127 protein-coding genes and 1 riboswitch (1 of these 128 only partly in view) are annotated in these 114,005 nt (G+C 41.8%); of the genes, 39 read left to right on the plus strand and 88 right to left on the minus strand.

Features of this window, described 5'->3' with window-relative positions; translation table 11 throughout:
• The 10 genes from JOD17_RS09560 to JOD17_RS09605 form a co-directional block, all read right to left on the minus strand.
• On the minus strand, positions 1-248 hold the 5' portion of the coding sequence (locus JOD17_RS09560; RefSeq protein WP_204697335.1) for an ABC transporter ATP-binding protein. Its footprint begins 745 nt before the window's first position; only the first 248 of its 993 coding nucleotides appear in the window; its start codon is at positions 246-248; the stop codon falls past the left edge of the window.
• The gene (locus JOD17_RS09565) at positions 223-1,242 is read right to left on the minus strand and encodes an ABC transporter ATP-binding protein (protein WP_204697339.1); all 1,020 of its coding nucleotides are present in this window, start codon (positions 1,240-1,242) and stop codon (positions 223-225) included. Before JOD17_RS09565 ends, JOD17_RS09560 begins: the two co-directional genes overlap by 26 nt.
• A gap of 15 nt (positions 1,243-1,257) precedes the next feature.
• Entirely contained in the window at positions 1,258-2,097 is an 840-nt protein-coding gene (locus tag JOD17_RS09570) for an ABC transporter permease (protein WP_338028782.1), read from the minus strand.
• Between the two features lie 15 nt (positions 2,098-2,112).
• The gene (locus tag JOD17_RS09575) at positions 2,113-3,060 is read right to left on the minus strand and encodes an ABC transporter permease (protein ID WP_204697340.1); all 948 of its coding nucleotides are present in this window, start codon (positions 3,058-3,060) and stop codon (positions 2,113-2,115) included.
• 18 nt (positions 3,061-3,078) lie between these two features.
• The gene (locus JOD17_RS09580; protein WP_204697341.1) at positions 3,079-4,611 is read right to left on the minus strand and encodes an ABC transporter substrate-binding protein; all 1,533 of its coding nucleotides are present in this window, start codon (positions 4,609-4,611) and stop codon (positions 3,079-3,081) included.
• A gap of 16 nt (positions 4,612-4,627) precedes the next feature.
• Positions 4,628-6,184 carry an acyl-CoA carboxylase subunit beta gene (locus tag JOD17_RS09585; RefSeq protein ID WP_204697342.1) on the minus strand — a complete coding sequence of 519 codons (1,557 nt, stop codon included), beginning with the start codon at positions 6,182-6,184 and terminating at the stop codon, positions 4,628-4,630.
• A gap of 290 nt (positions 6,185-6,474) precedes the next feature.
• On the minus strand, positions 6,475-7,719 hold the full coding sequence (locus JOD17_RS09590) for a M20 family metallo-hydrolase (RefSeq protein WP_204697343.1): 1,245 nt from the start codon (positions 7,717-7,719) through the stop codon (positions 6,475-6,477).
• Between the two features lie 319 nt (positions 7,720-8,038).
• Positions 8,039-8,899: an S-layer homology domain-containing protein gene (locus tag JOD17_RS09595; protein ID WP_204697344.1), complete on the minus strand. Its 861-nt coding sequence runs from the start codon at positions 8,897-8,899 to the stop codon at positions 8,039-8,041.
• Between the two features lie 33 nt (positions 8,900-8,932).
• Positions 8,933-9,079: a hypothetical protein gene (locus tag JOD17_RS09600; RefSeq protein ID WP_204697345.1), complete on the minus strand. Its 147-nt coding sequence runs from the start codon at positions 9,077-9,079 to the stop codon at positions 8,933-8,935.
• Positions 9,076-9,294, minus strand: coding sequence for an S-layer homology domain-containing protein (locus JOD17_RS09605; protein ID WP_204697347.1), 219 nt, complete (start codon positions 9,292-9,294; stop codon positions 9,076-9,078). Before JOD17_RS09605 ends, JOD17_RS09600 begins: the two co-directional genes overlap by 4 nt.
• A 114-nt stretch (positions 9,295-9,408) precedes the next feature.
• On the opposite strand from JOD17_RS09605, the gene JOD17_RS09610 reads away from it, so the two are divergent.
• Positions 9,409-9,909 carry a GNAT family N-acetyltransferase gene (locus JOD17_RS09610; RefSeq protein WP_204697349.1) on the plus strand — a complete coding sequence of 167 codons (501 nt, stop codon included), beginning with the start codon at positions 9,409-9,411 and terminating at the stop codon, positions 9,907-9,909.
• A gap of 34 nt (positions 9,910-9,943) precedes the next feature.
• Here the strand turns inward: JOD17_RS09610 and JOD17_RS09615 are convergent, their stop codons facing one another.
• Positions 9,944-10,129, minus strand: a complete 186-nt coding sequence (locus tag JOD17_RS09615; RefSeq protein WP_204697351.1) for a hypothetical protein — start codon at positions 10,127-10,129, stop codon at positions 9,944-9,946.
• Positions 10,130-10,468: 339 nt separating this feature from the next.
• Here JOD17_RS09615 and JOD17_RS09620 point away from each other — a divergent pair, with 339 nt between their 5' ends.
• From JOD17_RS09620 to JOD17_RS09630, 3 genes are read left to right on the plus strand one after another with little or no spacing between them, the layout of a single operon-like run.
• Positions 10,469-11,062, plus strand: coding sequence for a sigma-70 family RNA polymerase sigma factor (locus JOD17_RS09620; protein ID WP_204697353.1), 594 nt, complete (start codon positions 10,469-10,471; stop codon positions 11,060-11,062).
• A complete protein-coding gene (locus tag JOD17_RS09625) occupies positions 11,055-11,222 on the plus strand; it encodes a YvrJ family protein (protein ID WP_204697355.1) in 168 nt (55 codons plus the stop codon). The genes JOD17_RS09620 and JOD17_RS09625 overlap by 8 nt, the downstream gene beginning before the upstream one ends.
• Complete coding sequence (locus tag JOD17_RS09630; protein WP_152549401.1) at positions 11,200-11,397, plus strand: hypothetical protein; 198 nt, start codon at positions 11,200-11,202, stop codon at positions 11,395-11,397. Before JOD17_RS09625 ends, JOD17_RS09630 begins: the two co-directional genes overlap by 23 nt.
• A 292-nt stretch (positions 11,398-11,689) precedes the next feature.
• On the opposite strand, the gene JOD17_RS09635 is transcribed toward JOD17_RS09630, so the two are convergent.
• From JOD17_RS09635 to JOD17_RS09665, 7 genes are all read right to left on the minus strand, one after another.
• The gene (locus JOD17_RS09635; protein WP_204697357.1) at positions 11,690-12,589 is read right to left on the minus strand and encodes an NAD(P)/FAD-dependent oxidoreductase; all 900 of its coding nucleotides are present in this window, start codon (positions 12,587-12,589) and stop codon (positions 11,690-11,692) included.
• 83 nt (positions 12,590-12,672) lie between these two features.
• Positions 12,673-12,882 carry a small acid-soluble spore protein Tlp gene (locus tag JOD17_RS09640; protein WP_204697358.1) on the minus strand — a complete coding sequence of 70 codons (210 nt, stop codon included), beginning with the start codon at positions 12,880-12,882 and terminating at the stop codon, positions 12,673-12,675.
• A gap of 221 nt (positions 12,883-13,103) precedes the next feature.
• Entirely contained in the window at positions 13,104-14,180 is a 1,077-nt protein-coding gene (locus tag JOD17_RS09645) for a DNA alkylation repair protein (RefSeq protein ID WP_204697359.1), read from the minus strand.
• 96 nt (positions 14,181-14,276) lie between these two features.
• Positions 14,277-15,716 (minus strand): CoA-acylating methylmalonate-semialdehyde dehydrogenase, encoded by a 1,440-nt coding sequence (locus JOD17_RS09650; protein ID WP_204697360.1) that lies wholly within the window; start codon positions 15,714-15,716, stop codon positions 14,277-14,279.
• Positions 15,706-16,905 (minus strand): iron-containing alcohol dehydrogenase, encoded by a 1,200-nt coding sequence (locus JOD17_RS09655; protein ID WP_239575408.1) that lies wholly within the window; start codon positions 16,903-16,905, stop codon positions 15,706-15,708. The genes JOD17_RS09650 and JOD17_RS09655 overlap by 11 nt, the downstream gene beginning before the upstream one ends.
• A 100-nt stretch (positions 16,906-17,005) precedes the next feature.
• On the minus strand, positions 17,006-18,652 hold the full coding sequence (locus JOD17_RS09660) for a sigma-54 interaction domain-containing protein (RefSeq protein WP_239575422.1): 1,647 nt from the start codon (positions 18,650-18,652) through the stop codon (positions 17,006-17,008).
• A gap of 2 nt (positions 18,653-18,654) precedes the next feature.
• The gene (locus JOD17_RS09665; RefSeq protein ID WP_204697362.1) at positions 18,655-19,188 is read right to left on the minus strand and encodes a GNAT family N-acetyltransferase; all 534 of its coding nucleotides are present in this window, start codon (positions 19,186-19,188) and stop codon (positions 18,655-18,657) included.
• 99 nt (positions 19,189-19,287) lie between these two features.
• Between JOD17_RS09665 and coaA the strand changes: the two genes are divergently transcribed.
• Positions 19,288-20,229: a type I pantothenate kinase gene (coaA, locus tag JOD17_RS09670; protein ID WP_081831938.1), complete on the plus strand. Its 942-nt coding sequence runs from the start codon at positions 19,288-19,290 to the stop codon at positions 20,227-20,229.
• 28 nt (positions 20,230-20,257) lie between these two features.
• On the opposite strand, the gene JOD17_RS09675 is transcribed toward coaA, so the two are convergent.
• From JOD17_RS09675 to JOD17_RS09690, 4 genes are all read right to left on the minus strand, one after another.
• On the minus strand, positions 20,258-21,136 hold the full coding sequence (locus JOD17_RS09675) for an alpha/beta hydrolase fold domain-containing protein (protein WP_204697363.1): 879 nt from the start codon (positions 21,134-21,136) through the stop codon (positions 20,258-20,260).
• Positions 21,137-21,696: 560 nt separating this feature from the next.
• Complete coding sequence (wrbA, locus tag JOD17_RS09680; protein ID WP_204697364.1) at positions 21,697-22,368, minus strand: NAD(P)H:quinone oxidoreductase; 672 nt, start codon at positions 22,366-22,368, stop codon at positions 21,697-21,699.
• Positions 22,369-22,402: 34 nt separating this feature from the next.
• Positions 22,403-23,341: a ring-cleaving dioxygenase gene (locus JOD17_RS09685; protein ID WP_204697366.1), complete on the minus strand. Its 939-nt coding sequence runs from the start codon at positions 23,339-23,341 to the stop codon at positions 22,403-22,405.
• Between the two features lie 166 nt (positions 23,342-23,507).
• Positions 23,508-23,957 (minus strand): MarR family winged helix-turn-helix transcriptional regulator, encoded by a 450-nt coding sequence (locus JOD17_RS09690; RefSeq protein ID WP_204697368.1) that lies wholly within the window; start codon positions 23,955-23,957, stop codon positions 23,508-23,510.
• A 189-nt stretch (positions 23,958-24,146) separates the two neighbouring features.
• Between JOD17_RS09690 and JOD17_RS09695 the strand changes: the two genes are divergently transcribed.
• On the plus strand, positions 24,147-24,401 hold the full coding sequence (locus tag JOD17_RS09695; protein ID WP_239575424.1) for a hypothetical protein: 255 nt from the start codon (positions 24,147-24,149) through the stop codon (positions 24,399-24,401).
• Between the two features lie 17 nt (positions 24,402-24,418).
• Here JOD17_RS09695 and JOD17_RS09700 read toward each other — a convergent pair whose 3' ends face one another.
• Both JOD17_RS09700 and JOD17_RS09705 read right to left on the minus strand, forming a co-directional pair.
• Positions 24,419-25,771 carry a YjiH family protein gene (locus JOD17_RS09700; protein ID WP_204697372.1) on the minus strand — a complete coding sequence of 451 codons (1,353 nt, stop codon included), beginning with the start codon at positions 25,769-25,771 and terminating at the stop codon, positions 24,419-24,421.
• Positions 25,772-25,880: 109 nt separating this feature from the next.
• Positions 25,881-27,308 (minus strand): sigma-54 interaction domain-containing protein, encoded by a 1,428-nt coding sequence (locus JOD17_RS09705; protein WP_239575410.1) that lies wholly within the window; start codon positions 27,306-27,308, stop codon positions 25,881-25,883.
• Between the two features lie 77 nt (positions 27,309-27,385).
• On the opposite strand from JOD17_RS09705, the gene speB reads away from it, so the two are divergent.
• The gene (gene speB / locus JOD17_RS09710) at positions 27,386-28,330 is read left to right on the plus strand and encodes an agmatinase (protein WP_042358628.1); all 945 of its coding nucleotides are present in this window, start codon (positions 27,386-27,388) and stop codon (positions 28,328-28,330) included.
• Positions 28,331-28,388: 58 nt separating this feature from the next.
• On the opposite strand, the gene JOD17_RS09715 is transcribed toward speB, so the two are convergent.
• Positions 28,389-30,440, minus strand: a complete 2,052-nt coding sequence (locus tag JOD17_RS09715) for a catalase (protein ID WP_239575411.1) — start codon at positions 30,438-30,440, stop codon at positions 28,389-28,391.
• Between the two features lie 53 nt (positions 30,441-30,493).
• Complete coding sequence (locus JOD17_RS09720; RefSeq protein ID WP_042358624.1) at positions 30,494-30,985, minus strand: DinB family protein; 492 nt, start codon at positions 30,983-30,985, stop codon at positions 30,494-30,496.
• A gap of 140 nt (positions 30,986-31,125) precedes the next feature.
• On the opposite strand from JOD17_RS09720, the gene JOD17_RS09725 reads away from it, so the two are divergent.
• On the plus strand, positions 31,126-31,341 hold the full coding sequence (locus tag JOD17_RS09725; RefSeq protein WP_042358620.1) for a hypothetical protein: 216 nt from the start codon (positions 31,126-31,128) through the stop codon (positions 31,339-31,341).
• A 35-nt stretch (positions 31,342-31,376) separates the two neighbouring features.
• On the opposite strand, the gene JOD17_RS09730 is transcribed toward JOD17_RS09725, so the two are convergent.
• On the minus strand, positions 31,377-32,327 hold the full coding sequence (locus tag JOD17_RS09730) for an SDR family oxidoreductase (RefSeq protein ID WP_204697585.1): 951 nt from the start codon (positions 32,325-32,327) through the stop codon (positions 31,377-31,379).
• Positions 32,328-32,462: 135 nt separating this feature from the next.
• Here JOD17_RS09730 and JOD17_RS09735 point away from each other — a divergent pair, with 135 nt between their 5' ends.
• Complete coding sequence (locus JOD17_RS09735) at positions 32,463-32,627, plus strand: hypothetical protein (protein WP_204697376.1); 165 nt, start codon at positions 32,463-32,465, stop codon at positions 32,625-32,627.
• 46 nt (positions 32,628-32,673) lie between these two features.
• On the opposite strand, the gene JOD17_RS09740 is transcribed toward JOD17_RS09735, so the two are convergent.
• Positions 32,674-33,831, minus strand: a complete 1,158-nt coding sequence (locus JOD17_RS09740; protein WP_204697378.1) for an acyl-CoA dehydrogenase family protein — start codon at positions 33,829-33,831, stop codon at positions 32,674-32,676.
• Between the two features lie 157 nt (positions 33,832-33,988).
• Between JOD17_RS09740 and JOD17_RS09745 the strand changes: the two genes are divergently transcribed.
• From JOD17_RS09745 to smpB, 6 genes are all read left to right on the plus strand, one after another.
• Positions 33,989-34,543 carry a LemA family protein gene (locus JOD17_RS09745; protein WP_420827935.1) on the plus strand — a complete coding sequence of 185 codons (555 nt, stop codon included), beginning with the start codon at positions 33,989-33,991 and terminating at the stop codon, positions 34,541-34,543.
• Positions 34,544-34,554: 11 nt separating this feature from the next.
• Complete coding sequence (gene htpX / locus JOD17_RS09750) at positions 34,555-35,430, plus strand: zinc metalloprotease HtpX (protein ID WP_204697382.1); 876 nt, start codon at positions 34,555-34,557, stop codon at positions 35,428-35,430.
• Positions 35,431-35,529: 99 nt separating this feature from the next.
• The gene (locus tag JOD17_RS09755) at positions 35,530-36,390 is read left to right on the plus strand and encodes an alpha/beta fold hydrolase (RefSeq protein ID WP_204697384.1); all 861 of its coding nucleotides are present in this window, start codon (positions 35,530-35,532) and stop codon (positions 36,388-36,390) included.
• Positions 36,391-36,392: 2 nt separating this feature from the next.
• On the plus strand, positions 36,393-38,162 hold the full coding sequence (locus tag JOD17_RS09760) for a sodium:solute symporter family protein (protein WP_204697386.1): 1,770 nt from the start codon (positions 36,393-36,395) through the stop codon (positions 38,160-38,162).
• A gap of 150 nt (positions 38,163-38,312) precedes the next feature.
• On the plus strand, positions 38,313-39,383 hold the full coding sequence (locus JOD17_RS09765) for a branched-chain amino acid aminotransferase (protein ID WP_204697387.1): 1,071 nt from the start codon (positions 38,313-38,315) through the stop codon (positions 39,381-39,383).
• Between the two features lie 125 nt (positions 39,384-39,508).
• Entirely contained in the window at positions 39,509-39,985 is a 477-nt protein-coding gene (smpB, locus tag JOD17_RS09770; RefSeq protein WP_204697388.1) for an SsrA-binding protein SmpB, read from the plus strand.
• A 19-nt stretch (positions 39,986-40,004) separates the two neighbouring features.
• Here the strand turns inward: smpB and JOD17_RS09775 are convergent, their stop codons facing one another.
• Entirely contained in the window at positions 40,005-40,268 is a 264-nt protein-coding gene (locus JOD17_RS09775; RefSeq protein WP_204697389.1) for a hypothetical protein, read from the minus strand.
• A 75-nt stretch (positions 40,269-40,343) separates the two neighbouring features.
• On the opposite strand from JOD17_RS09775, the gene JOD17_RS09780 reads away from it, so the two are divergent.
• Positions 40,344-40,745, plus strand: a complete 402-nt coding sequence (locus JOD17_RS09780; protein ID WP_204697390.1) for a hypothetical protein — start codon at positions 40,344-40,346, stop codon at positions 40,743-40,745.
• Between the two features lie 45 nt (positions 40,746-40,790).
• Here the strand turns inward: JOD17_RS09780 and JOD17_RS09785 are convergent, their stop codons facing one another.
• The 8 genes from JOD17_RS09785 to JOD17_RS09820 form a co-directional block, all read right to left on the minus strand.
• On the minus strand, positions 40,791-41,093 hold the full coding sequence (locus tag JOD17_RS09785; RefSeq protein WP_204697391.1) for a hypothetical protein: 303 nt from the start codon (positions 41,091-41,093) through the stop codon (positions 40,791-40,793).
• 189 nt (positions 41,094-41,282) lie between these two features.
• Positions 41,283-42,500 (minus strand): aspartate aminotransferase family protein, encoded by a 1,218-nt coding sequence (locus JOD17_RS09790; protein ID WP_239575425.1) that lies wholly within the window; start codon positions 42,498-42,500, stop codon positions 41,283-41,285.
• Positions 42,501-42,626: 126 nt separating this feature from the next.
• Positions 42,627-43,991: a YjiH family protein gene (locus tag JOD17_RS09795; protein WP_204697394.1), complete on the minus strand. Its 1,365-nt coding sequence runs from the start codon at positions 43,989-43,991 to the stop codon at positions 42,627-42,629.
• Positions 43,992-44,146: 155 nt separating this feature from the next.
• The gene (locus JOD17_RS09800; RefSeq protein WP_204697396.1) at positions 44,147-45,382 is read right to left on the minus strand and encodes a dicarboxylate/amino acid:cation symporter; all 1,236 of its coding nucleotides are present in this window, start codon (positions 45,380-45,382) and stop codon (positions 44,147-44,149) included.
• A 363-nt stretch (positions 45,383-45,745) separates the two neighbouring features.
• Complete coding sequence (locus JOD17_RS09805) at positions 45,746-46,189, minus strand: NUDIX domain-containing protein (RefSeq protein ID WP_204697398.1); 444 nt, start codon at positions 46,187-46,189, stop codon at positions 45,746-45,748.
• Between the two features lie 210 nt (positions 46,190-46,399).
• On the minus strand, positions 46,400-47,041 hold the full coding sequence (locus tag JOD17_RS09810) for a DsbA family protein (RefSeq protein ID WP_204697401.1): 642 nt from the start codon (positions 47,039-47,041) through the stop codon (positions 46,400-46,402).
• A 188-nt stretch (positions 47,042-47,229) separates the two neighbouring features.
• Complete coding sequence (locus JOD17_RS09815) at positions 47,230-47,499, minus strand: hypothetical protein (protein WP_042358600.1); 270 nt, start codon at positions 47,497-47,499, stop codon at positions 47,230-47,232.
• A 274-nt stretch (positions 47,500-47,773) separates the two neighbouring features.
• Positions 47,774-48,226 (minus strand): DinB family protein, encoded by a 453-nt coding sequence (locus tag JOD17_RS09820; RefSeq protein ID WP_204697403.1) that lies wholly within the window; start codon positions 48,224-48,226, stop codon positions 47,774-47,776.
• 110 nt (positions 48,227-48,336) lie between these two features.
• Between JOD17_RS09820 and JOD17_RS09825 the strand changes: the two genes are divergently transcribed.
• Positions 48,337-49,038 (plus strand): lysophospholipid acyltransferase family protein, encoded by a 702-nt coding sequence (locus JOD17_RS09825; protein WP_204697405.1) that lies wholly within the window; start codon positions 48,337-48,339, stop codon positions 49,036-49,038.
• Here JOD17_RS09825 and JOD17_RS09830 read toward each other — a convergent pair.
• From JOD17_RS09830 to JOD17_RS09850, 5 genes are all read right to left on the minus strand, one after another.
• The gene (locus JOD17_RS09830; RefSeq protein ID WP_204697407.1) at positions 49,035-49,766 is read right to left on the minus strand and encodes a tryptophan-rich sensory protein; all 732 of its coding nucleotides are present in this window, start codon (positions 49,764-49,766) and stop codon (positions 49,035-49,037) included. The genes JOD17_RS09825 and JOD17_RS09830 overlap by 4 nt on opposite strands.
• A 127-nt stretch (positions 49,767-49,893) precedes the next feature.
• On the minus strand, positions 49,894-50,061 hold the full coding sequence (locus JOD17_RS09835; protein WP_204697409.1) for a hypothetical protein: 168 nt from the start codon (positions 50,059-50,061) through the stop codon (positions 49,894-49,896).
• Between the two features lie 164 nt (positions 50,062-50,225).
• Entirely contained in the window at positions 50,226-50,696 is a 471-nt protein-coding gene (locus JOD17_RS09840) for a hypothetical protein (RefSeq protein ID WP_204697410.1), read from the minus strand.
• Positions 50,697-50,990: 294 nt separating this feature from the next.
• Positions 50,991-51,347: a VOC family protein gene (locus JOD17_RS09845; protein ID WP_204697411.1), complete on the minus strand. Its 357-nt coding sequence runs from the start codon at positions 51,345-51,347 to the stop codon at positions 50,991-50,993.
• Positions 51,348-51,464: 117 nt separating this feature from the next.
• On the minus strand, positions 51,465-51,659 hold the full coding sequence (locus JOD17_RS09850; RefSeq protein ID WP_204697412.1) for a hypothetical protein: 195 nt from the start codon (positions 51,657-51,659) through the stop codon (positions 51,465-51,467).
• Between the two features lie 96 nt (positions 51,660-51,755).
• Here JOD17_RS09850 and JOD17_RS09855 point away from each other — a divergent pair, with 96 nt between their 5' ends.
• The 3 genes from JOD17_RS09855 to JOD17_RS09865 all read left to right on the plus strand — a co-directional run bounded on the left by JOD17_RS09855 (position 51,756) and on the right by JOD17_RS09865 (position 52,991).
• Entirely contained in the window at positions 51,756-51,899 is a 144-nt protein-coding gene (locus JOD17_RS09855) for a lmo0937 family membrane protein (RefSeq protein WP_152549385.1), read from the plus strand.
• A 292-nt stretch (positions 51,900-52,191) separates the two neighbouring features.
• On the plus strand, positions 52,192-52,689 hold the full coding sequence (locus JOD17_RS09860; RefSeq protein WP_204697413.1) for a hypothetical protein: 498 nt from the start codon (positions 52,192-52,194) through the stop codon (positions 52,687-52,689).
• Between the two features lie 53 nt (positions 52,690-52,742).
• Positions 52,743-52,991 (plus strand): YuzB family protein, encoded by a 249-nt coding sequence (locus JOD17_RS09865; protein ID WP_169965377.1) that lies wholly within the window; start codon positions 52,743-52,745, stop codon positions 52,989-52,991.
• Positions 52,992-53,018: 27 nt separating this feature from the next.
• Here JOD17_RS09865 and JOD17_RS09870 read toward each other — a convergent pair whose 3' ends face one another.
• Positions 53,019-53,636 (minus strand): HAD family hydrolase, encoded by a 618-nt coding sequence (locus JOD17_RS09870; RefSeq protein ID WP_204697414.1) that lies wholly within the window; start codon positions 53,634-53,636, stop codon positions 53,019-53,021.
• Positions 53,637-53,742: 106 nt separating this feature from the next.
• Here JOD17_RS09870 and JOD17_RS09875 point away from each other — a divergent pair, with 106 nt between their 5' ends.
• Positions 53,743-54,615: a DNA-3-methyladenine glycosylase family protein gene (locus tag JOD17_RS09875; protein ID WP_420827936.1), complete on the plus strand. Its 873-nt coding sequence runs from the start codon at positions 53,743-53,745 to the stop codon at positions 54,613-54,615.
• Between the two features lie 29 nt (positions 54,616-54,644).
• Here the strand turns inward: JOD17_RS09875 and JOD17_RS09880 are convergent, their stop codons facing one another.
• Positions 54,645-55,148 carry a DinB family protein gene (locus tag JOD17_RS09880; protein WP_204697416.1) on the minus strand — a complete coding sequence of 168 codons (504 nt, stop codon included), beginning with the start codon at positions 55,146-55,148 and terminating at the stop codon, positions 54,645-54,647.
• Between the two features lie 140 nt (positions 55,149-55,288).
• Between JOD17_RS09880 and JOD17_RS09885 the strand changes: the two genes are divergently transcribed.
• The gene (locus JOD17_RS09885; protein ID WP_204697417.1) at positions 55,289-55,792 is read left to right on the plus strand and encodes a cupin domain-containing protein; all 504 of its coding nucleotides are present in this window, start codon (positions 55,289-55,291) and stop codon (positions 55,790-55,792) included.
• Here the strand turns inward: JOD17_RS09885 and JOD17_RS09890 are convergent.
• The 3 genes from JOD17_RS09890 to ssuE all read right to left on the minus strand — a co-directional run bounded on the left by JOD17_RS09890 (position 55,776) and on the right by ssuE (position 58,995).
• A complete protein-coding gene (locus tag JOD17_RS09890; protein ID WP_204697419.1) occupies positions 55,776-56,828 on the minus strand; it encodes an NAD(P)H-dependent flavin oxidoreductase in 1,053 nt (350 codons plus the stop codon). The two genes, JOD17_RS09885 and JOD17_RS09890, sit on opposite strands and share 17 nt — an antisense overlap.
• Before the next feature lie 95 nt (positions 56,829-56,923).
• Complete coding sequence (gene gdhA, locus JOD17_RS09895; RefSeq protein WP_204697421.1) at positions 56,924-58,270, minus strand: NADP-specific glutamate dehydrogenase; 1,347 nt, start codon at positions 58,268-58,270, stop codon at positions 56,924-56,926.
• Positions 58,271-58,452: 182 nt separating this feature from the next.
• Complete coding sequence (gene ssuE / locus JOD17_RS09900; RefSeq protein WP_204697423.1) at positions 58,453-58,995, minus strand: NADPH-dependent FMN reductase; 543 nt, start codon at positions 58,993-58,995, stop codon at positions 58,453-58,455.
• Positions 58,996-59,345: 350 nt separating this feature from the next.
• Between ssuE and JOD17_RS09905 the strand changes: the two genes are divergently transcribed.
• The 3 genes from JOD17_RS09905 to JOD17_RS09915 are packed head-to-tail and all read left to right on the plus strand — an operon-like array spanning position 59,346 to position 60,977.
• Complete coding sequence (locus tag JOD17_RS09905; protein WP_204697425.1) at positions 59,346-59,678, plus strand: PadR family transcriptional regulator; 333 nt, start codon at positions 59,346-59,348, stop codon at positions 59,676-59,678.
• The gene (locus JOD17_RS09910; protein WP_204697427.1) at positions 59,665-60,213 is read left to right on the plus strand and encodes an HAAS signaling domain-containing protein; all 549 of its coding nucleotides are present in this window, start codon (positions 59,665-59,667) and stop codon (positions 60,211-60,213) included. The genes JOD17_RS09905 and JOD17_RS09910 overlap by 14 nt, the downstream gene beginning before the upstream one ends.
• Positions 60,210-60,977 carry a DUF4097 family beta strand repeat-containing protein gene (locus JOD17_RS09915; protein ID WP_204697429.1) on the plus strand — a complete coding sequence of 256 codons (768 nt, stop codon included), beginning with the start codon at positions 60,210-60,212 and terminating at the stop codon, positions 60,975-60,977. Before JOD17_RS09910 ends, JOD17_RS09915 begins: the two co-directional genes overlap by 4 nt.
• A 105-nt stretch (positions 60,978-61,082) precedes the next feature.
• On the opposite strand, the gene JOD17_RS09920 is transcribed toward JOD17_RS09915, so the two are convergent.
• On the minus strand, positions 61,083-61,400 hold the full coding sequence (locus JOD17_RS09920; RefSeq protein WP_204697431.1) for a hypothetical protein: 318 nt from the start codon (positions 61,398-61,400) through the stop codon (positions 61,083-61,085).
• 183 nt (positions 61,401-61,583) lie between these two features.
• Positions 61,584-62,444 (minus strand): TetR/AcrR family transcriptional regulator, encoded by an 861-nt coding sequence (locus JOD17_RS09925; RefSeq protein WP_204697433.1) that lies wholly within the window; start codon positions 62,442-62,444, stop codon positions 61,584-61,586.
• A gap of 145 nt (positions 62,445-62,589) precedes the next feature.
• Between JOD17_RS09925 and JOD17_RS09930 the strand changes: the two genes are divergently transcribed.
• On the plus strand, positions 62,590-62,739 hold the full coding sequence (locus tag JOD17_RS09930) for a hypothetical protein (protein WP_204697434.1): 150 nt from the start codon (positions 62,590-62,592) through the stop codon (positions 62,737-62,739).
• A 36-nt stretch (positions 62,740-62,775) separates the two neighbouring features.
• On the opposite strand, the gene JOD17_RS09935 is transcribed toward JOD17_RS09930, so the two are convergent.
• Both JOD17_RS09935 and JOD17_RS09940 read right to left on the minus strand, forming a co-directional pair.
• Positions 62,776-63,999, minus strand: coding sequence for an MFS transporter (locus JOD17_RS09935; protein ID WP_204697435.1), 1,224 nt, complete (start codon positions 63,997-63,999; stop codon positions 62,776-62,778).
• A 168-nt stretch (positions 64,000-64,167) separates the two neighbouring features.
• On the minus strand, positions 64,168-64,734 hold the full coding sequence (locus tag JOD17_RS09940; RefSeq protein ID WP_204697436.1) for an ABC transporter ATP-binding protein: 567 nt from the start codon (positions 64,732-64,734) through the stop codon (positions 64,168-64,170).
• A gap of 109 nt (positions 64,735-64,843) precedes the next feature.
• On the opposite strand from JOD17_RS09940, the gene JOD17_RS09945 reads away from it, so the two are divergent.
• Both JOD17_RS09945 and JOD17_RS09950 read left to right on the plus strand, forming a co-directional pair.
• Positions 64,844-66,169, plus strand: a complete 1,326-nt coding sequence (locus JOD17_RS09945) for a hypothetical protein (RefSeq protein ID WP_204697437.1) — start codon at positions 64,844-64,846, stop codon at positions 66,167-66,169.
• Positions 66,138-67,283, plus strand: coding sequence for an SIR2 family protein (locus tag JOD17_RS09950; protein WP_204697438.1), 1,146 nt, complete (start codon positions 66,138-66,140; stop codon positions 67,281-67,283). Before JOD17_RS09945 ends, JOD17_RS09950 begins: the two co-directional genes overlap by 32 nt.
• 459 nt (positions 67,284-67,742) lie before the next feature.
• Here the strand turns inward: JOD17_RS09950 and JOD17_RS09955 are convergent, their stop codons facing one another.
• On the minus strand, positions 67,743-70,238 hold the full coding sequence (locus JOD17_RS09955) for a M14 family zinc carboxypeptidase (protein ID WP_204697439.1): 2,496 nt from the start codon (positions 70,236-70,238) through the stop codon (positions 67,743-67,745).
• 300 nt (positions 70,239-70,538) lie between these two features.
• Between JOD17_RS09955 and JOD17_RS09960 the strand changes: the two genes are divergently transcribed.
• The 3 genes from JOD17_RS09960 to JOD17_RS09970 are packed head-to-tail and all read left to right on the plus strand — an operon-like array spanning position 70,539 to position 71,490.
• Positions 70,539-70,757, plus strand: a complete 219-nt coding sequence (locus tag JOD17_RS09960; RefSeq protein WP_204697440.1) for a hypothetical protein — start codon at positions 70,539-70,541, stop codon at positions 70,755-70,757.
• Positions 70,754-71,302, plus strand: a complete 549-nt coding sequence (locus JOD17_RS09965) for a hypothetical protein (protein WP_204697441.1) — start codon at positions 70,754-70,756, stop codon at positions 71,300-71,302. Before JOD17_RS09960 ends, JOD17_RS09965 begins: the two co-directional genes overlap by 4 nt.
• Positions 71,303-71,352: 50 nt before the next feature.
• Entirely contained in the window at positions 71,353-71,490 is a 138-nt protein-coding gene (locus tag JOD17_RS09970; RefSeq protein ID WP_204697442.1) for a hypothetical protein, read from the plus strand.
• 40 nt (positions 71,491-71,530) lie between these two features.
• Here the strand turns inward: JOD17_RS09970 and JOD17_RS09975 are convergent, their stop codons facing one another.
• The 10 genes from JOD17_RS09975 to JOD17_RS10020 form a co-directional block, all read right to left on the minus strand.
• Positions 71,531-72,541: an LLM class flavin-dependent oxidoreductase gene (locus JOD17_RS09975; RefSeq protein ID WP_204697444.1), complete on the minus strand. Its 1,011-nt coding sequence runs from the start codon at positions 72,539-72,541 to the stop codon at positions 71,531-71,533.
• Positions 72,542-72,559: 18 nt separating this feature from the next.
• Positions 72,560-73,120, minus strand: a complete 561-nt coding sequence (locus tag JOD17_RS09980) for a pentapeptide repeat-containing protein (protein ID WP_204697445.1) — start codon at positions 73,118-73,120, stop codon at positions 72,560-72,562.
• A 79-nt stretch (positions 73,121-73,199) separates the two neighbouring features.
• Positions 73,200-73,433 carry a hypothetical protein gene (locus JOD17_RS09985; protein WP_204697446.1) on the minus strand — a complete coding sequence of 78 codons (234 nt, stop codon included), beginning with the start codon at positions 73,431-73,433 and terminating at the stop codon, positions 73,200-73,202.
• A gap of 57 nt (positions 73,434-73,490) precedes the next feature.
• Positions 73,491-73,883: a hypothetical protein gene (locus JOD17_RS09990; RefSeq protein ID WP_204697447.1), complete on the minus strand. Its 393-nt coding sequence runs from the start codon at positions 73,881-73,883 to the stop codon at positions 73,491-73,493.
• 22 nt (positions 73,884-73,905) lie between these two features.
• A complete protein-coding gene (locus JOD17_RS09995; RefSeq protein WP_420827937.1) occupies positions 73,906-74,211 on the minus strand; it encodes an HNH endonuclease in 306 nt (101 codons plus the stop codon).
• An 86-nt stretch (positions 74,212-74,297) separates the two neighbouring features.
• Positions 74,298-74,843: a GNAT family N-acetyltransferase gene (locus tag JOD17_RS10000; RefSeq protein WP_204697449.1), complete on the minus strand. Its 546-nt coding sequence runs from the start codon at positions 74,841-74,843 to the stop codon at positions 74,298-74,300.
• A gap of 5 nt (positions 74,844-74,848) precedes the next feature.
• Complete coding sequence (locus tag JOD17_RS10005) at positions 74,849-75,646, minus strand: nucleotidyltransferase domain-containing protein (RefSeq protein ID WP_204697450.1); 798 nt, start codon at positions 75,644-75,646, stop codon at positions 74,849-74,851.
• 76 nt (positions 75,647-75,722) lie between these two features.
• Positions 75,723-76,232 (minus strand): MepB family protein, encoded by a 510-nt coding sequence (locus tag JOD17_RS10010; protein ID WP_204697451.1) that lies wholly within the window; start codon positions 76,230-76,232, stop codon positions 75,723-75,725.
• An 11-nt stretch (positions 76,233-76,243) separates the two neighbouring features.
• Positions 76,244-76,402 carry a hypothetical protein gene (locus JOD17_RS10015; RefSeq protein ID WP_204697453.1) on the minus strand — a complete coding sequence of 53 codons (159 nt, stop codon included), beginning with the start codon at positions 76,400-76,402 and terminating at the stop codon, positions 76,244-76,246.
• Between the two features lie 28 nt (positions 76,403-76,430).
• On the minus strand, positions 76,431-76,739 hold the full coding sequence (locus JOD17_RS10020) for a hypothetical protein (protein WP_204697455.1): 309 nt from the start codon (positions 76,737-76,739) through the stop codon (positions 76,431-76,433).
• 1,162 nt (positions 76,740-77,901) lie between these two features.
• On the opposite strand from JOD17_RS10020, the gene abc-f reads away from it, so the two are divergent.
• A complete protein-coding gene (abc-f, locus tag JOD17_RS10025) occupies positions 77,902-79,518 on the plus strand; it encodes a ribosomal protection-like ABC-F family protein (RefSeq protein WP_204697457.1) in 1,617 nt (538 codons plus the stop codon).
• Between the two features lie 41 nt (positions 79,519-79,559).
• Here abc-f and JOD17_RS10030 read toward each other — a convergent pair whose 3' ends face one another.
• The 6 genes from JOD17_RS10030 to JOD17_RS10055 form a co-directional block, all read right to left on the minus strand.
• Positions 79,560-80,306, minus strand: coding sequence for an SDR family NAD(P)-dependent oxidoreductase (locus tag JOD17_RS10030; protein WP_204697458.1), 747 nt, complete (start codon positions 80,304-80,306; stop codon positions 79,560-79,562).
• A 19-nt stretch (positions 80,307-80,325) separates the two neighbouring features.
• The gene (locus tag JOD17_RS10035; protein ID WP_204697460.1) at positions 80,326-81,258 is read right to left on the minus strand and encodes a phosphotransferase enzyme family protein; all 933 of its coding nucleotides are present in this window, start codon (positions 81,256-81,258) and stop codon (positions 80,326-80,328) included.
• 16 nt (positions 81,259-81,274) lie between these two features.
• Positions 81,275-81,991, minus strand: coding sequence for an N-6 DNA methylase (locus tag JOD17_RS10040; RefSeq protein WP_204697462.1), 717 nt, complete (start codon positions 81,989-81,991; stop codon positions 81,275-81,277).
• 110 nt (positions 81,992-82,101) lie between these two features.
• The gene (locus JOD17_RS10045) at positions 82,102-83,133 is read right to left on the minus strand and encodes a hypothetical protein (protein WP_204697463.1); all 1,032 of its coding nucleotides are present in this window, start codon (positions 83,131-83,133) and stop codon (positions 82,102-82,104) included.
• On the minus strand, positions 83,123-84,001 hold the full coding sequence (locus JOD17_RS10050) for an ABC transporter ATP-binding protein (RefSeq protein ID WP_204697464.1): 879 nt from the start codon (positions 83,999-84,001) through the stop codon (positions 83,123-83,125). Before JOD17_RS10050 ends, JOD17_RS10045 begins: the two co-directional genes overlap by 11 nt.
• Entirely contained in the window at positions 83,998-84,381 is a 384-nt protein-coding gene (locus tag JOD17_RS10055) for a GntR family transcriptional regulator (protein WP_204697465.1), read from the minus strand. Before JOD17_RS10055 ends, JOD17_RS10050 begins: the two co-directional genes overlap by 4 nt.
• Before the next feature lie 279 nt (positions 84,382-84,660).
• Between JOD17_RS10055 and JOD17_RS10060 the strand changes: the two genes are divergently transcribed.
• Positions 84,661-85,542, plus strand: coding sequence for a glycine betaine ABC transporter substrate-binding protein (locus JOD17_RS10060; protein ID WP_204697466.1), 882 nt, complete (start codon positions 84,661-84,663; stop codon positions 85,540-85,542).
• Positions 85,543-85,577: 35 nt separating this feature from the next.
• Here JOD17_RS10060 and JOD17_RS10065 read toward each other — a convergent pair whose 3' ends face one another.
• From JOD17_RS10065 to JOD17_RS10100, 8 genes are all read right to left on the minus strand, one after another.
• On the minus strand, positions 85,578-87,149 hold the full coding sequence (locus JOD17_RS10065; protein WP_239575413.1) for an acyl-CoA synthetase: 1,572 nt from the start codon (positions 87,147-87,149) through the stop codon (positions 85,578-85,580).
• 136 nt (positions 87,150-87,285) lie between these two features.
• Positions 87,286-87,693 carry an NUDIX domain-containing protein gene (locus JOD17_RS10070; protein WP_204697467.1) on the minus strand — a complete coding sequence of 136 codons (408 nt, stop codon included), beginning with the start codon at positions 87,691-87,693 and terminating at the stop codon, positions 87,286-87,288.
• Positions 87,694-87,769: 76 nt separating this feature from the next.
• Positions 87,770-88,255: a 6,7-dimethyl-8-ribityllumazine synthase gene (gene ribH / locus JOD17_RS10075; protein WP_204697468.1), complete on the minus strand. Its 486-nt coding sequence runs from the start codon at positions 88,253-88,255 to the stop codon at positions 87,770-87,772.
• A 17-nt stretch (positions 88,256-88,272) separates the two neighbouring features.
• Positions 88,273-89,463: a 3,4-dihydroxy-2-butanone-4-phosphate synthase gene (gene ribB / locus JOD17_RS10080; RefSeq protein ID WP_204697469.1), complete on the minus strand. Its 1,191-nt coding sequence runs from the start codon at positions 89,461-89,463 to the stop codon at positions 88,273-88,275.
• Positions 89,460-90,056: a riboflavin synthase gene (locus JOD17_RS10085; protein WP_204697470.1), complete on the minus strand. Its 597-nt coding sequence runs from the start codon at positions 90,054-90,056 to the stop codon at positions 89,460-89,462. The genes ribB and JOD17_RS10085 overlap by 4 nt, the downstream gene beginning before the upstream one ends.
• Positions 90,037-91,110, minus strand: a complete 1,074-nt coding sequence (ribD, locus tag JOD17_RS10090) for a bifunctional diaminohydroxyphosphoribosylaminopyrimidine deaminase/5-amino-6-(5-phosphoribosylamino)uracil reductase RibD (RefSeq protein WP_204697472.1) — start codon at positions 91,108-91,110, stop codon at positions 90,037-90,039. The genes JOD17_RS10085 and ribD overlap by 20 nt, the downstream gene beginning before the upstream one ends.
• A gap of 162 nt (positions 91,111-91,272) precedes the next feature.
• Positions 91,273-91,420: riboswitch (FMN riboswitch) on the minus strand.
• Between the two features lie 122 nt (positions 91,421-91,542).
• The gene (locus JOD17_RS10095; RefSeq protein WP_204697473.1) at positions 91,543-91,848 is read right to left on the minus strand and encodes an MTH1187 family thiamine-binding protein; all 306 of its coding nucleotides are present in this window, start codon (positions 91,846-91,848) and stop codon (positions 91,543-91,545) included.
• Between the two features lie 79 nt (positions 91,849-91,927).
• Entirely contained in the window at positions 91,928-92,500 is a 573-nt protein-coding gene (locus tag JOD17_RS10100; RefSeq protein WP_204697474.1) for a hypothetical protein, read from the minus strand.
• A 233-nt stretch (positions 92,501-92,733) separates the two neighbouring features.
• On the opposite strand from JOD17_RS10100, the gene JOD17_RS10105 reads away from it, so the two are divergent.
• The 3 genes from JOD17_RS10105 (at position 92,734) to JOD17_RS10115 (ending at position 95,790) form a co-directional block, all read left to right on the plus strand.
• Entirely contained in the window at positions 92,734-94,092 is a 1,359-nt protein-coding gene (locus JOD17_RS10105; protein ID WP_204697475.1) for a sigma-54 interaction domain-containing protein, read from the plus strand.
• Between the two features lie 142 nt (positions 94,093-94,234).
• A complete protein-coding gene (locus JOD17_RS10110) occupies positions 94,235-95,365 on the plus strand; it encodes an acyl-CoA dehydrogenase family protein (protein WP_204697476.1) in 1,131 nt (376 codons plus the stop codon).
• A gap of 215 nt (positions 95,366-95,580) precedes the next feature.
• Positions 95,581-95,790 (plus strand): hypothetical protein, encoded by a 210-nt coding sequence (locus JOD17_RS10115; RefSeq protein WP_204697477.1) that lies wholly within the window; start codon positions 95,581-95,583, stop codon positions 95,788-95,790.
• 391 nt (positions 95,791-96,181) lie between these two features.
• Here the strand turns inward: JOD17_RS10115 and JOD17_RS10120 are convergent, their stop codons facing one another.
• From JOD17_RS10120 to JOD17_RS10135, 4 genes are all read right to left on the minus strand, one after another.
• The gene (locus JOD17_RS10120) at positions 96,182-97,753 is read right to left on the minus strand and encodes a long-chain-fatty-acid--CoA ligase (protein WP_204697478.1); all 1,572 of its coding nucleotides are present in this window, start codon (positions 97,751-97,753) and stop codon (positions 96,182-96,184) included.
• Positions 97,754-98,917, minus strand: a complete 1,164-nt coding sequence (locus JOD17_RS10125) for an acyl-CoA dehydrogenase family protein (protein WP_204697479.1) — start codon at positions 98,915-98,917, stop codon at positions 97,754-97,756.
• 113 nt (positions 98,918-99,030) lie between these two features.
• Positions 99,031-101,016, minus strand: a complete 1,986-nt coding sequence (locus JOD17_RS10130) for a TRAP transporter fused permease subunit (RefSeq protein WP_204697481.1) — start codon at positions 101,014-101,016, stop codon at positions 99,031-99,033.
• Positions 101,013-102,029 (minus strand): TAXI family TRAP transporter solute-binding subunit, encoded by a 1,017-nt coding sequence (locus JOD17_RS10135; protein WP_204697482.1) that lies wholly within the window; start codon positions 102,027-102,029, stop codon positions 101,013-101,015. Before JOD17_RS10135 ends, JOD17_RS10130 begins: the two co-directional genes overlap by 4 nt.
• A 248-nt stretch (positions 102,030-102,277) precedes the next feature.
• Here JOD17_RS10135 and JOD17_RS10140 point away from each other — a divergent pair, with 248 nt between their 5' ends.
• A complete protein-coding gene (locus JOD17_RS10140) occupies positions 102,278-103,207 on the plus strand; it encodes a patatin-like phospholipase family protein (protein WP_204697483.1) in 930 nt (309 codons plus the stop codon).
• Here JOD17_RS10140 and JOD17_RS10145 read toward each other — a convergent pair.
• From JOD17_RS10145 to JOD17_RS10175, 7 genes are all read right to left on the minus strand, one after another.
• The gene (locus tag JOD17_RS10145; protein WP_204697484.1) at positions 103,189-104,058 is read right to left on the minus strand and encodes a cation diffusion facilitator family transporter; all 870 of its coding nucleotides are present in this window, start codon (positions 104,056-104,058) and stop codon (positions 103,189-103,191) included. The genes JOD17_RS10140 and JOD17_RS10145 overlap by 19 nt on opposite strands.
• Before the next feature lie 261 nt (positions 104,059-104,319).
• Positions 104,320-105,612 (minus strand): ABC transporter substrate-binding protein, encoded by a 1,293-nt coding sequence (locus JOD17_RS10150; RefSeq protein WP_204697485.1) that lies wholly within the window; start codon positions 105,610-105,612, stop codon positions 104,320-104,322.
• 21 nt (positions 105,613-105,633) lie between these two features.
• A complete protein-coding gene (locus JOD17_RS10155; RefSeq protein WP_204697486.1) occupies positions 105,634-106,461 on the minus strand; it encodes a carbohydrate ABC transporter permease in 828 nt (275 codons plus the stop codon).
• A complete protein-coding gene (locus tag JOD17_RS10160) occupies positions 106,458-107,333 on the minus strand; it encodes a carbohydrate ABC transporter permease (RefSeq protein ID WP_204697487.1) in 876 nt (291 codons plus the stop codon). The genes JOD17_RS10155 and JOD17_RS10160 overlap by 4 nt, the downstream gene beginning before the upstream one ends.
• Positions 107,333-108,400 (minus strand): ABC transporter ATP-binding protein, encoded by a 1,068-nt coding sequence (locus JOD17_RS10165; protein ID WP_204697488.1) that lies wholly within the window; start codon positions 108,398-108,400, stop codon positions 107,333-107,335. Before JOD17_RS10165 ends, JOD17_RS10160 begins: the two co-directional genes overlap by 1 nt.
• A gap of 11 nt (positions 108,401-108,411) precedes the next feature.
• Entirely contained in the window at positions 108,412-109,239 is an 828-nt protein-coding gene (locus JOD17_RS10170) for a metallophosphoesterase family protein (protein WP_204697489.1), read from the minus strand.
• A gap of 410 nt (positions 109,240-109,649) precedes the next feature.
• A complete protein-coding gene (locus JOD17_RS10175) occupies positions 109,650-110,738 on the minus strand; it encodes a D-alanyl-D-alanine carboxypeptidase family protein (RefSeq protein ID WP_204697490.1) in 1,089 nt (362 codons plus the stop codon).
• Positions 110,739-110,909: 171 nt separating this feature from the next.
• Here JOD17_RS10175 and JOD17_RS10180 point away from each other — a divergent pair, with 171 nt between their 5' ends.
• Positions 110,910-111,407 (plus strand): L,D-transpeptidase family protein, encoded by a 498-nt coding sequence (locus JOD17_RS10180; RefSeq protein ID WP_204697492.1) that lies wholly within the window; start codon positions 110,910-110,912, stop codon positions 111,405-111,407.
• Between the two features lie 376 nt (positions 111,408-111,783).
• Here JOD17_RS10180 and JOD17_RS10185 read toward each other — a convergent pair whose 3' ends face one another.
• Positions 111,784-112,296: a GNAT family N-acetyltransferase gene (locus JOD17_RS10185; RefSeq protein ID WP_204697493.1), complete on the minus strand. Its 513-nt coding sequence runs from the start codon at positions 112,294-112,296 to the stop codon at positions 111,784-111,786.
• A gap of 220 nt (positions 112,297-112,516) precedes the next feature.
• Here JOD17_RS10185 and JOD17_RS10190 point away from each other — a divergent pair, with 220 nt between their 5' ends.
• The gene (locus JOD17_RS10190) at positions 112,517-113,929 is read left to right on the plus strand and encodes a catalase (RefSeq protein WP_204697494.1); all 1,413 of its coding nucleotides are present in this window, start codon (positions 112,517-112,519) and stop codon (positions 113,927-113,929) included.
• Positions 113,930-114,005: the final 76 nt, after the last annotated feature.

The following is a 114,005-nucleotide window of genomic DNA, read 5'->3' on the forward strand; positions in this document are numbered from 1 at the left end:
ACGCGACTTAAATCGTTTCCTTTAAAAGAAACGGTGCCTTCCGTTGGGTCTTCTAGGCCGACAATCATTCGTCCGGTCGTTGATTTTCCGCATCCGGACTCACCAACAAGCCCGAGTGTTTCACCTTTTCCAATCGTTAAATCCATACCGTCTACCGCTTTAATCCAGCTTTTCTTTCCTTGAAAGAGTCCGTCTTTCTTCGGATAGTATTTTTTTAGTCCACTAATTTCTAATAGCGGTTCGTTCATCATCCTTCACCCCTTCCACGACAGGATGCCAACACGCAACGTTTCGCCCACCATGATTGGTGAGCAGGGGCTCCTCTTTTTTACAACGGTCTGTCCGACGGGTGCAACGATCATAGAAGTTACATCCCTTAGGCAACTCCTGTGGGCTAGGGACTGTCCCCCGAATTGCTGAAATGCGCTCATCACTTTCACCTTCAAGCGTTGGAACGCTCGTTAACAGTCCGTTCGTGTACGGGTGCAAAGGCTGTTCAAACAAAGCATACACGTCGGCTTCTTCAACGACTTGCCCGCTATACATGACCACGACCCGATCCGCCATTTCGGCAACAACTCCTAAATCGTGCGTAATGAGGAGAATACTCACGTCAAGCTCTTGTTGTAAGTCTTTCATAATTTCTAAGATTTGCGCTTGAATCGTTACATCCAAAGCGGTAGTTGGTTCGTCAGCAATTAACAGTTCAGGTTTACAGAGGAGAGCCATCGCAATCATGACTCGTTGGCGCATTCCACCAGACAGTTGATACGGATAGTTATCAAGCTGGCGTTTCGGATCCGTAATTCCAACACGTTCAATCATCTTCTCTGCATCTTGCCGAGCCGTTCGGACGTCTGCTGCTTTATGTTGAAGCAACGCTTCGGTCATTTGTTTGCCAATCTTCTTTAAAGGATTCAACGAAAACATCGGATCTTGGAAAATCATTGAGATGTCATTCCCTCGCAATTTACGAAGTTTACGGTCCGACAACTGCAACAAATTTTCGTCGTGAAAACGTATTTCACTCTCGCTTTCATACTCAATTGATGCCGCATTTAATCCTAAGATTGAAAGTGCAGTAACACTTTTCCCACAACCTGACTCCCCTACGAGAGCAACAATTTCACCTTTATCAATCCGAAAATTCACACTGTTCACGAGCTGACTTCTTGGCTCTCCAGTTTTTTCAGCAAACGCTCTTAAATTGTTGATTTCAAGTAACGTTTCTCGCTTTGACATTACCCATCCTCCTCTCTACACTTTCTTTAACTTCGGATCAAGCGCAACACGAAGGCCGTCGCCCATAATGTTGCCAGCAAGCATCGTCAACATAATCGCTACCCCCGGTGCTAAAATGAGCCATGGGTTCATGTACATTAAGCTGTACGCTTGCTGAATCATGCCACCCCAACTAATCTGCGGAGATTGTGCACCAAGCCCTAAGAAACTTAACGAAGCCTCGACTAAAATTGCAAAACTCATGTTAAACGATGATTGCACGATAATCGGCGGTGATATGTTCGGTATGATATGTCTCCCCATCGTCCAGAACGCCCCAGCACCTGACACTTTTGCCGCGTACACGTACGCTTCACTGCGAATTTGTAGCGTTTGGCTTCTTGCCAAGCGTGCAAATTGCGGTGTAAAAACAATTCCGATTGCAATCATCGCATTCCACAAGTTCACCCCAAGTGCTGCCGTGATGCCTAGGGCTAAAAGGATTGCTGGAATCGCTAAAATTCCGTCTACAATTCGCATAAAGACTTCGTCAAAGACACCACCAAGATATCCAGATAGAATCCCTAAAGGTACGCCGATGACGAGAGGGATAATGATCGCAATCAGTGCCGCCTGAATACCCGCTTGTGCGCCGTACATCAATCGACTTAACACGTCGCGACCGAGTTCATCCGTTCCGAGCCAATGAGCGAGGCTAGGACCAGCCATGACGCGATCATAGTTCGGTAAATCGGGTGGATACGGTGCCAACCATGGCGCGAACAATGCAACGACAATGAGTAGAACAACAAAAATACCACTAATAAAAGCTGCTCGTTGCCTCATAAAACGGCGGAGCATTTCTTTACCCGTCACGTAGAACCCCCCTAGTTATTCATACTTAATTCTTGGATCGAGAAGCGAATAAATAATATCCGTCGCAAAGTTAATGACAATAATGATTACAACCATGACGAGTACAACGCCTTGTAGCATCGCAAAGTCTCGTTGCATGATTGAATCTACAGCAAGCTGACCAATGCCAGGAATTGAGAAGATCGTCTCCACGACGACCGTTGCGCCCATAAGATTGCCATATAATATACCGACTGTCGTGACGACGGGTAAGATCGCGTTACGGATCCCGTGATGAAAAATCGTCTGCCGAACGGACAACCCTTTGGAGAATGCCGTCCGAATGTAATCGGTTTCAAAAACTTCGATTAATGCAGACCTCATGTGTCTAGTAATCTGCGCCATCCCAACGGCACCAAGTGCGATAGATGGTAGCAACACAGAGCGTACGAAGCCGATTGGATCATCAAACAAACTGATAAAGCCTGTCGCCGGTAACCAACCGAGTGATAAACTAAAGACTGCAAGTAACAGCATCGCAAGGAGAAAGTTCGGGATTGCTGTCCCCATCGTACTTACAAGTCGAGCGAATTCATCAATCCAACTACCTGGCTTCATCATCGAAACGATCGCCAATGTTGTACCGAACACAAAGGCAATTACAATCGCTGTCGTTACGAGCTGGAATGTAATACCCATCCTTGAGAAAACAGCCTCTTGAACGGATTCCCCAGTAAAGAACGATTCGCCTAAATCTCCAACGAGTGCGCTCGTCAACCAGTTCCAATATTGAACGAGTAACGATTGATCTAACCCAAGCTGTGCACGTAGTTGCGCCAAATTCTCATCAGAAGCATTCTCTCCAAGTATCGCGAGAGCCGGATCCCCTGGGATGAGAAGAATAAACGAAAACACAATAAACGTCGTAATGAAAAGCATTGGAATTACGTAGAGCAAGCGTTTCGTGAGAAACCGCAAAAACATCGTGTTTTCCCCCTCTCCTTACGGTTCTTTATAAAGCATTTGAAATTTCGGCTTACCGAGCATGTTCGGTTCGTATCCTTTCACGTCAGTACTCATTGCAACGATATCCGGCTGAAACGTTAACGGAATAAAAATGGCTTCTTCTGTTAATCCAATTCGATTAATCTCATCATAAATCTCTGCACGGCGTTCTGGATTATCAATCGTACCTGCAGCTTCAGCTAATAAACTTTCAATTTCCTCAGTCGAATAACTTCCCGTATTGTAATAACTCGTCGAGTGATAAAGCATCGTCATCGTCATTTGTGGATCCGGTCTCCCCGTCCACCGAGACATGAAAGAAGGTACGGACTTTTCATCAAAATAGGCGGAGATTCCTGCTTGTATTTCCATCGCTTGACCGTTCACGACAATGCCAATTTCCGCTAGTTGATGACGAAGAATATCAATCACTCGCTCATCATACGCTTCTGGGTAATGGGCAATCGTCACCACGGTCCCAACTAAGTCCGCTTCTTCTAGTACCGCTCGAGCATAGTCAGGATCATACAAATTGTTCAGCTCATCATTGTACACCCAGTAACTACTTGGAAACGGCTGGTATGCACCTTCTCCTTGCCCGTAGTGGATGGCTTCATTTAGAGCTGCACGATCAATGCCGTGTTGCAATGCAAGTCGCACGGCCTTCTGATCAAGTGGAGCACTTGCTATGTTTAAATAGAGCATATTCACTGGAACGGCCGAGCCTTCAACGATCGTAAACTTCTCTTCGTCAGACAAGCTCGTAATTTCACCAGCGGGTAAACTCGTCGCAAAGTCAATTTCACCGGTTTGCAATGCATTCATTCTCGTCATTTGATTCGGCATCACTTGGATTTCTAGTATCTCGGCTTTCGGTTCGCCTTCATTCCAATAATCATCAAACTTCCGATACGTCAGTTTTTCACCTGTTTCCCAAGCGACGAGTTCATACGGTCCAGCCCCAACTCCCGCTCGTTGAATTTGATCAGGATTTTGTTCAATCGCTTCTTGGGATACCATCATCCCCGCCCTGTCAGCTAACGCAAGTACAATCGATGAGTCTGGGTATTGCAAGTGAAGACGAACAGTCAGGTCATTAACAACTTCAACGGACTCAACAGCGTTCAAGTCACTAATGTATGATTCTTCTGAAGTGGCTCGTTCGAGATTAAAAGCAACCGCTTCCCCGTCCATCACCGAACCATCATGGAAGGTTACCCCGTCTCGGAGACGAAGCTCGAGTGTCGTATCATTCAAATACTCCCACTCTTCTGCTAACCCTGGTTGTGGCAATAAATCTTCATCAAAGGAAACGAGCGTGTCATAGAGTGGATAAAGAAGCGAATGATCACTTCCTGCACTTCCAAACACAGGGTCAAATGTGTTTAAATCGGTGCTGTATGCGACGATTACTTTTTCATGCTCCTTTACTTCGCTTGTGGCACCGACACGTTCATCGTTAGAACAACCTGCCAATGAAAGCGCTGACAAAATTACAGTTCCGAATAGCATCTGATGTGCTGCACGCATACACGATCTCCCTTTCTTACGGTCTCATCGTAAAGCTTGATGGACCGAGCAATTGTGGTAAACGTTTATATGCATCTTCAACCCAATCACACAAAAGCGGTCTCGTATCACGGGGATCAATAATCTCTTCAATCCCAAACGCTTCAGCCGTTCGAAATGGTGAACGGATCGACTCCATTTTTTCCATTAATGTTTGTAGCAGTTCTTCAGGGTTGTCACTTTCTTCAAGCTCTCGTCGATAAGCGACTTGAACGCCTCCCTCAACCGGAAGCGATCCCCAATCGCCAGACGGCCAAGCATAGCGCTGATGTAAGCCATGACCGTTAATCATCCCTGCGCCACCGACTCCGAACACTTTACGTAAGATAATTTCAATCATCGGTACTTGCGCTTGATAAATCGCTGAAATGGCACGAACACCTTTACGAATTGTTCCTTTTCTCTCCGCATCAACACCGATCACAAGCCCTGGTTGATCAACGAAGTTTACGATTGGAAGGTGGAACGTTTGGCATAAATCAACGAACCGTTCGATTTTTTCACTACTTTCCCTCGTCATTCCGCCACCAAGCACGTACGGATCGTTCGCTAAGTAACCGACTGGATGACCATTCAATCGAGCAAGGCCGGTAACTGTGCTCGAACCAAAGTGTTTGCCGATCTCAAAGATGCTATTTTCATCTAGCACTTTCTCAAGTAATTCACGTACTTTGTATGGACGACGACGGTTTCTCGGAATTGCTTCAATGAGTGATTCTTCGCGACGGTCTCGGGCATCCTCTGACTCCTCAACAGGAGGTAATTCAAAGATGTTGCTCGGCATATAAGAAAGGAACGTTCGCATTTGCATAAATGCATCTTCTTCAGAGGAAGCAATGTTATCGACCGCGCCGCTTGCACGGTGAACCGCCGCTCCACCGAGTTCTTCTTTCGTTAAATCTTGACCCATGCCGAACTTCACGACTTGTGGTCCCGCAACGAAAATTTGTGAAAGCTCTTCAACCATTACTGAAAAGTGAGACGCAGCAACACGTGCTGCACCGAGCCCTGCAGTCGCCCCTAGTGCTGCTGCAACGACTGGAACTCTGCCCATGTTTTTGACAACATGGTCCCATGCAGGGTTAATTGGAACATACGTTGAGCCGCTAGAGTCTAGGCTCTTCACACTGCCTCCTCCACCCGTCCCATCAACGAGGCGGACCATCGGTAATTGCAACTCATGTGCCATTAATTCGGCATACTCTTGCTTAGCTTTAATTCCGCCGTCGGAAGCACCGCCACGAACGGTAAAATCATCCGCACCAACGACAACTTTGCGACCGTCGATCTTCCCTGTTCCGAGTAGAAAGTTCGCTGGCATAAATGTTTTTACGTTGCCTTCTTCGTCATACGTTGCTTTGCCTGCTAGAGCCCCTGATTCATGAAAAGTATTGTCATCAAGAATGTGATGAATGCGTTCTCGAACCGTTAATTTCCCCCTCGACTTTTGTTTCTGAACGCTCGCCTCTCCCCCCATGTTCTCGGCTAACTTTTTTAATCGCTGTAATTCTTCAATTTCTGCGTGCCAACTCATACGGTCACTCTCCTCGTCCTTGTTGTATTCAACTAAATAAGCAATTATCATGCCAATTCTGAAAAATTAATAAACACCGTTAAATCAACATTTATGTATGCGCTTACATTTTATTGTGCAACCATGTATGAATTACTGAATCAGATATGAATTAACTTTGCGGAGTGCCACATAAAGACGCATAGCCTATGTTATCGGCTATGCGTTCGTGAATGGTCATTTGAATATTTCATAGAGGTAATCCAACCTTGAGTTCTAAGGGCACTTTCTTCTTAACTGCTTATCACAATCTATACACTCTTCTCATCAAGCTTTAAAATCGTTTCATACAAAACGTTAGCAACAATTTCAATATCGTCCATACGGCTTTCCTCTTCAGGACAATGGCTTTTCCCTTCTAAGCTTGGCACAAAAAGCATACCAGACGATGTTAATTCAGCAAGGTGTGCAGCGTCGTGCCCCGCCATACTTCCAAGAGTCAACGTTTCATGTCCACGGTTAGTCGCAATGGTCTTCATTGTGTTCATGACTTCCTGATTCATGGGCACTCCTGCTTGATTAAGGACCACTTCACGTGAAATGACAACGTTACGATCATTTTCAATGTGAGCAATTGTTTCTTCAATCTGATTATGCACTTCTGACAACTGCTCATCTGATTCTCCGCGTATTTCCATCGTAAATGTCACTTCACCTGGAACGATATTCGCCGCATTCGGTCTAACATGGAATTCACCGACTGTTGCAACAAGCTCCTCAATTGGATAGTCAGTAGCAGCTTGTTCAATTTTCAAAACAAGCCGGGCGGCTGCAGTTAATGCATCTTGTCGATCTGCTCCCATCATCGTCGTACCCGCATGGTTCGGTTGTCCTTTTACAGTAATTTTTTCTCGATAGATGCCTGTAATACCTCGAACGATCCCTATAGGAATGTTCTTAGTAAGAAGACGTTTCCCTTGTTCAATATGTACTTCTAAATAATGAACAAAATCTGATGGAGGTCTCACTGTCTGTTCAAATTGCTCAAAGCTTCCTCCTGCTATTTCTAAACGTTCAGTTAAGACATTGCCGGCGGCATCCGTTACTGATTCAATATGTTTCCTTGTCAGCTTCCCTGTTAACGCTCGACTTCCGAATGTTGATAATCCAAAGGGGTTGGGTTCTTCTGCACTAAATGAGACAAGTTCGAGAGGGTGGTTGATCTTGACTCCCTGTTCATGCAATGTCGTTAGCACTTCGAGTGCCGTTAAGACCCCAAGTGCACCATCATACTTGCCTCCATTTGGGACTGTATCAATATGAGAACCAAATGCAATGCTCGGCAAACCATTCTTCAGTCCTTCTTTCCTTCCCCAAATATTCGCAGCTGGGTCCACAGTAACGTCAAGGTCGATTTCCTTTAATTTACGTATGAGCCATTCACGTGCTTGAAGTTCAGGTGCTGTAAACGTTGTTCTAGTTAATCCCCCTAAAGGGTCTTGACCAAATTGGGCTAATTCTTCAATCCAACCTTCTAAACGTGTGCGATTGATCATGATTTCACCTCATCATAATTGTTGTGAATTTACCAGTTTGTTCAATCATCTTCATCTGAATCTCTTGGATGAAAAGTTAAATACTTCATTATCTAAGTATAATCTCTAGTAATCTTTGATATTGCAACCGTATCAAGTGCAATCATTCTTAAAGTATAAAACAACACTAAGAGAAAGAAAAATGAGAATAGATATTTTATCTATCATAGTTTGACTTAGCACAATCTATTATAAAACTAACACTTTTTAAAACTCTAAATAACAAGCTAAACAAAAAACCGCTACGACTTAAAATCGTCGTAGCGGCTCTCCTCAAATATCATCGCTTCTGTATAATGACGTCCGTTGACTTGCCTGTTGGGCGATCTGCAGAAAACCAAAGATCGTAACCGTTCACGTTAAAATCAAACGTATACATCCCTTCACCCTCGGAAAACGACGCACTTACGTTCGTCCCGAAATGACTGTTCAGCTCTTCTAACGTCATTCCGACTCTTGCTCCAAATATGTTCGTTGTTGGATTGCTAATCCAGTATCCTGTAATCGGATGAGTGTCATCATAATAATCATAAAAATAACCATTCTTATCATACAACACGTATGGACCACCTAAGAAAAAGCCTTCATCCTTTGGCGTTCCTTTTGTTTTTATAACTTCATCTTGCAAGGTTCCCATCGGTAGCATGCCCTCAATGTCACTTCCACCCGTCCCGACAAAAGAATAACTTGTGCGTCCTTCTTGGTATAATAACGTTGAACGAACGCCAAACGTAGCTTCAGTAGTGATCAGGCGGATCGTTTCTAACCCATCTAAACGATACGCATCAAGAATGTCTACATCACCATCAAACGAAAAGTTCTCTGGCGACAACCTTTCGATGCCTTCTGTAAAATGGACGTCAAATGTATAATCATCGACTTGTTGTACGCGTGTAATTCCAAGCTCCTTCGTATAGACGACACTTAACGCACGATCCATAAACGATGCAAACTGGCCTCGGGTTACTTGATTACGTGGGCGAAACGAACCGTCAGACGTTCTCGTTATTTCATGTTGAGAAAGAATGCTAATATTTGCACGGTGCGTTGCACTCGCTTTCGTTAAATCCGCCACCGGGTCTTGATTCCCACCTTCAACAACTCTTTCAAGATCAAATGCTCGAACGAGTACGGTTGCCATTTGTTCACGACTAATCTGTGAGCTTGGATTAAATTACTCATTGCTGCCCGTCATAACACCTGCTTCTTGCACAGCATAAATTGCAGCCGCTTGTGTATGATCACGACGCACATCGCTATAAATTGACGCTGGCAACTCCTCTTCATCTGGCAAATGTAGTTCAAGAGCACGAGCAATCAATGTTGCGACTTGACCACGACTAATGTTAGCACTCGGACGATATGTACCTCTTGATACCCTTGAATAATCCCTCGATCGGTCATACGTTCAATCGCTTCATAATGAGTATTCGTAGTATCAACGTCGAAGAATGATGGGCCTTCATTCGCTTGGATGACGCTCGGGACTAATGCCATAGCAGCCATTGCGACCATTACGCTCGTTAACTTTTTCATAATCTGTCTCCTCGCTACACACTTTCTTCTAAGTATGACATAAGTCTTAGATTTTTTCTCTATTTTCTAGTAATGGTTTAACTTGTATACTAATAGTAGCAAGGAGGGTCAACGATGAACATCATTCAAGAGACCGAACGCTTACGTCTTCGGGAAATGAACCATGAAGATGTTGTGCAACTGCTCACAATCTTTAGTGATCCCGTTGCTATGAAATACTATCCAGCAACAAAATCAAAATCCGAAACGAAAGAATGGATTGAATGGACGCTTGAAAATTATCGTAAATTTAATCTAGGGCTTTGGGTTGTTGAAGATTTAGAAACTGGAATTTTCTTAGGTCAGTGTGGAATTGTCCCTCAGAAAGTGAACAAAAAAATTGAAATGGAAATCGGTTATTTATTCAAACGAGAAGCTTGGGGAAATGGTTATGCGACTGAAGCCGCTTCCGCTTGTTGTGAGTATGCCAATGAGCAACTCGGAATTACGCGCCTCATCTCAATTATCGATCCTGCAAATGAACCTTCTGTGCGGGTTGCAAAACGAATTGGGATGACGTACGAACAACAAATGGAAAAATGGGGGAAGCTCGTGGACATTTATTGTTACTCATAACATGAACAAATCCCGCAAACGGTGCGGGATTTCATTACACTTTAGCTGTTGAACGATTCATTAGCAATCCATAAAGAAATGTAAATACAAGTCCGGAAAAACCAATGATTTGTGCCAATGTACTTGCAATTGCTGTAGGTGCAATAATTCCAAATACTAGTGCTGTTATAGATACTACCATGCCGAGAAGAATTAATAATAGTACATTTAACCTCATCATCTCTCACCTCTTATCTCTATATTTAACTTATCTGCGCGCACCCTCTTATTAACATATTGTATATACCCTGCTTTCTAGTATGCTAAACGTATAGATTCGTCGGAATATTCAATCTTTACTCCAAATTTCAAATTCTCTCAATTATGCTAAAGAACTTCGCGCTTTTAATGTTATTCTTAATACTATACTTAAGGACGAATCGAATGTCAAGCGTTATTTTAAATATTTACAGACTTGGTCCCAACCTTTATGATTAAAGAACGAATGTTCCCCTTTCTGTTGTACAACCCACACACAAATGTTCTTTTTGGCATATACCGTTAAAGAGGGGTGATAAAAATGCAGTGGATCGTTAAGCAACTAATGGACGAGTGCCCCGAACTAGAATCATTTATTCGAAATCATAGTAAACTGTTTGAACAACCTATCATGCAGCATTTTTTATCTAGTCCACAAGCTAGGAATGTCTTCATTCAAAGTATTCGTGAGCCAACTGACGCCAACCAACAGCGATTAGATGACCATTTCAAATCGTTTTATCTTGATGCACAATTTACCCATTATGTTTCGAAGACACTTTACTGGACTGCCATTCAATACGATCAAAAACGCCGAAAACAACGAACGAGGAATCCACTCATCGTGGACAACCCATCGGTCAATGACTATGCGATTGCTGTTGAACCCGACTATTCAATCATATGCGAAACACTCGACGTTCAATCATGGTCTTCCAACCCAAGACTCAGTCACGCCTTAACAAAGTTAACACCGCAACAGAAAAAAATACTCATCGGTTATTACAAGTTCGAACTGACTAATCAAGAAATCGCGGATCAATTGAATGTTAGTCAACAAGCGGTCTCACGTATGCGCCTAGCAACCATTCGTTTTTTACAAAACGTTATGAAAGAAGGAACAGGCTATGATTGAGATATCGTCACTCATTGAGATCATGTCCAAGTACGGGTTCCCGATTGCCATTACTCTTTATTTATTGTTCCGCTTTGAGCGAAGGTTAGAACGCCTCGAACGACTTTTTATAGAGAAGGTAAGTGAGAGAAATGACGATGAATCATCCAAAAAAAATTGAAGAAATCATCCAACAATTCGAACCAAAAATCCGAAAGTGTTTGCTTGAGACAACCCCTGAAGAGCGCGACGATTTAAGACAAGTTCTATACTTGAAACTGACAGAAATTATCCAAACATTCAACGAAGACAATGCCCCCACATTTGAAGAGTTCAAAAACCGCTTCCGGTCATAGCTTGTGGATGCCGCCCAGTTACTGGGCGGTTTTTTTGTTGATGTGTACTTGAAAGTGGGGCACGTTCAGTGTGAGCCCTTCTTTTTTAGGCAGGTCGGGCATGGTACACCAGACGTGGCGCTTGCTACATCGCACCACGCTCTTGCTACACCATGCCCCGCGCTTGCTACACCTCACACCGCGCTTGCTACACCGCGCCTTGCGCTTGCTACACCATGTCCCGCGCTTGCTACACCTCACACCCCTCTTGCTACACCTCACACCCCTCTTGCTACACCTCACCACTCTCTTGCTACACCGTACCCTCCGCCAATGACTTCTCGATCCAGACGGCGGCGAGTGTTCCTTCTCCCATTGCGATCGTCACTTGTTCGGCGTGTACGCCGACGTCGCCGGCGGCGTAGATGTGCTGAACGTTCGTTTTCTTCGTTCTTGCTTCAGTAATGAGGTGACCGTTTTCCATTCGTTCGCAGCCTAGTTTGCGGGCAAGATCTGACTGCGGCGTTATTTTCCCGAAAGCGATAAATGCGTGTTTTGCCTCAATCACTTCGCCCGAATGCAATGTTACTCCGTTAAATTGCCGGTCGGTGACGAGTGGGGATTGGATGCGCTCTTCAATGTATTGAACATTCATGTCACGTAGTAGTGCTTTATCTTTCTCACGTATTGCTTCACTCGTATGATTAATATAAATGAGTTCGCTAGCCCAATGATGCAATCGTTTTGCCATATGAACGCCCGATTTCCCTGAGCCTAAAATGAGGGCTTTTTTTCCTTGGACTTCATATCCATCACAATCTGGACAAATGTATACGGTACTTCCGAGACACGATTCTAATTGCGGGAACGGGTTGGGGTCCGTCACACCGGTAGCAAATAAAAGTCGCTTCGCTTCATACGATTGACCGGTTCGTGTTAATAATTGAAAATGGTCTGTTCGTTCGATGGCTACGACTTCTTCTGTTTGATAGAGCACCCCGAGCATTTTTCCTTGCTGTTTGCCTATCCTTCTGAGTTCCTCACCACTTACTCCGTCTGGCCAGCCGAGGATGTTTCGATACTTTTGACAGAGTGTAGATCTTCCTTTGCCTTTATCGAGGACGAGCACATTTCGCTTATAACGTCCTAGCTGGATAGAGGCTTGAATTCCAGCAATTCCTCCTCCAATAATGACACAATCATAAAGAGCCATACTGATTCCCCCTAGCATAGCTAGCTTCTGTTCCAGGCCCTTTTTCTATGCAATAAAAAAAGACTTGCAAATGGATCGCAAGTCTATCGCTCATCTTCAATTTCGTGCCGCAATGCATCAACACTGTCTCTTCTTCGACGGTTTTTCTCATCTATGTCGTGCTGGTCTTTTTCGCTCATTTCACCAAGATGGGCTTGTTGAAAATTTTCCGCTTCATTTATGTTCTCAATCGTATCATTTATGATTCGTTCGATTCGATCTCCATTGTTCTCATTGCTTTCTTTGTAACTCATCAATATCACCCCACTGTAATTTACCCAAAAAAAAGCGCAATATGCCTTGGGAGGGCATATTGCCAATAGGTATTACATAAAGGGGGATGTTTGAGAGCAAAACGTGGCGAGAACCTCGACAACGTCTTCTCAAATAAGTAATTGATAATGAATATCAATGTCACTTACTATATTAGATGGTTTTCATACGAGTGTCAATAACTAATTGAAAATAATTCTCACTACTTTTTCATTACGTTAATTGATGATTCAGACACTGCGATTCCATTCACATAAATCGTCACGATGTGAGTACCTGGATAGTGCTTTCTAGTTGATAAATCAGCGAATGAATGCGTTCGTTCTCGTTCAACGATTTCACCAGTGCGATACGTTCGTTCCACAAGAAGGAACTTCTTCTCTGATTGCTTCCCGTTCGCTTTGACGAATTGAATGCCGTACTCGACCCGCATTAATCCTGCCTGTTCTATCGTAAAACCGTAATGCATCGTAATGCTTTCACCGATTACTATCGAGGGTGGTTCGATGTTCAACACCCCGTCTCGGACTTGTCCACTGTATCCGAACAGTTCGTACGCTTCAGGCAGGCTTTTTCGAATTAACGTTCGGCATCCGTGACGAATGATCCAATCCGTTTGTTCAGATTTCCCTTGCCATGATTTCGCCAGTTTTAGGACGTAGTTTGGGTGGTCTTTCGAAAAATCGTTAAGATGATTGGCGACGCTTTTTCGCACGTATTTGGACGGATCTTCCTTTAGTAGTTCCAAAATCGCTGTCGTTTTCGTTGGATCTTTAATGAATCTTGACAGCGTCTTGCCCCACGGCAATCTCGGTCTAGATCCTTCACTTGCGAGTCTTCTCACGTGCTCGTCCTCACTCGACGCCCATTCCTTCATGACCTTCACCATTTCAGATGGGTCTTTTTCGATAAACGGGCGAACGGCAAATTCTGAACTAGCATGGGGTGTGAAGCGCCGGAGCATTATCATAGACGTCTCCCAATGATCAATTCCATATTTTGCAACAAAATGAGGAAAGAACATGTAGCCTGAGGCACCTTTTGCATCTGCTGCTTCCGCTAAAATAGTGACCGCCTCTTCGTAATCAGCCGGTAAATGCATTCGGAGGGTTTCCGTAATTTTGTCGATTCGATTCATCATCTCGAGGTCTGTCCACGGTTCACGCTGGACGTCTTCGGCAAAAGCATCAATGTGAAAATCTTGATGCACACTTTGAACTTTCAGACCGACTGTTCGTAAATATTCTTGATTAAACATGTTTTTAATCGCTTCTGCCATCTACAGTCAACTCCTGTTCAGGTTACTTGCTTTTTTACTAGTGTAAGCCAGAACTCGCCACAAAAAAACTCCCCAGCATGTGGGGAGTACGTTCGTTTAGTGCCAACGTTGCGTAAGCATTTTGCGTTTCGTATAGAAGTTAATACCGTCTTTTCCGTTTGCATGAAGGTCACCGTAGAACGAGTCTTTCCAACCTGAGAATGGGAAGAATGCCATAGGAGCTGGAACGTTTACGTTTACACCGAGCATACCTACTTCAATGTCTTCTCGGTATTCTCGTACCGCTTTTCCGCTGTTCGTATAAAGAACTGAACCGTTACCGAACTTGGATTTGTTCGTGAGTTCAATCGCTTCTGTGAGGTCTTTGACGCGAACAATTGAAAGGACTGGCGCAAAGATTTCTTCTTGCCAAATTTTCATTTCTGGCGTGACGTGATCAAAAATACTCGCCCCTAAGAAATAACCATTACCAGCTTCAGTTGGCACATCTCGTCCATCTCTTACGAGCTTCGCGCCTTCACTGATTGCTTCTTCCATTTGTCCTTTCACTTTGTCTAAATGACTTTGGCGAATAACAGGTCCTAATGTAATCGAGCGATCACTGCCATCACCCATTAACAATTCATCTGCTGACTTCTTCAAACGCTCAACGAGTTCATCAGCGATTTCTTCAACAGCAACGACGACAGCGGTTGCCATACAACGTTGACCTGCACTTCCAAATGCCCCGCTCGTAATTCCTTCAATTGTTTTATCAAGATCGGCATCTGCCAATACGATCGAATGGTTTTTTGCTCCAGCTAGTGCTTGTACTCTTTTTCCATAGCTAGCACCCGTTTTATATACGTACTCAGCGACAGGTTGAGAACCGACGAAACTAATCGCTGGGACATCTTCATGTTCCAACAATCCATTCACAACGTCATGCGCACCGTGTACAAGGTTCAACACCCCTTTTGGAATACCTGCTTCAGTTGCCAACTCAACGAGTCGTTCTGCAAGAAGTGGTGTACGCTCCGAAGGTTTTAGAACGAACGTATTCCCTGTAGCAATCGCAAGTGGGAACATCCAACATGGCACCATCATTGGGAAGTTAAACGGTGTAATTCCGCCAACGACCCCAACTGGATAGCGATACATTCCCGATTCAATCCCCGTTGCAATCTCTGGCAAGCTCTCACCCATCATTAATGTTGGAGCGCCAGCTGCAAACTCCACGCACTCAATTCCACGCTGTACTTCTCCATATGCATCATCAAACGTTTTGCCGTTCTCTTTCGTAATCAATTCAGCAAGCTCATCATGCTTTCCAATGAGGAGTTGTTGATAATTAAATAAGTAGCGCGCGCGCTTTGGCACAGGAACTTTTTTCCATGATTTAAAGGCCGCTTTTGCAGCTTGTACAGCATCATCCACGTCTTCTTTCGTTGATAATGGCGTTCTAGCAATTTCTTCACCTGTTGCTGGGTTTGGAACAGATTCGTATTCTGACGTTTTCGCTTTGACCCATTCACCGTTAATATAATTAGTTAGCATGTGTCTCGCTCCTTTTTGTGTATGAGTAGTTCATCAGTTGATCGTAAAGTTCTACAATTTCTTCTTTTGTCGGCACTTTCGGATTTGTTGCAGGGCTTCCACTAATGAGCGCGTCTTCAGCCATCTTTTCTTTTACTAGCTCAAACGCTTCTCGGTCAATTCCCCATCCTGAAAGGGTTGGAATCTCAAGCTCTTCACATAAGTGCTCAATCTCTTCGACGAGCCAGTTACTAAGCTCTTCATCGGATTCATCTTTAACATCTTTATTGATCATTCTCGCAATTGTTGCGAGGTCTTCTTGGCAGTCTACTTTCGTATATTCCAATATGATCGGAAGCAACATTGCATTCGATACGCCGTGGGGAACGTGAAAAACAGCTCCTAATGGACGCGACATTCCGTGGACGAGACATGTCGATGCGTTAGAGAACGCCATCCCTGCAAGCATCGAACCGTAAATCATTTGGTCCCGAGCTTCCAAATTATCGCCATTGTGATAAGCTTCGCGAATGTTTGCATAAAGCAACTCAATCGCTTGAAGACTCAACGTGCGTGTGAATGGTTGAGCTTTTCGACTTATGAGTGATTCAATAGCATGTGTGAGTGCGTCAACACCGGTCGCTGCAGTTACTGACTTCGGGGTTGAGACAGTTAATACCGGATCAACGATCGCAACAAGCGGCATAAAGGCTTGTTGTTTGATCATCATTTTAATGTCTTCTTTCGTATCTGTAATGACCGTAACATCTGTCGCTTCAGACCCTGTACCACCTGTCGTCGGGACGGTAATGAGCGGCAATGGCTTTACTGTCGCTAGTTTTTTTTGATTCATATAGTCATGAATTCGCCCCGTGTTGGTCGCAAGCACCGCAACGGCTTTAGCTGTATCAATGCAGCTACCACCTCCTAAAGCAATCACATGATCACATTGTTCTGCTCTCAACAACTGCAACGCCTCGTCGACGTATGTATCTTTCGGTTCAGTCTCCACGCCTAAGTAATCTACATAAGAAACGTCTGCCGAATGTAAATGATCATGAAGTTGCTGGACATTTCCGAGCTGTTCCATTATTCGATCACTTACGATTAAAGCTTTCGATCCTAACTTGTTCGCTTCTTCACCGACGCCTAAAAAGCTGTCCTTACCGTAATGAATGATTTGAGGAAGATGTACAATACGTTTTACCAATGGAATCCCTCCTTACTACGCTTTATTGCAAAAGCGATGCCAGAGTGAAACCGTTGTTGTTCTAAGACGTAGGTTTTTAAACTGTCGCAAAAAGCGACACTCACTGTTGCAACTTCCTATACAGTGTCGCACGATGGATGCCTAGTTTCTCGGCTGCCTTCGTTTTATTCCCTCCTACTTCTTGAAGTACACGTTCAAGTTCCGAACACTCATCATCAATCTTTAACGCAGGGCTTGTAAACGGCTCTGGTAGGTGGTCCGCTAAGACAGGTTGTCCATCTGTCATTGTAACAACATAATCCACCGCGTTAACGAGCTCTCTGACATTACCTGGCCAGTGATACTGCAAAAATAACCGCATTGCTTCTTCACTAATTGCTTTTTTCTCGATTCCATACTCTTGAGCAAGGCGCTCCATATGAAAGCCGAGCAAGTTAGGAATGTCTTCTTTTCGCTCTCGCAAAGGCGGTACTGTTAAACGAATAACATGGAGACGATAAAATAAATCTTGTCGGAATTGACCTTCTTGAACGAGTGATTTTAAATCTTTGTTCGTCGCAGCGACAATTCGGAAGTCGCTATGAATGACTTGTTCACTACCGATTCTTACAATTTCTTTCGTTTCAAGTATACGGAGAATCTTCGCTTGCATTGACGGTGACATTTCTGATACTTCGTCAAGAAACAAGGTTCCACCGTGAGCTTGTTCAAACTTCCCACGTCTTCCTCCTTTACGAGCATCAGTAAACGCCCCACCCTCATACCCAAATAACTCAGACTCGAGTAAGTTCTCTGGAAATGCTGAGCAATTGATGGCCACAAACGGTCCTTCTGCCCGCGAACTCATATGATGAATGCCTTGTGCAAACAACTCTTTCCCTGTTCCGCTTTCACCTTGAATGACAACAGATGCTTTCGTTCGCGACGCTTTTCTTGCAAGACTTTTCACTCGTTGGATGCTTGCGCTTTTGCCAATCATCGTTTCAAACGTTTGCACTGCACCTTGACGCTCCATCTGTACAGCCTTCGCCTTTGACGTGGCTTCATGTTGCAAAATGCGATGCAACTCGGTCATTCCCTCAAAGATTAGCATCCCAACTGCTCCGACAATTTCGCCCTCTTGCCAGATTGGCAAGCGATGAACGACCATCTTCTGACCTTGGATTGTTTGGACTTTGCCTCGCTCTGGAATGCCTGTCTTTACAACTTGATGAAGTTCTGTGTTATCAATAACCGACGTCACGTCACGCCCAATCACATCACGTTCTTTCAGTCCACCGAGAAAATCTCGATACGATTGATTCATCGACGTAATTGTTTGATTACGGTCGATGATGACGATGCCTTCGTACGCAGAGTCAAAGATTAACGATAATGTGGCACCGTCTTGATCTTGGACCGCTTGGAGCGTACGTTGGGTGATGACACCAACGATTTGCTCGCCGTCAATCACAACTGATAACTTGCGCTGTTCAACAGGGAATGGGTCGCTTTTCTTAACACATTGAATCGGTAACAACTCGTGTTTTTGAAGAATGTATTCACTCGAGCTTTCCACCAGACGCTTTGCAATGAATTCAAGTGTGAGTGTACCGATCGGTTGGTCGTATTGGTCAATGACAACAATTGGATAATGCGTTTGTACAACGATCGTTAACCACGTTTGCATATCCTGATTTTCAAATGCCACGATTGTCGCTCGCTCGCTTTTCTCACCGCACGTAAACGTTTTGTACGTCACATCCATGTTCACGCCAACTCGCCCTGCTTTCGAAGTTCATACTCTTCCTTTAACATGCTCATCAGTACTTCATCACGTCTAATGCCGTTCACATGAACGGCTTGCCGACGAGCGCCTTCGCGAACAAACCCGGTTTTTTCATATGACCGGATTGCCCTCACATTGTGGGACAACACCTCAAGTTCAAGTCGATTCAATTGCAATGTTTCAAACACGTACGCTTGCAACAAACGCACCGCTTCACTCCCGTACCCTTTGTTCCAATCTTTGCGTTGGTGAAGGGCAATTCGAAATCCACAAACAGAATGATGTTCGTCAATATCTATAATTGCCGCATCGCCGATCGTTTCTTTCTGACCTTGGTGATAAATTGCAAAGTCATATCTTGTTGAATCTTGAGCAAATCTCTCATACGCTTCTTTAATCTGCTCTTTCGTAAATGTGTGTCTCGTACCCGTTAAATCTAAACTTTCTGAATCACTCATACTTAAAAAAATGCTGTCATAATCCGACGAATCAATGGATTTAAGTTGTATGTTCATCACATTTACTCCTTCCAATTCTCGCAAAAATATGTTTAAGTCTTAGTGGAGGCATTTATTTTATAGTTTTTTATACATAGGTAAAGTGAGGTCTTGCACGTGAATTCACAGCAATTTTCGCCATATATCACGTTCGAAAGAACCCAGTGGGCAGATTTTAGACAAATGAGCGACTGGTCACTAACCGATGTCGATTTACGCGAATTACAAGGATTAAATGAGCGATTGTCGATGACGGAAGTGGCTGACATTTACGTCCCACTCTCTCGTCTTTTACATTTACATTATACCAAAGCAAAAGAATTACATCAGGATACAAACCGATTCTTGCAATTGGATACGCTTACAGTTCCTTTTATTATCGGGATCGCAGGAAGTGTCGCGGTCGGAAAAAGCACCACCGCCCGGATTATCGAACATTTAGTATCCCAATGGCCTGGTAAACCACGAGTTGAACTTGTCACAACCGATGGTTTCTTATACTCAAATGAACAACTTGAAGAACTCGGCCTCATGAAGAAAAAAGGCTTCCCAGAAAGCTTCGATGTATCTCGTCTGTTCAGATTTTTATCTGAATTGAAGTCTGGAGAAGAACGGGTCACTGCTCCCCTTTATTCTCATATGAAATACAACGTTCTACAAGATGAAGAACAAGTGTTAATGCGACCAGACGTCGTTATTGTGGAAGGTATTAACGTTTTGCAACCACCAAAGCTTGAAAAACACCAAGCGAGAACGTTCGTGTCAGACTTCTTTGACGTTTCAATGTACATCGACGCCGAAGAACCGATGATTGAACAATGGTACAAAAACCGGTTCAACTTACTTAGAAAAACATCGTTCCAACAGCCGGAATCATACTTCCAGAAGTTTAAAGACTTAACTGAAGACGAAGCGCGAGCCGTCTCAGATCGTATTTGGAAAGAAACCAACCGTGTAAATCTCGTTGAGAATATTCTTCCGACGAGAAACCGCGCCGATCTTATCTTACAAAAAGGTGAGGGTCATAAAGTCGAACGGATTCACGTTCGAAAGTTGTAAAAAGGAACGCTGCTTGCAGTGTTCCTTTTTATTGTTTTTCTAACACTTCCATCAGCTGCTGGAACCCTTTTTTAGCTTCTTTAAACGTAAACATCGGGTACATGTGCATCATGCTTTTCGCTTCGATGTATGTAACTTTCTTCCCTTCACCTTCTGCCTTCTCTACGAACTTCTTCACATCTGGCTGTAAAATATCATGTGTCCCCATAAAAATCGTAAGTTTTGAATCAAAATTAGATGTACCATATGCTGGGCTGATCAATGGGTTATCGAGTTCCAAGTCACCGGCGTACCAGCGTCCCGCCTCTTTAACACCAGGTGTCGCTAAAAATACATCTTTGCTCTCTATTTTTTTTATGGCAGCATTCGTCATGGACACGTCTAACCACGGTGAAATCAGTATGGTTTTGTCAGGCTGCTCTTGATCGTTTTCTTTTAACTTTTGGACGAGCGATAAAGCAAGCCCTGCCCCTGCTGAATCCCCCATAATGACATCTGGAAAGCGATCGTGAAGAATCTTTTCGGTAGCAGCGATCGTTTCTTCATACGTATGTTCAGGTGCTAACGGATATAAAGGAACAGTGATTGTACACGGGAAATGTTCAATGATGCGTTGTAAGAAATACCAATGAGTGACCGTAATATGGTGAACATACGCCCCGCCATGCAAATAAAATAGATGACTTTTTGGGGTCTCGTCCTTTGGACGCAATACATAGACAGGAACATTCCCATAATCTAATCGTTCTACATCCAAGTTCGTTAACACCTTCAACGGCGGCGTATAATCTAGGTGCCGTCTCGTTTCAATCCCTTTTCGCAACGACTCACCTGTCTGTTGCCAAAACTGCTTTCGCCTCGTCACTTTTAACATGAATTTGAACATTCGACTCCCTGCACTTTCCATCTGCCGCCTCCTCTACGCTGTTTGATTTTAGTATACCAAACTGCTACTCGAACACTGAACACTTTGTCGAACGAGCAGCTTTCCACTACGTTCACTTGTACATTTCTTTTTCATCGAATTGACCGATTTATACGAGTCCTCTTCTCATTCATATGCTAGATCACGAATAGAATGAAAGGATCAATTGAATTATTGTCCCAAAAATAAACAAAATGTAATCAATAGTACGGTAATTAATAGTTCTGACCATATCCCCGAACGAACGCGGGGTACGGAAATGGCTACAATCCCAGTAGGATTTTCCCCTTTTAGTGTAAGAGTAAACGCACAAACAAATTTGATTGAAGTCGCAATTAGTATGACTATAGTGTTTCGGTCATTGATGTACAACGAATTTAGAACCCGGAAGAATGTCGGACTTGGCCTGTGCTAAGTAAGCGCGAAAGGGGAAACCGAAGGAGGTACCTGATGGGAATCTAATCTGTCATCTAGTATCGACGTTCTTTGAGGTTAGCTCATAAAAAAACGGCCCCGTCGTCGGGACCGTTTCCATACTTCATTTAGTTGCTAGCTGTAATTGCTTTTGCAATTGTTACTGTACGCTTTGCTTGGTTTGCAATGGCTTCATCAAGTTTGTTTTCTTGAATGTTCCCTTCACCGTCAACGGTTGCGCTCGTTCCGTATGGGTTACCGCCTGATTCAAATGTAACTGGGTCTGTATACCCTGGAGCTGCAACAATGGCTCCCCAGTGGAACATGGTTTTGTAAAGAGCGAGAACTGTTGCTTCTTGACCACCGTGTGGGTTTTGCGCTGAACTCATCGCACTCACGACTTTATTAACAAGCTTTCCTTGAGCCCAAAGACCGCCTGCTTGGTCGATGTATTGTTTTACTTGACCTGGTACGTTACCAAAGCGAGTTGGTATGCTCCAAATGATGGCATCCGCCCAGTCAAGATCGTCCATTGTTGCTTCTGGTACATCTTGTGTTGCTTCATAGTGCGCTTTCCATGCTGGATTAGATTCAATCGCTGCCATTGGTGCAAGTTCTGGAACTTTAACTAGCTTGACTTCTGCGCCTTCTTTTTCTGCAGCGTCTTTTGCCCAGTTTGCCATTTTGTAGTTTGTTCCTGTTGAACTGTAATAGATAATTGCTACTTTAACCATGATATCCTTCTCCTTTGTTGGTTCTTCAGTATGGTCTTTCCCGAATAATCTAGCTAAAAATCCCATAATTCTTCTCTCCCTCTCCACCTCCTACGTAAAATTAAAGATGGTTAATCGTCCGAACTTTAGCCGGACGAAGGTTTGCTTCGATTTTGTCCCGGTCTGATTCATACCACTCTGGAAGCTTCAACTGCTCACCCATCGTCTTGTATGTCTCGTCATATGCAAATCCTGGAGGATCTGTCGCAATTTCAAACAACAGTTGGCCACGCTCACGGAAATAAATCGCGTTAAAATACTGACGATCTTGAACTGGAGTCACTTGATAACCAGCATTGGCCACATGCTTTTGCCACTCCACTTGCTCATCATCATCTTTCGCGCGATAAGCAATATGATGTACCGTTCCTGCACCTAGACGACCTGTACCCACATTGTCAGCATACAAATCAATCGTTCCGCCAATAGTCGCATTCGATGAAAAACGGATAAACCCATCTTGTTCTCCTATTTTTTCGAAGCCCATCGTCTCTTCTAATAGTGTTGCGGTTTCTTTAAAGTTAATCGAGAGAAGTGTCGCACCACTAAATCCTTTAATGGCTTCAATTTCGCTTATGCCGTTAAACGGCCACTGACTGTTTCTTCCTGATTCTTGTTCAACAAACGATAGCTGAAGTCCATGTGGATCTTCGAATTGAAGGTATGTTTGACCAAAGCGAGTTGTTTCTTCATACGAGACGCTAAACTTCTCAAATCGCTTCTTCCAAAAATCCATCGTTCTCGGTGGAATCGCAAAGTCCGTCCGACCGACTTGCCCTCCACCGATTGCGCCTTTATGAGCACCTGGCCAAGGGAAGAACGTCATAATCGTGCCTGGACTGCCATTGTCATCTCCAAAATACAAATGATACGTCCCTGGATCATCGAAATTAATGGTTTTCTTCACGAGCCGCATCCCTAGAAAACCTGCATAAAAATCAACATTTTCCTGAGGATCACCAACAATCGCCGTAATATGATGTATTCCTTTTGTTTTCATACTTAAGCCTCCCTTTGTTTAGGATGTCCAGAGTTAGAAAGGATATTGATTACAACCAATTATATTATCTCTAATTCGAGATAATTGGGCAAAAAATATGGAATTGATTTATCTCTAATTTGAGATAATAGTAACAAAAAGCCTTGCGATATGTCAAGACTTTCTATCACAACTTTGTTGATTTGCCCAATTTCTTTAGAAGATCAATGGCTTGTTCCTTCTCTTCTGAATCAAGACCTTCCATAATGGACTCAATCGCTTCTACATGACTAGGGAAAATCTCATCCATAAACGAACGGCCTTCTTCCGTTATAGAAACGAACGTAATTCGTCGATCATTTGGACACGGTTTTCGCTGCGTGTAGCCTCTTTTTTCCAATTTGTCTACGACATACGTAATGGAACTACTTGCAATCAATACTTTTTCTCCGATTTTCTGGACAGGCTGATCTCCTTTATTGTAAAGAAGTTCAATCACCGCGAACTCTGTTGGGTTTAGCCCGTGCGAGCGAATATCGTGTTCAACATTTCTTTTCACTGATTCAAGTGAGCGTGTCATTACAACGAATAGTTTTAGTGCTAAAGCTTGTTCTTGATTCCATTCAATTGTTGTCATTTTCTAACCACCTTCGTATTCCTCATTATAACACCGTTACTCTCTCACTTCACTAGGTCTCCTCTGTATCATTTAAAGTCATTGACAAGGGAGGACTGAACTCCTACGCTAAACATGAAAAGAGGGATCAACTTGAACAATAAAGAGATTGAGAAAAAAGTTGTCGAGCAGTTCCAGCAAGATGAGAACATGATGATTATGGTGTTTGCTCAGTGGTGTGTGAATCATGACTTAGACCCAGTCGAGTTATATGAAAGCGCGTATCCATCGCAACCGATGCATCCAGAACACCGGAAAACGATTGACGATGTCACTGTTCCAAAAGAAGAAGCTGAAGACATTGACACAGCTAGCGTATTATCCGTTCTACAACTATTCGGAAATACTGATTTAGCTGCCGTTGTAGAGGAACAATCGCGCAAAAACAAACCTTCGTCCGATTAAGGCCGAAGGTTTGTTTTTTAGAAGAATAAGAAATGTGCCATGAAGGCGATAATCGGTAGTGTAATTAATGTACGAATAATAAATACCAACACCAAATCTAACAAGTTAAGCGGTAAGTTAGAGCGTAAAATAAGTACACCCACTTCAGACATGTAAACCAACTGTGTCATCGATAAACAAGCGATGACGAATCTCGTCAGTTCACTATCAATGCCTGAACCGACAATAGCTGGTAAGAACATATCAGCAAACCCAACTACTACTGCAACAGCTGCGTCAGAGGCTTCTGGAATTTGTAGCAATTGCAACAATGGTACGAACGGATACGAAATGATATAGAAAATTTGCGTGTATTCCGCAATGATTAACGCAAGTGTCCCTAAACTCATAACGAGTGGTAGTAGTCCGAACCAAATGTCTAATACATTTTTCGTTCCTTGCTTAAGCATCACACCTGCACTAGGTGTATCGGATGCTTTCGTTACTGCTTTATGATACCCCCATTTAAAGACTGAAGTGTTTTCAGGGACAGGATCTTCTGTTGTGATCTGTTCTGCACGTTCATAATACTTGTCTTTCTTCCATGAAAGAGGAGGAATTCTAGGTGTGATCACTGCTGCTATAAATCCTGCAACACAAACCGTAATATAAAACTGTATGAACATGTGACTAATATCCAAAAACTGCACAATTAGAATACTAAACGCAATTGAAGCAATGTTAAAGTTTGTCGCAATGACCGCAGCTTCACGTCCAGTATAAAATCCCCGTTCATATTGTTGCATCGTAACGAGAACTCCTACCGTACCACTACCAAGCCATGAAACGATCATGTCGACCGATGACCGACCAGGAGCGGTAAATAACGGACGCACAATTCTACGTAACAACGTACCGAAAAATTCCATTAAACCGTATTCCGTTAGAATCGGTAAGAACAGACCAGCAAACAAAAACCACGTAAACAATACTGGAACGAGAGATCCAAGAACTTCTCCTCCTGTGGCACTATCCCAAATCCAACTTGGTCCAATTTGAAAAATAACGATAATCGCAAAGATTGCACCGAGAATTCTCCATACTAACCATACATTACTTACATAAAACAAATCTCGAATAAACCCATTATTCATCAAGCCTGTCGGTTGGACCTTTGAGACGATGATTGAACCGACTGCAGAGATAACGAGTAAAATTGTTACAATCATCGGGATGCTTCCACCCATTAACCCTTGTACGTACGAGGCCATAATTCCAACACCGATCGTAACTTCATCACCAACTGGGATTGGAATTAAGAACATACCGATTCCTAAAATAGCAAAAATGATAAAACGCCAATGGCTCGCTTCTTTTACTTGCGTATTCATATGTCCTCCAAGATGTGTAATTTTTCTATGTCATACTAAAACGCAAGAAACGTGCCAAATAATAAAACGATGAACGCTACAATTTGATCCAAAAATAAATCAAATTAAGTTAATTTTGATTTATTTTTGGATCGTGATTTGTTTTTGAATCGATTTTGTACTCTTTTAACTTTCGAACGACAGAAGGTTGGCTCAATCCAAGAAGCTTACTCATTTCGTACGTCGTATTGCACTCATCAAATGCAAGTTGTAACCAATGTTGTTCTACCTTTTTCAACTCTTCTTTTAATTGAAACCCTTCACTTAATAAAGGTTTACCTTCTGAAGCCGGTAGCGAGCGACGTTCTTTTGATTCAAAGATTCCTTTCAAATCTTCCACCGTTACTAGTTCTTCTGAGCTCGTTAACAATAAGCGTGATAAAAAGTTCTCGAGTTCTCGCACGTTCCCAGGCCAGTGATAATGGTAAAGACGTTCTAACACTTGAGGATGGAGCTTTCTCTTCAAATCATAACGCTCATTTATTTCTTCAACCTTTTTAAAGATTAACCCTGGAACGTCTTCACTACGTTCGCGTAATGATGGGACGGTGATTGGAATTACATTAATGCGGTAATACAAATCTTCACGGAACAACCCTTTCTCGACGAGTTGTTCTAAGTTGCGGTTCGTTGCGGCTACAAGGCGGAAATCCACATGTTTCTCGACTCGTCCACCAATTGGCGTGACTTTCTTTTCTTGTAACACCTGCAGCAACTTTCCTTGCATTTGAAGAGGAATATCCCCAATTTCATCAAGAAAAAGCGTTCCCTCGTCTGATAACTCAACAAGGCCGATCCTGCCTTGACGATCCGCGCCGGTAAATGCCCCTTTTTCATACCCGAACAACTCAGCCTCGAACAGCGTATCAGGAATCGCGCTACAGTTAATCTCGATAAATGGCCCATCAAGTCGCTTGCTTTCTTTATGAAGCTCACGGGCAAACATACTTTTTCCAACTCCAGATTCCCCGTAAAAGATGACAGAAGCGTCTGACGGGGCTGTACGACTAATCAATGTCTTAATGCGACTAATCGCCTTACTCTCATGAACGATCGAATGAAATGTCTGCTCTCTCGTTCGCAACACATCCAGTTCATTTTGATAACGTTCGCTTTGCACTTGCAAGGACTCGTATTCCTTTTTCATTTCTTGAATCTCAGTGAGGTCATGCGAAACGCTAATGACTCGAACGATTTCTTTTTTCTCATTGCGAACGGGAAAAGCGGTTGCCATAACCGTACGCCCGGTTACAGTTGCTTGCATTACTTGTTGTTGTTTCCCCGTTTGCATCACAAGCTTCGTAATTGAAGGTTTGAAGACTCCTTCAAGTTCCAACTGTTCGACGTTTCTTCCTATTAATGCGTTGTGAGTGACTCCGTAGATTTCCGCACAACTGGGGCTTGCTCGTAGCACATACCCTCTTCCATCTGTAATCACGATATTATCGGTTGAATGATTGAGCACCGCATCTAGTTCTAAATCTAAGTTGTTCGCCATTCGCATTTCACCTCACTACGAAGTTGGTATAAATATTGCATTTAAAGAGAGTTAGATTGTGATAAGGAGTGTTACAGATGTATAAACCAAAAGATTCTTCAACATCCCCGCGCTTTAGTGGCGTAAGAACATTCATGCGTTTACCTAATATTAAAACGACCGAAGATATTGATTTCGCTGTACTCGGTGTTCCATTCGACACAGCTGTATCGAATCGAACAGGAGCCCGTTACGGCCCTGCACATATTCGCGATTTTAGCGTTTTGTTGCGACCATACAACGCGTCCCAAGATATTAACATCTTCGATCATTGTTCTGGCGTAGATTATGGTGACATTGATATTATCCCAGGTAACATTCACCGTACATACGAACGGATTCAAGAAGGGCTAAAACCTTTGCTCGATAAAGAAATTCGTCCGATTATTCTCGGTGGCGATCATTCAACATCACTCGGTACGCTACGTGCATTTAAAGAAAAATACGGTCCTGTCGCACTCGTTCACTTTGATTCACATAGTGATACGTGGGACAACTACTTTGGCGAAAAATACATGCACGGTACCCCGTTCCGCCGAGCGGTTGAAGAAGGGTTGATTGACGTTGATCATTCCATTCAAGTCGGTTTGCGCGGTCCGCTTTACGGACCAGAAGATGTGACTGACCCTCGTGACCTCGGATTTGAAACGATTTTAATGGATGAAGTTCATGAACTTGGTGTTGAAAACGTATTAAAACGCATCCACAAGCGTGCTGCTGGTGCACCTGTTTTCGTTTCTTTTGATATCGATTTTGTTGATCCTGCGTATGCGCCAGGGACAGGAACACCCGAAGTTGGCGGCCCTACAAGCCATGAGGCACTTCAATACGTTCGTGGTTTGAAAGGCTTGAACATCTTAGGCTTTGACCTTGTAGAAGTGCTCCCTGCATACGACAACGGAGACGTTACCGCAGCGCTTGCTTCAGCTGTAGCGTTCGAAATGATCTCTCTTGTTGCCTTAGAAAAAGCTGGACGTTTGTAAACGCATTATCTTTCATAATCCAAAGAAAAGCAATGGGAGCGGTCTCCCATTGCTTTTCTTAAACATTCCGATATACCCGACTGTAAAAGCGCATCTCAGCCATCGCTGTTACAAACTCATTAACAAATGCACTTGCTTCTCGCTCGACAATCACACCGGGCTTACCGATAATGTTCATTTGCTCAATGATCACCGCGCCTTCTTCCGTTGCACCGATTGGTTTGAAATGATTGTATGTGTCGCGCACAAAGTTTCTCGTTTTCCTCATGAAATAACGACTAGGATCACTTCCCCCAATGACGTACAACCCATCGTATAGAAGAGGTGATCCTGTTAAAAATGTCTCATCAATGGAGTACTTAACGCCATCTGATCCTTCGACATCCCCAAGTCGCTCCCCGACAAAAACGAGTTCCAGTCCAGCTTCTTCTAACTCACTTAAAACGTATTTCGTTTCATCTCCGTCAAATCCATCAGCAATGAGCACACCCACTCTTAATGTGTTCGGATAGCGTGGCTGGTTCATTAAGCTTAAAGCAGCAGATGATTGTTGCACCGAAACTTGAGAAACATTCGGTCGCTTCACCCCTACTTCTTTCGCCACAAGTGCGGCAAGCTCATGGTCGATTTTACCGAGCATATTCACGACACGTTGGCGAACTTCAACCGTTTCGACTTTTCCAAGCTCAAATGAAAAAGCTTGAATGATATGATCTTTCTCAACAGGACTCATACTGTTCCAGAAAAGCCGTGCTTGAGAATAGTGATCTTCAAAACTAGGAGCCGTCTTTCGAACTTTAATACCTTCAACGGTTGATGGATACGTACTAAAGCCACCTTCTCGTGGTGGCACTTCTTTCGGTGTATTACCCGCCAAATAATTTTTATGGTAGGCGACTTGACCTTTATTAATCGTAATACGGCCTTGACCGTCTCGTTGATTGTTATGAATCGGACAGACAGGGCGGTTGATCGGAAGTTCTTGATAATTTGTACCGACGCGATACAACTGAGTATCAGAATATGAAAAGATTCTGCCATGAAGTAACGGGTCATTTGAGAAATCGATGCCCGGCACGATCTGCCCTGGATGCAGTGCACTTTGTTCCGTTTCAGCAAATACGTTATTAACATTGCGATTCAACGTCATTTTACCGACGATTTGAACAGGAATTTCTTCTTCTGGCCATAATTTCGTCGCATCTAAAATATCGAAATCAAACATGAACTCATCATCTTCGGATATAATTTGCAAACCGAGCTCATATTCAACGAAGTTACCCATTTCAATATTGTTGTACAAATCCCGTCGATGAAAGTCCGGGTCTGCGCCTCCGAGTTTTTGCGCTTCATCCCAAATGAACGAATGGGCGCCAAGCACTGGTTTCCAATGAAACTTCACAAAATGCGAAGTCCCTTCACGGTTGACGAGTCGAAACGTATGAACGCCAAACCCTTCCATCATCCGAAAGCTTCGTGGGATTGTCCTGTCAGACATAATCCACATCATCATATGAGCCGATTCAGTATTGCTACCTATAAAATCCCAAAACGTATCATGAGCGGTTTGACCTTGAGGAAATTCAGTGTGTGGCTCAGGCTTTACAGCATGGATCAAGTCTGGGAACTTGATGCTATCTTGTATAAAGAAAACAGGTATATTGTTGCCTACAAGGTCAAAATTCCCTTCATCTGTATAGAACTTCGTCGCAAATCCTCGTACGTCTCGATTCGTTTCATTTGCCCCTCTTGATCCTGCGACTTGCGAAAATCGAACAAACACCGGTGTAATTTTGTTTGGATCTTGTAAAAACGACGCTTTCGTTAAATGAGCTAACGATTTATACACTTGGAATTCTCCGTGCGCTCCGTAACCTCTTGCATGCACGACTCGTTCTGGGATCCGTTCCCGATCAAAGTGAGCGAGTTTCTCTTGAAACAAAAAGTCTTCGTGTAAAGTCGGTCCACGTAGACCTGCTTTTAATGTATTTTCGTCGTTAGAAATCTTCGTTCCTTCATTTGAAGACATTTCCTTTCCTTTATTATCTTGTGTAAATTTATCTAACTGATGGTCTTTGTCATTCCAATAACGGTCTTGATCTTTCGCCAACGTACACACCTCCCTCCTATATCTATATTAGAAGGGAATTCTCATATGCACGCTTACTCATACATTTCAGCTTCAACATCCCAAACGTTTTGTTGTTTTCGTAACATCACAATTTGTCCGATATGATAACCCGTATGAATGACCATATTCGCGACCATCATCGCCCACGTTTCATCTGTATATTCACTAATCTGTTGTTCCCATTCCCATTCTTCTGTTTCTTGAATGACTTGCATCCAATCGTCCATAATTGTCGTGATTGTCGCAACCGTGACTTCCCAATCCATCTCTGTCCCAGAAACAAATGTATCTTCATTCCGTTCTTCAATCGGTGGTACAGGTTCACCTTGAAAACGGTCCAGACATCGACCATTGTAGGTAATTAAGTGATTCACAATCTCATGGATGCTATGAAGATCAACACGCTCTTTCCAATTTGCTTGTGCCTCGTTCACCCCAGCTAATGCTTGTTGCAAACACGCAAACCAATGGTTCTCATCATGACATGCCGACAATTGTCTGAGAAAAACCTGCTGTGCTCCCATGCGCCACTGTACCCCTTCCATATCGCTTTAAAGAATACCTATTCCACATCGATTACAATTTTCCTGCTACATTTCCATGAACCGACTCAACGACCATGACATACAATAGACTATTACCTAGTTAGAAAGGGAGTGCAATGATGCCTCGTGAAAGTTATCATCTATGGCGAAACAGTCGTAGCAACACACGTCAACGTCACGGAAAAAAGCGTCACGGATATCGAGTAGAAATCAACAACAATTTAATTAACGGTCCCGGAGTTGTTGGTGGAGGTCAAACCCCTACAGTTCCTACTACCCCAACACCGCCGACAGTTCCTACATTTCCAACAGCACCTACAACAACGAATGGATAACAAAAACCCACGGGCAAATTGTCCGTGGGTTTTTGTTATGAGCTCATCGATTCTCCACCATCAACGTGTAGCACTTGACCTGTTACGTGTCTTGAGTCATCCGAAGCTAAATACACATACGTTGGCGCTAATTCAAAAGGCTGTGCCATTCGATCAAAAAGATTTAAACCGTGCAACGCATTTTCATCTGAAGAAAAACTTGCAGGAATGAGTGGCGTCCAAATCTTGCCTGGCGCAACTGCATTAACACGAATCTTTTTCGGGGCAACATTTCGAGCTAACGCCCGTGTAAAACCGACAATCGCGCCTTTCGTTGCGGTATAATCCATCAGTCTTGCTTCACCGACATACGTAACGACCGATGCTGTATTAATAATTGCATCTCCTGCTTGTAAATGAGGTACTGCCTCCCGAGTCGTATAAAAATGAGAGTATATATTAATCTTGAACGTCTCATCAAATTGTTCGTCACTAATATCCATGATTTCATTTTGATGAAATTGAATGCCAACGTTATTGACGAGTATGTTTAATCTACCAAAGGTTTGGATCGTTTCTTGTACAATTCTTTTACACTGTTCTTTATCACTAAGATCGCCCGGCAACAAAAGGCATTGTTGCCCTAATTGTTCTATTCGGTGCTTCGTACGATTGGCATCATCATGTTCATCTAAATAAGAGATCGCAACATCTGCGCCTTCTTTTGCATAGCTAATCGCCGTTGCAGCTCCAATCCCACTATCTCCACCGGTAATGAGCGCAACCCTACCTCGTAGTTTTCCACTACCTTTATCATTTGGATTCTCCACAATGGGTCTTGGCACCATCACATCTTCAATACCAGGTTGGCGTAATTGTCGTTGCTCAGGTTGAGCTAAAGGAATTTCTTCATAGCGCTTAATTGTACCAAGGTTCGGATACTGGGGATATGGATCAATAACTAAATTTTCTTCGTACCAGCGTTGATACTCACGGATTTCTTCCATTTGCTCCTGAGATAATTTATCACTCACAAACGACCAACTCCTTCTTCAACAGCTTATGCTGGGCAGATGCGGATGTGAAAGAAGTCAAGCTCAAGTTACGTGTTAAAGCGTAACGTACGATATGGAGGTGTTTCGATGAATTCCATTGAATTTTTCCCAGAAGTTACTCGCCTTTTTGAAACGAGCCCTGAGCCGCTCGTGATGAACTATACGGACCATGAGTTCCTAGTACCTTCGAGCTCTTTTCGTCCACCTTACTACACAGAAGCACGATACGAACCTTACTATTCAGATGTATAGGAGATTCAAAAAAGACAAGTCGCCAAACAGGCAACTTGTCTTTTACTTAATGGTTTCGCTCAAATGTCTCTTTCGCCAATTGGGTAATCGTCATATCATCCATCGGTGGATTGTGTAATCCGGCACGTACGTCCCGATAATACCGCCCTAACGGATTACCTGTTGCAAGACTTTTCGCACCAACAACACGCATTGAAAGATCGACAATCGTTTGCACGTCATTTACGACACTATGCTTTACAGCACCAAGTTCAAGCTTCATATTGTTTCGCTCTTCATCGGAGCTCTCATCCCATTTTTTTGATACTGCATAGAGAAAATGCCGATTTCTTACACGCAACAATTCAGCTTCACCGATCTTTTGTTGCACGTTGGGCAAGTCGGCAATTGTACCGTCAATGCTATTTGGGGAGTAATTGTTCGCGGCACTTGCGCTATACGATAAAGCCGCCGTTGCGATTCCTAAATACGTGACTGGAATATGCAAAAGCCACCCTGCAGCATCTTTAAAGCCTGGGGTTAACGTTTCAACGTAATCTTTGTCACGGACAATCACACGGTTTAAGATTAAATCATCACTACCAGTTGCTCGCATCCCGAGCGTATCCCACGTATTCTTAACCACAACTCCGTCGAGATCACGGCGAATGAGGAAGTTCCCTACCTCATCACGACCTTCAATCGCAGCACTCACAACAAAATAATCGAGCGTCGGCGCCAGTGTCGTAAACGTTTTCCGTCCTGTAATTTCGTAACCACCGTCCACTTTCACTGCAGTTGTCAAAGGTTTGCCTCCTCTTGTTGGGCTACCTGTTGCTGGTTCGCTCGCAGCATTGTTAAGAAGCGCTCCATTTTCTATGACATCGTTGACCACTTCTCGGTACACTTCATCGTCCCACGTTCCTTTTTCACCGAGAGTCATAATAATTCCCATGTGCCAACCGATTGATAATGCCGTTGAGCCGTCAGCCTTCGCGATAATTTCTTGAAGCTCCAGCAATTCGGTAAGCGAAATTCCCTTACCCCCATATTCTTTTGGTACACTTAATCCTGGGTAGCGAATTGCTTTCAGGGTAGTAAAGTTCTCGTGGGGAAAGCTACCTTCAGCGTCGTGTTGATGCGCACGTTCTGCGAACGCTTCTACCGTTTTTGCTAAAAACACTTTCCGTTCTTCTTGGTTGCTTAAAGCGAACATGTCCGACATCACTTTCTCAACTCCTTTCTGTAAATAATACTAAATCCATCAGAATAATGCACCTACAGTGATTTAGAAGTTCATGATAAAATAGTGAAACGTACCTAGATATTAAATCGTATCAATATAGTAGAAGAAGGGAGCGTTATGAATGACAGTCGTACTCATCGTTTTACTTTTAATCGTAATTGGAGCTGCCACAGCGATCGGTATATTCTGGTTCAGCTCGTACAACCGTCTTGTCAAATATCGAATGTGGGCGGAGGAAAGCTGGGCTCAAATTGAAAACATGCTCAAACAACGCTATGACATGATTCCTAACCTCGTTAACACCGTTAAAGGATACGCCAAACACGAACAAGAGACACTAACACAAGTCATCGAAAAACGAAATCAAATGCAAGATTCTAACGTGTCACGAAATGAACAAATGCACGCCAACAATGAAGCGGAACAATTGCTCGGTCGTTTATTTGCTTTACGTGAGGATTATCCTGACTTAAAAGCGAATGAGAACTTTATGCACTTGCAACAAGAACTGACTTCAATGGAACGTAAGCTCGCCTATGCTAGGCAAACGTACAATTCAACGGTTCGCGACTATAACATCGCCGTACAATCGATTCCGACGAACTTCGTTGCAAATGTACACAACTTCCTGCAATATGAAATGCTTGAAACGCCGGAAGAAGAACGCCAAAACGTAAAAGTAGAATTTTAAGGCGGGACGCCATGAATCGATTAAAACAAATTCAACATAATAAAAGAAAAACCGTTGTTATCGTTACTGGCTTTATTTTATTCGTGTTATTTGTAGGGGCGGCTCTTACGTACAGCTTGTACGGTGAGATCTTCACAGGCTTACTGATGGCACTTGTTATTGGTGGCGGTTATAGCGCAATGATGATCTTTAGTAGCACGAACGTCGTTATGCGGATGAACCATGCACAAGAAATTACCGAGCGCTCCCAAAACATTCAACTTTGGGAGATGGTTGATAACATGGCGATGGTTGCTCGCATCGAAAAGCCACGACTATTCATTATTAAAGATAATAGTCCAAATGCTTTCGCAACCGGAACTTCACCCAAGAACGGTGCCGTTGCGGTAACAACAGGTTTAATGGACCACTTAAACCACGATGAACTTGAAGGTGTTATTGCACACGAAGTTGCCCACATTAAAAATTACGACATTCGATTATCAACGATTGCAGTGGCGCTCGTTTCAGCTGTTGCCATATTATCTGATCTTGGTATGCGAATGATGTTCTTCTCACGTGGTGGCAATAATAAGCAGCATCCGTTCGTTTTGATATTAGCGCTTGCATTAGTAATTTTATCACCGCTCATTGCTGTGCTCATTCAAATGGCAATTTCAAGAAACCGTGAATATCTTGCCGATGCTAGTGCAGCAGAACTCACGAGAAACCCTGAAGCACTCGCCTCAGCACTGCAAAAGATTACTGGTGTTGACACACCGGTACGAGAAGCGTCAAGTAGCTCAGCATCTCTTTATTTCGCAGACCCCTTAAAGAAAAAAGTAACGGGGTTGTTTTCAACTCACCCAGACCCGAAAGAACGAATTGAACGGTTAATGCAAATGTAGGAAGAAGCGAAAAATTCGCTTCTTTCTTTTTTTCATAGTAAAACGATCGCTTTTGTGGAATAATAGATTAAGTTTGTAGAAAAAGGAGCTCAGATCTAGATGTTCGCACAAGTTAATGGAACACGATTATTCTTTGATGTTGAAGGATCAAGTTACGTACCCGAAGGTCCAACGATGAAAAAAAGACCCGTCTGCATCGCGATCCACGGGGGACCTGGAAGTGATCATTCCGATTTCAAACCGTGGTTAAGTCCACTTCAAGATACAATGCAAATCATTTACGTTGATTTACGAAACAATGGCCAATCTGAACGCGTTGACTTAGAAACGTGCACGATGGAGACGATGGCTGATGACATTGAAGCTCTTCGTAAGTACTTAGGGTTGGACAAAGTCTTCGTACTCGGTCATTCTTTCGGTGGAATGATCGCCCAAATTCTCGCTGTCCGTCATCCACATGCGATTGAGAAATTATTCCTTATTAATACTGCTCCAAGTCATCACTTTTATGAAGATGCGTTAGCATTTGCAAAGCAAGTAGCAACCCCTAGACAGTTGGAGCTAATACCAAAACTGTTCGAAGGCAACCTTGAAAGTGAAGAAGCTCAAATCGAGTGGTGGGCAGAAAACTACGGTCTCTATTTCTATCATCAAGATGAAAAGATCATGTACGAAACAGGACACCGCCCAATTGAATCCCTAGGCATTAGTAATTATACGTTTAAACATATCATGCCTCATTACGATTACCGTGACGAGATCACTGCAATTAAAGCGCCTGTATTTATCGCATCTGGACGTCATGATTGGATTACACCAACGTCTCAATCAGAAGTCATGAACCAACTCATCCCAAACGCAACGCTTTACGTCTATGAAAAAAGTGGTCATAACCCGTTTATCGAAGAACAAGAACAGTTTCTATCTGATATTCGTCGCTTCGTAACGAAGGAGGATTGAGCATGAGCGCTGAAATCCTCGTCATTTTGCTCGTCGCCGCCATATACTTCGGTGGTCTCTTATACGTTGGATTTAAACTCTCGAAGACGATGCACTCGCTTGATGATTATATTTTGGGCGGACGTAACTTGCCTTGGTTCGTCCTAACTCTAACGTTTGCTGCAACAGTCGCCAATACAGCAACAGTCATGGGGCAACCCGGCTTTGCCTACTCAAGCGGATTTACATACGTATTCTGGGCGGCACTCTCTGCAACGACAATCGGAATTATTTTACTGAGTCGTTTCGGTGCACGGTTACGTGCAATGAACTTAACGACCATTAGTGACCTTGCAACCGCTCGCTTTGGGAACAGTCGCCGAGTCGAAGTGTTAATGAGTGTCTGGCAAGTGAGTTGGGGGATTTTCATTATCGGGATGTCCCTCTTTGGGGTCTCACTGATCATCGAGGTCATTACCGGCATCTCTTGGGCGTACAGCATCGGTCCAATCGCCATCGTAACGATTCTTTATACGATGACCGGTGGACTAAAAGCCGTTGTATTAACTGACGCATTGCAAATGCTCATTATCGTACTTGGGATTACAGCATTGTTCTTAATGCTTACATTCCAGCACGGGTTCTTTACGAATTTTATGAGCGATTATGTAGGTGGCGATGGGTTTACACTGTCCTCAACTGCTGAAGAGCTGACGTTATTCCCTGGATTTACGGATTTATTTACGTTACCTCCTGAGATGACGCTGTTTGCGTTAATCGCCTATATTATAGCGACGTCTTTTTGGATTCCAGTCGACCTCGGCTTCGTACAACGGTCGCTCGCTGCAAAATCAGTCAAAGACAGTCGTAGTGGCGTGTACAGCTTCTTCGCGTTAGATTGGTTTAATGCTTGGATTCTCGTATTAATCGGAGCCTACGGTGCCGTATTGTTACCTGGACTTGTGAACACCGATGAAGTTGTCATTCGACTCGTCCAAGACACATTGCCACTTATTGGTGCTGCACTCGTCGTGACAGCTGTTGCAGCCGCTGCCATGTCGACCATTTCAACGTATTTGAATGCAGGTAGCGGTATTATCGTTCATAACATCTTAAAAAAGATCAAACCAGCCATGACCGACCGTCAGCAGTTAAAGTACACACGTGTGTTTACAGCGGTCATCGGCATCGTTGCGATCGGTTTCGGTCCATTTATTTCTTCTAACGGTATTGTGATTGCCGCTGTTGGAATCCAAATTATCTTGATTTCAACGATTGTCCCGCTCGTCTTCCTCGCTTTGTACTGGAAGAAGATGACGGAGAAAGCTGCCTTTTGGGGCTGTCTCATTACGTCAACTGCCACAATTGGTATGATTATTCAAGTCGGTGGTGTGTGGGAAGCATTTGCAGGTAGCGGTTTTCTTGATATTCCTGTGATATTATGGGGTCTACTACTCGCCTTTACGCTTTACATCGGTATTAGTCTCATCGACCGTACCGACGGGCAGTCACTCATGTCCAACGAGTGTAAAGCGATGTTTGCCAACAAAGAAACCGTCGATTCAAATAAAGACATTATTGTTCTTGGTGGCGTATGGGTCGGTCTATTTGCGATCATGCTTATCAATCGCTATTCGACTGAACCAACTGCTTTTCCACCGTTATCAGGACCATTTAGCATCGTGACAGATCTCATTTTCATAGCAATTAGCATTGCAATCTCGATTTTTGCCATTTATCTCGTTACGAAAGTAGTTGCACATGTAAAAGAAGAGTTTTTCGCTAAATCTTAACGTGTGTTCTCGCCCAAATTGATTGGGCGAGTTTTTTTTATGATGTTTTTATTCTTTTGTCTATGAATTCTAGCAATTCCCGCACAATGGTTAGAATTCATGATATAGTTTTATAAAATAACACTTATCCAAGTAGCGGAGGCTTTAGTTATGACATCACAAACACTAGAAGTCATCAAAACGACCACTCATAAGCCAAAGCCTGATCCAGAAGCGTTAGGTTTTGGCAAGTATTTCACTGACCATATGTTATTGATTGATTATCATAGTGACAAAGGGTGGTACCACCCTCGCATCGTACCTTATGAGCCATTAACTCTTGATCCGGCAGCCATGGTTTTTCATTACGGTCAGACTGTATTTGAAGGATTAAAGGCGTATAAAGACCATGATGAAAATGTACGATTGTTCCGCCCCGAGGAGAATATGAAGCGCCTTAACCGTTCGAATGAGCGTTTAAGCATTCCGACCCTCGATGAGAAGGAAACCTTGTCTTATATTAAAGAGCTCGTCCGTCTTGAGAAAGATTGGATTCCAACTGCCGCTGGCAAGTCACTTTATATTCGTCCATTTGTCATCAATACAGAAGCAAGCCTTTCTGTTGCACCTTCAAAGACGTATACGTTTCTCGTCATCTTGTCTCCAGTCGGTTCTTACTACTCAGAAGGGATCGATCCTGTTAGCATCTTTGTTGAAGATTTTTATACGCGTGCAGCTCCAGGAGGAACAGGCTATGCGAAGACGGCAGGGAACTACAGTGCGGCTTACAAAGCGCAAGAACGTGCCGTTGAACACCAACGCTCCCAAGTTCTGTGGTTAGATGGTCTTGAGAAGAAGTACGTTGAAGAAGTAGGAAGCATGAATGTTTTCTTTAAAATCGACGGTGAAATTCATACCCCAGAAATAAACGGTACCATTCTTGAAGGGGTGACTCGAAAGAGCGTTATTGAACTTCTACGTAGTTGGGATCTTCCTGTTCATGAGCGCCGAATTGCGATGGATGATTTAATCCAAGCCCATCAAAACGGCACACTTGAAGAAGCATTCGGTACAGGAACAGCAGCTGTCATCTCACCAATCGGTATCCTTGATTACAAAGGTACGGAGTACACGATTAACAACAATAAAACGGGCGATATTTCAAACCGTCTTCATAACGCAATTACTGGTATTCAAACTGGACGTCTAGAAGATCCATTCGGCTGGACGACTGTTTTATAAGCGAGAAGCCACCAATCAAACCATTGGTGGCTTTTTTCTTCGGTTCAGCCATGACGTCTCAATTGCAGGGCTTGGCCTTTTTTGCTACGATAAGATAACGACAATCGAACAAAGGATGCACGACTATGGCGAAGAAAAATGACAATCGAATTTTGGCGCAAAACCGAAAAGCCAATCATGAATTTTTCATTGAAGAAACGTATGAAGCAGGGATCGTGCTAAAAGGAACAGAAATTAAATCAATTCGAGCAGGCCAGATGAACATTAAAGAAAGCTTCGCTCGCATTGAAAATGGCGAAATACTTCTTTATCAAGCACACATCAACCCTTATGAACAAGGAAACCGCCATAACCACGATCCTGTACGTACGAGGAAACTTCTTTTACACAAACAAGAAATCAAGAAGCTCACTGGCAAGTCACAACAACAAGGCTACGCACTCGTCCCATTAAAGGTGTATATTAAAAACGGCTTTGCAAAAGTACTCCTCGGCCTCGGAAAAGGGAAAAAGCACTACGACAAACGCGATTCCCTCAAAAAGAAAGATGCTAAGCGTCAAATGGACAAAGCAATCGGTCAACGCATGAAAGGAATGGAATAAAGGGGCCTTAACCGCCTCTTTATTTTTTTGTTCTCGCAAGCATTGAAGCTGCAATTACAATCACAATTGTTGGAACCACAAATGCTGTTACTTGAAAATTCCCTTGATTCAGTATGTCCACGACCATCACACCGACCATCGTGACAATAACAATCCATAAAATGACTCGTTTACTATTCACAGGTGTACGCTCAGATATATGAAGAGCAATAAAGCTGAGCACCCCAAGTAAAAGCACAATTGCAACGAATTGAAACATAACCAACATCCCGAACGTAGACATGTACAACACCTCACTCACAACGTATGAATAGACAATCCAATTTAGTCGTAAATCTTAGTAAAGGAGGTGTCACAGATGTATGTTGCTCAACTTATTCTTTCCATCGTCAGTCTCGTACAGTTGGTTAGTTATATGATTAGTATCTTGTTTGTCACTGGATTTGTATCATTTTTTCTACCAGAAGAAGGAATTTGGATGTTACTCCTCATTGTAGCCGTAATTGTAGGAATCCCCCTTCTACTCTTAACACTTGGTATTTTAGGAACCATTAACTTACATAAGAAAAAAGGTCGAGCAGCCAAACAATTACTAACAACGGGGATTGTTCTATTCGCTTTATCCTTGCTAATTAGCTTTGGTCCTGAATTCGACTTTGTTTTTTTCATTAGCTCGTTATTCATGTTTACCCCAATTACCATTGCAGGATTTCTCGCACTGCGCCAACACCGGGCAGCCAAAATCGAAGCTGGAGTTTAATATGTGAAAACCCCCAGGACATAGTTTTTGTCCTGGGGGTTTTGTCTATATCGCTTGGATCACTACACCAGGTCTAGCTCTTACTACACCCCGCCTGGCTCTTGCTACACTGCGCACAGCTCTTGCTACACTGCGCTCGGCTCTTGCTACACCACGCTCGGCGCTTGCTACACTGCGCTCGGCTCTTGCTACACTGCGCTCGGCTCTTGCTACACCACGCTCGGCTCTTGCTACACTGCGCTCGGCGCTTGCTACACTGCGCCTGGCTCTTGCTACACTGCGCACAGCTCTTGCTACACTGCGCTCGGCGCTTGCTACACCACGCTCGGCGCTTGCTACACTGCGCACAGCTCTTGCTACACTGCGCTCGGCTCTTGCTACACTGCGCTCGGCTCTTGCTACACTGCGCTCGGCTCTTGCTACACCACGCTCGGCGCTTGCTACACTGCGCTCGGCGCTTGCTACACCACGCTCGGCGCTTGCTACACCTCACACGCTGCTAACAACATCCCGGCACTAGTCCAACCCTTCACAATTTTAAAGGCGTCCTAGTGCGATATCCAACATCCGCAATCCATCGTCAATTTGCTCTTTAGTAACGGTGAGAGGTGGGATCATGCGGATCACTTCGCCTTTGTTGCCACAGAAGTAAAAAAGAACGCCTTCTTCAAGGGCAAGATCGAGTATACGCATGGAACGCTCTCCGTCAGGTTTTCCTGTTTCTGGGTCTATAATTTCAATGCCGATCATGAGACCGAGTGAGCGAATGCTACCGATCATTGGATGTTTGTCCTTAAGCTTTTCTAATTGTTCGTGCGCGTATGCACCGACGTTCTTTGCATTCGTTAGCAACTCTTCTTCTTTTAGAACTTCTAGGGTTGCGAGTCCGACGCGACAGCCGATCGGATTGCCACCGTATGTTGTAGCATGGCTTCCGAGTGGCCATTGTTGCATTAATTGATGATTGGCAACGGTTGCACTGATCGGTTGTCCTGAAGCCATGGCTTTAGCAATCGCCATAATGTCAGGCACAACGTCGAATACGTCTGATGCGAACCATTCTCCCGTGCGACCAAAGCCGGTTTGTACTTCATCAAAAATCAAGAGAAGTCCTTTTTCATCACAAATTTCTCGGATGCGTTGTACCCATCCTTTTGGTGGGATCACATAACCACCTTCACCGAGCACTGGTTCCATAATGACCGCTGCGACTTCTTCTGCTTCCACTTGATGCGCGAAGAGTTTATCAAACTGGTCATTAAGTTTATGAATCGCCACCTGCTCATCATCGCTCGGATCATAATATGGAATTTGGTATGTTCCACTAACTGGTTGATGTTTACGGTATTTCGCTTTTGATGTACTTACCGCTAACGACCCGAGAGTTCGGCCGTGAAATCCTCCGACAAAAGAAATCACGTACGACTTTTTCGTAACATGACGCGCCAGCTTTAACGCGCCTTCGATCGCTTCTGTCCCGCTATTGCCAAAGAAGAAGCAGTCTAAATCCCCAGGCATGACGTTTGCCAATTCATCTGCGTATTTCAAAATTGATTCATATTGGATCACGCCAATCGGTCCGTGAGTTAACTCGTCCGCAGCATCTTTGATTGCTTGAACAACTTTCGGGTGACGATGACCGACGTTTGTTACGGCGATGCCTGACGTGAAATCAAGGTATTCCTTGCCATCAAGACCGTAATAATAAACGCCTTCTTCTTTAACGACCGGTAAATTCGGGTGATCTTTTGCCATACTCGGCGCTAAACGCTCTGGTAATTTCTCAATAAGGTGATTCCAATTATTATGTGACACGAAAACGTCTCCTTCTATAGAAAAGAGGCCCGCTCGGGAGCCTCAACATCGTTTGCTTTATTATACTTAAAAAATAATGAAATGAGCAATGAGAACAACGATCGGTAGTGTAATCGCTGTACGGATTAAGAAAAGTGCGAGCAGTTGCCAGAAGTTCACAGGAATCTTCGAGCGGATTAGCATAACTCCAATTTCAGATAAATAAATGAGCTGCGTGAGAGAAACAGCACCAACTACGAAACGAGTCAGTTCGCTCTCTATGCCACTTGCGAGGATCGCTGGCAAGAACATGTCTGCAAAACCTACAAGTAGTGCAGGAGCTGCTGCGTGCGCTTCAGGAATTTGCATCCATTCAAGGATTGGAATTAACGGATACGAAATGATTTGGAAAAAGCTCGTGAACTCAGCAATGATTAGTGCCAGTGTACCAATCGCCATAACAATCGGAAGCATCCCTAGCCAAATATCCGTTGCATTGAACAATCCTTTTTTAACGATTTGTACAGGCTTGTCTGATTGAGCCGCTTTTTGAACCGCTCGTTCAAACGCAAATGAAAACGTTGATTGATTGTTTGGGACTTCTTCTTTTATTTGTTTCCCAACAGGACCGTAATACTCATTTTTCATTTTAGAAAGTGGTGGAATTCTCGGGCAGATAATCGCTGCGACAAACACACCTACAAGTACAGCTCCATAAAACGGCAAGAACATGCCTTCAAGCTCTAACATTGAAGCAATAATTAATGCAAAGCCGATGCTCGTAATTGTAAAGTTCGTTACAATGACCGCTGATTCTTTCTTTGAATAATAGCCATTTTCATATTGATCAATTGTAATTAAAATACTTACCATGTTGTTACCCATCCATGATGCCATCGCATCAACTGCAGATCTACCTGGAAGTTGAAAGAACGGACGCATTACTTTACGTGCCATCGTTCCAAGCCATTCCATCAAACCATAGTTAACGAGAAGTGGGAGTAGCATCCCCATCACAAACGTCCAAACAGCGAGAGTCGGTAAAAGTCCTGTTAAAACCTCTCCACCGGTTGTTTCATGCAAGACAACTGTTGGTCCGATCTGAAAATAAACCATCACAGCGAACAAGGCACCAACAACACGAATGGATAGCCAGATTGGATGAACAACAACAAGTGGATGAAGATTTGATTTCATAAGCCATTCTGGCTTTGTCATCGTTGCTAATAGTGACCCAAAACCAGAAAAAAACAGCACTGCTACGAGCAGTTCAACAATAATGGGCTCAAGCAAGCTTTGAACACTATTCGCCAAGACGGCAATAAGTACGAGCCATTGTCCATCAATAGGAAGTGGAATAAGAAATAAAAATGCGCCGATGATCGTCGGTATTAAAAACTTTAATTTATGATTAGTCATTTTAGTATTTGTTGATTGAATTGCTGTCTTCATGACATTCCCTCATTTCTATATTCATTAATATACATTAATAATAATAAGTATGCAATTGTAAAATAATGACTCTATAAAAATAAGAGAATTGCGAATGTGTTACTATTCCATGTGAATAAACAAAAAAAAGACGAGTGCCTAAGCACTCATCCTTATTATAATTCCTCTGCATTCTTGTAATCACGCTTCTTTTCCATTCGAGCAACAATAACGGATGCAGCAGCATCACCTGTGATGTTAACAGCGGTACGAGACATGTCTAGAATACGGTCAACGGCTAGAATTAATGCAATACCGTCGAGCGGAATTCCTACTGATTGTAATACCATTGCAAGCATAATGATACCGGCACCTGGAACACTTGCCGTACCTAAGCTTGCGAGTGTTGCTGTAAGAATAATCGTTAGTAACTCTGTTACTCCTAAGTCAACTGCATAAACTTGGGCTAAGAAAATCGTAGCAACGGCTTGCATAATCGCCGTACCATCCATATTAATCGTTGCACCTAGCGGTAAAGTAAAAGAACTAATTGATTTTGGAACGCCTAAGTTTTCTTCAACTGAACGCATCGTTACCGGAAGCGTTGCAGAACTACTTGACGTACTAAAGGCAACTGCCATCGCTGGTACAAAGCCTTTAAAGAATGCTATTGGGTTCATTCTTCCCCATACCGATACTAGTCCACCATAAACGAGCATCATTTGAATTCCTAATGCAAGAATAATTGCAAGCATATACATAAACATTGATTGTAATGCGCCCCAGCCAAGTTCTCCAATCGCCGATGCGATTAATGCAAAAGCACCGAATGGCGCGAGCTTCATGACAAGCTTAACGAGCCAAATCATGACTTCATTTGCTTGTTCTACGAGGCTTAATAGACCTTTTGTCTTCTCACCTAGCATTGCAATACCGAAACCGATGAGAAGAGCAAAAACGATAATTTGAAGCATTTCACCTGTTGCTAATGATTCAACAGGGTTATTCGGGATAATATTTACGAGCGTTTCCATGATCGGTGGTGCTTCATTTGGCTCATAACCATCCATGTCTTGGTTCATTAAGCCCTCTGTACCTGGTTGTAGAAGGTACGCAACAGCAATACCAATTGTAAGCGCTATCGGTGTCGTTAATAAATAAAAACCCATGGTGAAACCACCGATACGTCCAAGTCGTTTTACATCACTCATGCTCGCAGCTCCAAGCACTAACGAGAAGAATACGAGCGGGACAACGAGCATGGAGATTGCTCTTAAGAAAATGTCTCCTACTGGGCTAAGTAGGTAGTAATCAATCTGATTAAACGTTTCTGTAGGTAGAAATGCATTTAAAGAAAGACCGACAATTAGGCCGGCAATCAATGCAATAATAATCTTTTTTGTTAAACTCATTAAAATTCCTCCCCTAAACCACATTGCAAACAATATAATCTAATATTTCACAATCGTTAAATAATATCGTTAATTTCCTTTTGAGATGTGATTGGAAAGTTTCGTCGACTTCTTTCTCAAACAGTAGATACATCATATTATGTATGTTTGCTATTTGTCTATATTTTTTTTTAGATGAATGTTTATTCATCTGCTTTTCCACTAAAAAATTCAGTACTATCAAGCCTTTGCTCTCATATTGGATATGAACGGAAATGTGCATTTTTCGCGCATTTCGATTTTCCTTTGCTTAATATGCTCAAATAATAACAGGCTCATACAGCTATTTTTTGATTCAAAAAAGACGAACACGTTGCTCGCCTTTTAAAGGAATTTGTACAGTTCAACTAAACCAGGTTGCAATTTGTCCGCGAGTTTTATTACTTGATTGTTATTCATCGTCTTCCATTCATAGTGATAGAGCCATCCATGATCAATGTCATTGCTTTCTACACTATGAGTAAACGCATGTTTACTATCACCCGTAAAGATCAAATGGTAATTGTGTCTTGTCATGATTTCTTGCGTTGTGCGTGATTGATAGGTATTGTGACCCAAATATTGAACCATCATCAATTGTTTTTTAGAAATTCCAGATTCTTCAGCAATCTCTCTGTACAATGCTTGTTCTAACGTTTCTCCAGGATCAACGGTGCCACCAGGTACTTCTACACCTGCCCAATTCGTATCCTCAGAAGTTAACGTTAGTAACTGTGTTTCGCCAGCGTATTCTCGAGTAATATACGCCGTCACTTTTTGTTGTGACATGATGTATCAAACCCCTTTTACACTACGTATTAGTATAGCATGGGAAACAACGAATGAAATCATGCAACTGCCTATCTTAACACCTAAAAATTCAAATTCTCTTTATTCATTATTATGTATATCTATAAATCCGTTGAATGCGTTAGCGTTATTTCTACATATAAAAGGCAATGACGTCTTACAACGATCACTGCCTCAGCACTTTATTTATTACAATTCTGCCTCAATCGTCTCAACGATTTCTTCGTAATCAAAAGGGTCTTCTATTACATGACCGTTGATAACAATAGTTGGCGTTAATTGAATGTCATGTTCTTGAACATGTTCAATATCTTCCTCAACCTGCTCGCTATACGTTTGATCTAACAGATCATTCGTCAGAACCTCAAGGTCGATCTCTTGGTCGACGTCTTCAGCAGCAACACGCAGTAACTCATCAACGGTCACCCACTGGGCGTCGTGCCCTGCTGCTTCAGGTTGTGCATGGTAAAGTGCCTCATGGTATTCCCAAAACGCCTCAGGATGATTATGCCAAACCGATTCACTAGCAAGAGCTGCAAGCATTGATTCTGCACCGTGGAAAGGAGCATTAATAAACGCGAAATTCGCTTGTCCATTCTCTATGTAATCGTCTTTTAGTTGTTGAAAAACCGTCTCATCCCAAACTTTACAAGCTGGGCACTTATAATCACCAAACTCAATAATCGTCACTTCAGCCTCTTCTTCACCAAGGGTAGGTTGTGTTGCTACTTCAATTTGTTCCATTGTATCTTGACTGCCAGGGTAGAAAAAGTAGAAGCCTGCAATAACAAGTACTGCCACCGCAATCGTCACTGAAACTAGATATTTCATAAAATAATTCCCCTTTCTTCTCTTCTATCCTACATGCTTTCTTCTATTAAGTCGGAACTAAAACGTGACAAGTTTTTAACGGATAAGCTGCGTAAATCTTTTCATCATTAATCATAACGTTGTCTAAGCTTCCCAAATTCAGACAAAAATAAAACGCTGCAATCGCTCGCAGCGTATGTTCATTCCTATTAGTTTGCGTTTTGTAACCCACCAGGTTGGCATGTGACGATTAAAACATCGGCATCAGTATCTGTAAATTCATTGAGTGTGACTGGAATGTCGGTCGTTGCTGGATGATGGTCCATTGCAAAACGCATAAGGGCGTAATCTCTAGAACATTCTCTCCAGTCATCTGGCCCATTCTCCCAAACTCTTTTTTTATAGATACTCATTGCCTTCTGCTTCGTCGGTGCCTTTACTAACGCATAAAATGGCGCAAAGAACTCGTAGTACTTCATCCCCTAATCCTCCAACATTGCAGTCTCGTGCTGTGAATCTATACAGCTTATGCACGTAAGATAAGAAAATCCATTTCATTTACCTACAGCACGGAAAATTAGGCTCCAAAAATGATAAATGTGACAATTTGCCAACAATGTTATTTATGGTAGCCGGAGACTAGAGTACTCCTATTCTGAAGGACTGTCAACACCTTTAATGCAAAAAATAATCGTCAATTTTTGCATGTGTAATTGTAAGGCTTTTCATATGAAAATTAGCAGAAAACATTGCTCATTGTTCATTTAATTTCGTATGAATTTGTTCAAGGTGATGTTGATCGTGTATGGCAAACATTTTCGCAAAGCTTTCCGCAGAAAATTCACGTTTCCCTTCTCCAATTGTAAATCGAACCTCAGGATCTACCGTCGATAATTGATGCACAAGTTTTCGACGGTCTGTTGTGAATGCCGTGATAATCTCTTTTACCCCTAGTTCTTCTCGTACTTGCAACTGTTCTTTGTTAAACTGCTCTACTTCTGGAAATGCTTCCAAGACAGCGCCTTCTTTCATATCAGGTAACCAGTTGTGTAAGCATTGTTCGTCCCAAACGTTCAAATGAGCAACGATTTCTCGAATTGACCATTTTCCTTCCTCAATTGGATCTACGAGATCTTGTTCAGGAACTTCTTGTAGTCGTTCAATTTCTACAATGGTTTGTGTAAATGATTCGAATGGTTTTTTCAAAATCGTTCACTCCTTATTAATTGTTGATTTCCTGTCATTCAAAGTAGTTGATAACGAATAACTGACGCGGTATAGTACTCTCGTACTGATTTTAAGAGGTGAGACATATCATGAGGACTTTTTTAGCCTATACACATGCTGCACTCTACTTGCTACGTATTCTCCCATCGATGGTAATACTTAGACGCAAGCAAAACGAGCACGCGTATAATAAAACGAATCAATTTGCCAAAATTTTATCTGATCGTACGTTGCGCATTGCAAAAACTGAAGTTGTCGTAAACGGAAAAGAAAATATTCCTGATGACAATCGTTACGTGCTCGTTTCTAATCATCAAGGAAACTTCGACATTCCAATTCTTTTATCTCACATCAATCCAAACCTTGCTTTTATAGCAAAAACCTCATTACAAAAGGTTCCACTCTTTGGTACTTGGATGACGTTAAAACGATGCATCTTTATTGATCAATCCGACCCTAGGCAATCTGTGCGCCAACTCTCTAAAGGCGGCGAGCAAGTGAAGCACGGTACGCCACTTTGTATTTTCCCAGAAGGCCATCGAAGTAAAGACCATTCAGTGCAATCGTTTAGCAACGCTGGCGCTAGAATGGCTAAAAAAGCAGGTGTGCAAATCTTACCTGTGAGCATTAGTGGCTCATATCGCGTCATGGAAGCAAATGAGGGTAAGATTAAACCAGCACATGTCGTTGTCACCGTCCATCCTTTAGTAAATCCTGAAGAACATGCAAGCGCGTCAACACTCAACACGCACATTCACACGATGATTACGAGTAGCGTCAACACTCCTTAACGAGAGCGTTGACGTGCTTTTTGTCGTACGACAAGTAAAAAAATTGCTAGAATAACAATCACACTTACGACCGTTATAACTTGTATGAAAGTAGATGGTGTTTCAGCAAAGATTGCTACATATGACCATACGATCACGAGTGGATAAGTCACATCTTTGAAATAGAGCGTAATACCAACTGCTAATGCAGCTCCAATCAACAACATAATGACTGACCAAGCCATTTCATTTAAACCGAGAAACGTTGGTACATCATTTTGAACGAATGTAACAAATACATTCGCGATGCTTGCCACAGTGATCCAACCTAAGTACATAGAGAAAGGCAAGCGATCAAAGAACTTAGCGTCTCGTGAATTCGTAATTCGTAAATACATCACAACAAGTGTAATTAACAACAAGAAAATAATAATCGTCGATACGACGAGCCATTGTTGAGTAAAAGCAATAATCCATGCACCATTTAATAAAAAGTTAATTGATGGTAGAATGCCTACTCTTTCATAGACCCCTCTCGTAGAACGCCCACTTACAAACGTTCGTAAAATCCAGATGAATAATAGTACGTAAATAACTCCCCAAATTGAAAACGCAAAACCTGCTGGTTGAATCAGTGGCTGATCTTGATTAGCTACATCTCCAACATTCGTTGCAGAGCTATAATTTAAGATGATCATAATAATAAATGTAATGATATGCACAATCGCAAGTCTAAACGCTACTTTCAACTAGATTCCTCCTTTATATCTAGAACCTTTTCCTTTCTATTCCACTAACAGTTCTCGACATAAACGTCGGAATCACAAAAACTCATAAAAAAAGAGTGAGCACCGCTCACTTCATATCACTTCTATGTTAGATTGATCTAATTTCCCACCTTGCTGCATTTGGTAATAAATGACGATTTAATGCAAACGCTAAATGACTTGCAGTAATCGAATCGACAAAGATTTTCTCCAAGTGGCTGCTAGAGTCCTTTAGGGTTTCTGTAACCCCATTTCGAACTCTTACGATTGTGAACATTAGGGCACCTCCTAAATTCTTACAGCCTTTAACTGTGGGTTAATTATGTCATAGTTTTTAGAATATTAACAGTATATATCATAAAATAAAAACTTATCTGTCTTGAACCGACATGTAAGCATAAAAAAATCGGCACTTCGACAACGAAATACCGCATCGCTTTTCTATTCTCCTAACCTTACTGCCATCGTTTCTGGATTAATCAGCACTTTCCAATGATCGAGCTCTGTAAAAGAAAGCTCTTGATCATCAATCAAATAGGCTCCTTGCCACTCTCCTCTAGCGTGAATGACCGTCCATTCCTCATCGTACGTCATATACATATCATGTTCGAGCCAACGAACATTTGCTTCTCCTTCACTTGTCGATTTAAGGTCAACAATCTCAACACGTTCGTCATCCTCTGTATCAATGAATAATTGAATACTTCTATTATAGTAATTAGCTGGATCATCAAGATGATCTAGAATTAAGGTTACTTCTGTTATCGTATCGTCGAGTTCCTTTGTCTGAAATGTATAGGTAGACTCATTTTCTTCTATAATTGATGACAAGTAGTTGATTCGATCTTCAACGTCTTCCCACGAATAACTCGCTACTTCTTCTAGTTCTACTTCCTTCATTGTAAATTCCATCGGAAGGCGCTCTTGAAAATCTCTAAAAGCTCTTGCCTCTGAGCTACACGCTACGAGTAAAACATAGACAACTAGAAAAATTATATACTTCCACCTCAGTACGAACGCCTCCCCCCATCTTTGTGTGATGTACTATACCCAAAACAGTCTTTTCCCCAAACCTAAATTGAGGAAAAATTACAAAATAAGGAATTTTTCCAGTGAAATACTACATTCACCTATCACGCTTAAAAAAAAAAGAAACAAGGCGAACGTTAGCATTCATCCTTGTCTCTTTTTCAGACTATATATGACTCACGTGTTCCAAGAAATGACTTCCCAAAGGTACCCATCAAGATCTTGGAACATCCCCGCGTACGTACTTTGTTCCACCAATGGCACTTCAACGATTTCAGCTCCAGCTTCCCTGGCTCTTCTAATAAGTTGGTCGACTTCCAACGTTGATGTGGCCTCTTGAGTGAATATTAGAGAAGGCTCTTCTATTACGCCTTCCATTAAAACGACGGATATGCCTTGTTCAAAGAAAAAGGCAACATGATCACTTTCAATTAAAATTTGCTCGAAAGGTAAATCGAACACGTCCTTATAAAAGCGATACGCACGATCTAAATTATGAACCGTTATCGTTATACTCGTAATTTTTGGCTGCACCTTTTTCCCTCCAATGAATTTCTTGCAGGTATTACGTTAACTATAGCACGTTCATAAGTATAGATGTACGTTCGGTTACTTTCATCCTCGAATGGCTTTGCTTATGAGAATAACACATTAGACTTTTGATCGGTTTCTTCGACCACGTACTAAAATTGGCAAGATGCCAGCACCAAATATAACGCCAGAAACAGAGAGAAAACATAAACTTGCCCAATCCATTTGACCCTTTGAAAAGCTAATAACTAGGGAAATTATTCCAAGAACAACTGCAGACATGATCCCGTGATACATACGCTTCTTTATTCCCACAAGCCCACCTCCAACAGATAATGTATGCATTCCCTTAGACGAACAATCATAAACTTGAGTGAGACAGTGATTCCAAACGAATTAGGAGGAACATACATGCTTTGGACATTGCTATTAATTATTGTTGTTTTATGGGCGTTAGGGCTAATCGGCGGAGTTGGAGGAGGACTTATTCACCTTTTACTCGTTGTTGCCCTCGTCGTTCTCATCGTTCAACTTGTAAGTGGTCGACGAATGTAGCAGGGGATCTTCCCCTAGCTACATTTTTTATTGTCGATTTCCCTGGAAATAATTGTTGATTCGTCTCTTTTTGTCTATATGTAGTTTATTCAAGAGGCACTATTGATGTATGATCGTCACTTACATACGAGTTGCTTTTAATTTATGATGATTCAAACTTTGTAAATTGGCGTAGACAAGCCTTAAATCATGTGCTTCATTGAACGATGACAATACGATGAATAGCCTCGTATCTCAAAGTAAGATTTAGTATACTAGTCTTGTTAACTACATGTTTAGAAAGGCAGTCCCTATGAAAACGATGCTCGACTTTTTAAGAAATAGTATTCGCCTCCCTCAAAAAGAGGCCGTGTTTACGTTAAACCGTGAAGGTTTTGGCTTACCGATTGTTTTCCTCTGTTTTATCTTATTGCTAGTTAGCCTTCCCTTAGGTGTCCAAATGGCATTATCCGGCGAAAATATGGCTGCAGAGGTCGCTTTGCCGATCTTTCTCGTTTTCTTTTTCTTTGTTTATTATCCGTTTTTCGTCTTATCTGTACTCATCCCGCTTGCCGCGATTACATTGCTTGCACTGCTTGTCGCGAAATTTGCACACCGCAAAATGAACTTTTTTATGTTGTATAAAATTGCTGCGTTTGCGGCTATTCTACCTGTAATTGGACTTGGAATTACAATATTGATTGGTTCTGCTTTACTTGAAACGATCTGGATTGGGATTAGTATTGTTTATCTCACAGTGATATTAATTCGTGTTGTGTTCATCTATCCGAAGCGCAAGTCTGCTCGTTGACTTTCATCCCCTTTACACGCTAAGATAGCGATGCAAGAAAGGATGATTGTTCAGTGGGAATTATCATCGTTGAATTATGCCAAAGCAACGCCATTACAAAGCTTGAGATCGAATCAATTCTTGAAGAGAAGTATCCCGAAGTTGACGTGATTGAGTCAGAATGTCTGTCTACTTGTGGACTTTGTGCACTTCGACCGTTTGCACTCGTGAATGGCAATCGAATTTTTGGTGATAGCCCTGAAGAGTGTTTGGAGAAATTGCAATTTCGAATTGAAGTTGAGCTCGAACTTTATTCTATGTAACACCCTTCATAAGTGAAGGGTGTTTTTCTATAAAATTTGAAGAAGTTCCTTCGGTTGGTTTATCATCTTGTCATACGTTTTTACGTCACCAAATCCATAACTCGCATAGATAAACGGAATGCCTGCTTTTTTGGCTGCTTCTTGATCACCCAACGTATCACCAACATAGACAGAAGCGTTTAATTGGTTACGACTTATTACCAGCTGTATGTTCTCAGCTTTAGATAGGCCTGTTCTTCCAGGGTTCTCATAGTCACGAAAGTATTTCCCTAAGTTGTGATAATGGTAGAATGCCTCAATATACCCATCTTGACAATTACTGACGATGTACAATTGGTAACGAGACGCCAATTGTTTGAGCGTAGACTCCACATGTTCATATAGCTTTCCACCCTGTTGACGCAACGCCTCGTTTTCCGCGTTACTTACTTGCTTGAGTAACGTCTCTCGCTCTTCGCTTGTTAAGCTTGGGAATAATCGTTCCCCAATCTCCTCCATTTGTAAGCCCATTACACCTTGAAGGTCTTCTTTAGTAATCGTCTGCTTAATTCGTGAATCATACGAGAGCTTCGATTGCCAAGTATTGACTACAACATCGCTAGAATCCCAAAGTGTTCCATCTAAATCAAATATAATACTATCCATGACTCCTCCTCACTCACGTCTTTGACGATTCGCGTAACCTATTTTTCAATAACACAGTCGTTCTCTCTCTAGGTTTGTTACACTAGAAGGTAATTTAAGAGATATGATTACGTTACATACTGGAGGTGTTCTTATCTATTCATTTTCATTTGAACAGAATCTCGCCTATTTAATGCGCTCTCCTCTTGAACCAATGTATGCAATTGAAGGCAACAAGATCACACGAGCAATTGAAGTTGACGATCACACCCACATCTTCCAACTCTCTAATCATGAAGACAAATTACGGATTGATACATTTGAAGGAAACTCTCAAGTCGTACACGATTTTGTTACTGAATGGCTTGATCTTCACTATCCACTATCTTCGTTCTATGAAATGGCGACAGACGATCCTTTGCTTTCCAATGCTATTAATGATTATAGAGGGCTACGTCTCATCGGAATTCCTGATTTGTTTGAGGCACTTACTTGGGGAATTATCGGTCAACAAGTGAACTTAACCTTTGCCTATACATTAAAGAAACGACTTGTTGAGACCTATGGTCACACCGTACCTTTCAACAATCATTCACTCTCTCTTTTCCCACAACCAACTACTATTGCCGAACTTTCTATTGATGACTTACTACCTTTACAGCTGAGCCGTAGAAAAAGTGAATACCTAATTCATGTTGCAAGACACATTGCGGAAGGTTCACTTTCCAAAACACTGCTGTCCTCTGAACTAGAATCTGCTGAAAAACAACTTACGAACATTCGTGGCATTGGTCCGTGGACTGCAAATTATGTGCTAATGCGTTGCTTACGATATGCACGTGCCTTTCCAATTGACGATGTTGGCTTTCAAAATGCGATGAAACATGTGCTACATTCGCAGGATAAACCATCAAAGGAAACGATCATGGGTTATGCGAAGCATTGGCGCGGATTTGAAGCGTACGCTGTGTTTTATTTGTGGAGAACGTTACAAGGTTAAAATGAACAAAGAGCCGAACTACGGCTCTTTTACACATTAATCGATAGATCAGCTTTCAACTCTTGAATTTGTTCAATATGCCGTGTTTCGTGGTAAGGTAATAATTCGATCCATTGTTTAATCGACAGCTGTCCGAATTTAGGATGCCTTACTGATTTATGTGTATAATCTTCTTCTGGCGAGACACGCTCTATCACTCGTAAAAAATGGCGTCTTGAATGCTCAAACCCTTCTAAAATCTGACTAACTTGAAACGGACCTTCGTTTGGTAGAATGTTTTTTGGAGCATCCGTTTTCACAGAACGATCCAGGGCACGTTCGATCGGCTTTTCGCGTACCACTGACTCTTGATCGTTTTTTAGACCTTGTTCAATTGCATCAGCAAACGCTCCTTCAGACAAGATTAAATGATGACAGATTTGACCGATACTCCAAACATCATGACGTTGTTTCGCATTAAGTTGTTGCTCTGTAAGACCAGTAATTTCACGAACAACCTTTGCACGCACGTCTTGCAAATGGTTACAATCCATTACGATTCACCCCCCGTTACGACTTCGTTTGGTTTATCTTATTCAAACCTTGCATATTTTTATGTGAATGTTAAGAAAAAATCATTTGAGAGCAATGTTATTCGTTCTATGATATTCAACACTTACAAAGGAGGCATCCTATGATCCATCCTAACTATTGGATCGACCAGCTCGGACTACAGCCCCATCAAGAAGGTGGCTACTTCACTGAAAGTTTCAAAGCCAATGAGCAGATCAAAAGTCAAACTGGAGACCGCAGACCATTATATACGAGCATTTATTTTTTATTAACTACAAAAAGCCCTTCTCATTTCCACCGTCTTAAAAGTGATGAAGTTTGGTATTATCATTACGGTGCGCCACTTACAGTCCACATGCTACATCCGGACGGTTCCTATGAGCAAGTCAACGTCGGTCCGCAAATCGAACACGGTCAACAACTGAGCACCGTCGTACGCGCGGGAACTATTTTTGGCTCCACCGTTTCATCAGACTATTCACTTGTTAGTTGTGCTGTTGCACCAGGCTTCGATTATGAAGACTTTGAATTGTTCACACAAGATGAGTTAATCGGCGAATACCCTGACCATGAAGCGATCATTCGTTTACTAGCGTATGAAACACTTCCTATTGATGAGGAATAGCTTTGGTTAGTCGCTGCATCAATTGCTCTACTGACAATTGTTCAGCTAATCGCAAACCTTGACCTGCCCATAAAGACATCGTATTCCAATCTCCCTCTTCTGAAGATGCCTTTCGCAAATCTTGCGTAACTGCATTTTGAATTGGATAAGGCGGGATTTCTTCTAAACGTGTGCTAGTATGAGCTTCAATAAAGGCGTTTCGAATTCCTCTCGCAGCTTTGCCAGAAAAAGCATACGTTACGTCTGTATCCGCTTCATTATGTTGCAACAATTGCTCTTTATGGAGTGGATGCGCAGCACTCTCAATCGTCGTTAAAAACGCCGTTCCCAACTGCACACCTGTTGCTCCTAATGCAAAGGATGCAGCAACCCCGCGTTCATCCATAATTCCACCTGCAGCAATGACTGGAATCGTGACGTGGTCAACAATTTGCGGGACAAGGGCCATTGTTCCAATTAACGGCAAATACTCACTTTGTATGAAACTACCACGATGACCACCTGCTTCACTACCTTGAGCAACAACCGCATCAATGCCAACTTGCTCGATCTGTTTGGCTTCCTCTACCGTAGTGGCCGTCCCACACGTTACAATACCCGCAGCCTTCAACGCAGCCACTTGATTGTCAGTTGGAACCCCAAACGTAAAGCTAAATACTGGTACTTGTTCTTCAAGTACTACTTCGAATTGTTGCTCAAACGATTCTTGGACTTTCTCGACCTTTTTAGTCATTAAACCGAAGCGATTTCGAAACGGTTGTGTGAGCTCCATACCTCTCTTACTATGTACTGCAACTTCTTCAGCCGTAAACGATTGCTCAGGAATAAAAAGATTTACCGCAAATGGCTGATCGGTTAACGTTTTCACTTTTTGAATTGCCTTTCGTAAGTTCTCGGGTGACATGTATCCACCCCCAATGGTTCCTAACCCTCCATAATTAGACACAGCTGCAACAAGTTGTGGAGACGTTGCCCCACCAGCCATACCTGCTTGAATAATCGGATATTTCACATTAAATACGTTTGCTTCTTCCATAATCTCACCCTTCCAATACTATCTTTTCTCTATTATACAATGCAAAAGGAGCTACCACTAGGTAACTCCTTGTACATTTATTGTAATACAAGTCTTTACAATACGCCTTGTGCAATCATCGCATCTGCGACCCGTTTAAAACCAGCAATATTCGCACCATCAATCAAATTGTCCTCACATTTGTATTGCCTTCCCGCCGATAAGCTTTGGTCGAAAATATTTTGCATAATTTCTTTTAGCTGACGATCAACTTCTTCAAATGTCCATGAAACTCTCGCGCTATTTTGAGCCATCTCTAAGGCAGACACCGCCACCCCACCAGCGTTTGCGGCTTTACTTGGCGCAAAACCAACGTGGTTTTCTCGAAACTGCTCCACAGCTTTAAGTGTGCATGGCATATTTGCACCTTCAGCGACAATGCTAACACCGTTATGAATGAGCGTACTTGCATCATTTTCATCAAGCTCATTTTGAGTGGCGCAAGGAAGTGCAATGTCACAAGCTACTTGCCATATTTTCTCCCCACCGTAAAACGATGAATGATCATGCTCCTCTGCATACGCAGAAATTCGTTTGCCTTCAACTTCTTTTAAGCGTTTAACCGTTTCAAGGTCAATGCCCTTTTCATCGTAAATGTAGCCTGAAGAATCGCTGCATGCAACCACTCGAGCGCCAAGTTCAATCGCTTTTTCCATCGCATAAATGGATACTTTACCTGACCCTGAAACAATAATCTTTTTCCCAGTTAAACTTTCATTAAACTCTTTCAACATGTTCTCAACAAAATAAATGACACCATAACCCGTTGATTCAGCTCTCGTTAAACTCCCGCCGATATCTACACCTTTCCCAGTGAACACTCCCGCTTCAGATGAACCTCTTAATTTTCGATATTGCCCAACCATGTAGTTGATTTCACGCCCACCTACACCAATATCTCCAGCAGGTACATCAACGTTCGGTCCGATATGTTTAGATAGCTCAGTCATAAAGCTTTGTGTAAAGCGCATGATTTCAGCGTTTGACTTATTTTTCGGATCAAAGTCTGCGCCACCCTTACCTCCACCGATTGGTTGTCCCGTTAATGCATTTTTGAAAATCTGTTCAAATGCAAGAAACTTTACGATACTTGAATTGACAGTTGGATGAAACCGAAGCCCGCCCTTGTACGGACCAATGGCCGCATTAAATTGAACTCGGTACCCTCGATTTACTTGGACAGCACCTTGATCATCGACCCACGGAACGCGGAATGATATGAAACGATCAGGCTCAACGAGCCTTTCTAAAATGCCAAATTGTTGATACTTTGGATGTTCAGCTAAGTATGGCGCTAGTGAATCAAAGATCTCTTTTACCGCTTGGTAAAACTCTTCTTCATGTGGATCACGTTCTTTAACCGTTTCTAATACATCTTCGATATACTTTTTAGCATCTTCCATACATTCACCCCTTCAAAATAATGGTTATTCTTATCAATTCCCGACTTCCTTCACAGATTAAACGCTCAATCTACTGCTTTTAACCTATACTTATATGTTTTTCCGCTTCCAAAAAGAAACCATTTAGAATTACTATAAAAATAAAAGAAGACACTCCATAGTGAAGTGTCTTCTTTTACGAGCTAATTCACTTTTTCGTAGCTTTGAAACCCTTGCAAAATTTGTTCAACCGCTTGATCGACTCTCGCTGCCGTATCAACGTCTTGGATGAATAGGTGATCATCATCAATGTGAATATCACTACTTAACACATAGACGGGTTTTAACAAGTGTGTGCTGCCAAGCGTATGCAAAACAGGTAATAATGAAAAATCTAAGGAAAGGTAATGGGCAATACTCCCACCCGTAGCGAGAGGTAAAACCGTTTTTCCTCGTAACGCCCCTTCTGGCAGTAGATCGAGGAATGCTTTTAAACCTCCGGTAATTGACGCTTTATAAATTGGACTTCCGATAATGATAACTTCTGCTCTTTCCACCAAAGCTGATGCTTCTTTAATACTTGGTGAACCGAATTTTGCATGCAATAAATCCTCCGCAGGTAAGTCTCGGACGTTGATAAAATCTACAGAGCAATCTGCTTTTAACCTGCCAGCAACTTCATGTAAAACATGACTCGTTTTTGATGGTTCACTTGGACTTCCTGAAATAACGACAACATGATTCATACAACATCCACTCCCACTCGTATAAAGTTTGTGCATCGCACGTGCATCCGAATGAACGTTCAGATCGCTTCATTACAGACCTTTTGCGATTTTTCTATCTTTCTAATACGTCGCATACGCTCATGCCCTCTAACATACATGAGCCGTCAAGTTATTACCTTGTATGCTAATCTTATAATACCTATTTGTCAAGTATGAATTATATGAATAATTGAACGAATGTGTGCATTAAATCCTCTAAAATTCGTTAATCTGTGTTGACTTCAGGATAATTTACCTATATTCTAGACTCAATACATCGACTACTGTTCAATGAACAGTACCGATTAAAGCGATGGTGGTGAACGCAGATGAACGCACAATGGAAAAAAGGGATTCTAGAATTGTGTGTGTTACTTCTTATTTCAAATAAAGATCGGTATGGCTATGAACTCGTTGAAGAGATTTCAAAAAAATTCACCATTTCAGAAGGTGGGTTATACCCGCTGTTAAGACGGATGACAAAAGATGAGCTATTTTCGACTTACCTTGCGGAATCAAAAGAAGGGCCTCCTCGCAAGTATTATGCCATAACCGAAAAAGGTGAAGAAATGAAAGAAAAATTGCTGCATGACTGGAATGATTTGAAACACGGTGTAAATCAATTTATCCAAGAGGAGGTCGATCAAATTGAGAAAAACTGACTATATGGCGTCTTTAGAATCAAAGCTTGCTAACCTTCCAAAGGAGGAACGTTTAGAGTTTATTGCTGATTATGAGGAGCACTTCACGATCGGTTTAACTAACGGTCGAACGGAGGATGAAATTGCTGAATCGCTTGGTAAGCCTGAAAAAGTAGCGAAAGAAATTGTTGCGCAGTACAACCTTGAAGTTGCTCATAACCATCCTTCAATGAAAACCATTTTACGAGCATCGTTCGCTGCTATCTCACTAAGTATGTTTAACTTGATCTTTGTTTTAGGACCGTTTGTTGCAATCATGGTCATTCCGATTACACTCGCCATGGTATCAATCGCACTGATTTTATCTCCATTACTTTTACTGATTCAAGAAGGTTTTTCTTCGGCATTTTGGATTCAAGGCTTTTTGCTCATCGGTTATGTAGGTCTTGGAATGATTCTCGCTGTTGGTAGTTGGAAATTGCTTCAGCTTTGTTACGGTCTTATCATTCGTTATTTAAACTTTAACTTAAACATTGTAAGAGGTGGTCAAGAATGAATTTACGCACTATTTTGTTTTCAGGGGTCGGTCTACTTACAATCGGAATTATTGGAAATATAGCACTTTTTCTTTTCGGAACGAGCCCGTTTCATTCTACTTGGGAAGAACACTATGAAACGTATGATTCTTCTCTCGTTGATCATGTAAAAATTGATGCAGACGTTGCATCTATCTCCATTCATTCACACGAACAAGACGACATTCTTGTTGGATATGAAGGAAGTATTATGAACATCCAACAGACAGAGTATGATCTCTCTACACAATTGGAGGAAAACACACTTCATATTACGCACAAACATAAGCCTAGCGTCCAACTTTTTGGATTTTTCAATGCGGATTACGACATTGATGTTTTTCTTCCTGATGTTCTGTTCGAATCGATAACAATTACAAGTAGTGTTGCAGACATCCAGCTAGATAACGTTCAAGCTGAATACTGGTCCATTGCAACTGAGGTTGGGAATGTTCATGCTTCAATGATTACAAATACGATTGATGCGAAGTCAGAAGTTGGGAATTTTGAATTTCATTTGCCCGACTTAAACGACGACTTGTCTATACAGACTGAAGTAGGCAACGTAAACGTAACCTTTACTGAACTGTCTGGTGCAATACAACCATCAATTTCAACTACAATTGGTCTGACCCAAATCAATGATTTAGAAGATGTGACAAGTGAGAGTCACGCACCTCACTTGAATCTGCGCTCTGAGGTGGGAAATATCTCTGTTTCTGTTGATAATAATAACGTAAATTAAGTAGCAAAAGCTGAACTTCCTTCTGCAAACAAAAAATCGCCTAAATCGGCGATTTTTTATACTTATAATTGATTGAAAAAAAGAACCCATAACTATGAGTTCCACTTACTCGTAATGGCGCCCGATCGTTTGCAGCTTCCTTCGAAACTGGGCATACAGTAGGATCCAAGTGATAATAAATAATAACAGTCCGATTGTGATTCCAAACAGTAGAATAAATATCGGTATTAGTAAAACGAAAATGCCTGCAAGAAATACATAGAAGCTGGCAACTCTGGACATCTCTTCTTTATGACGTTCAAGTCGGCTTATTGGCCATCCGATTAAGGCTTTATTCAGTAAAGTAATCCGCCTCTTAGAATGAATCATAAAGGCGCAAAAAAAGACAAATAGGCTAATGATTAGCGCCACAAGGTTCAGCATGCGGAAGTTCCTTTCTCAAAAAGAAGATGACAGACGCTCATAAGGTGCATTGCATAAACGAAAGGTTCTGTTGAAACCATATGACTTGCGCAAATCGCGCTTTTTGCATACAAAACAATTCATGTCGAAATAATCTGAATAAATTTATCATATCACAATCTGGTCACGAACGAAAAGAGGCAATTAACGAATGGTTAATTGCTCTAGTCGTTTGCAATAAAACTCTAAGTCTGGTGCATCTTCAAGTGTTTTTAGCATTCCTTGAATAATAATTGCTCGAGGCTCGTCTTTTTTCGCTTCAGCCTTTAGCACATCAAGTGCTTCTAACCACTCCGCCACCTTCTCTTCCGAAGCCTTCAGTCCACTTATAACTTCGGCGACACTTTCAATCACATGTTCAAGTTCTTGGTTATGCTTCTCTTCATGCTTTTCTTGCAAAATATCGGATGTAATAAAAGGAGGGACGCGTTTTATAAGAAGAGATTCTTTATGATCATTTAAGCGATCGAGAATCCACACCGCCAAATCTTTCGGGTTAATCTCTAATTCTAAATGAAGAATCGTTTGTAAATACGCCTTGTTCATACCTTCTAAGAGAATGCTCAAGTCATACACATAAGGCTCAATTTCATCTCCATATAGGAGGGTGAAGTTTTTCTTAATCCATTCGTAACGAACTTCTTTCATCTCCGTAACAAAGCTTCGTATTGCTGGATTTGTTGATAACTCTTGTTCTTGCAACTGCATAATAATGAAATCCCGATGCTTAAAAATCGTTTCATAATGTGCTTCAAGCTGTAACAAAAATGATTCGTAAGGAGTTTCAGCTTGTTCTTTTACTTGCTGAACTTGTTCGTGAAGGCTGTCATAATAATATTCATAAATCTCCACAAGTAATTGATCTTTGGAATCAAAATGGAGGTAAAATGCTCCTTTTGAAATTCCACTAACGGTACAGATGTCTTGAATCGACGTCGGATGAAAACCTTCTGTCGCAAAAAGATGAATTGCTTTTTTTATTATCTCGGTCTTTTTCTGATTCATCAACTACACCTCATGATTATCTTACCATTGACTGACCATCCACTCAAAAGATTAATCTTCACCTAAAACACACATTCAACGTTCCAAAGTTGTGCTAAACTATATTTATGACCAGTCAGTCATCATTTATAAGGGGTGTTGTTCGATGAATGACCACGTAAGCTACAGTCAAGAAAATGATGTGAACTGCATAGACGAGCCACAACACTGTTCGGAAGATACGATTGAAGATATTGTTCGACGCCTACAAGATCAGGGCATTGACGTAACGATTTGCCGTAGACGCCCTAATTAACGATAAAGAAACGGAGAGTCATCACTCTCCGTTTCTTTATCCTTTTTCTACCTCTCGAGAATGTTTCGCCCAAAACACAATGGGTACGAGGCTCAATGCCAAGAATCCTCCTAAAAGCGATAACCAAGAAAAACTCATACCCGACGCAACCATTCCACTCATTGCTCCCCCTGATGCACCAGCAAGTGCAACAAAAACATCGACAGAGCCTTGTACTTTCGCACGAACGCTCGGATGTGTTCCATCTACAAGTAGTGCGGTTCCACTGATCAATCCTAAATTCCAGCCAAGCCCTAACAACCCAAGTGCCACAATTAATCCAAACAACGAATCTGGAGGCGTAAATGCCGCAATCAAGCCTGCTCCGAGCAACGTGATTGCAGAGCTGACGACCATCACAGTTCGTCCTAAACGATCTATAAGAATTCCAGTAAATAATGATGGCAAATACATTGCACCGACATGGATACTAATGACAAGTCCGATTTCTCTTAAACTATGCCCATGATGTTCCATATGGACAGGCGTCATCGTCATAATGGCCACCATAATAATCTGCGTTAAGATCATTACCATTGCCCCGACAACAACACCTTTTTGCATTGGTTTTGCTTCATTCATCTCATTCTGTTGTTCCTTTGAATCTAGCAAAGATTGAGCGAGTAGAAATGGATCAGGTCGTAAAAAGATAAACAACGTTAAACCAGCAAGTCCATAAGCTAGTGCTGCAAGGATAAACGGTCCAGCAAGCGGTGGGATTCCTAAGCTAGCAGCAAAGTCTCCCATCACATCAACAAGGTTTGGTCCGAGCACAGCTCCAAACGTTGTTGAGACGAGTGCGATGCTCACCGCAGTAGCCCGTTGTTTTTCCGTCGCTAAATCCGTTCCCGCATAGCGTGCTTGTAGATTTGAAGCTGTACCTGCCCCGTAAAGAAAGAGCATCATCCATAAAAGCCAAATGCTATGTAAAACGGCTGCAACTAATATCCCGATTGCCCCAACAAACCCCGCTAAAAAACCGAGCGATAACCCTACTCGGCGCCCAAGACGTTGTGACATACGTCCAATTAAAAATGCTGCAAGTGCTGACCCTAACGTAATTAGAGCCACCGGTAAACCTGCAAGTGCTTCCCCTTGCACCATACTTTGTGCAAGTAATGCACCAACTGTAAGTCCTGCTGCAAGCCCTGCTCCACCGAAAAGTTGTGCAATGACGACGACGATGAGTGTTCGTTTATACACGTATGCCTGATTATTCATGATGGTGCACTTCCCTTCACTACAAATGATAGCACAAAGACGGAAAGTCGTTTTAACCACCTAAGATTCATTGTTTCATTGATTATTTACGTCAGCCCAGAAAAAAAAGGCTGGTCAAAGCTCGGTACATTCCGAACATCAACCAGCCATCTCATAATAAGACAAATTCTAAAGATTGAACTGCGAGTCTTGCGTTGCTTCACTTAGATAGTGAGGAATCATTGATTTAAACGTTCGATCTTCTATTTCTGTCTCAACTTTCTTCACGCGAATATTAAAATACTTTTCCATATTCTCTTCAGTCATAATTTCCTCAGTTTTACCGACAATCACAGGTTGTTGTTTTGATACCATCATGACTTGATCCCCGAAGTAGAATGCATGATTAGGGTAATGTGTATTAATAATACAAGTGATGTTTTGTTCTTTTACTAGCTTTTTAATCGTTTGTAAGATTATTTTTTGTTTTTGAATGTCTAAGTGTGATTCTGGTTCATCTAGTATTAATAGTTTAGGGTCTGCAACGAGCGTGCGTGCAATTAAAGCAAGTTGCAACTCTCCTCCACTAATTGAATTGCACGATTGATATGCAAGATGTGCAATTCCAATCGATTCCAATGCTTCCATTGCCGCGGCTTCGTCTTTTGCGGAAGGCTGTGAATAGGAGCGAATGTACATCGCTTTCACCATCGTAATCGTTTCTAACACTGAATAAGCAGAAACTTTCCACTTCATATTTCTTGTAAAGAGATTTAAAACACTGCATCTTTAGTAATGTTTTTTACCATAGTTTAATTTATAATAATTATATTATCCATTATAATTTTTAAAGGAGAAAATACACATGTCATCTGCTTATTTTTTTGAAGGTCAAAAATTTCTAGATTTCTCAAATGACACGATAGTTAGAGACAAATTACAAGAAGCATTAGGGTTTTCAGCAAATTTACCACTAGGGGATTATTATAAGAAATTTAGTGACGAATTTCCTCGAGATAAAAAGATCTTAGATAAATTATTTTTTGAGAGTATTATGTACAGTAGACTTAAAAATGTTTACCTCGATAGGATGAATACCGTAAATATAGAAGTACCTATTTTTAAAAAGAGGATGCATTCCCTTATATATAATATAAATGGTGGTAAAAGAGTAGAGCTGGAAAAATATATGTCAGTCGATGGCTTTTATCTCATGGATGCCTTAAATATTACAGAGATTGGATTAACCTTCTTAGCTGGTTATGATTATGAAGAGACTGCTGATCACAAGGTAAAAACTGCAAGATACTTATTCTTTCAAGTAGTCCCAATGAAAAAAGAAGGAACTACTGGGTATTTAGTTGCTGGGGTAGAATTTGACTTCAAATCTCAAGTAATATTGACTTCAATTAGAAATAACACAAATGACATTAAAAGAGATTATAACAGTGGTGAAGAAGGATTCAAAAAAAATTGGGAAGAGAATTTAGAAAATTTTTATTTAACGATTAAAAACATCATTTTATCCAATCTAGGTTTAAAAGATCAAGTTGAGTCTTTAGAAGATAGAGATATTCCATCAAGTGATTTTCATTATAAAAAAGATAGAGAATCAATGTACAACATGTTTCAACTATTAGATGAACAGTTATTATCAGATTACCGTGACGAGTTAAACAGAAGGTTAGGTAATAGCTCAGAAGAGGTAACTAACGAGTTAATCAAAAAGATAGATAGATTCAATCATTATAATAACTCAAAGTTAAAAGATGATTTCAAACAACGCCTTGATGCTTTATTACTTTCAACATTAATATCTGTTTCAGCAGATGATGAGGATATTGTTAATTTGGCTAAATCAAAAAAAATGATAGGGTTTCCTACTAGAATATCTTTTAAATCAAGTTCGTCGGGACAGGGATCCACAGGATCGTCGGGGAAAGATTCACCTATTTCTGGGATGGAAATGTTCCATAGTTTATACATTGATTTCAAAGATGCTTTAGAATTACCAATGTGGTCTATCTCATGGTTTGCAGATATTCATCATAAATCTTCTTCGAACAATGAAGTAGTACAAACTAGTATTGAAGTGAACCAAAGATTCTTCAGAATCACATTTAAAAACAAGAATTATCTAAATAAGGAGCTGATACATCATGTCGTTAATAGTATTTCTAAATTCCGCTAGATCAAAGTTAGATTTTAATGATACTCAATTGATAAATTTCACTTACAAGCTTATAGAATATACAGGAAGGAAATTCACTCAAAGAAAACTTTCATCTTTCTATGATCATTGTGATAAGAATCAAGACATAAATAAGTTTTTGGTGCAAGAATTAATCAACTCCAAAATTATTATACATAAAAAAGAATACTATTGCGAAAAAGAAGACGAAAGTGTACTATCGGATCTTATTTTTCAATGCGAACTTTGCGGAGAGAGTGTAAATAACAACTATCATGAATATGAAGATACTTACCTGATAAGAAAAGATTTAACACATTTAATACGTAAGGTTAATTTAAATATGGAAAGTGAACAGTATATAGATAGTCCATTTATGTACAACTTAAAAGAACTTGTAAAAAATAAAGATCATATAATTCCATTTTTTGGTGCCGGTCTTTCAATACCTTTAGGTTTTCCCTCTTGGAGTAACCTTTTATTACAATTAATTGATTATATTCAACCTGAGTTTCAGCCTCCTTATAGACAGTACATTAAAGACGGGGACCTTTTAAAAGCATTAAATTATCTAAAAGACCATTCCACTTTATCTACAGAAGACATGGTCAAGAAAAAAATTGTAGAAGTATTAATAGAAATGTCTTCAAAAACTCCAAGCACAAAAGATAACAATTATAATGATTTGTATTCATTGAGATCTAATTTTTATATGACTACTAATTACGATAATAGCTTTACCGAACTAGCTACAAAATTAAACAGACTTGCCATCCCTTTAATGGGAAACGACATTTCTGATCACCAAAAATTGCATCGCGAAAATAGACAACGAGTTATTCATTTGCATGGTAATATTGATAAACCAGATACTATGATAGTTACTGAAGATGACTACAACAACCTTTACAATGATCAGAAATTCCAAATAAATTTACAGTCCATCATGAGCAGTAAATCTTTTTTATTTCTTGGATTCTCTTTCTCTGATGAGTTTTTCGAAAAAATATACATAGATGTCATCTCGAAAATAAAGGGAATACATTTTTTGATAGCACCAAATGTCGAATATAAAGACGCTAGAGAACTTGCTAAAAAAACATTCATGTTATAGGTATAAATGTAAAGATTGATGAACATGGAGATTATATAGAAAGTGAATATATAAAAGCGATAAGGGCTGTACTTAAGCAGATTTCTCCATCGTAGCAATACTAATATATCGAATTGCTCAAATTAGAAAACATTTATTGATCCCATCAATTAGTTCTTACATCGCAGTAACTTTTCCTGGTTATCATAGACAACAAGATATTCTCTCCAGTTGCATTTGCTCAAAATCAGCAGTGAAATATTCTTTCTATTAATGGTATTGATAACTACATACTCATCTTTCTTTCCAGTAAGAATAAACTTAATACAACATTCCCACCCCAAGAATCACTCACATAATTTATCTTTTATATAAGTGTGGATTTATTTTTTGTCAGATCTTCAATAATCATGCAAAAGGTAATTTAACTCAGAACTAACAAAACTATAAAACCTGCTCCACATCGGAGCAGGTCTATTTCTATGATTCATAGTAAGCAAGTAATTCTTCTGCATCATAACGAAGTTCTGTATAGGCTTCCCGAGAAAATGAATTTAAGTTCCACTGCCAAATGACGATGTTCCAATAGTTTCGTGCTGCATCATAATTGTCCTCCTCAATCACTCGTTCAGCAGCAGCCGTCAAACGATCAATCGTTGATGCGTAATAAATTTGTTCTGCATCGACTAAGTCCTCAATTGTCATCAGCGCCCGTTCTGGGGTCACGAGTTCAACTTGGCTCGACGTAAAGATGACGTTTGAAAGCAACCGATACAAATACTCTGGATGATCTCTAAACCCTGGTTCTAAGCCCATAATCGTTACATTCGGTTTAGTTCCTTCAATAACGATTGGTTGACTAGAAGCTTCCTTTGCATCTTTCCAAAAACCTGCCTTAAAAAAGTCTTCATCTGCAAATCGTGCGACTACCTCTTCGTCTGTTACGTCAGAAAACCAAATAGGATTATAGACAAAGCCTAGATCTTCTTCATCGTAACCGTGGGTAACACTTGAAGGAGTGTACTCTACGTGCACGACACCGTTACTATTTCTTGGTCCTGTATGCGTCGTTGCATCGCTTAACTTCAACTGATTGACCGCTACAGAAGATGCACTTTGACCAATGGCAAAGTAATGACCTCCTGCATCGATAAATTCATGAACACGTTTCTTGTATTCTTCTGACTCGTCAAAGCCATTGCCGTTCGCAATCACAAGATCAAAGTCTGCTAGTTTGTCATCAAGAACATCGTTCGTTGAAATCTCAGTCACTTGATACCCCATCTTGAGGAGCGCTGCCCTCGTTCCGTGATTGCTTCGATCGTTCAAAATGGCAACCTTAGGCGAGTGAATCATTGAGCCATCACGAGGAATATCAGTCGTTTTTAGATATAAATTAGAGTCCGAAACTGCTGATTCTAACTGCTCATTTCGTGTAGCATCAATGTGAAAATGACCTTCTTCACTGCGAATCACTTCAACACCTTCATTAATCAATTCATTAACGAATTGAACAGATTCAACCGCGTTATTTTGCAGAACATAAGGTCCATCTCCAATCAATTGACCTACGTTTTCCACAGGCTCAGTAACCGGTTCAAGTGTTGCATCTACTTCCTCATAAAGTGGTGTTGCTTCAAATCCCCACAGTTCAGGAATATTCCAAGCGGATACATCGTACATAGCGCTTGCTTGATCACTAATATCTTCGCCGTCCCATAAAAGAACATTCGCCAAACTCCGTTTTGCTTGATTAAGTCTTACTACATACGAACCTTCTTCATACGATTGGCCGTTCGTCTCAAGTGTTTCTGTCGTTTTCTCAACAATGAGCCCGTGTCGCAATAGCTCATTTACCCCTTTGATCGTTGCAGATGCGTTCTGCTTATCTACAGGTAAAACGTAGGCATTTGGAAAATACCCTTCCGGATGATCAACATGTTCAAATTCCACACCACGCTTGAAGATCTCGAGTTGATCTTTTGTCATTTCGAGTTTATTCTCGCTCGAGAACTTCAGCGATCCCATCACTGCATCAACCATCCAACGTACACCGTCTAAACTGTTATCTGGTGTCTCTAACGTATGACCATATACTCCGTGGTGATTTGCATACATCGGTGTAAAAATCGGTGGATAATCATCCCAACCGTCTTCCATATCACGATATGGAATGTAGGTGCCTTGCATGTTGCGGTAACGATCCGTTTCATACAAATCGCGATTTGTCACGAGTTCCGCTTCCATCGCCTCAGCATTCGGCAATGCCCACTTCAAATAGAGGTCATGTTCATAGTTGGGGTTGTGAGGGTGTGTCGTAGGTTCAATAAGCCCCGGATTGTCATCATCATAGATGACAAATCCATGAAGGTCTAACAACACCATCGGATTCCAATCACGAATCATTTCAATATTCACCATCGTCTCTGGTTGCGATAACGTTACATGGTCACGGTTCAAGTCAAACCCATTCGCATTTTGTCTTGTTCCAAGCTCCCTTCCATCTGGATTGTTGACGACATTAAACACAAGCACATGCTCGTCCAAGATCGCCAGCGTCTCCTCATCTTCTTCAAAAGCGAAACGCTCAATGAGCTCTAAAATTGCGTCAGTACCAGGGAATTCGTTTCCATGAATACCACCAATAATCAAGATTGGCACGTGAAAGTCAGGTTCATCTTTAATCGTTTGTAACGACGCTGTTGGTTCAACTTGCATCGTTTCTCGAAATTCTTTTACTTCGTCAACATCAACATCCGGGTTTGAAATCACAACTTCATACAAGTCCCTACCTTGAACGCTTTGCCCAATGACCTCAAACTCCATACGTTCACTTTCATTGTATTCTACTAGAATCGGTAGAATTTTCTCATATGGAATCGGTTCGTAAGCATTAGCCTCACTTACAATTGGTGTGAATAATAAAAATATTACAGCTATTAGTAACGGTCTCATCGAATTATGTACTCGCTTCATATCGCTGCTACTACTCTCTGCTTACTTCTTGCAGGTCCTTGATTAGTAGCAGATTCACCTCCAAAATGATTGATTTTTAAGCTTTGAGTCGCAAGTGATCCTCCTTCCTCATCAAATCCCGTTTCATTGTGCAGATCTCCCTATTCTTACAGTTTATAAGAAAATATCACGTTTGATCGAATTTTAACGAGATTTTCTTACATGCTTCTACAATTCAATAAGTAAGTATCATACCTTTCATCTAGATTGGTGCTTTTTTATTACTTTTGCTAGAATATGTAACAAGAAAGGAGTTTCACCATGAAAAAACGACCAAAACATCTCTTTTTCTTAACTTTTGCTGCTCCGCTTTCCTTCATTGTGATGGTCGGATCGATTCTTTTACTTGCCAATCCAATTCCCCCAATTGTGATTTTTGGAACGCTCACACTGCTTTATCTACTTCTCGGCGTGTACCATTACAATCGCAATAAAAAGGGTATTGATAAAAAACGTTCACAAAGGGGTGACGTCCAATGATGTCTGTCTATCCTATGGAAGGTTCGTGGGTAATCACTAGTTTCGTCATCCTATTATTTATGATTAGCATGTATGTACTCAATGGACTGATTGCAACGAGTCAGTACCCATCATTGAATGGTCAACAAAAGAAAGAGTGGAAGTCTTATCGAAGTCATCCAACGTCTACAATTCTTTGGACAATCGTCACGGCACTAACTGCAGGACTGATTCATTATGGCGCATCTCTTAGTGAGACGCTTTGGCTAACGATTCCATTAAACTTAATCGCGTTTGCGATCTTCACCTACTTATTAATGGAACTTGCCTTTCTCATCGTTGCAAACCTGCTGCTTCGACTGAAGACGTTTCACCACACAGAGCAACTTGAAAAACAAACTGGACTCATCTTTATGATTGCAGCACCAATTGTTTTTGGACTTTCCTTTCTATTCGATTGGTTAATCCTCACTTGGCTCCCACTATTTCTGTTATTATTTGGTCTTACTTTTCGCTACATTACTGAAAAAGAAGCTCAGAAGAGACGCAAAAAGAAGTCCTATTAACCCTTACCTTCTCATAGTAATGATACAATTCAGAAAACACGTTAACTGAGGTGATTGCTATTCTTATTGCTGGTGGGGTTCTCATTGGGCTTGGGATTGGACTGTTTCTCGATTACGTCACAGCCGGTCTCCTCATTGGAGCGGGCATCGGATTAATTGCTGAATACTTCGTTCAGCGCAAAGCATAAAGCAAGCCGCTGAGAATGGTCTCAACGGCTTGCTTTTTTGTTAAAGTGAAAAGGCTTTAGCAAGTAATTCATAAGAACGATGACGAGATGTTTTCTCTGTTAACATATTTAAAATCATCACTTCATCCACTTGCGCTTCATCTGCTAAAGTTCGAATCTCTTCTTTGACTCGTTCAATGCTTCCAATAATGAACTTGCCCTTATTCTCCTCTTTCACTAGTTGTTCTTGCATCGTATACGTATGATTTGCTGCTTCCTCAAGTGTTGGTGGTGGATTCGTAAACTGTCCCGTTCCCCATCGAACCCACTGCAACTCAGCTGGTCCTGCTAAGTATTCAGCTTCTTCATCGGTTTCTGCAGCAATGACCATAATCGCTAAAATGCTCTTCGGTTGCTCCATAAACACGGATGGTTTAAAGTTCTCACGATACGCCCGCAACATCGGTACGGCAAGTTGCGGAGAGATATGTGCAGCAAAAACAAAGCCTAAACCGTTGTTGGAAGCAAAGCGCATGCCGCCATCACTTGAACCGAGCATAAATGGCGCAGGTGTTAATGGTTCAGGAGCGTGTGATATAGATGCAAATGGGTGATCGTCTTTAAACTCCCCTTTAAAGTAACTCAGCAGTTCATCAAGTTGACTTGGGAAATCATCGCGCACAACTGCTTCACGGGAGCGTCTAAGCGCGAGCGCCGTTAACCCATCTGTTCCAGGAGCACGTCCAATTCCTAAATCAATTCGACCTGGGTTCAAAGCTTCAAGTAATGCGAAGTTCTCTGCCACTTTTAATGGACTATGATTTGGAAGCATAATCCCCCCTGAACCGATTCGTATACGGTTCGTCTTCGCCGCTACATGTGCACTAAGTAAGTCAGGTGATGTACTCATTTGATATTTCGTATTGTGATGCTCCGCAAACCAATACCGTGTAAACCCTAATGATTCCACATGTTGTGCGAGTTCAGTGGAATTATTCAGCGTCTCTGTTGCTGATTCACCGTTGTACATCGTTGCTAAATCTAATAACGATAGTTGTATGCTTTTATCCATAAATGGGTCTCCTCATTTCTAATCCTCGTCACGTCTAGAAGCAATCTTTGCTTCCGAAAGATCCGCGTTGGTCCCTCTCATGTATGATTGCGTTGCGCGATCAATCATTGCATCTCGAAAATCGACACGACTTAAATTGCAATGTTGGAAATTGACATTTTGCAACGTCGCTCCATAAAATGACGTGTTCTTAAGTGAACAATAACTGAACTTAACGCCTTTTAACGTCTCATGACTAAAATCACAATCATTTAATGTTGAATGTTTAAATGTCGTACTTACGAGCGTACATCCTTCAAACGACGCTTTTTTCATCGTAGAATTCGTAAACTTCACACCGGTCAAATTCGTCTCAAGAAAAATTGCATCATGCAATGTAGACGAAGAAAACTTGCTATTTTTGAAATCAGAATGAAGAAACTCTGATCCAGTCAACGTGCATGATGAGAACTTTCCGTTTACATTTGAGATGTGTGCAAACTCCGTATTCTTTAAGTTCTCACTCGAATATTTCACACGAACTTGATCGTCGAGAGCAATATCTTTAGGTTGAACAACTTCAAAATCTTCTTCCTTCATCCATTCACTCCCCCTTATTCGTTCTATTATACTAGAAATTCTCATCTGCAAAAAAAGCAAGTGAATCATTAACGCCGATTCACTTGCTTTCTTTGTCTTTACTTTGCTCTTCTTCGAGTCGCTTTCTACGTCTAGATAGAAAACTCGTAACTAGAATGAGCGGCATCAATACAATTGCCGTATCTCTAATCTCATTAACCCCTGTTACGATGCCAATGAGCGCAAGTACAAAAACGACGAGACAAACAGACACATTAAGTATTGTAAAAAAAGTTACCGAGAAATTGAGGAAAAAGCTTTTTTTTGTAGACATAGGACTAGTTTATCATAAACAAATGAATGGATTCTAGAATGTACGTTTGCCAATCTTTTACGATTCAGCAACTCTCCTTAAATGCAAATGCCAAAGCACAAACATCCCAATCCATATTAACGAGAGACAAATCGCAAGAACAATCGTGTACGTCGCAAGTGTTACACCTTGATTCATATGGTAAATGACCGCGCTGATCGGGGCGATGATCCCAATAATAAAGCCGTACTTTAAAAAACGTTGCTCTTTATGTCCTCGACTGACAAATGTTATCGTAAGAAATGTGGCAATGCCTGCCCCAAGTAAAGGGAGGCCAATTAAATACAAGAAGGTGTCCACAATCGTAAAACCATTATAAATGAGTACAGATGACGTAATAAGTAGTCCGATAAAGACGAGCGCAAAAGAGACTCGTAAAGAAACAGTTCGTTCGTATTCATTTAAGTCCATAACAAAACATCCTCCCTTCGCTTTATTTCCCTTTTTGCCGTTTGGCATTCGACTTTGTCGTCTTTGGAATTGTGGAAGAATGTTGCTTACGAATCCACTTAATAAATGATTGCAACTTCGGATCTTGCTGAAGCGACTCCACCGTCGTTAATCGCAGGGCAATTTCTTGGTTCGTGTAGAGAGCATGAATTTGTTTATGGCAAGGTATGCACAAAAAGGATGTCGGCTCTAATACACCACCCTCTTCTTTAGGTACAAGATGATGAATCGTTCGCTTCACATCTTGTCTGCCACATAATTCACACGTTCCTACAGTAGCCTTCAAGATCATTGTCCTCCTTCTAGCCAAAACTTGTCGAATTTACTTGCATTATAGCATGAATTGCAAAATGAAAACTTCCATGACGAGCTCAATTAAAACGGTTCGTTGTCCATTTGAATCGGTGTTATAGTTCCATGGAGCCAATCGCTCCTCGTTTTCGCATAACTAAGACAATCATAGACTGTCCCATCTTCATCAATCCAACCACTTCTATAATATGCTTCTTTCACAAAGCCTGCGGCATGGAACGTTTTTCGCATCGCCATATTGTCTACACGAGTGCAGCCCTCTAATCGAATAACCTTCTCGTAATTCGTAAACGTATAATCGGTTACCCATTGCAACATGTGCTTGCCGATGCCTCTTCCACGTACATTTGAAGCTAAGCGTATGTCTAGCATTGGATTGAGATCATCAATGTCTTCTATGACAACCAAACCGATCTTTTTATCAAACTGCTCCACCCAAAACGCTAGATTTTTACCGTGATATTTTCCTTCATCAAAAGCATGTTCATACATCGCTTCACTCGATTCATGATTGCTATGGTAAGGCCAGTGCTCACGTTGCAGAAACGTTACCAACTCAAGCTTCTCATCTTTTAGCGGATAGATTTTTAGCGTATCAAGTACGTTCACACGGCTCATCCTTTCTTCGCTTCACGGTGGAAGTGTTCACTTAACCAATTCCCTTCTTGCTCATACAAATTGAGAACAACGAATGGGTTTGTCGGAGGTTCATCAATCCAGTTTAGTAAGGTTTTGATGACACTGCTTTTCTCAGGAAGACTCTGGACAATCACTTGTGCTTGCTCATGAAGCCTTGTTGTCCAAATTTGAGAGCGAAACATGACCATTGAATAATACGTACGAATGAGCTTTCTCGCAAACGCTATCGTCGTCTGCCTAAACTCCTCATCGTCCCTATGATACAGTCGCTTCATCGCACGATCATATACTTCATTAATATCTCCATTAAAACGAATTGCAATCTCAGAAGTTAAGCGATATGGACCGAAGTATGAACGTAAATCGTTACCCTCCACACAGATTGATAACTCTTTCAAAAACGCTTGTTCATCGTAGTTCTTAGGATCCATCGTATAGTCATAATTCTTAAAAGCTATGCCAACCTCACGAAAATCATCAACATACGTTTTCGATAATGATTGCCCCAGCACGTTTAATCGACGTTTCTCTTGCGCTGACAAATCCTCCCTAAACAGGACGAGCAAGTCCAAGTCCGACTTTTTCTTCACAGCTTCTCCCCTGGCTACACTGCCATAAACGTAAACGCCATGCACTTGTTTAGGAAAAGCCTGCTTTAATTGAGCGACGCAGTCTTGAATACACGTGTTGTACAAACTAATTTGAGTCGTCACAACATCACTTTCGATGTACCCTTGCTCGTCTAACCCGTACCCTTTATGGATGATTGACATTGCAAAGAACCTCCTTTTGATTATAGATATTCTACGAGGTAAACAGAAAATTCCCTCTTTTAATGACAAGAGGGGACTACACACTATAGAGTTTCTTTAATCGATCTAACGGTAAACGACTTGGATTGCTCATGTCTGTAAAGTAAGGCAATTGCCATTTCTGAGTAGAGATCGCTTGTTTATTATTCGGTTCGTCCCAGGAAGGGTACACTCTCATTGCCATTTTCCCTTTTGTTGAGGATGATCGAAGAATACCTCTTTTGAAAAGAACCTCTTTCGGAAAGATAAACTGCCCAAACTGTCGCTCATTGCGAAAGGTCGTGATCACAATTAGATCAGGAGATGCGTCATAAGAATACGGCCGATTTTTACCATCCGTATCTTTTTCCCAAAGGGATACAAACTGACCAATCTTAGTCGGTGTCTGATGTGCGACTCTAAATCGCACGGTTTTAGACATTAAGTGAAACGTGCCTGCCCCGTACTTTTTATTGTGCACTTCTTCTTGAATTGCTTTTACTGTAAACTGATTTGGCTCATAAACCAGTTTATTTACATATACAAACGCCTCATAAAAGTCATTCATGATCTCGCTCCTTACGAAAATAAATCAATAAGATGCCTGGCGCCGCCACCTCTGTTTGGATCGATGGCTTTTAATAGGAGTGTAGAAATCATAAATACGATCAACACAGCCAAACCGATAATTCCACCAACACTCCATGTATCTTTTTCTGTATGCTTTGTTTTCTTCAAAATAAAACCCCTTAGTACTTCATTACTTTTAATGTGCCAAACTACAGACCTTCCAACCATTTTGCAGAAGTTTATCGACGTATTCTGTGACAGCGATTTCTTCCTTTTCGATTGCAATCGGGGATAACGAAACGAGACATTCATTCGCACTATAATTCACCGTAACTTTTGCTACTTCATAACCATTATGGAATCGTGGATCAAACCCTGGATCTTCAATAATGTCTCCTAAGGCTGGACGGAAATCGGATTCAAACGCCTTCATCATCATCTTAGAATTCTCTTGATTAGCATCCTCATGCACAGATGTTATAAACAAAATAAGCTGAATGTTCATCGTTCTCCCCTTCCTTTTTACTTAGTAACTTCTATGCTATATACAATTCGTAATTAAGTAAATTATCATTTTGATATTGATTCCCAAATCACAACTACTTTCCTTTCAAATTTATGTAGATAAGTACACACATCGCAAAGATCATTCCATGTATCAAAAAGAAAAACAACTCAATACTGATCCCTAGAAATGACATCACGGCTAGCAATAGCGTTGTTCCAAACATGCCTAATACACACGTTACAATAATGTTTAATACCAATTTCTTCACCTCTTTTGTTTAGAACTGTTGAGTATTAAGATCGGGGATAGCAACACCGACACCGACGCTTGCTACACCAACACTGTCGCTTGCTACACCAACACCCTCGCTTGCTACACCAACACCCTCGCTTGCTACACCAACACCCTCGCTTGCTACACCAACACCCTCGCTTGCTACACCCTCACCCTCGCTTGCTACACCAACACCCTCGCTTGCTACACCCTCATCCTCGCTTGCTACACCAACACCGACGCTTGCTACACCGATACCCTCGCTTGCTACACCAACACCCTCGCTTGCTACACTGACACCGTCTCTTGCTACACCGACACCAACGCTTGCTACACCAACACTGTCGCTTGCTACACCGACACCAACGCTTGCTACATCGACACCACCGCTTGCTACATCGACACCGACGCTTGTTACACCGACACCGACGCTTGCACACGTTCTCCGAGTTCTTTACCGGTCTCTACTCCTCGAACACGCGCCCAAAATAATTTATCAGCTCTGTTCACTTTTCACAACGGTTTTAGCGACATTTGACACGTTGCTCTTTACGCCACACTTTAATGACCTTGCCCGAAATAGATTCTTTACTTTTCTGAATACATTCGCTACATTAGAAGTAATTAAACGTTCGGGAGGTGAGTAGGCATGAGTCTTTTTAGTGGAAGTCTGGCACAAATAGGTGCGTTTTTGTCGCGGTGTCGGACGATATTTTCGGCAATCGTTTTGAAATTGGATCAGTCTGTCCTTTTTTACAAAACGATACCGGAAATTCACTGAGAAGAGACGTGTCTATTCATCACATCATGATGATTTGAAGGCGACGGAGCGATTCTCCGTCGTCTTTTTTATGTTCACGTCTCCTCTACTTTAGGAGGAACGAACATGATTGTATGTCACGGAAAAAATGTAGAGCAAATATACGGAGGAACTACAATCTTCACAGGGTTATCTTTTCAAATTCAATCAGGTGAAATTATTGGTCTTGTTGGCCGAAATGGTGAAGGTAAATCTACGCTTGCAAGGTTGATTGCTGGTCTTGAAAACCCTACTACAGGAACGATTGGCTGGAAAAAAGAATCAACGAAAGGAATGCTCGCCCAAACCCCTGCACGTGAGGACATCACTATCTATGATTTACTTCAACGTGGCTTTAGCGAAATAAATCAATTGCAACAGCAATTACGACACTATGAATCCCAACTTTCTAACCCGAACACCTCGGATCTAGAAGCAACTCTCAACACGTACGGCTCGTTACTGGATCAATTTGAAAAAGCAGGAGGTTATGAGACTGAGGCGAATATTCGACGCGTTGCTGCAGGGTTAGGTATTGCAGACCTGTTAGAAAAAACTTGGTCGACCTTAAGCGGGGGTGAGCGAACCAAGGTCGAACTCGCTGAACTCCTTTTACAAAAGCCTGATCTATTAATTCTTGATGAACCGACCAATCATCTCGACATTTATGCGTTGGATTGGTTATCTAAATGGATTAAAGATTACACAGGGAGTGTGTTCATCATCTCCCACGATCGGGCGTTTCTTGATGATACAGTGACGAAGATATGGGAACTTGAACACGGTGAGCTATTCATTTATCACACGAACTATACGGACTATGTGATGGAACGAGAAGCTAGAATTCTACGTCAATTTCAACATTATGAAGATCAACAAAAAAAGATTAAGAAAATGACAGAAACGATTAAACGTTTAAAAGAATGGGCGAATCGTGCAAAGCCACCTAATGCAAGTATGCATCGTCAGGCAAAAAGCATGGAGAAAGCTTTGCAGCGCATCAAACGCTTGCAGCGCCCCGTTGAAACAAAGCAAGTTGCTTTAGCTTTTGACACCGAACAACGTAGTGGAAACGATGTGTTTACGTGCGAAAACATCGTCAAACACTTTGATAAGACTCCCATTTTTAATGGTGTGTCTCTTCATATACGACACGGGGAACGAGTGGCAATAGTCGGTCCAAACGGTGCTGGTAAATCAACGCTTTTAAAGACGTTGTTACGACAACATGACGTTGATTCCGGTGAAGTGACAGTTGGTCATAACATTTCGATCGGCTACTTATCCCAACACTTAGAGTTTGGTACGAGTACAGATACCGTACTTTCAGCATTTCGAAGTGCAGCGACGGTTACCGAGGCAGAAGCACGGCACACTCTCGCGAAGTTTCTATTTTATGGGTACGATGTGTTTACGTCAGTTTCTGATTTAAGTGGTGGTGAATCTATGCGCCTTAGGCTTGCCCAGCTGATGCAACAGCATCATAATGTATTGGTTTTCGATGAGCCGACAAATCACCTTGATATTGACTCGAAGGAAATGCTCGAAGAAGCGCTTGAAAGTTTCCAAGGTACCCTAATTGCTGTCTCGCACGACCGGTATTTTCTTAACAAGTCTTTATCAACGACTCTTTGGCTTGAAGACGGCCAATTAACTCGTTATGAGGGACCCTTTAACTATGCGCGTATGAAACGCTCTGAATAAAAGAACCGGCCATGAAAAGATTCCTTTTCATGGTCGGTGGCTTAAATGTAATGACCACCAGATACGAGTAACACTTGTCCAGTAATCCATCTTGCTTGTTTTGATGCAAAAAAGACGGCTGCTTCAGCGATATCTTTCGGCTCGCCTAGTCGGCGCATCGGAATATCTGGCATCACCATTCTTTCAAGTTGGTCATCAATGTATCCTGTCTGGGTCGGTCCTGGGGAAATACAATTGACGGTGATTCCATGTGGACCTGCCTCGATTGCAACACTTCTAGTGTAAGCTTCTAATGCTGCTTTACTTGCTCCATAAGAAATTTGCCTCGCAAACTTTTGGGATGCATCAGTTGAAATGTTAACGATGCTTCCTTCCTTTTTTCCTTGTTCTTTATGCAGAAGCACAAAGCGATTCATAAGTTGCACAGGCACACGAGCATTCATTTCAAAATGTTCATCAATCGTTTCGCCTGTTGTATCAAAGATTGTATCCAATACACAAGCAGCAGCATTATTGATGAGCGCATCTACGGTTCCGAATGCTTTAATGGACTTCTCCATTAACTGATCGATGTCTTGTTCTTGACGTAAATCCGCATAAATAGCAACTGCTTCTCCGCCACTTTCTTGAATTGTGCGTACGAGTTGTGTCGCTTTCTCTTCCTTATCATAATAGTGGATGATAATTTTACTTCCCATCTCTGCAAACTGTTCAGTCATTGCACTTCCAATTCCTGAATTACCTCCAGTAATGAGAATGGCTTTTCCCTTCAGATTCGGATTTATCATAAACAAATCACATTCCTTGTCATGAATCGGTCGTTCCACCTGTTACGATTCTGTTCTTCATATCATTTAGGATCTGAGCAACTTCTAATTTTTTCGCATCGGTAAGTGTGTGCTGGAAATACATATACGAATACACGAGTCGATATTTTAAAAAGAAAGGTAACAATGCCCGGCTTTCTTCTATTAACAACGTTTCCCGCTCATAACCACGCAGAAACGTTTCTGTAAAACGCAATTTGTAGGAATGTTCCTCTTCAAATTGGCGAAAACGATTGTTTTCAAGGGCTGTATGCACTGCGATCGCGATGTCATATACATACCAACTGTTTCGAAGATCACCAAAATCAAGAACATAAAGATCATCGTTTTGAAGAAGCAGATTCTCATGATGTAAATCATGGTGAACGACGCCGAATGTATCTTTCGTCTTAGGCAACGCTTGGAGCTGATCTTGATACGAGATCCAAATGCTTTGCACGTCTTGGTCAGCCGTCAGAATAAAATTACGATGACAATGATCATAATCCCACGGTGCATACGACGAGTGCCAATCAGCATGTTGCTTTGAAATCGCGTGCATCTTTCCGAGTGTCCTTCCCCACCGTTCAATTAGAACAGAATCGTTAAGGAACGACTTTGACGCAGTCGCCTTAATTCGCTCTGTAACGGTCACATAAAAACACGGTTCAATGCCGGTTATTCGTTCGATCGCCTTATCATTCTTAGACAGAACTGAACGGGGAACGTGAACTCCATTTCGGTCCATCAATTGCATCCAATCTACTTCTTGTTGCAATTGTTCTAGCGAATGTCTTGAAGCATCAAGGAACTTAATGACAACGTCATCTTCTTCACTAACGAATACGTTGTCTTCGTAGCCTCCTAGGCAGTCAAACTGAGCTGATTTAAGACCATAAGCCTCTTGAACTTCACGATAAATGTCTGCGTTCATCGCTCACCCCTATTCTTTACTTCGGCTTCAACATGGTTACTTTCCGTTTTCCGTGTTTCATCGTTTTCACTTTTTCAAAACGATCATGAGTGATCGTTTCTTTTTTCTCACTTACAATGGCAATGATTGAATCTTCCTTATTCATGATCAGCTCTAAGTGACCGAGTAGATCTTGTACTGGAGCGCTTGACATTGTCTGCCAACCTACTGTGTTCCCATAAGGGATATCGGTAATGACAATATCTGCCTTCTCGTTTACAGGTGGTGGCCCACTCGTAATATCCCAAGTAAAACTCGAGATAGTCGGTGAAGTCATTTGTGCAGACATGCTTCGTAATCGTTCCACACTTTCTAGAGCTTCCTTATGAGATTCCTTCGCGTACGCATCGAACAGAGAGGATAACTGATTCTCCCTCTTTATTAACCCGTCGTCGGTAAGTAAAGACAAGTTTGTTGTTGCAACCTCAATCACGTCTCGATCAAAATCTGAACCATAAATTGATTTGATCGCTTTACCGTGTATAAACCCCATTGCCGTCAATAAATGTGCTCCGCCACAACAAGGATCATAGAGGGTTAGACTCTCCTTTTTCTCTAGTGATGCGATACAATGTTGCATAATTTCACTCGCCATCCGAATGGGGAAAGCTGTCGTCTTCTTAGCGTTCAATAAAACCCTTCCACTTGCAAGATCACGATAATCTTTATTCTCAGTTTCATATTTATAATTCATACGATCCTCTTTCATCATCGAATTCGTCGTCTCTTGCTACTATTGTATACGCTTCGCTTTCATCATTAAACATAAAAGGTGCACTCGTTCACCAAGTGCACCCCAAACCTTTACCTATTTGTCTTTAACGTAACATTCATTTGTAGCAATCGCCTCGTAATCAAAAAGGCAATGCCTCCAACAACTAGTGCCCCAAACCAATAGATTAAAATCGCCCCGGCTGAATGCCAGATAAAGAATGTGAAGATTGTTCCTCCAAGCATTCCGAAACAAGCGACGATTCCAATTAAAAAGATCGGTTCAAGAGATTGGAAAAGCAGAAATTCACCGTTTTTCTCACTTTTTCCTTTTTCATATAAGAACGTACCTACTACTAAGCTTAATACGAACACCGCTAAGGAAACAGCGATATAAACAATTGATATGTGGTCAATAGCGTGATAGACGTTAAATAAGTGAAATGGAATTGTGAACGCTAATATAAAATCATCCATTCCAATCCAAAAGCGACCCATATTCCCCATATGAACCGTAATAGCAATTCCGATTAGCATCGTAAAGCCATACGGGAAAATAAGAAAGATTATACTCAACACGATTTGTGAAATCATCTCTCCTGAAATTGTCCCCATAAATAACGTGAACATATAAATGGCAAGTAAACTCATCCACGGGACGATCATCATTTCAAGCACATTCAAGTGAGAAAGTGTTTGGCTAAACTCAGAGAACTGAATGATGATAAGTGTCAATCCAATATTTAACCAGAACAAAAGTGTAATCATCCCTACACCTAGCGTTGCTTTCGTAAGAAAAATCTCTTTGCGAGAAAATGGAAGCGACAAATTAAAATCATGTCGTCTCGTATTCCGCTCTAATCCAATGAGCATACCCGCTATAATTAAAATTGCTGCAATCACAAAAAGAGAAAATGCACTTGGGCCGAATAAATCTCCAATAAAGTAACCATATTGACTGTTGATCATTTGTTGATTATTCAACGGATCTTCTGCAATTGAACGAAGCCATTCTAATTCAAGTAATGCTCGAAGTGGATATTGCAAGAATAAGAGAATAGCAAGAATCCCTAAAACCATCGACGTTGAACGTATGTCTATTTTAAGTAATCCTTTATTCAGCAATTTGTTCACCTCCTAATTTCGCCACGAAGATATCTTCTAGTGATAGTGGTAACGCTTCGTATAAAAGTGGTTCCGTTGCTTCAATCTTTGCTTTTCCTTCTTCTTGTTCGCCTTCGAACAAGAGACTGTAGACTCGACCTGTCTGATTCAAGATGTGTACATCCGCTTTTAGCGCTTCCGGCATCGACTCCTGATAAACGACTTGCCATTTTTGATAGTCTTCTTGTAATGAATGCAATTGGAATGTCTCTTTCATTGTGCCATCTTTCATAACGAGAATTTGATCTGCAAGCGTTTCAAGTTCATCCAGTCGATGAGTGGCGATAATAATCGTCATCTCTTCTTTGGAGACTTCATCAACTAAAAATCGCATCAATTCTTTTTTGACGATGACATCTAATCCATCTGTCGGTTCATCAAGCAGGACGTATTCTGGTTTAGAAGCAAATGCTAGAATGAGTGAAAAAAGTGCTTTTCGTCCTTTAGAGTAGTTTTTGATCTTCTTTACTTTCGGCATTTTAAAGCGCTCCAATAGTTCTTGGAAGTAAGCTTCATCGAATTGATCGTAGACGTCGCGGTACAATGACGTAATTTGTTGAATGGAGTAGTTCTTCAGAGCCTCAACACTATCTGATACGTACATCACTTTGTTTTTTGCTTTTGGTTCACGGAAGATGTCTTGGTCGTTAATCATGACAGTCCCTTCGTCAGGATCAACAATCGTAACAAGTGCTTTTAATAGTGTGGTTTTCCCGGCACCATTACGTCCAACGATTCCCGTAATCGATCCTTTACCGACGGAAAACGATACGTTGTTTAGTGCAGTTTTATTCCCGAATTTCTTTGAAAGTCCACGTACTTCGATCATGATTTCCCTCCAAACTGGTTGTAATAACAAGCTACCCAATCTTGCATCACTTCTTTTTCAATTCCAGCGTAATACCCTTCTAGTACGAGTTGTTTTACCTTTTCTTTTACTTCTTCTATGTCTTTAGAAACGATCTCTTTAACCACCTGCTCTGCGATGAACGTTCCCCGTCCTCGAACTGTGATAATAATCCCTTCTCTTTCTAATTCTTGATAAGCTTTGCTGATCGTGTTCGGGTTCACGACAATCTGTGAAGATAACTCCCTCACCGATGGAACCTTCTCATTTGACTCCAAGATCCCCCGTGCCACTTGCTCCTTAAATGCCGTTACAATTTGACGATAAATCGGCTCTTTGCTTGATGGATCAATATTAATCATAGCTTCGCTCCTTAAGTGAACTATGTGTACTACATTAACTAATACACTCAGAGTAAAATAAACCTTCTACTCCGTCAAGTGATCATTTGAAAAGATCATTTATACTTCAGACAGCGTATTCTGTTTAAAAAAGGCGTCTGCAAGTTGTGGATACTGAATCCGTGGAATGAGCATGATTTTTCATGCTAAAAGCTGTACAGAGCACTTTGACGTAGTTTAATATTCTCTTTAATATGTAATAGTCATTTAAAATAAATTACATACAAGGGGTACATCACTATGAATACAAAGAAGTTCACAATGCTAGGTGTGACTTCGTCGCTAGCGTTTACACTCGCTGCTTGCGGAGATGAAGACACATCCAACCAAACAATTCAAGAACAATTAGATTATGAAATTATCGGTATTGATGCGGGAACCGGCGTTATGGCATCTACTGATGTTGCTATTGAAACGTACGATTTAGACTTCAATGTGCTTTCTAGCTCAGACGCGGCGATGACGTCTGAACTTGGATCCCGTTATGCAGAAGAGGAACCAATTGTCGTGACGGCTTGGACTCCCCACTGGAAATTCATTGAATATGATTTGAAGTTTCTCGATGACCCAGAGCTTGCTTTTGGTGAATCTGAAGATATTCATACGGTTGTTCATCCAAGTGTTGAAGAAGAACATCCGAGTGCATTTGAAGTGTTGGATCGCTTTTATTGGACAGAAGAGGATATGGGGTATGTCCAAGGATTACTCTATGAAGGCACTGACGATGATGAAGCTGCCATCGATTGGATTGCTGACAACCGTGACGTTGTTGATGAGTGGATTGAAGATGTAGAGCCTGTAGATGGAGATGAGTTTCTACTCGCTTCTGGTGCTTGGGATTCAGAGCGATCTTCAACTGCCGTCGTTAAGCACGTTCTAGAAGAAATCGGTTATGAAGTCAGCGTCAATAATCTTGAAGTAACGATTATGTGGCAAGCAGTCGCACAAGGTGATGCCCATGCACATGTCGCAGCATGGCTTCCACATACCCACGCTGCTCAATATGAATCGTTCCAAGATGATGTTCTTGATCTTGGACCTAACCTAGAAGGTGCTCGAATCGGACTAGCTGTTCCATCATACATGGACATTGATTCCATTGAAGATTTACGAGAAGACTAAGAAAAACAGTGGGGTTCATGAACCCCACTGTTTTTTTATGATTGACTGTATTCTTCACGCAGTGAACGTTTTAAGATCTTTCCACTTGGGTTTTTCGGTAAAGAAGGGACGATTTTAATCTGCTTTGGTATTTTAAATTTCGATAATCGCTCTTCACAGAACTTCAATACGGTCTCTTCTTGTAGTTCACTTCCAGCCTTCGTGACGACGAGTGCAGTCACCGCCTCAATCCAGTATGGGTCAGGCGTACCAATCACTGCAACCTCTGACACGCCGTCCAATTCATATAATGTCTCTTCTACTTCTCGACTCGAGACATTCACGCCTCCGGTATTGATCATGTCTTTCTTACGGTCAACGATCGTTACGTACCCTTCTTCATCCATAACCCCTAAATCTCCGCTATGGAACCATCCGCCTCTAAACGTTTCTGCCGTTTTCTTCGGATCATCCAAGTACCCTTTCATCGCATGTGGCGTTCGGTGTACGATTTCGCCCATTTGCCCTCGTGGCACTTCTTGATTATGATCATCAACAATGCGCGTCTCAACATTTAACGATGCCACGCCAGCTGAGCCAAGTTTTCGAAGCTGATCTTCAGGTTGCAATGCCGTCGCTAGTGGTGCGATTTCCGTCTGACCGTAGAAATTCCAAAAACGAGCATTTGGTAGACGAGTAGATAACTCTTTTAATACTTCCCGCGGCATAATCGCAGCTCCGTAATAGCACTTTTCTAAATTCGATAAATCGCGTTCATCGAAAGAGGGATGACGTAACAACGCTATCCACACGGTAGGTGGACAAAATAACTGGGTAGCCCCGTCCTTTTCAATCGCATCAAACATCGCTTCTGGCTTTGGAGCACTTAATATGATATTCGTGCAACCAAGATAGACACTCGGGCCTAAGAAAACATGAAGTTGGGCGCAATGATACAGTGGCAATGCATGAATCATTACATCGCGCGTTTCCATCTTGCCATCAATAATAGTGCTTACATATTCGCTAATTAAACTTTTATGGGTGAGCATAACACCTTTCGGTCGAGACTCTGTTCCACTTGTATAAAGCACTTGTGCCAAATCATCGTCATCAAGTTCAACTTCACTATCCGTGTCTGGTTGTGACGTTCTTTGGTCACGAAGCGTTCCCCAACCTTCTCGCTGTGAGTCTGTGTCGATCAGGTAGCGGTTAGCCATGGTCATCTCCATTGATGATTCTTCTAATAATGGCGCATACTCCGTTGATCCGACCAACGTTTCTATTTTTGCATGATTCAAGATGTAGCGAATGTCGGATGCTGTTAACATATAATTGATCGGTACCATAATCGCCCCGATGTTTGCCAAGGCAAATTGAACAACGACAAAGTCTAGACTGTTTTTCGAAAGGAGTGCTACACGATCTCCCTTTTTCATCCCTCTAGACGTAAACGTATGCGCGGTTTGATTGACTAACTTTGCTAATTGCTCGTACGTTAACCGTTCATCTTCGTACACAATAGCTAGTTTGTTAGGCATACGTGCACTCGTTCTTTTGAGTAAATCACCTAGCGTTTGTCTTCTCACTCGCTTTACCATTTGGTCCATAGACGTTGTTGTGTTCATTCATTCACCCCTTTAATTATCTTAATTATTAGTATAGTTCAGATAGAAGAAACCCCCAATGTATTTTTTTGTCTCCTTTTGTCGTATTCCGAATACAAAAAAGCGTCACTTGATCAACAAGTGCGCTAACTTCACTCTACTTCTGGTATGTATACGTTACTTGGTGGTCGAACAATGGCTCTATGCCATTTGTAAGATAAGGCATCCGTTCGCTCGCAACCTCAGTTGGAACCCATTCAATTTTCGTAATTTCTTCCGGGTAAAGACGTTCAATTGTCCCCCCGACAACCTCCACCTGAAAGGTAAAAAACACGCAATGATGACCACTTTCATGAAACTTCGTTTCATGCACTGCTGCTAGTCCTTTTCGTTCGACGTGAAGAGCCGTTTCTTCATACACTTCTCGAATGAGAGCTTGTTCTAACGTCTCCCCCTCTTCTACCGCACCTCCGGGTAAACTCCAGCGACTGTTTTCGTTTTCTACGACGAGGACTTCATCGTTTTGATTTCGTATTAGAGCATAAACAACATCTAGTCGTTTCACATCTTCACTCCTTTCTATGCTGTTCATCATAACATGAAAACACGCCTACCTTTTTGAAAAAAGATAGGCGTATACGCTAGATTAATGCTGTTGTGTGCTGCTTTACATCAAGGTTCATCATCTCAAGTACTGCCCGTGCTGCAGCACTTCCTTGATTATCGTGTTTTATTCCCGTTCGTGCGATCGCTTCTTCATTCGTATTGGTCGTGATGACGCCAAATACCACTGGACAGTTACTATTCTCCCGTGTATTAAGCTGAGTAATCCCACTTGAAACGATGTTACACACATAATCAAAGTGTGGTGTCTCTCCGCGGATAACGGCACCGATCGTAATTACCCCGTCATAGTGCCCGCTTTCTACCGCTTGCTTTGCAGCATAAACGATTTCGACTGCACCAGGAACGACAATCGTATCGATGTGATCATCTTGAACGTCATGTTGTCCAAGGGTCGCGAGTGCACCTTCGTGCAGCTGATTCGTTATAAACTCGTTAAACCTTGCTTTAATAATCGCCACCTTCTTATTTGTCCCAACTACTGAACTTTGAATCGTTGTCATTTCAGTCTCTCCTTTACTTAGGGAATTAAATGCCCAAGCTTTTCTTGTTTTGTCATCACATAGCGTTCATTTGCCGGGTAAATCGTCGGTTTCGTATGAATGACTTGGTGGACGTAAATGCCTTGTGACTTTATACTTTCCACTTTCTCTGGATTGTTCGTAATAAGTGAGATCGCATCGACCCCAAGCTGATGTAAGATATTCCCTGCTATGGAGAAATCGCGTTCATCAGCTTTGAACCCAAGCTTTTCATTGGCTTCCACCGTATCTAAGCCGCTCCGTTGCAACTCATACGCTTTAATTTTCTCGAATAATCCAATGCCCCTGCCTTCTTGACGTAAGTAGAGCAGAATTGCCGTTTCCTCACGCTGCATCGCGTCGAGCGTTTGATGAAGTTGCTCTCCGCAGTCGCAATGTTTGGAATGAAACAAATCACCCGTGAGGCACTCAGAATGAATGCGTGTCGTAATCGGCCCTGCATCCGACAACGACCCTTTCACTAACGCCATATGTTCTTTATGGTCGTCTGTTTTAAAAATGTAAATTTGAAACGTGCCATATTCGGTATCAAGTTCCGTTTCTGTCGTCTCAGCAATGGCTGCTGCTTGCCGTTGGCGGTATTCGATTAACCGTTCAATTGATATGATTGGAATTTCGTGTTTTTGAGAGAATTCCAAGAGCTCTGGAACTCTCGCCATCGTTCCGTCTTCATTCATAATTTCGCAAATCACACCCACTTCTTTTGCACCCGCAAGCCTGGCGAGATCAACCGTTGCTTCGGTGTGACCTGCTCGTTCTAGTACACCATTGTTCTTTGCAATGAGTGGGAAGATATGGCCTGGACGCTGCATATCAAACTCGGAAGTATAATCGTTTGCGAGTGCTTGAATTGTCGTTGCCCGTTCTTCAGCCGAGATTCCTGTCGTGCTTGATGCATGATCCACACTAATCGTAAAAGCTGTTTCGTGTGGGTCGGTTGATTCATCCGTCATGAGTGGCAAGTGCAAGCGCCTCGCAATCGCTTTTGTAATCGGGGCACAAATGAGTCCACGAGCATGTGTCGCCATAAAATTGACGGTCTCGGTCGTAATTCGATCACCAAGTGCGACTAAATCGCCTTCATTTTCACGGTCTTCACGATCACAGACGATGACCATTCCTCCAGCTCGTAACGTATCAATTGCTTCGTCAATTGTATGGAAAGTCATATAGCTCTCCCTTCGAGTAACTTCTCCACGTATTTTCCGAGTTGGTCGACCTCAAGATTGACCGGGTCTCCAACCATTACTGTTTGGAATTGCGTCACGTCTTTTGTATGGGGAATGATGGATACAGTCATCACGTTCTCTTTAATATCTGCAATTGTTAAACTTGTACCGTTGATTGCAACCGAACCTTTTTTTATCATGTACTTCGTCAATTGCTCAGGAACAGCGACTTCATAAAGGGTTGAACCTTCTAACTCCGTCATCTGTTGAATCGTTCCCGTGCCATCTACATGACCTGCAACAAAATGTCCACCGATGCGATCATTCATACGCATTGATCTTTCAAGATTCACAGTATTACCTTTTTTCAAATGGTTCAGTGTTGAATGAAGTAACGTTTCTTGCATAATGTCTGCTGTAAATGTCGTCTTCGTGTGCGTACGAACGGTCAAACAGACGCCAGAAACAGAGATGCTGTCACCAATTTGAACATCCTCTAACACGACGCTTGCCCTGATAATAACCGTTATCGAATCATGAAACGTCTCAAGTTCTTCAACCGTGCCGACCTCTTCAACAATGCCTGTAAACATCCTCTTCACCTACAATCGCTGTTATTTTTATATCTCCATCAATGTGTTCAATACACTCATACGTCACTTGAAGTGCATCCTTAAGCTGTAAAGCACCACTGCCTGCTATAAAACCATGAGCACCCACTCCACCAATTAGCTTCGGAGCTAGATAAGTAATCGTTCTTTGTACAACACGATCCGTAAAGAAAGCACCATGGATCGTTGCTCCACCTTCCACCAATAACGATGTAATGTTGCGATTCCCTAAGTCTTGTAAAACAGAATCGGGCGTTACTTTTGAAAGCGTAACGATTTGTTTCGTTGTTTCAAAAGCTGACGGTTGTTCCGTATAAATAATCGTTGGATAATCATCGGTTAATAACTTTGAGCTCCTTGGAATGCGTAAATTGCGATCCAAAACGACTCGAATTGGTTGCACGTAAGGATCTCTAGATGTAAGTGCTGGATTGTCTTGAATCACCGTTTCAACCCCAACGAGAATGGCATCATGATTCTTTCTTTCCACATGGCCATCACTTCTTGAAGCTGGGCTTGTAATCCACTGACTTTCCCCTTGTGAGGTTGCCGTCTTGCCATCCAACGAACCTGCCATCTTCAATGTGACGTAAGGCTTTTTCGTTTTCATCCAGTGAATATATACACGATTCATATGTCTTGCCTCTTCTTCAAGCACACCAACTTCAACGTGAATGCCTGAACGTTGAAGCACTTTCACACTCTTTCCTTGCATTTCAGGATTTGGATCAAGCATGGCGATGACGACTTGGGATACATTTGCTTGAATAATTGCTGTTGTACACGGTCCCGTTCGTCCCCGATGTTGACACGGTTCTAACGTGACATATAGCGTTGATCCTCTCGCTCGTTCACCAGCCATTTGAAGAGCATGGATCTCAGCGTGGGCTTCTCCCGCTCGTAAATGTGCACCGACACCAATAACTTCACCTTCGTTCACAATGACTGCACCGACCGTCGGATTTGGAGACGTTTGCCCACGTACCATTTTGGCTTGCTCTAAAGCAAATTTCATATACTCATTCTGGTTAGACATGTTCTCCCTTTCCTCTACACCTCTAAATTGGCATCAAAAAAACTTCCTGAAGAGAACTTCAGGAAGTTTAAGAAATCTTTAAAGTGAGCACCTACGTATACACGTGTGCCATTCGTACGGTATAACAAATAAGCTAAGCATACTCGCTCAGTTGTACCGTTTTCCTCACTTCTCCCATCCAGACTTTAACTGTCGGCTCTGGAGTTTCACCAGATCCACCGAATCGAAAACATTCGACCCGGGTCACGGACTGAAAGGCTATCGCCTTATCACCGCCGGTAGGGAATTTCACCCTGCCCCGAAGTTGTAGATCTATAAAATTGTATACAAACACTATACGACTCGCATTCAGAAAAATCAATAGACATTTTCAAACTAATTTCTATCGTTGCTCATTTATTCGATACGTCACCTTTACTATTCTGTCTAAATCTACGCTTTCTGAGATTTTACAGATTGCTTTTTACCTTCGATGCTATGCTCTTTTCCGTCTCTGCGATCATCGATCCGGACGTTCATCGAAATCCGTTCCCACTCTCGATTGACAGCTGTCCTATGAAGCTCTTGCAAAACAACCCATAAATCGTTCATCTCACCTTCAATGATCGTACTCATTGATGTTTTTTCATACTTAATACCATCGTAACGATCTAACACTTCATGAAAATGAGCGATTTCTTGTGAAAAACTCGCTGTTCCTTCTCCGATTGGAGTTAATGTCACATCTGCAAATGCCATGAGTTGACCCTCCGTTTCATAGAATAAACTTGATTGTAGTTGGCTTTACCCTTCTGGCTTTTCTCTAAAACTGAGAAAGTTAATCTTGTGTCCACTCTTCAACGCTCATTATTCCTGTCCATTCATCTTCAGTAGAAAAAACGACCTTTTGATCTTCATAGATGAACTCTCCGCGCCACTCTCCAATCGTTGAGAACGACAACTCCTGTGAATCTTCATGACCGACTGGACTAACTTGCGCGGTTAATTCATGCCACTCAAGACCTGGTACCATTCCCGTGATAAAAGACGCTTCTTGATCAATCTCTACAAAACTTGGCAACTCCTCATCCTCTGCGAGAGCTAGGTCAACGTCACTTTCCTTTAGCTCATAAGCAAACGAAAAATGTCGCTTAATGTGAAACGGATGATCATTATCATCAGGGTCATATTGGGTTTCCAATTCTACAGAAGTTGTACCGCCAGCTCTTAATCGGTATGGTGGATTAGATAGAGAGACAGATTCCGCTTTTTCTTCATCGAGGGATTCTCGAATGTACATCAGCATATGTTCCACTTGTTCAAGGTCTAATTCCAATAACTCTTCTTGTTCTTCTTCTGTGGCTTCCTCTGTAGCCATTGTGATCGCGTATTCTTCACCCAATTGTTGCACTTGTTGCTCCGCCTGATTGCACCCACTAAGTGCCACCACGCTTATTGGAACAATGACCCAAGTCGGATATCGAATCGTTAATCCCTCCACAAAAAGTCTTATTATTAGAATGTTCCCTCAATCAGATTTACTAAACCATCACCCACGGTTCCCTGATGTTTTTAAATATTTCTGAACATACCAATTCCTTTCGTGATAAACTAATACCATTATGAAAACGTAGAGGTGACTGTATGCACCACCTTACCATGCTTAATGAAGTAGATTTCATAAGAAGCATCGACCAATCGTATGTAGGCATTCTACTTTCTGATCTAGAAGGACGTATTTTTTATGCAAATGAACGGGTTTCAGAAATTTCTGGTGCCCCCCTTGAAGAGATTGTTGGTAAAACACCAAAGGAAATGGAAGAAGCAGGAATCATTATTAAACAATCGATGGAAGTACTCCAAAAAAATCCGCTCACAATCTTTCAAAAACTACATAACGATGCGAAAGTGTTCATTACGAGTAAGCCGGTTTACGGAAGTAACGGTGAGATTCAATGTTTCATTGCAAACTATTATGATCTCTCTTCTTTAAATCACTTGTATACCGAACACATGCGAAATATGGAAATGAAATATACCGAACTAAAGCAACTACGCTCACAGTTTTTACATACGGATGATTGGATTGGTGAATCACAAAGTACAAAGCACCTACAAGATCTCGTTACAAAAGTCGCGAACACAGATGCTGTCATTACAATTATTGGTGAATCTGGTGTCGGTAAAGAGATTATTGCTAAAAACATTCACAAGCAAAGTAACCGCCACCACGCGGCTTACATTCAAATTAACTGCGGAGCAATTCCTGAGAATTTAATTGAATCTGAACTCTTTGGGTATGAAAAAGGTGCATTTACAGGCGCCCAATCGTCACGTGAAGGACTACTTGAAGCCGCAAATGGTGGAACATTATTGCTAGATGAAATCGGAGAAATGCCATTACATTTGCAAGTTAAATTACTACGTGTCTTACAAACCAATGAAGTCACCCGCGTCGGTGGAACGAAGCCGAGAAAGTTAGACGTACGGTTCATAGCCGCAACGAACAAAAATTTAGATGACCTTGTACAAGCAGGCCAGTTTCGCGTAGATCTTTATTATCGCTTACAAGTAATTCCGATTTCGATTCCGCCGCTACGGGAACGAAAAAAAGATATACGTCCACTCGTCGACTACTTTTTAGCGAAATATAATCGTAAATATCATAAAAAGAGTGTTGTGACTGAAGACGTTATTGAAGCCTTTTATCATTACAGTTGGCCGGGTAATATACGGCAACTGGAAAACCTTCTTGAACATTTAGTCATCTTAACTGAACGTCCTGAAATTGACGTTGATTCGCTACCGAGTGAGATTCGTCAAAACCCTGAACCCTCTACGTTAGACGGCCCGATTCATTCATTAAAGCATGTCAAAGAACAGGCAGAAAAAGAGCATATTCAAAAAGTGCTTCATCACAGCACTTCAATTCGTGAAGCCGCCAAAGTTCTTCGAGTTGATCACTCGACATTAGTTAGAAAGATTCAGCGGTACGAGTTGTAACAAAACCCGGTGCATTATCACACCGGGTTTTGGTGCTTTTTTTCACCACTTCATCGATTTATGCTGATTCATTCACATCATGAGGTGGCATGCTTTTTGCATTTTATAATCTCAAACTTACAACAAAGGAGTTCGCTAACTGATGTTACTTGAAGAACAAAAAATGATGAAAGACGTTGCGAAAAAAATCGCTCGTGACGTCGTTGCAAAACACGCTGAAGAAGTCGACCGACTTGGTGAAATACCGTGGGAAAACATCCGAGTCCTCGCTGAAAATGGGCTATTTGGTGTTCATGTGCCTGAAGAATACGGTGGAGCAGGTAGCGACATGTTAAGCCACGTTGCCGTTATCGAAGAAATTGCTAGTGCTTGTGCGTCAACGAGCGTTGCACTGTCTACACAAGCATTAACGATGGCTCCATTCTTACTTGCAGGAACCGAAGAGCAAAAACAGAAATACATTCCACGTCTTGCAAAGGGAGAAGTTCTCGGATCATTTGGAATTACAGAACCTTCTTCTGGCTCAGATGTTTCAAGTTTAACGACAACAGCAACGAAAGATGGCGATGATTATCTTTTAAATGGGCAGAAAGTGTTTATTACGAATGCCGGTGAATCAGAAATCTATGTGTTCGTAACGAGAACATCCGAGGACCGTACAAATGGCATCACACTGTTCATTGCCGAAAAAGGAATGGAGGGACTCACGTTTGGAAATAAAGAAGATAAGATGGGCATTCGCGGCTCTGTGACTCGTGAAGTGTTTCTAGACAATGTTCGTGTTCCGAAGGAGAATATGCTTGGAGACGAAGGTAAAGGCTTCAAAATACTCATGAATGTCTTTAATGAAACCCGCCCTGTCGTTGGTGCACAAGCGGTTGGAATCGCGCAAGGCGCGTATGATTATGCGATTGATTACGTTAAAAATCGCAAACAGTTCGGGAAAACGTTGGACAACTTCCAAATGATCCAAGCGATGGCGGCAGATATGCGTATGAAGATTGAAGCGGCGAGGCTTCTCGTCTATCAAGCAGCTACAAAGCTCGATCAAGGTGAACAAGACGTTGCTCTACACTCTTCCATGGCCAAATGCTTTGCCTCTGATATGGCCATGAGTGTCACGACAGATGCGGTTCAACTCCTTGGTGGCTACGGGTTCATTAAAGAATATCCAGTAGAACGAATGATGCGTGACGCTAAAATCACTCAGATTTACGAAGGAACAAATCAAATCCAGCGTGTCATTATCGGAAACTATATTTTTAAATCGTAACAACCATTAAGTCCCCTGCAAAAACATGTATTTACTTGCAGGGGCTTTTAATTTCCCATATGAGAGAGCATATTAACCACCAGGATCTTCACTACATGGCTTCATAAGAAGTTCCTATCCTTAACAATTATGAAATATCGCAACTCTCATTCTTATGGTATGCTGATTACTAACTTCAGAAACGATACTTAATGTAGGAGTAAGGAGCGATACTTATGACGAATAAACGGGGTGGCGCATTTCAAACCCCAGCAGGAGTGTCAGCACTAACAGCAGGGTTTGTGTTTCTAGTGCTAGGGTTTCCTTTCTTTTATTTAGTTGACCTCCCGTCACCGTACCATACAATTATAACCGTCATAATTACTACACTTGGTGTTTTCATTGGAGTATTTGTATCTAACAAAGTATACCCCCGTAATAAATAAAAAAGCCCATAACTGGGCTTTCAGAGTGTCGAAAAAAGTGCTGTTCTTGTATAAATGAAGTGAAGAGTTAATGAACTTATAGATTTCAAAGTATTGAAGTTATACATTTTACTTTTGCTTTTGTAAACTCAACATGCCGTATAAAAGCGGCTGTCGTGGCGAAGACGCCTGCGGGAGTAGCGTTAGCCGAAGATCATCGTGCGAAGCACGATAGCTGAGGCAACGCCCGCGGCAAGCGTAGCCACAGAAGCCGCTTACTCATTTACGAGTACTCATTTGGTACATTTAAGACTCTCAACAGCCTGAAAGCCCATAACTGGGCTTTTTTATTTATTACAATCAACCAACGTACTTTATCATTGGTGACTCCATATTTTCGCGCTAAAGCTTTTTAATTACCATTCGCTTTAAGGCGTTCACGGTGTTCTTCAGCTAACTTGCGTCGTAATACTTTACCAACGTTTGTTTTCGGCAATTCTTTACGAAACTCAATCATTTTGGGGACTTTGTAGGCGGCAAGGCGTTCTTTACACCATGCTCTTAACTCGTCTACTGTGAGTGCTGTTCCTTTTTTCAAGACGACAGATGCTGCTAACGTTTCACCGCGGTAACGGTCAGGTACACCGTACACACTAACTTCGAGAATGGACTCATGCGTATACAGAACATCTTCGACTTCATTTGGATAAATGTTATAACCACTACCAATGACCATTTCTTTCTTTCGTCCGACAATGTAGTAATAACCATCTTCATCGACGGTTGCAATATCACCGGTTGCGAGCCATCCATCTTGCAATTGCATCGCGGTTGACTCTACGTCTCGAAAGTAGCCCTTCATCACTTGAGGACCTTTGATAAGTAGTTCCCCTGCTTCATTTATTCCAAGGTCCACGCCATGATCGACATGAATAATGCGACACTCAGTATCTGGTAGTGGAATACCGATGCTACCGATTTTTCTTAGACCGATAAAAGGATTACGATGTGTCGTTGGAGACGACTCTGATAATCCATAGCCTTCTGAAATAACACCACCATCACTTAATCTCTCCATTTGACGAATGATTTCTACAGGCATAGGCGCACTGCCACTCGTCATCACTTTGAAACTCTTTAAATTGACGGGATGCTCTTTTGCATAGTCTAAAATACTAATATAGATCGTCGGAACGGCTGGAAAGTACGTCGGCTCATACGTTTCAATTAAACGTAAGCCTTGTTCCACATTCCATTTTCTCATTGTTACAATTGTAGCACCCGCGTACAAACCTTGATTCATCACGCTCGACATACCGAGTACGTGATAAAACGGCGATACACCTAAAAACACTTCTTCGCCCCGTTCGTACGTGCCATGTGCAAAGGCAAACGTCTGAACAACATTGGCCATTAAGTTGCGATGCGTTAACATCGCCCCCTTCGGAATGCCCGTCGTCCCACCAGTAAATTGAATGACAGCAACATCTTCACTTGCATTAACTGCCACTTCTGGTAGGCTGACACGTTCAAGATCTTCATTTGTACCTGTGCTTAGTTCTTCGTCAACGAATAAACACTGTAGCTTCAACGGTTCAACCTTCTCTTTATGAATCGACTCCCCAATCCATAAACAAGGCTCAGCAATCGAATACATATGACTTAACTCTTCGCGCTGATAACCTGGGTTCACTTGTACGACAATGGCACCGAGTCGAAGAACTGCATAATAAGAAAGGACATATTCGACGCAGTTTGGGAGCATGAGCATGACACGATCACCTTGGGTCACTCCTTTAGATGCAAGGAGTGACGACAAGTGTAGTGTCTGTTTGTAGAGCGTATCATACGTGAACTCTCTGCCATCATCAATGACCGCAATGCGATCCCCATACGTTACGGCACTCTCTTCTAAAAACTGAAACAAAGAACCTTCTGGTATTTGATCGATGACGCTTTTCTGTTTCGTTACGGATGGATTCATTTAGTTCGTAACCTTTGCTTGTTGTTTAAGTAACTGCTTTGCAATGATTACTCGTTGAATTTCATTCGTCCCTTCATAAATCTTCGTAATTCTTGCGTCACGATAGTAACGTTCAGCAGGATACTCTGCCATATAACCCATACCACCATGGATTTGAACTGCTTTATCAGCAACACGGTTGTACACATCTGTTGCGAATAGTTTCGCCATTGAACACTCTTGAATCGCTTTTTCTCCTTGGTCGAGTAACCAAGCACCACGATAGGTTAAAGAACGAGCAGCTTCTGTTTCCGTTTTCATATCAGCGAGCATAAATTGCACCGCTTGTTGGTCAGCAATCGGCTTTCCGAACTGCTTACGCTCGAGCGCATACTCTGTAGATAACTCAATAAGTTTGTCACATGACCCAACGGAACGAGCACCAAGACCAACTCGACCTTCACCGAGAATTGTCAAAGCACTAACATACCCCATGCCTACTTCACCAATTACATTTTCAACTGGAACTTCACAGTTTTCAAAGACAACTTGTGCTGTTTTTGAACCTCTAAGTCCCATTTTCTTATCCGGCTTACCGATTGTAATTCCCGGGAAGTCTCGTTCAACAACAAACGCTGTAATGCCTCCTTTGGCGCCTTTTTCACGATCAGTCAATGCAAAGACAGTGAAAACATCCGCAAACGGGGCATTCGTAATGAAATGCTTTGTCCCATTTAAAATCCAGTGATCGCCTCTTTTTTCAGCTGTCGTTGAAAGGTTCGTCGCATCAGAACCAGCCCCTGGCTCACTCAAAGCAAAACAAGCGATTTTATTGCCTGATGCTAGGTCTGGTAAGTACTTTTCCTTGAGGTGTTCGTTTGCAAGGCGCACGATTCCCATACTTCCGATTCCAGTATGTGCTCCAATTAATGATACATAAGCGTTATGTGTTCTGCCTAGCTGCTCTAAGACCGTACATTTCCCGACAGTGTTTAAGCCGATTCCACCGTACTCTTCAGGAATGCTTAAACCGAATAATCCGAGCTCTTTAGCCTTTTCAAGAAGATGAGCGGGGATTTCTTCACTTTCTTCGATTTCATTCGCGTAAGGATCAACCTCTTTATCTACGAAATTACGAATCATCGTTTTCATTTGTAAGTTTTCTTCTGTTAATTTAAAGTCCATCAAAAATTCCTCCTCAAATAATCTGAATCTAATTAAACATAATGCAAAAACGATGCCACCCTAAGATAGCCATCGCTCTGCAAATAGAAAACGTCAGTCAAGTCAAAATTGAGTTATTGGTTAAGTGCTTGCTTACCCGCCTTAAGATCTGTCGAATTGCCTTTCTTCCATTGATAGACAAAGATTCCAATAACGAGTGCAATTCCAATCAAATCAGTATAAATCTCTTGGTATACGAGCAAGATCGCTGACACAAGAAGAATTAAGCGTTCGACGACGTTCACTCGTTTTAACACACAACCTTCAACAAAGGCAGCAAAGGCAACAAGTCCTAACGTTGCTGTGAAAATACCGAACACGATATCAAACGTACTTCCTTCTAACGAAAGTGCAGGATTGTAGACAAGCATATACGGTAAAATAAATCCTGCCATCCCAATTCGTAACGAGTAAACAGACGTTTTAAGTGGATTACTACCCGCAATCCCGGCCGTAATAAAGGACGTAATCGCAACCGGTGGCGTAATTCCAGAAAAGATCCCAAAATAGAACACAAAGAAATGTGCAACAATTACTGGAACATCGAGTTGTACGAGTGCACCTGCTGCTACTGTTGCTAAAATGACGTATGCAGACACCGTTGGCATACCCATTCCAAGGATGATACAGGCAATCATAATCATAAGAAGCATAGGAAGAAGCTGACCACCTGACAAGTCAATGGCGAATCTAGAGAAACTCATTCCTAGTCCGGTCATAATAACCGAGCCTGCAATTATCCCTGCACCTGCACAAGCCATCACAGTTGGAATTGCATTTTTTATTCCTGCCTCAAGTGCAGCTAAAACAGAGAGTAAATTCAATCGACTTTCTTTTCTGAATAGACTAAGTACAATAACTGAACCTAATGCCCAAAGCCCTGCTCTCATCGGGCTCGTTCCTAACACCATTAACACGATGATTAGCACGAGTGGAATAATTAAATACCCTTTTGTTAGTAGAATATGTTTCAAATTCGGTAGTTGCTTTCTTGGTATACCTTCTAATCCGAGTCTTCTTGCTTGGAAATAGATTACAGCACCTACTACAGTGAAAAACAACAACGCTGGTATTAATGCGTAAGCCGCAATCTCAATGTAAGGAATTCCTGTAAACTCTGCCATAACAAAGGCTGCTGCCCCCATAATTGGTGGCATAATTTGTCCACCTTGAGAAGATACAGCTTCTACACCAGCAGCAAATGTACGATTATAGCCTACTTGCTTCATGAGCGGGATTGTAAATGGGCCTGTCATCGAAGCATTTGCTGCCCCATTCCCAGTAATGGTCGCAAGCAATCCACTGGAAAGAACTGATGCCAATGCCGGGCCCCCACGAATACGACCTGTTAACGCAAAGGCAAACTCAATAAAAAACTGCCCAACTCCTGTACGCATCATAAACGCTGCGAAAATCAAGAAGATAATAAGTACAGTAGAAGCAACATAAATAGGGTCACTAAAAATACCATTGGTCGTAATAAACAATGCATCCGTCATTCTTCCATAGCTAAAGCCTTGGTGGCCTAGAATACCCGGAAAAAGCGGACCAATGAAGATGTAAGCCCAAAAGAAGAGGGCTAAAACCGCCATTGCGTGACCGATTGTACGGCGAACACCTTCGATAATTAAAAAGACCATTAATGTTGCAACGATCTGGTCAAATGTCGAAGACGCTCCTTGACGCAATGCAATATCTGGATAAGCAAAGTATGCATGAAACAGTAAGAAGATTGATAACAGTAACGGCAACACATCAAAAAGCAAATGCCCTTGAGGCTTTCCCTTTTTATACGGAAAACAAGCAAAGCAGAGAATTAATCCGATTGAGGTGAAGATGGCGCGATGTTGCCATGCAGGGAATCCACCATACGCTGCATAATAAAGAACGTATATAGCAAGACCGATGGCAATCGCAGCGATAATAAAGCGGCGAATTCGTCTCCAACCAACTTCTCCGTCGGGATTCTTAAACGCGCGTTCAATATCGGTGTTGTTCTTTTCTTCAGCTACTTTTAAATCAATCTTGCCGTCTGGCGTTAGCTTTAGTTTATTCGTCACGACTCATTCCCCCTTTCAAATGCACCGACCTCCTCGTAATAACGAAGTGCACCAGGGTGGAAATTTTCCTCTGGGTCATCAATTACACTTACTGCCATCTCAGGATCAAACCATGCACCACGACTCGGTTGTTCTTCTTGAACTCGTTCAACGTGTTCCCAGATTTGTTTCGTCATCTCATAAACGAGATCTTCGTTCATATCTTTATTAACGACCATCATCGCCCAACTTGCGACTGTATTCACATCTTCCGTCTGGTTCGAGTACGTTCCAGCTGGAATGCTTAAATCGGTAGAATAGCCGTAACCACCTTCTTCGAGTGCTTCAAGCGCTTCATCTGGAATCTCTAACAACCTGAGCGGACGCATTGCGTCAACTTCTGTTAACGCGGGCACTCCTGGCCCACCACCCTGTACCGTAAGATCAATCAAACCGTCTCGGAGCTGATTCGCTGCATCTCCGTAACCCCCATAACTAATGCCTACATCATGTTCTTCTTCTAAAACTTCATGGTCATACCCCATCGCTTCAAACACCCTACGAAATGTCGCCTCACTTGCATCACCAGGGTTACCATTGATCGCATCTGCCCCATGCAAGAGCACATCATCAAGTGACTCATACGGACTATTCTCAAGTACCGCGAAATTCCACATCGTCGGGTAAAAAGCGCCAAGTGCTCGTACATTTTCCTGAGGTTCCCCTTCAAAAGCACCTCGACCATTCAGTGCGTCAATAAAATCTGAAGCAAATGCAAACCCTGATTGTACGTCTCGTGCTGTGTTAACTTCACGAATGTTCCCAATTGCTCCGCCCTCAACAACAGTCACCTGCAGTTCATCAATTTCATCAAGCCATATATCAGAGAATAATGTCGACAGAGGGTACCAGCCAGATCCTGTCGGTCCTGAAATGTGTGCATGTTGATAATCGCTACGTTCACCGCCTAACTGGCAAGAACTTAACAATAAACTACATGTAAGTAATCCAACTCCAAGCTTTATCCTACTCACTTCATCCTCCTCCTTTCTATCTGCATTACAGTAGATGCAAAATCCATACCAAATGAAAGCGCTTACGATAAAGGCGTTACCGTTGGATTTATAACCCACATTTGAATTAATAATTCAAATGTGGATTCTTATTCATTCTTCATGTAATTTGACAACCTTTTCACCCATTTCTCGATAAAATGTTGCATATCCTTTCTGCATTTACCTTTATGGGATGAGCATATGCTAAAAAAAATGAGGTGAACTCTATGAAAGCTGATGGCGTTTTTGAAGGTGGAGGCATTCGTGGGATTGCGTTTGCAGGTGCCCTTCAAGCAATGGAAGAACATGATGTTGAATGGGTCCGGTTAGCAGGCACTTCAGTCGGCTCAATTATCGCTGCGCTCCTTGCTGCTGGATACTCAAGTCAAGAAATTCGTAAGCTATTACTCGACTTTGACTACCACCAACTTAAAGGACGCACATGGCTCAATCGCATTCCGATTATTGGAAACGTAATTCATTTATTTGTTCATTTAGGATTCTATAACAACGATTACTTGGAGCGATGGATTCATGAACGTCTTTTATCTAAAGGTGTGCAAACCTTTGCAGACTTACCAGAAGAACGACTAAAAATCATTGCCTCAGATATTACAAACGGTCAAATGATTGTATTTCCTGATGACCTGGACCGTTATGGCATTGATATCGAGCAGTTCAACATTTCAAAAGCGGTTGCGATGAGTACGTCACTTCCATTCTTTTATCGTCCTGTCGTTTGGCGTACAAACAACGCTAAAAAATCCTATATTATTGATGGAGGGATTTTGAGTAATTTTCCAATTTGGTTATTTGACCGTGAAAATCCTGAATTTCCAACGTTCGGTTTCCATTTCGTCAAAGATGAAGTTCATGTACAAGCAACGATTGCAACTCCCATTCACCTTGCCAAAAGCATCTTCAAAACGATGATGCAAGCTCATGATATGAAGTACTTTACCGCATCCACTTCAGATCGTACGATTAAAATTCCAACCGGCGATATTACTGCTACTGACTTTGATCTATCAGAAGACATGCTTGCCTTCCTTTACCAATCGGGCTACGATTCCGCTAAGAAATTCCTGTCAAAATGGGATTTTGAAGCGCATAAACGAAAACGTATATTGGAAAAGACTCAAGACGGCTCAACGTGAACGAGGACACCTATCGCTTCATGTTCTTCAATCATTCGTTTTTCGACAGCTGTTGAAATGTTATGCGCATCGACAATATCAAGTCTACGATCAACTGCAATGACGACTTCCACTGCACTACTACTTCCATAATAACGCGCTTTCACTTCTTTGACTTGTTCAACTTCACTGATTGACAAGATCGTATTTCGAAAAGCTTGTAACTCCTGCTCCTGAAAACCATCGGTTAAGTGATACGTTGCTTTACGAAAAATGTCAAAGGCCGTCTTACAAATAATTCCACCGAAAATGACCGCCAACACAACATCTAACCATGGCAATCCAAACTGTGCACCTAAAATTCCTAACGTTGCTGCAGCACTAACGAGCGCATCAGATAGGTTGTCTTTTGCAACAGATTGGATTGCTTGGCTTTTGATTTGTTTTCCTAACTTGGCGTTGTAGCGATACACACCCATCATTACAATGAAACTCACGGTCCCGACCCAAGCCGCTGTTGGATCAGGCTTGACCACTTCTCCTGAAAACAAGTTCATCATTGCTTCAAATAGTACGTGCAAACCGATCAGCATGATAATAAATGATGCGACAAGTGATGCGACTGTTTCTGCGCGAAAATGACCGTACGGATGATTGTGATCTGGTGGTCTTTGCGCAATACGTAATCCGATTAAAACTGCGATTGAAACGATAATATCCGTTGCATTGTTTAGACCATCTGCTCGTAAAGCGGCTGAACTTGTGATGTAAGCAACCCAAATCTTTACAACAGCTAGTAAAATATAGGTGACTAAACTTAAATATGCCCCTCGCTCACCGCGCTTCAAATCAGAATAACGCTTTTGTTCCATCGCTACTCCCCACCCTCACAATCTTGTAATCGAAGCTTAGCAAAGCCAAATCAAGTGGGTCTACAGAAACCTTTTTCTCCAAAAGCAAACCTATGTTGCATCGTAAACAATGTTGGTCAGTAGAAACTCCTTATGTATCAAAGGGTTCTAGATTGCTCCTGAACAAGTCCGATCAACTAAATGATCGAAAAACCGTATGAAAAATATTTTTACACACAAAAGAAGGAGGGACATGTAGACTGTCTCTCCTTCCTTCTGCCTTTAGTTCAATAACCCATTAATTCGTTCTGTCGCTTCATCAAGAGCTTCTTGAGTAGTAACGTCTTCTTGAATGAGTGCAGAGGTAATTGCGTCTCTTAGAATGTTTTGTGCTTCTGAATAGTTAGCGTTTAATGGTCTTGGTCCAGCATATTCTAATTGGTCTACAGCAACTTTAAATTGTGGAACTTCCTCATACAAAGCTTGCATCTCATCACTTTCAATGGCAGATTGTCTCATTGGTAAATACCCCGTGTTTTGGCTAGCTGTGATCGTTTGCTCTGGCTCAGTCATCCATTTGATAAATTCCCAAGCAGCTGTTTTTTCTTCTTCAGGATGACTCGAGATCATAACGAGATTCGCGCCACCTGTAGGCGTGCCAAATTGTTCGTTCTTCGGCATAAATGCAGTATTTAATTCAAAGCCATTTTCTTCGGCAATGGACATGTAATTCGTTAGATCTGCTGTTGAACTAAACGCCATTGCAGATTGTTGATTTGAGAAGTCTTGCAATGCGATTTGACCTGCTTCATCACCTGTTGGTACTTTAATGCTCCCACTGTCATACATCCCTTTAATGTAGTCGACTGCTTCAACGCCAGGTGCTTCATTAAAGCTAGCTTCTGTCTCATCTTCATTTAAGACCGATCCACCGCTTTGCTTAACAAAAGCCTCGTAGAACCAGACGTTAACTGGCAGTGTGATCCCCACTCGACCTTCATCATTAGATAGCGTTTCTGAGTATTGCTCAAATTCTTCCCACGTTTGTGGACCTTCAGGGTCCAACCCTTCCTCTTCTAATAACGTCTTGTTTAAGTAAAGAATCGGTGTACTTCTTAAATATGGTAATCCGTAAATGCCATCATTGACGTAGGAATTGCCCATCAACCCTTCGACAAAGTCATCTAAGTCTACATCATCATTTTCAATGTAAGGTGTCAAATCCTCGGTCATTCCTGCCTCAGCAAACGCCCCCATCGATGCAATTTCATTTAACGTGACGTGAGGCGCATTCCCTGCAGCAACACTTGCTTGTGTCTGTGAGTGAAGATCAGCATAATCCCCTTGATAATGGGCATTAACGACGATCTCATCTTGAGAAGCATTAAACTCTTCAACAAGCGCCTCGTTGTTCTCACCAATTTTGTCACCAAACGCATACCAAAATTCAATCTCTACCGGACCGTCTCCAGATGGCGTTGACTGTGCAGCACTCTCCTCTGACTCATTTGTACAACCTCCAAGAATAAGTGCTGCTGATGAAGCAATTGCAAATGCTAGTGGATAATTTCGCATCAGATGATGCCTCCTTTTACGTTATTTCACACCGGTGTACACAAATGCACGAATAATATGACGTTGTGCGATAAAAAAGATAATCAGAATCGGTACAACGAGAATCATGTTGCCGGCCATCATAATGTGCCACGCAACACCACCTTCAACGTTAGTAAGCGCAGAAATTCCTACCGGCAACGTCCGGCTAGCGTCCGTTGTCGTCATAACGAGCGGCCAAAAATAATCATTCCAATGCGTAATAAAACTAAATAACAACAATGTAATAATCGTCGGCTTTGCCATCGGCACCATAACCATATACATAATTTTCCATTCACTCGCTTGGTCTAAGCGAGCGGCTTCCAACAACTCTTCTGGGACTTGTTTGAACGTCTGTCGAAGCATAAAAATCGCAAACGCATTGGCAGCAAACGGTAAAATCAACGCTAGATGTGTATCCAAAAGACCCCAAGAGCTAAATTGCAAATACACTGGAAGAAAGATTAGCTGAGTAGGGATCATTAATGTAATCATCGTGAGTGCAAACAACACCCGATCTGCAAAAAAACGATACCTTGCAAACGCGTAAGCAGCAGGCACAATCGTGAACAATTGCAACACGAGAATCGACAAGGTAACGATAAGGCTGTTCACAAAATACCTAAGAAACGGACCAGAATCCCATGCGAGCGCAAAGTTCTCAAAACGAATCGTCTCAGGAATCCATACAGGCGGAAACGTAATCGTTTCACTTAACGATTTAACCGAGGTCACTGCCATCCACACAAATGGTGTGGCAAAGATCGCAATGACGATGAGCAAACCGAGTACATTTAATCCTTTTAAAGCAAAGCGACTCGTTTTCATTGATAATGCACCCTCCTACTCATGAGGAAGAAATAAAGAACCGTTAATATCGATAGAACGATTAGTAAGATGACACCTGCTGATGACGCATAACCGAGTTGGAAGAAGCGAAACCCGTATTCATAAATGTAATAGACGAGCGTATTGGTTGATTGAAGTGGTCCACCTTGCGTCATGATGTCGATCGTTTCAAATACTTGAAAGCTCCCAATTAGATTCATAATAATTAAGAAAAACAACGTCGGTGAAATCATCGGAAATGTAATCTTCGCAAATGACGTAAACCGACTACTCTGATCTAATGCTGCTGCTTCATACAAATGAGGCGGAATGCTCTGTAACCCTGCAATAATGATCAGTGTATTGAACCCAATGCTTTTCCAAATTGCGACAAGAATAATGGAGTACAACGCGGTTTCAGGTGAAGCAAGCCATTCTGATTGAGGCAGACCAAACATTTCTAGGCCCCAGTTTAGAAGTCCGTATTGAGGGTCCATTAACCACATCCAAAGCATGGCGATCGATACGAGTGATATAATATGTGGACTAAAAACCGCACCTTGAACAAATCCATAGAACCTTGTCGGACGATTAATCCAAAGGGCCAGTAGAAGTGCTAAGACTGTCGTAATCCCCACACTAAAAAACGTAAACACAAACGTATTCTCTAGTGATTTCAGGAATTCGGGATGCTCGCTTAATCCAGCGAAATTATCTAGCCCGACAAATTGTTTGTCCGGGCTAATAAAGTCCCATTCATGAAAACTTAAATAAATCATATAGCCAATCGGATAGATAAAAAACAAAACGAATACGATGATCGCAGGAGCGACCATTAGATACGGTCGAAAACGTTCCAACCAACGACTCATTACACTGTACTCCTCACTTTAATTGGAGTCTCCCGATTGAGGTATGGCGCGATGCAACGACCGTTTTCTTTAAAGTAATAAATATCTTCATTATTAACCGATACAACTAGTTGCTCATCGTCAACGACCGGTTCATTAAACGTCTTCGCATACAACTTCCCTGCGAACGTATCCAGTTGATAAATGATTTCTGAACCGAGGGTCTCCCGATTTAAAATCGTACACGGCATTGAAAACTGATCATTTCCCGGGAAATGTCGTAATTTTGCTTTTTCTGGTCGAAAACCAATCTGTTCGACAGCTTTTTCACTAAAACCCGCAGATGGCAACTGATCGACGGACACAAGATTCATTGGTGGTGTACCGATGAACTGTGCTGTAAAGCGATTTGCTGGATAATTGTATAAATCAAGTGGCGGTGCCATCTGCATAATTTCCCCTTGATCTAATAACACAATTTCATCCCCCATAGACATTGCTTCTACTTGATCATGGGTGACATACACGAACGTTGTTCCAAGCTTGGCATGGAGTTGAACGAGCTCGGAACGCATTTGTTGCCTTAATTTCGCATCAAGATTCGACAACGGCTCATCAAGGATAAAGACATCTGGTTTTTTCACCATGGCTCTAGCGAGTGCCACACGTTGACGTTGCCCTCCTGACAATTTTTGAGGCTTCTTATTTAAGTAAGGAGTTAGACCAACGATCTCTGCGACTTCTTCAATTAGCTTCTGTCGTTCTGCTTTCGGAACTTTACGGTTTTTCAATCCAAACTCAATATTGCCTTTCACGCTCATCGTTGGATATAGTGCGTAATTTTGGAATACCATCGATACGTTTCGTTTCCCAGGACTCACATCATTAACGAGTCGATCACCGATGTAAATGTTTCCTTCCGTTTGTGTTTCAAGTCCTGCAATCATCCGAAGCGTCGTGGATTTCCCACAACCCGATGGACCTACAATGACCGTAAAAGAACCGTCTTTAATCGTCATGTTCATATCTGGGATAATTGTATCTTCACCATACGTCTTCTTTACGTTTTCAAAACGAATCTCTGCCATCTGCTCACCTCCTAAGATAAACTGAGCGTTCGTTTTTGATCTTCATAACGTCCGAGTGTATGGAATGGCGTTTCTTGTTTGTACACGTTGTGGTGAATAAATTGAGCATCCTTAAGGAGTTGATCATCCCCAATTTCATAAAGACTCGTATCGAGCCTTCCATTATGAATCGTTACCAACCTTGCAACTGGATGATCATACACCGCTGCTGTCTGGATATAGCTCCATTGATTTTGTTTGAAGATGGAATGTACGTGACAATGACCACAGAAATAATAGCCTCCACGTTTATGTGACGTAAGCAGTTGGTGAACAGCATCCTCACGAACAATCGATCCATTCCATTCAGCAGAACGAGTCGTCGTATTGTATAACGGATGATGGGCAAACACGAAGATCGGAAGGTCAGTATGTTCATGGACCAATTTCTCAAGCCACTCATACTGCTCAAGATCAATAATTCCACTCCAATCATCAGGTCGCCTTTCCCTTGTCGTATCAAGAAGTACAATCAACCCTTCTTCCGTCGTAAAGGCTTGGTAACGAGGTTGATTGATTAACACTTCAACTTCTTTCTTACGTAGTGAATACAGGTCGTGATTGCCAAGCACATGCTTCCAATTTGCTTCTGTTGAGGTAATTTCGTTATAGATTTGCTTAAATTCATCCTGTTTCCCATGGTGCGTCAAATCACCGATGGACAAATGATAATCAGCAGGGATACGTAAGAATTCATTCATAAACTTACTGAAGAATCGTTCTCTTGTCGTCTGAAACTCGATACTTTCATTTTCTAAAACTGGATAATGCAAATCCCCTATTAACGCCAACGTCAACATATATGATCCCTCCATCAATATGATCAACGTTAGTGTAACGGTTGAATGTTGAGGTCATTTGAATTTGTGATAAATAAACCAATAATTGTATAAATTTTCTGTTAACAATGTAAATCATATAAAAAACCTCCCCTTAGGGAGGTCTAGATACTCATCATTCACTTACTAGGTGTAGGCGTCTCTACCACAACAGCTATGAATATTCAAATGACTTCATATATGTTGGAATGTTGTCCTCAAATTGAAGATAAATCTTTAAAACCCCAACATAAAACTTAAAAGTCACCACATAAACGCTTGTATGTGGTGATTTTATATCTAAATTGAGGGGGTTAACACGGAAATCCCCTCAATTTAACCGTTAGCACTTATTCGACACTGTAAATAAACTTCTGATTCAGTACTCACCTTTACCATGGCCATAAATCTTTGATCCAATTAAAAAGAGAAAACGATGTGTCTTCACTTTCCTTATTCTCACTTTTAGCTTGAACCGTTTGTTCTTCAAATGGGGTTAACAACTCTTCTAAGACTACTTGGTCATCATTTTTTACAACGAGTAAGCCTCCGTCTTGCACTTCTTTCGTTACGTCATTGGCACGAGCAGTCGTATAAAACATCTCATCTGCTGCCTCGTAGGTTAACCCATCTGAGCCTTGGAACTGCTCCCCTTCTGGTAATGTTTCAGTGGCGTAATTTTCAAATCCATAACGAAACAACTCAAGTGTGTCACGATACGTATCATCAGCTGTTGGTGCGTTTAGCGTAATCGCCACCAACTCTGTGTCGTCCACTTCTGCAAATGTGGATAACGTAAAGCCTGACTGCGAGACAAAACCGTTTTTCACCCCGAGAATTTCTTCATGGTCGCGCACCAATTGATGATGGTTGATGATCGTCGTTTCCCAACTTTCACTCTGCCAATCAAGCGTTTCAATTGCTGCCATTTCCCGGAATTCTTCATTTTGCATCGCATATTGAGTGAGCGTCGCAAGATCATACGCCGTCGTTACATGATTCTCATGAAATAACCCATGTGGATTCGTAAAATATGTATCTTCTAAACCGACCGTGGTTTGTAAATACTCATTAAACTCTTCAATAAATGCTTCTTTAGAACCTGAAAGTTCCAAGGCAACTGCACTACTTGCATCATTACCAGAATTAATGAGCATTCCTTTTACCAACTGTTCTAAAGGTAATTCCTCATCTTCCATTAAAAAAACCGTCGTCCCGACTACATCAATTGCTTCTTCTGTAATCGTCACGTTTGTATCTAAATCGCCTCGTTCTAAAGCCATAATCGTCGTAGCGATCTTCGTAAGGCTCGCCGGATACATCGGCGCATTCCCTTGTTTATCGTAAAGGACTTCCCCTGATTTGGCGTCCATTAATATTGCTGATTCACTAACTAATTGTGGTTGTTCACTCGCTTCTACTTGTTGAACCCCACCTATGCATATGAAAGCAAGTACTCCCATTAACCCAACACGTTTCATTGAACCACCCTTGTCCATAAACTCCATTGGGTAAAATTGTACTGTAAAAAAGTTCGTTTGACGATTTACATTTTAGTTACAAAGATTAAAAATATAGTCCTAGATTTTGTTATATTAGACTCATTACTCAAGTGATACATATACTAGTAAAAACTGAAAGGGTGTGATTGTTTGTACCGTCATACCGTTCTTCCTGGGGAAACACTTACTACAATCGCCGCCAATTACAGACGTTCCCTTCCCTCAATCTTGCAAGCAAATCCAAATATTGATCCTAATCGGATTTACCCAGGTCAAATGATAATCATCCCTAACTTACCTGATCCTGCAAATGTCCCTTACTCAATCCACATCTCCGTCAATTCTCGTACATTAACGCTGTACTACAACGGTCGTGTAATGAGAACCTTCCCGATTGCGGTCGGTCGAATGGTTACTGCAACACCCATTGGAAGCTTCGTCATTGTCGATCGTGAACCCAATCCCGGTGGACCGTTCGGAACGATGTGGCTTTCTTTATCAAAACTACATTACGGCATCCACGGGACAAATGACCCTTCATCTATCGGTCATGCTGTTTCCCACGGATGCATTCGCATGCACAACGCAGATGTAGAAGAACTTGCAAGACTCGTTCCAAATGGTACGTCAGTAACGATTTCACCTTAGGAATTTATAAACACAAAAAACCACGCGTGCAGGGCGCGTGGTTTTTTGCTGGTAAACTACTAACGAGGGTTTAATAGGATGGAGAATAACAAGATCTCCTACGCCATTAATTTACCATATCTGTTTGTCCAGTTGGTAAAATTAAGAAATTTGTAAACTCAAAGATCCCCTATTTTAAGCGATATACGTTCTACGCATCTTATGTACTAAAAACGACACCTTAGTCATTAGAAAAAGCGTTTCGCCGATAAACTCGCTCACAAGTGTAAAAAAAACGATGGCAAACTGTAGTTAACAACCACTCAGGAGGTCATCATAATGACATTACCAACTGCTTTAGTAATCTGTACGGCTATTCTTTCATTCACATACTTCGTTACAAAGGTTGCTGTAAAGGCAATGAATGACCCAGAGCAATAGGTGAGAGTTCCAAACGCCACTGCTCTTCCTCAAGCACTTTGCCCGACTTCACTTCTGACCATGACGCGATAAGAGTAAATCCGTTTTTACGATACAATTTTCTGGCAGCTAATAAGTTCGCATTTGTAATAAGTTCAATCTGTTCGTACCCTTGATTGATACAAAAGCGTATAGCAGTTTGCAACAACTGCTCTGCGTATCCTTTGCCCCGAGCGACAGGCTCTACTAAGAATAATCCAAGCTTTGCAATCTTTCCCGAGGCTTCTTGTATCGCAATTGAACCTCGTTGTTGCCCTTGTTCGTCAACGATCCATACGTTCTCTCGGTGATAATTCCGCTTATGAAGCGATGTTATACTTTGCGTGATAAACATAACGAAGGATTCATCATAGTCATATTCTTCTTTGTAAATCTTACGATGAGCTTCAATGACATACGGAACATCTGAGGTGCAATAAGAACGAATCATTTTTTTCTACCTCCACTACATTTCACGTTTTGTTTTTCACAAATCGGGTATTTATCGATTTGGAGGGTAGTTGTTTACTACCTAATCAGGCTATAGACGATTGGCTGCCCTCCACTAATATAAAAACCTCTTTGCTTCTACGATGCTTACTCCACTCAATCATAACCTTCCGACCTTTTCAATATGATGTTCATAACGTCAACGATTACGGGAGGGTTTCATGAGCGATCAATTGAAAAAGCATCCCCTTAAGAAAATACCGGTTCGTAACCCCGATCATAGTCATCATAAATCTCCTTCTACACATACGAAGTGGGACAGCGATGCCCCTGCAAAGTTTCATTCTCAAACTGTAGGCAGAAATGGTCCAACTCTAGAACAAGATAGCATTGCACACGAAACAAACCAAGACCTTGTATATGAAAAAATTCTTGAACGACCTGTTCATGTAAAAGGCTTTGGAGCTTTTGGGAAATTTGAAACGATGAGTTCTATGAGCAACTACACGAAGATCCCGTTTTTGCAAACATCAGGAACAATCGTTCCAATTGCGGTGAGGTTTTCACTCGCTGTTAGTACGAAAGGAACACCTGATACGTCCAGAAATGTTCGAGGTTTTGCAACGAAGTTCTATACGAAAGAGGGAATATTTGATCTAGTCTTTAACCATATTCCAGTCTTTTCGGTTAGAGACGCCATCCGCTTTCCAGAAGCCATTCGTGCTCTCCTTCCTTCTCCAACAAACAACCTTATTGACCCGACACGCTTTTGGGCATTTGTCGCCCGCGCACCTGAGTCGATTCATTTTGTCGTTCGCCTCTATTCAGATGCGGGTACAGTAAAAAGCTTACGAAAAATTCCAGGGCATAGCGTTAATACGTATGTATGGCGAAACACTCGCGGACAACGGCATTACATTAAATACAGATGGATTCCATTTGCAGGAGAAGATTACATCACAAGTGAAGAAGCCGAAAAATTAGCTTTGAGAAACCCTGATTACTCTGGCCAAGATTTATACGATACAATCGCCTCTGGTCAACCCGTAGAATACGGATTATACGTGCAAATTCTTGATCCTGAAGATGCTCATTTGTTACCGTTTGACCCTTTAGATGACACGAAAGTTTGGGATGAGGAACACATTCCACTCCATCCCGTCGGAAAGCTCACATTAAATGAAAACCCAACAAACTACATGGAACAAATTGAAAAGCTAACTTTTTCACCGACAAATTTACTTGATGGTGCGGAACTATCAGACGATAAAATGTTACAAGGCAGAGCGAACATCTATTTCGACTCACAACGTAGACGCCTCGGCCCAGAATTCCGGAAAGTTCCCGTTAATGCTCAAAAAAATTGGACACCTGACAACCTTGTGACAAGTGGTGAGGGACGGTTTGTTGAAGGTCACCTCACGCGATCCACGATTAAGAAAACCGATGACTTCTCACAAGCAGGAGAGTACTATCATTCTCTTAACTCCATTGAAAAAACAAACCTTGTCATGAATATCGCCGTCGCCCTTGCAGGGATTGATCGCTCAGTCCAACAAACTGTCATTAACTACTTGTGTTCAGCTTCAACATCATTAGGAAATCGTGTGTCAGAGCAAATCACTAAACTATGAATAGATAGAGCTAATTCCTACCTCGGGTTAGCTCTTTTTTGTTCTTGGATCTTTAGCAATAACAACACATTGAATA

It is taken from the genome of Geomicrobium sediminis, from assembly GCF_016908595.1.
Taxonomy (GTDB): domain Bacteria; phylum Bacillota; class Bacilli; order Bacillales; family Marinococcaceae; genus Geomicrobium_A; species Geomicrobium_A sediminis.

Excerpts from the sequence above, each read along its gene's own strand:
- JOD17_RS09565 (WP_204697339.1), bottom strand. The coding sequence starts at position 1,242 with ATGTCAAAGCGAGAAACGTTACTTGAAATCAACAATTTAAGAGCGTTT.
- JOD17_RS09575 (WP_204697340.1), bottom strand. The coding sequence starts at position 3,060 with ATGTTTTTGCGGTTTCTCACGAAACGCTTGCTCTACGTAATTCCAATG.
- JOD17_RS09580 (WP_204697341.1), bottom strand. The coding sequence starts at position 4,611 with ATGCGTGCAGCACATCAGATGCTATTCGGAACTGTAATTTTGTCAGCG.
- JOD17_RS09585 (WP_204697342.1), bottom strand. The coding sequence starts at position 6,184 with ATGAGTTGGCACGCAGAAATTGAAGAATTACAGCGATTAAAAAAGTTA.
- JOD17_RS09590 (WP_204697343.1), bottom strand. The coding sequence starts at position 7,719 with ATGATCAATCGCACACGTTTAGAAGGTTGGATTGAAGAATTAGCCCAA.
- JOD17_RS09595 (WP_204697344.1), bottom strand. The coding sequence starts at position 8,899 with ATGGCAACCGTACTCGTTCGAGCATTTGATCTTGAAAGAGTTGTTGAA.
- JOD17_RS09605 (WP_204697347.1), bottom strand. The coding sequence starts at position 9,294 with ATGAAAAAGTTAACGAGCGTAATGGTCGCAATGGCTGCTATGGCATTA.
- JOD17_RS09610 (WP_204697349.1), top strand. The coding sequence starts at position 9,409 with ATGAACATCATTCAAGAGACCGAACGCTTACGTCTTCGGGAAATGAAC.
- JOD17_RS09615 (WP_204697351.1), bottom strand. The coding sequence starts at position 10,129 with ATGATGAGGTTAAATGTACTATTATTAATTCTTCTCGGCATGGTAGTA.
- JOD17_RS09620 (WP_204697353.1), top strand. The coding sequence starts at position 10,469 with ATGCAGTGGATCGTTAAGCAACTAATGGACGAGTGCCCCGAACTAGAA.
- JOD17_RS09625 (WP_204697355.1), top strand. The coding sequence starts at position 11,055 with ATGATTGAGATATCGTCACTCATTGAGATCATGTCCAAGTACGGGTTC.
- JOD17_RS09630 (WP_152549401.1), top strand. The coding sequence starts at position 11,200 with ATGAATCATCCAAAAAAAATTGAAGAAATCATCCAACAATTCGAACCA.
- JOD17_RS09635 (WP_204697357.1), bottom strand. The coding sequence starts at position 12,589 with ATGGCTCTTTATGATTGTGTCATTATTGGAGGAGGAATTGCTGGAATT.
- JOD17_RS09640 (WP_204697358.1), bottom strand. The coding sequence starts at position 12,882 with ATGAGTTACAAAGAAAGCAATGAGAACAATGGAGATCGAATCGAACGA.
- JOD17_RS09645 (WP_204697359.1), bottom strand. The coding sequence starts at position 14,180 with ATGGCAGAAGCGATTAAAAACATGTTTAATCAAGAATATTTACGAACA.
- JOD17_RS09650 (WP_204697360.1), bottom strand. The coding sequence starts at position 15,716 with ATGCTAACTAATTATATTAACGGTGAATGGGTCAAAGCGAAAACGTCA.
- JOD17_RS09660 (WP_239575422.1), bottom strand. The coding sequence starts at position 18,652 with ATGGATGTGACGTACAAAACGTTTACGTGCGGTGAGAAAAGCGAGCGA.
- JOD17_RS09665 (WP_204697362.1), bottom strand. The coding sequence starts at position 19,188 with ATGAACATACAACTTAAATCCATTGATTCGTCGGATTATGACAGCATT.
- JOD17_RS09675 (WP_204697363.1), bottom strand. The coding sequence starts at position 21,136 with ATGGAAAGTGCAGGGAGTCGAATGTTCAAATTCATGTTAAAAGTGACG.
- wrbA (WP_204697364.1), bottom strand. The coding sequence starts at position 22,368 with ATGGGATTTTTAGCTAGATTATTCGGGAAAGACCATACTGAAGAACCA.
- JOD17_RS09685 (WP_204697366.1), bottom strand. The coding sequence starts at position 23,341 with ATGAAAACAAAAGGAATACATCATATTACGGCGATTGTTGGTGATCCT.
- JOD17_RS09690 (WP_204697368.1), bottom strand. The coding sequence starts at position 23,957 with ATGACAACAATTGAATGGAATCAAGAACAAGCTTTAGCACTAAAACTA.
- JOD17_RS09695 (WP_239575424.1), top strand. The coding sequence starts at position 24,147 with ATGATGATTATGGTGTTTGCTCAGTGGTGTGTGAATCATGACTTAGAC.
- JOD17_RS09700 (WP_204697372.1), bottom strand. The coding sequence starts at position 25,771 with ATGAATACGCAAGTAAAAGAAGCGAGCCATTGGCGTTTTATCATTTTT.
- JOD17_RS09705 (WP_239575410.1), bottom strand. The coding sequence starts at position 27,308 with ATGGCGAACAACTTAGATTTAGAACTAGATGCGGTGCTCAATCATTCA.
- speB (WP_042358628.1), top strand. The coding sequence starts at position 27,386 with ATGTATAAACCAAAAGATTCTTCAACATCCCCGCGCTTTAGTGGCGTA.
- JOD17_RS09720 (WP_042358624.1), bottom strand. The coding sequence starts at position 30,985 with ATGGGAGCACAGCAGGTTTTTCTCAGACAATTGTCGGCATGTCATGAT.
- JOD17_RS09725 (WP_042358620.1), top strand. The coding sequence starts at position 31,126 with ATGCCTCGTGAAAGTTATCATCTATGGCGAAACAGTCGTAGCAACACA.
- JOD17_RS09730 (WP_204697585.1), bottom strand. The coding sequence starts at position 32,327 with ATGGAAGAAATCCGTGAGTATCAACGCTGGTACGAAGAAAATTTAGTT.
- JOD17_RS09735 (WP_204697376.1), top strand. The coding sequence starts at position 32,463 with ATGAATTCCATTGAATTTTTCCCAGAAGTTACTCGCCTTTTTGAAACG.
- JOD17_RS09740 (WP_204697378.1), bottom strand. The coding sequence starts at position 33,831 with ATGTCGGACATGTTCGCTTTAAGCAACCAAGAAGAACGGAAAGTGTTT.
- htpX (WP_204697382.1), top strand. The coding sequence starts at position 34,555 with ATGAATCGATTAAAACAAATTCAACATAATAAAAGAAAAACCGTTGTT.
- JOD17_RS09755 (WP_204697384.1), top strand. The coding sequence starts at position 35,530 with ATGTTCGCACAAGTTAATGGAACACGATTATTCTTTGATGTTGAAGGA.
- JOD17_RS09760 (WP_204697386.1), top strand. The coding sequence starts at position 36,393 with ATGAGCGCTGAAATCCTCGTCATTTTGCTCGTCGCCGCCATATACTTC.
- JOD17_RS09765 (WP_204697387.1), top strand. The coding sequence starts at position 38,313 with ATGACATCACAAACACTAGAAGTCATCAAAACGACCACTCATAAGCCA.
- smpB (WP_204697388.1), top strand. The coding sequence starts at position 39,509 with ATGGCGAAGAAAAATGACAATCGAATTTTGGCGCAAAACCGAAAAGCC.
- JOD17_RS09775 (WP_204697389.1), bottom strand. The coding sequence starts at position 40,268 with ATGTCTACGTTCGGGATGTTGGTTATGTTTCAATTCGTTGCAATTGTG.
- JOD17_RS09780 (WP_204697390.1), top strand. The coding sequence starts at position 40,344 with ATGTATGTTGCTCAACTTATTCTTTCCATCGTCAGTCTCGTACAGTTG.
- JOD17_RS09790 (WP_239575425.1), bottom strand. The coding sequence starts at position 42,500 with ATGGCAAAAGATCACCCGAATTTACCGGTCGTTAAAGAAGAAGGCGTT.
- JOD17_RS09795 (WP_204697394.1), bottom strand. The coding sequence starts at position 43,991 with ATGAAGACAGCAATTCAATCAACAAATACTAAAATGACTAATCATAAA.
- JOD17_RS09800 (WP_204697396.1), bottom strand. The coding sequence starts at position 45,382 with ATGAGTTTAACAAAAAAGATTATTATTGCATTGATTGCCGGCCTAATT.
- JOD17_RS09805 (WP_204697398.1), bottom strand. The coding sequence starts at position 46,189 with ATGTCACAACAAAAAGTGACGGCGTATATTACTCGAGAATACGCTGGC.
- JOD17_RS09810 (WP_204697401.1), bottom strand. The coding sequence starts at position 47,041 with ATGAAATATCTAGTTTCAGTGACGATTGCGGTGGCAGTACTTGTTATT.
- JOD17_RS09815 (WP_042358600.1), bottom strand. The coding sequence starts at position 47,499 with ATGAAGTACTACGAGTTCTTTGCGCCATTTTATGCGTTAGTAAAGGCA.
- JOD17_RS09825 (WP_204697405.1), top strand. The coding sequence starts at position 48,337 with ATGAGGACTTTTTTAGCCTATACACATGCTGCACTCTACTTGCTACGT.
- JOD17_RS09835 (WP_204697409.1), bottom strand. The coding sequence starts at position 50,061 with ATGTTCACAATCGTAAGAGTTCGAAATGGGGTTACAGAAACCCTAAAG.
- JOD17_RS09840 (WP_204697410.1), bottom strand. The coding sequence starts at position 50,696 with ATGGAATTTACAATGAAGGAAGTAGAACTAGAAGAAGTAGCGAGTTAT.
- JOD17_RS09855 (WP_152549385.1), top strand. The coding sequence starts at position 51,756 with ATGCTTTGGACATTGCTATTAATTATTGTTGTTTTATGGGCGTTAGGG.
- JOD17_RS09860 (WP_204697413.1), top strand. The coding sequence starts at position 52,192 with ATGAAAACGATGCTCGACTTTTTAAGAAATAGTATTCGCCTCCCTCAA.
- JOD17_RS09870 (WP_204697414.1), bottom strand. The coding sequence starts at position 53,636 with ATGGATAGTATTATATTTGATTTAGATGGAACACTTTGGGATTCTAGC.
- JOD17_RS09880 (WP_204697416.1), bottom strand. The coding sequence starts at position 55,148 with ATGGATTGTAACCATTTGCAAGACGTGCGTGCAAAGGTTGTTCGTGAA.
- JOD17_RS09885 (WP_204697417.1), top strand. The coding sequence starts at position 55,289 with ATGATCCATCCTAACTATTGGATCGACCAGCTCGGACTACAGCCCCAT.
- JOD17_RS09890 (WP_204697419.1), bottom strand. The coding sequence starts at position 56,828 with ATGGAAGAAGCAAACGTATTTAATGTGAAATATCCGATTATTCAAGCA.
- gdhA (WP_204697421.1), bottom strand. The coding sequence starts at position 58,270 with ATGGAAGATGCTAAAAAGTATATCGAAGATGTATTAGAAACGGTTAAA.
- ssuE (WP_204697423.1), bottom strand. The coding sequence starts at position 58,995 with ATGAATCATGTTGTCGTTATTTCAGGAAGTCCAAGTGAACCATCAAAA.
- JOD17_RS09905 (WP_204697425.1), top strand. The coding sequence starts at position 59,346 with ATGAACGCACAATGGAAAAAAGGGATTCTAGAATTGTGTGTGTTACTT.
- JOD17_RS09915 (WP_204697429.1), top strand. The coding sequence starts at position 60,210 with ATGAATTTACGCACTATTTTGTTTTCAGGGGTCGGTCTACTTACAATC.
- JOD17_RS09920 (WP_204697431.1), bottom strand. The coding sequence starts at position 61,400 with ATGCTGAACCTTGTGGCGCTAATCATTAGCCTATTTGTCTTTTTTTGC.
- JOD17_RS09925 (WP_204697433.1), bottom strand. The coding sequence starts at position 62,444 with ATGAATCAGAAAAAGACCGAGATAATAAAAAAAGCAATTCATCTTTTT.
- JOD17_RS09930 (WP_204697434.1), top strand. The coding sequence starts at position 62,590 with ATGAATGACCACGTAAGCTACAGTCAAGAAAATGATGTGAACTGCATA.
- JOD17_RS09935 (WP_204697435.1), bottom strand. The coding sequence starts at position 63,999 with ATGAATAATCAGGCATACGTGTATAAACGAACACTCATCGTCGTCGTC.
- JOD17_RS09940 (WP_204697436.1), bottom strand. The coding sequence starts at position 64,734 with ATGAAGTGGAAAGTTTCTGCTTATTCAGTGTTAGAAACGATTACGATG.
- JOD17_RS09945 (WP_204697437.1), top strand. The coding sequence starts at position 64,844 with ATGTCATCTGCTTATTTTTTTGAAGGTCAAAAATTTCTAGATTTCTCA.
- JOD17_RS09950 (WP_204697438.1), top strand. The coding sequence starts at position 66,138 with ATGTCGTTAATAGTATTTCTAAATTCCGCTAGATCAAAGTTAGATTTT.
- JOD17_RS09955 (WP_204697439.1), bottom strand. The coding sequence starts at position 70,238 with ATGAAGCGAGTACATAATTCGATGAGACCGTTACTAATAGCTGTAATA.
- JOD17_RS09960 (WP_204697440.1), top strand. The coding sequence starts at position 70,539 with ATGAAAAAACGACCAAAACATCTCTTTTTCTTAACTTTTGCTGCTCCG.
- JOD17_RS09965 (WP_204697441.1), top strand. The coding sequence starts at position 70,754 with ATGATGTCTGTCTATCCTATGGAAGGTTCGTGGGTAATCACTAGTTTC.
- JOD17_RS09975 (WP_204697444.1), bottom strand. The coding sequence starts at position 72,541 with ATGGATAAAAGCATACAACTATCGTTATTAGATTTAGCAACGATGTAC.
- JOD17_RS09980 (WP_204697445.1), bottom strand. The coding sequence starts at position 73,120 with ATGAAGGAAGAAGATTTTGAAGTTGTTCAACCTAAAGATATTGCTCTC.
- JOD17_RS09985 (WP_204697446.1), bottom strand. The coding sequence starts at position 73,433 with ATGTCTACAAAAAAAAGCTTTTTCCTCAATTTCTCGGTAACTTTTTTT.
- JOD17_RS09990 (WP_204697447.1), bottom strand. The coding sequence starts at position 73,883 with ATGGACTTAAATGAATACGAACGAACTGTTTCTTTACGAGTCTCTTTT.
- JOD17_RS10005 (WP_204697450.1), bottom strand. The coding sequence starts at position 75,646 with ATGTCAATCATCCATAAAGGGTACGGGTTAGACGAGCAAGGGTACATC.
- JOD17_RS10010 (WP_204697451.1), bottom strand. The coding sequence starts at position 76,232 with ATGAATGACTTTTATGAGGCGTTTGTATATGTAAATAAACTGGTTTAT.
- JOD17_RS10020 (WP_204697455.1), bottom strand. The coding sequence starts at position 76,739 with ATGAACATTCAGCTTATTTTGTTTATAACATCTGTGCATGAGGATGCT.
- abc-f (WP_204697457.1), top strand. The coding sequence starts at position 77,902 with ATGATTGTATGTCACGGAAAAAATGTAGAGCAAATATACGGAGGAACT.
- JOD17_RS10030 (WP_204697458.1), bottom strand. The coding sequence starts at position 80,306 with ATGATAAATCCGAATCTGAAGGGAAAAGCCATTCTCATTACTGGAGGT.
- JOD17_RS10035 (WP_204697460.1), bottom strand. The coding sequence starts at position 81,258 with ATGAACGCAGACATTTATCGTGAAGTTCAAGAGGCTTATGGTCTTAAA.
- JOD17_RS10040 (WP_204697462.1), bottom strand. The coding sequence starts at position 81,991 with ATGAATTATAAATATGAAACTGAGAATAAAGATTATCGTGATCTTGCA.
- JOD17_RS10050 (WP_204697464.1), bottom strand. The coding sequence starts at position 84,001 with ATGATCGAAGTACGTGGACTTTCAAAGAAATTCGGGAATAAAACTGCA.
- JOD17_RS10055 (WP_204697465.1), bottom strand. The coding sequence starts at position 84,381 with ATGATTAATATTGATCCATCAAGCAAAGAGCCGATTTATCGTCAAATT.
- JOD17_RS10060 (WP_204697466.1), top strand. The coding sequence starts at position 84,661 with ATGAATACAAAGAAGTTCACAATGCTAGGTGTGACTTCGTCGCTAGCG.
- JOD17_RS10065 (WP_239575413.1), bottom strand. The coding sequence starts at position 87,149 with ATGAACACAACAACGTCTATGGACCAAATGGTAAAGCGAGTGAGAAGA.
- ribH (WP_204697468.1), bottom strand. The coding sequence starts at position 88,255 with ATGACAACGATTCAAAGTTCAGTAGTTGGGACAAATAAGAAGGTGGCG.
- ribB (WP_204697469.1), bottom strand. The coding sequence starts at position 89,463 with ATGACTTTCCATACAATTGACGAAGCAATTGATACGTTACGAGCTGGA.
- JOD17_RS10085 (WP_204697470.1), bottom strand. The coding sequence starts at position 90,056 with ATGTTTACAGGCATTGTTGAAGAGGTCGGCACGGTTGAAGAACTTGAG.
- ribD (WP_204697472.1), bottom strand. The coding sequence starts at position 91,110 with ATGTCTAACCAGAATGAGTATATGAAATTTGCTTTAGAGCAAGCCAAA.
- JOD17_RS10095 (WP_204697473.1), bottom strand. The coding sequence starts at position 91,848 with ATGGCATTTGCAGATGTGACATTAACTCCAATCGGAGAAGGAACAGCG.
- JOD17_RS10105 (WP_204697475.1), top strand. The coding sequence starts at position 92,734 with ATGCACCACCTTACCATGCTTAATGAAGTAGATTTCATAAGAAGCATC.
- JOD17_RS10110 (WP_204697476.1), top strand. The coding sequence starts at position 94,235 with ATGTTACTTGAAGAACAAAAAATGATGAAAGACGTTGCGAAAAAAATC.
- JOD17_RS10115 (WP_204697477.1), top strand. The coding sequence starts at position 95,581 with ATGACGAATAAACGGGGTGGCGCATTTCAAACCCCAGCAGGAGTGTCA.
- JOD17_RS10120 (WP_204697478.1), bottom strand. The coding sequence starts at position 97,753 with ATGAATCCATCCGTAACGAAACAGAAAAGCGTCATCGATCAAATACCA.
- JOD17_RS10125 (WP_204697479.1), bottom strand. The coding sequence starts at position 98,917 with ATGGACTTTAAATTAACAGAAGAAAACTTACAAATGAAAACGATGATT.
- JOD17_RS10140 (WP_204697483.1), top strand. The coding sequence starts at position 102,278 with ATGAAAGCTGATGGCGTTTTTGAAGGTGGAGGCATTCGTGGGATTGCG.
- JOD17_RS10145 (WP_204697484.1), bottom strand. The coding sequence starts at position 104,058 with ATGGAACAAAAGCGTTATTCTGATTTGAAGCGCGGTGAGCGAGGGGCA.
- JOD17_RS10150 (WP_204697485.1), bottom strand. The coding sequence starts at position 105,612 with ATGCGAAATTATCCACTAGCATTTGCAATTGCTTCATCAGCAGCACTT.
- JOD17_RS10155 (WP_204697486.1), bottom strand. The coding sequence starts at position 106,461 with ATGAAAACGAGTCGCTTTGCTTTAAAAGGATTAAATGTACTCGGTTTG.
- JOD17_RS10160 (WP_204697487.1), bottom strand. The coding sequence starts at position 107,333 with ATGAGTCGTTGGTTGGAACGTTTTCGACCGTATCTAATGGTCGCTCCT.
- JOD17_RS10165 (WP_204697488.1), bottom strand. The coding sequence starts at position 108,400 with ATGGCAGAGATTCGTTTTGAAAACGTAAAGAAGACGTATGGTGAAGAT.
- JOD17_RS10170 (WP_204697489.1), bottom strand. The coding sequence starts at position 109,239 with ATGTTGACGTTGGCGTTAATAGGGGATTTGCATTATCCAGTTTTAGAA.
- JOD17_RS10175 (WP_204697490.1), bottom strand. The coding sequence starts at position 110,738 with ATGAAACGTGTTGGGTTAATGGGAGTACTTGCTTTCATATGCATAGGT.
- JOD17_RS10185 (WP_204697493.1), bottom strand. The coding sequence starts at position 112,296 with ATGATTCGTTCTTATTGCACCTCAGATGTTCCGTATGTCATTGAAGCT.
- JOD17_RS10190 (WP_204697494.1), top strand. The coding sequence starts at position 112,517 with ATGAGCGATCAATTGAAAAAGCATCCCCTTAAGAAAATACCGGTTCGT.